We start from the raw sequence: 115,343 nt of genomic DNA on the forward strand, positions 1-115,343 counted from the left end.
TACAGCGTGTTGAGGTGGGTGACTGTCGGTTTATCCCCGCTGGCGCGGGGAACTCTCCAACCTCTTTGTAGGGCGTCATAGAGTCTCCGGTTTATCCCCGCTGGCGCGGGGAACTCATCCGATCGCCAATCTGCTCGTTTATAGTTTTCGGTTTATCCCCGCTGGCGCGGGGAACTCCCATTTGAGGATGGCTGGCATTGAGTAGCCATCGGTTTATCCCCGCTGGCGCGGGGAACTCACGCCCCTCCCGTTGAGATACACCTCGGTGATCGGTTTATCCCCGCTGGCGCGGGGAACTCGTCCGCCCGCCTGGGAGAACTGCGAGGCGCTGCGGTTTATCCCCGCTGGCGCGGGGAACTCCGCTGCATCTCTGTAAACAGGTCGTCTTTGTTCGGTTTATCCCCGCTGGCGCGGGGAACTCTATATCCGTGATGGTCTCCGGGTCGTAAACCCCGGTTTATCCCCGCTGGCGCGGGGAACTCTGTGGCAGGCTCTGAGGCGCTGCGCGGGCAGCCGGTTTATCCCCGCTGGCGCGGGGAACTCTTAGATAGCCCGTCTATATTTCAAACAACCCGCGGTTTATCCCCGCTGGCGCGGGGAACTCGGGGAGGTTGCTTATTTAACGTCTTCAGACCACGGTTTATCCCCGCTGGCGCGGGGAACTCGCCCGGACGTGGGGCGCACCATTCCACCAGCGCGGTTTATCCCCGCTGGCGCGGGGAACTCGTCGGGAAGAGGCTTTTTCACACTCAGCCTGAACGGTTTATCCCCGCTGGCGCGGGGAACTCCGGAACATACGTCTGCCGCGAACTGGTCTACGCGGTTTATCCCCGCTGGCGCGGGGAACTCTTGGATTGTGCTGACTGGCCGAACGCCTGGCCCGGTTTATCCCCGCTGGCGCGGGGAACTCTCTAAATACAGTTATTTGTTTTTAAAGAGCTTTTTTATCAATCAACAAACTACCAACTTACAATAAACAATTACGCATCATTATGCTTTGGGTAACACAATGATTTTAAATGAAAAAATAAAATTCATTAATGACAACTTCAATTCTACCGCCGCCCTCAACCGTTACCCTAACCTAAATCAATCTTCCACCCATTCTCAGCCAAAAAAACCAAAAAAAATGCCGACCCTAAGGTCAGCATTTTCAAGAGGGTTATCACCCTTCGTGCAGTCCGCATTCGCGCTTGAGGCCGAAGAAGCGGGTCTCTTCCTCCGCCATTCCCGGCTCCCATTTGCGGGTGGTATGCGTATCGCCCACCGAGAGGTAGCCCTGGTCCCACAGCGGATGGTACTTCAGCCCGTGCTTCTGCAGGTACTGATAAACGGTACGGTTGTCCCAGTCGATGATGGGCAGCACCTTAAAGACGCCACGCTGGACAGCCAGCACCGGCAGCGTCGCGCGGCTGCCTGACTGCTCACGGCGCAGGCCAGCAAACCAGGTCTGCGCCTTCAGCTCTTTAAGAGCACGGTTCATCGGCTCAACCTTGTTGATCTCGTTGTACTTCTCAATGCCTTCGACGCCCTGCTCCCACAGCTTGCCATAGCGTGCTTCCTGCCACGCCGGGCTTTGCTCTGCACGATAGATCTTCAGGTTCAGCTTGAGCTTATCTGCCAGCTCATCGATAAACTGATAGGTCTCCGGGAACAGGTAGCCGGTATCGGTCAGGATCACTGGGATATCCGGGCTGATCTGATTAACCAGGTGCAGGCTAACCGCCGCTTGAATACCAAAGCTTGAGGAGAGCACGTACTCACCGGGCAGATTCTCTAACGCCCAGACGACGCGCTCTTCTGCGCTCATTTTTTCCAGTTGGCCATTAGTCTCTGCCAGCGCCAGAATGCGTTCGACTTTTGGCAGCTCGTTTAAAACATTAAGATCGAGTCTGGACATATACCCCTCACTTCTGCCGGGCGGCACTGCGTTTGCCCAGCCTACGGTTTTGTAGGCCCGGTAAGCGAAGCGCCACCGGGCATGACCACGTTATTCCCAGAAGTCCCGCGCCGGATCCAATACGGGACGGATAATCCCGGTACGAACGGTGAAGTCGCCGAAGCCCTCACCCGCTTCGCGCTCTTTCGACCAGCGACCTACCAGCACGTCAATAGAGTCGAGGATCTCTGACTCGGTGATGTTCTCACGGTACATGCGCGGAATGCGCGTGCCCATACGGTTGCCGCCTAGATGCAGGTTGTAACGACCCGGTGCTTTACCCACCAGGCCCAGCTCTGCCAGCAGCGCACGACCACAGCCGTTCGGACAGCCAGTCACGCGCATGACAATATGGTCATCGCCGACGCCGTGCTTCTCCATGATCGCTTCAACTTTATCAACAAAGCTCGGCAGGAAACGCTCCGCTTCCGCCATCGCCAGCGGACAGGTCGGGAAGGCGACGCAGGCCATGGAGTTCTCGCGCTGCGGCTTAACCGCATCCATCAGGCCGTGGGAACGTGCCAGCTTCTCAATCTTCGCCTTCTGGCTCTCCGGCACGCCCGCGACGATCAGGTTCTGGTTCGCGGTCAGGCGGAAGTCGCCTTTATGGATCTTCGCGATCTCCAGCAGGCCGGTTTTCAGCGGACGATCCGGGTAGTCAAGAATACGACCGTTTTCGATAAACAGCGTCAGGTGCCACTTGTTATCGATGCCTTTAACCCAACCGATGCGATCCCCGCGACCGGTAAACTCATAGGGGCGAACCGGCTCGAACTTCATGCCTGCCCGGCGCTCAACTTCCGCTTTGAAAGTCTCGACGCCCACGCGCTCCAGCGTGTATTTAGTCTTGGCGTTTTTACGATCGGTACGGTTGCCCCAGTCGCGCTGGGTGGTCACGACTGCTTCTGCTACCGCCAGGGTGTGCTCCAGCGGCAGGAAGCCAAACTCACTCGCGGTGCGGGCGTAGGTTTTCTTGTTACCGTGTTCGATAGAGAGACCGCCGCCCACCAGCAGGTTAAAGCCGATCAGCTTGCCGTTCTCGGCAATAGCGATAAAGTTCATGTCGTTGGCGTGCAGATCGACATCATTCTGCGGCGGGATCACCACCGTGGTTTTGAACTTACGCGGCAGATAGGTCTGCCCAAGGATCGGCTCTTCGTCAGTGGTTGCTACCTTCTCCGCATCGTGCCAGATCTCGGCATAGGCGCGGGTGCGCGGCAGCAGATGCTCAGAGAGCTTCTTCGCCCACTCGTAGGCCTCAGCGTGCAGCTCGGACTCAATCGGGTTAGAGGTACAGAGCACGTTACGGTTCATGTCGTTGGCGGTCGCCAGCGCGTCCAGACCTACTTCATGCAGCATCTGGTGAGCGGGCTTGACGTTCTTCTTCAGAATACCGTGATACTGGAAAGTCTGGCGGTTAGTCAGACGGATGCTGCCGTAGATGGTCTTCTCTTCGGCGAACTTGTCGATAGCCTGCCACTGCGCCGGGGTGATGATCCCGCCCGGCAGGCGGCAGCGCAGCATCATGGCGTGGCGCGGCTCCAGCTTCTGCTCGGCACGTTCAGCACGAATATCACGATCGTCCTGCTGATACATACCGTGGAAACGGATCAGCAGAAAGTTGTCACCTTTAAAACCGCCGGTAAGCCCGTCGTTCAGATCTTCCGCAATCGTACCGCGCAGGTAGTTGCTTTCACGTTTCATACGCTCGGCGTCGGTCAGTTTACCTTCGACCACCAGCGGACCTGGGTGTTTATCGCTCATTAGTAGACATCTCGCTGATAACGGCGCTCTACGCGCAGCTCACTTAAATATTCGTCAGCCGTTTCGGTGTCCATGCCACCGAACTCGGCAATCACTTCCAGTAAAGCCTGCTCAACGTCGCGCGCCATACGCGTCGCGTCGCCGCAGACATAAATGTGTGCACCTTCGTTGATCCAGCGCCACAGCTCCGCGCCCTGTTCGCGCAGTTTATCTTGTACGTATACTTTCTCTTTCTGGTCGCGGGACCAGGCCAGATCGATGCGGTTCAGCACGCCCTCTTTGACGTAACGCTGCCACTCAACCTGGTACAGGAAATCTTCAGTAAAATGCGGGTTACCAAAAATCAGCCAGTTTTTACCCGGCGCTTCGTCCGCCGCACGCTGCTGCATAAAGGCGCGGAACGGCGCAATACCGGTGCCTGGGCCGATCATAATCACCGGTGTTTCCGGGTTAGATGGCAGGCGGAAGTTATCGTTGTGCTCAATAAACACACGGATCTCGCCGTCCTCTTCTACGCGATCGGCAAGGAAGCCCGACGCACCGCCGGTGCGGGCACGGCCTTCAACGTCATAACGCACTACGCCAACGGTGACGTGCACTTCGCTCTCCACTTCCGCCTGGGATGAGGCGATAGAGTAGAGGCGCGGCGTCAGCGGCCGCAGCAGGCCAATCAGCGCCTCAGCATCCAGCTGGGCGGCAGAGAAGCGCACCATATCGACAATCGGCGTCGTTGCGGCGTAGTGCTGGAGACGAGCCTTGTCGCCCACCATCGGCAGTAGCGTTTCGCTGCGGCTCAGCTTCGCATAGTTTTCAACGATGCTGGCAGTGTTTACCGTCAGCTCAAAGTGCCACGCCAGCGCCTCAGAGAGGGGCAGCGTTTTGCCATCAACGGTAACCGGCTCGTCGCCTTTCAGCCACAGCAATTCAATCAGCTCACGCACCAGCTCGGGATCGTTCTGATACCAGACGCCCAGCGCGTCGCCCGGCTGGTAGCGCAGACCGGAATCGCCCAGATCGATCTCGATATGGCGCACGTCTTTCTCGGAGTCGCGGCCGGTGATCTTCTGGTTCACGGCGAGCGTCGCTACCAGCGGCTCTTCTTTAGTATAGGGGCTGGAGAAGACCTCATTGACCACGCCGGTAGCGGTTACTGCCGCCTGGGCCGGGCTTTCGGTCGGCACGCGGGCTTTCAGGATATCAACGATGCGCGCGCGCCACTCGCTGGCCGCTGCCTGATACTCAACGTCAGCATCTACGCGATCCAGCAGGCGCTCTGCGCCCAGCTCCGCCAGTTTGCTATCAAAATCTTTACCGCACTGGCAGAAAAATTCGTAGGAGGTATCGCCCAGGCCAAAGACGGCGAAGGCTGCACCATTAAGCTTCGGCGCTTTTTTCGAGAACAGGAACTTATGCAGGGCGACCGCCTCTTCCGGTGGCTCCCCCTCCCCCTGGGTCGAAGCAACCACAACCAGCAGCTTTTCATTGGCAATTTGTTTGAATTTATAGTCGCCAGCGTTAACCAGGTTGACGTTAAGCTTCGCCGCCAGCAGATCGTCACGCAGCGCTTCCGCCACGCGACGGGCGTTACCGGTCTGCGATGCGCTAAGCAGCGTGATCGTCGGCGTCTCTACCGCCGGCGCCGGTGCTGCAGCCATTGCTGCTGCGCCAGGCTGCTGGTTAAGCACGCCCCAGAAGTAGCCGGAAACCCAGGCGAGCTGAGTCGGTGTTAAATCGGTGGTGGCTGCCTGAAGGCGTGCCAGCTGCTCCGGGTTCAGCGGAAGCAAAGCGGAAGGTGGGGCCTGTGTCGTCATGCGTCGTTATGTTCCAGTAAGCAAAGCTATTAAAAAAGCGTAAAAACAGAACAGAGTGTAAGGGTAACGGCGTGAATAATAACAATTAAAGAAGGGTTGGAAATAACAAATAACTAAAAACGCTAACCGCTTTTAGTTATAGTTATTAACAGTAAAACAGGTTGATTAATTCACTGATTTTAAAAGATAAAAATCAAATTTCGCCGCCACAGGCCGGGCTTTACCGCTTTTGCCTGTTTTAGTTAATGCCAAAAATGGTCAATTCCGGTAGTATGCGGCGGTTTTTGCCTGTCTGAGAATTGATCATGTCTACCACGTTATTTAAAGATTTCATCTTCGAAGCCGCTCACCGTCTGCCGCACGTTCCCGAAGGCCACAAATGCGGTCGCCTGCACGGTCACTCTTTTATGGTGCGCCTGGAAATTACCGGTGAAGTCGATCCCCATACGGGTTGGATCATGGACTTCTCCGAGCTGAAGGCCGCCTTCAAGCCGACCTATGACCGACTGGATCACTACTATCTGAACGATATTCCTGGCCTGGAGAACCCGACCAGCGAAGTGCTGGCGAAGTGGATCTGGGAGGAGATGAAGCCGCTTGTGCCGTTGCTGAGCGCGGTGACAATCAAAGAGACCTGTACGGCGGGTTGCGTCTATCGCGGCGAATAGAGGTCGCAGCACGGTTAACCCAGGCCCGGTAAGCGCAGCGCCACCGGGCATATCGGACTATTAAGCAATATTCAGGTACTTATGCGTCTGCATCGACAGACGCCAGTTGCGTGCAATGCAGGTCTCAATGCACAGACGCGTCGCATCCTCTTTCTGGCTGATCGGCTGAAGCGCGATCACCCGCGGCTTATCGTCGTGCAGCGTCGCCAGCAGTTCATCCAGCGCCTCAACGTCGCGCATCCGGCCCACCGGGTGTTTAATCTCATCCGCGCGATCCAGCGCCTGCTGTAAAATATCGTACCCGCCGCGCATATTCACCTTCGGTGAAACCGTCACCCAGGTGTTGGTCGACGTGCGCACTTCATGCGTGCCGCTGGTTTCAATCTGGCAGCTAAAACCGTTTTTCTCCAGCAGCATGGTCAGCGGGATCAGATCGTGAATGCAAGGCTCACCGCCGGTGATCACTACATGGCGAGCGGTATAGCCCTGGCGCTCAATGATAGCCAGCAGATCTTCACTGCTTGCCGGTCCCCACTTATCGCTCTCTTTGGTTTTCGCCAGCACGCTGTAGAGGGACACTTCTCGATCGGCGAGCTTATCCCAGGTGTGCTTGGTGTCGCACCAGGCACAGCCTACCGGGCATCCCTGCAGACGGATAAAAATAGCGGGAACGCCGGTAAAGTAACCCTCGCCTTGCAGGGTCTGGAACATCTCATTAATCGGGTACTGCATACTCATCTCTGTTTGGCTATAAAAGGTAAGTATCGCAGATCCCTGCCCTAAGGTCATGTGCAGCAGCTGCGCTATTGCAGCAATAAAAAAACCCGCCGAAGCGGGTTTTTTTATTAAGAGTGAAAAGTCAGGGGATTATGCCTGGCCTTTGATCTCTTTACGACCGTTGTACGGTGCTTGTTCACCCAGCGCTTCTTCGATACGAATCAGCTGGTTGTACTTAGCAACGCGGTCAGAACGGCTCATGGAACCGGTTTTGATCTGGCCAGCAGCGGTACCCACAGCCAGGTCAGCGATGGTTGCATCTTCAGTTTCGCCAGAGCGGTGAGAGATAACCGCAGTGTAGCCAGCGTCTTTCGCCATTTTGATCGCAGCCAGAGTTTCGGTCAGAGAACCGATCTGGTTGAATTTGATCAGGATGGAGTTAACGATGCCTTTCTCGATGCCTTCTTTCAGGATCTTGGTGTTGGTTACGAACAGATCGTCGCCAACCAGCTGGATTTTGTCGCCCAGCACTTTGGTCTGGTAAGCAAAGCCGGTCCAGTCAGACTCGTCCAGGCCATCTTCGATGGAGACGATCGGATACTGTTTGGTCAGATCTTCCAGGAAGTGGGTGAACTCTTCAGAGGTGAAGGCTTTGTTGCCTTCGCCAGCCAGAACGTATTTGCCATCTTTATAGAACTCAGAGGCTGCACAGTCCATCGCCAGAGTGATGTCGGTGCCCAGCTCGTAGCCTGCTGCTTTTACCGCTTCAGCGATAACAGCCAGCGCTTCGGCGTTGGAGCCCAGGTTCGGCGCGTAGCCGCCTTCGTCGCCCACAGCGGTGTTCATGCCTTTGGACTTCAGCACTTTTGCCAGGTTGTGGAACACTTCTGAACCCATACGTACGGCTTCTTTCAGGGATTTCGCGCCAACCGGCTGAATCATAAATTCCTGAATGTCTACGTTGTTGTCAGCGTGCTCACCACCGTTGATGATGTTCATCATCGGAACCGGCATGGAGTATTTGCCCGGGGTGCCGTTCAGTTCAGCGATGTGCGCATACAGCGGCAGGCCTTTAGAAGCAGCGGCAGCTTTGGCGTTCGCCAGGGAAACGGCCAGAATTGCGTTCGCACCGAAGTTAGATTTGTTCTCAGTACCGTCCAGGTCGATCATGATCTTATCGATGTTAGCCTGGTCTTTGGCGTCTTTGCCAAGGATAGCCTGAGCGATCGGGCCGTTAACTGCGCCAACAGCTTTGGTCACGCCTTTACCCAGGAAACGGGATTTGTCGCCATCGCGCAGTTCCAGCGCTTCGCGGGAACCGGTAGAAGCACCTGACGGGGCAGCAGCCATACCGACGAAACCACCTTCCAGGTGTACTTCGGCTTCAACAGTCGGGTTACCACGGGAGTCGATGATTTCACGACCGATGACTTTAACGATTTTGGACATTAGGATTTCCTCAGTACCAGTTAATTAAAACTCCAGACAAACAACGCATGCGCCGTCATCTTTCACGCTATAACTGCGTTAGTCCGCTCACTCACCCCAGTCACTTAGTTCACTAAGCTCCCGGGGATTCATTCACGGGCTGCCTTGTTCTAACGCGAAAGCTATAGGCGCATTTCAACGCGTTATCGCTCTAACTCTTACTTCGCCTGACGCTTCTGGTAGTCGCTGGCGGCTTTCACAAAGCCTGAGAACAGCGGATGCCCATCGCGCGGCGTTGAAGTAAATTCCGGGTGGAACTGACAGGCAACAAACCACGGATGGTTTGGCACCTCGATGATCTCGACCAACTGATCATCGCCGGAACGGCCTGCAACACGCAGACCCGCAGCTTCAATTTGTTTCAACAGCATGTTGTTAACTTCATAGCGGTGACGATGACGTTCAACGATAGTCGACGAACCGTACATCTGACGCACCAGGCTATCGTCATCAAGCTGACACTGCTGCGCACCAAGACGCATTGTGCCGCCCAGGTCGCTCTTCTCAGAGCGTACTTCGACGTTGCCTTCTTCGTCACGCCATTCGGTAATGAGAGCCACAACCGGGAACTTACAGTCTGGCACAAATTCCGTTGAGTTAGCGTTGTCCATCCCCGCCACGTTGCGCGCAAACTCGATCAGCGCAACCTGCATACCCAGGCAGATGCCCAGATAAGGAATATTATGTTCACGCGCATAGCGCGCGGTAGCGATCTTGCCCTCTACACCACGGTAACCGAAGCCACCTGGAATGAGAATAGCATCCAGATCTTTCAGAATTTCCACACCGCGTGTTTCAACATCTTGCGAATCGATCAATTTGATGTTGACGGTAACACGGTTTTTCAGGCCACCATGCTTCAGCGCTTCAATCACTGACTTGTAGGCATCCGGCAGCTCGATGTACTTGCCGACCATACCGATGGTAACTTCACCTGACGGATTCGCCTCTTCGTAGATAACCTGTTCCCATTCGCTCAGGTTAGCTTCCGGACAGTTCAAGCTGAATCGTTTACAAATATAATCGTCCAGCCCCTGTGATTTCAACAGGCCCGGAATTTTATAAATCGAATCGACGTCTTTCATTGAGATAACGGCCTTTTCCGGCACGTTACAGAACAATGCAATTTTCGCACGTTCGTTGGCAGGTACGGCGCGATCGGAACGGCAAACCAGAATATCCGGCTGAATACCGATGGAGAGCAGCTCTTTTACCGAGTGCTGGGTTGGCTTAGTCTTCACTTCGCCCGCGGCAGCCATGTACGGCACCAGGGTGAGGTGCATAAACAGCGCGTGTTCACGGCCAATATCGACCGCCAGCTGGCGAATGGCTTCGAGGAACGGCAGGGATTCGATATCACCCACGGTACCGCCGATCTCAACCAGCACCACGTCGTGGCCTTCGCCACCGGCAATGATGCGTTCTTTAATGGCGTTGGTGATGTGCGGAATAACCTGAACGGTAGCACCCAGGTAGTCGCCACGGCGCTCTTTGCGCAGTACGTCAGAATAGATGCGGCCAGTGGTGAAGTTGTTGCGGCGCGTCATTTTGGTGCGAATGAAACGCTCGTAGTGGCCCAGATCCAAGTCGGTTTCGGCGCCGTCTTCCGTAACGAACACTTCCCCGTGTTGGATAGGACTCATGGTACCCGGATCGACGTTGATGTACGGATCCAGCTTCATCATGGTCACGTTAAGGCCACGGGCTTCAAGAATGGCTGCGAGGGAGGCGGCTGCAATGCCTTTACCCAGAGAGGATACAACCCCGCCGGTCACAAAAATATAGTTCGTTGTCATGCTGAACCTGAGAAGTTAGGTTTAAAAGACGATGGAATAACCAGGACGGGAAAGTAGTATACCGGAACTAGGCAGTCGCCACAAACTTTCATTATCCCTCCTCTTCTCATCTTCAGCGAACCATGGGGAGTGAGAAAATAGCTCGTTTGCGGCAAATGTTTTTGACGTAAATCAAGCGCTTGTTATTTAAAAAACACACTAATCGCGCTTGATTCACAAAACTCGTTAGAGATCAGTTTCCTGGCGCTTTACCTCCTGCCAGACTTCTTCCATGGTTTCGAGATCGACGCCGGTCATCGCCAGGCCGCGGGAGGCGACAATTCGCTCAACTTCCCGGAAGCGGCGTTCAAACTTCAGGTTCGCTTTTTGCAGCGCGGTTTCGGCTTTTACCCCTAAATGACGGGAGAGATTAACGGTGGCGAACAGCAGATCGCCCACCTCCTCTTCCAGTTTGGCCTGATCCACCACCGCCTGCTGCGCTTCGTGCATCACCTCGTCGATCTCTTCATGCACTTTATCGAGCACCGGACCGAGCGAGTCCCAGTCAAAGCCCACCGCCGAGCAGCGTTTCTGAATCTTGTGTGCACGCATCAGAGCCGGAAAGGCATGGGGAATATCGTCCAGCGCCGAGTGCTGGGCTTTTTCGGCCCGCTCGCTGGTTTTGATCTCCTCCCAGCGCGCCAGCACTTCACTGCTGTTGCTGGCGGTAGCGTCGGCAAAAATATGCGGATGACGGCGTTCCAGCTTGTCGCTAATGGCCGCGCAGATGTCGTTAAAGTCAAAACGCCCCTGCTCCTGCGCCATCTGGGCGTAGAACACCACCTGGAACAGCAGATCCCCCAGCTCGCCGCGCAGATCGTCAAGATCGTTGCGGGCGATGGCATCGAGCACCTCGTAGGTCTCCTCCAGCGTATAGGGGGCGATGGTGGCGAAGGTCTGCTCTTTATCCCACGGGCAGCCGGTTTCCGGATCGCGCAGGCGCTGCATGATGCCCAGCAGGCGATTGATTTGATTCATATGATTTCCTGAATAAAACGCCGGGTGGCGCTAACGCTTACCCGGCTTACAACATAATATGCGGTTAACCGCCGTGCAGACGACGGGCGTCAATCACGTCCGGAACCTGGTTGAGCTTGCCGAGCACGCGTCCCAGCACCTGCAGGTTATAGATCTCGATATTCATATCGATGGTGGCAAGCTGCTGCCGGGTATCGCTCCGGCTGGCCACGCCGAGGACGTTCACCTTCTCGTTGGCGAGAATGGTAGTGATATCCCGCAGCAGGCCGCTGCGATCGTTGGCGGTGACGCGAACCACCAGCGAGTAGCCCGCCGAGTAGCTCTCGCCCCACACCGCATCGACGATGCGTTCCGGCGCGTGGGATTGCAGCTCCGTCAGCTGGTCGCAGTCGGCGCGGTGGATCGAGATCCCGCGCCCCTGAGTGATAAAGCCAACGATCTCATCCCCCGGGATCGGCTGGCAGCAGCGGGCGATGTGGTGCATCAGGTTACCGACGCCCTCGACCACCACCCGGCCATTGTCTTTGCTGTTGCGCCCCTGTGGCGCGTAGGTTTTCTGCTGCAGCTGCTTCAGCGCGGCGGCATCCTGCTCTTCGGCGCTGGGCTTGTTGAAGTGCGACTGCAGGAAGTTCACCATCTGATTAAGGCGAATGTCGCCTCCGCCGATGGCCGCCAGCAGCTCCTCCATCTCATTGAAGTTGTAGCGCGGCAGCAGGTGCTTCTCCGCCTCTTTCAGGCTGATGCCCAGATGCGCCAGCTCGTCGTCGAGGATCTGGCGACCCGCGAGAATATTCTTGTCGCGATCCTGCTTGCGGAACCAGGCATGGATCTTCGAGCGTCCGCGGCTGGTGGTCACATAGCCCAGGTTCGGGTTCAGCCAGTCGCGGCTCGGGTTCGGCTGCTTCTGGGTGATGATCTCAATCTGATCGCCCATCTGTAGCTGATAGGTAAAGGGCACAATGCGCCCGCTAATCTTGGCCCCGATGCAGCGGTGGCCGACGTCGCTGTGGATATGGTAGGCAAAATCGAGCGGCGTCGATCCGGCAGGCAGATCCACCACGTCGCCTTTCGGGGTAAAGACATAGACGCGATCGTCAAAGACCTGGCTGCGCACCTCGTCGAGCATTTCGCCGGAGTCGGCCATCTCCTCCTGCCACGCGATCAGCTTACGCAGCCAGGCGATGCGATCCTCGTGGCTGTTGCGCGCTCCGGTCGCCGTCGTGCCCTCTTTATATTTCCAGTGGGCGGCGACGCCAAGTTCAGCATCCTCATGCATCTGCTTGGTGCGGATCTGGATCTCAACGGTTTTGCCCTCCGGTCCCAGCACCACGGTATGGATCGACTGATAGCCGTTCGGCTTCGGGTTTGCCACGTAGTCGTCAAACTCGTCCGGCAGATGACGATGATGAGTATGGACAATCCCCAGCGCGGCATAGCAGTCCTGCAGGCGCTCGGCGACGATACGCACCGCGCGAACGTCAAACAGCTCGTCAAAGGCGAGATCTTTCTTCTGCATTTTTCGCCAGATGCTGTAGATATGCTTCGGACGCCCATAAACTTCGGCTTTGACGCCCTCCTGCTTCATCTCGGCGCGCAGGTGCCTGACGAACTCATCGATATAGCGTTCGCGATCGATCCGCCGCTCGTGCAGCAGTTTAGCGATGCGCTTGTACTCTGCCGGATGCAGATAGCGGAAGCAGTAATCTTCCAGCTCCCACTTCAGCTGACCGATGCCCAATCGGTTCGCCAGCGGGGCGTAGATATTGGTGCACTCTTTGGCCGCCAGCACGCGCTCGTCTTCCGGCGCATCCTTTACCTCACGCAGGTGGGCGACGCGTTCGGCAAGCTTGATGACCACGCAGCGGAAATCATCCACCATCGCCAGCAGCATGCGGCGGACGTTATCGACCTGTTCAGAGGAGACGGCATCGGTATGCGTGGCCTTGAGCTGGCGAATAGCTGCCATATCGCGCACGCCGTAGATCAACGCGACAACGGACTTACTCACGCTTTCGCGCAGCACCGTTTCACTGACTACTTCGGCATCCGCCAGCGGGAAGAGCAGCGCGGCCTGCAGCGTATCGAGGTCCATACTGAGCATGGAGAGGATTTCGACCATCTCGACGCCGCGCCACAGCAGCAGCTCAGCGTCAGGGTGGCCCTGGGTATGTTGCAGGCAGTATGCCCAGGTTTCGGCTAAGCGCTCACACGAGGGCTGGCTGGCGATCCCCAGACTTGCGATCCATTTTTTCGAATCGAATTCACCCGCTCGATTAAGATGTGCACTTCTTACCGCAACCATTGTCCTCTCCTTTCAGGGACGAAGCCTGCCGGATTCGGCAAGCCAGAATTAATCACTCGTGCTCAAACAACACCATGGATTCCAGATGCCCGGTGTGCGGGAACATATCCAGCATCGTGAGGTGCGACATAGTGTAGCCCGCATTTAATAATGCTTCGCTGTCACGGGCAAGCGTCGCAGGGTTGCATGACACGTAGACCACCTTTTTTGGGGATAGTTTTAGCACGTGCTGCATTACGCCTGCCGCACCGGCGCGGGCCGGATCGAGCAGTACCTTGTTAAAACCGTGCTGTGCCCAGGGCTGCTTTGTGACGTCATCTTCCAGGTTTTCATGGAAAAAGGTCACATTCTGCAAGCCGTTCTGCTGCGCATTCTCCTTCGCCTTCTCGACCAGCGCGGCGACTCCCTCCACGCCCACCACGCTGGCGGCGCGTTTTGCCAGCGGCAGGGTAAAGTTGCCCATGCCACAGAAGAGATCCAGCACCCGGTCATCGGGCTGAACATCCAGCCACGCCAGCGCCCGATCTACCATCTGCTGGTTCACTTTATCATTAACCTGAATGAAATCACGCGGGCTAAAGGTCAGGCGTAGACCATCAGAAGTATACCAGGGCAGCTCGCCGGAGATCTGCTCCAGTATGGCGCTTTCCGGGGCAAGAAACAGCGCAACGCCTTGAGAATGCGAAAAGCGTTCCAGTTTTTCGCGATCGGCAAGGGAGAGAGGCGCAGTATGACGCAGCACCATCAGCGGGCCGTTATCGGCCAGCACCAGCTCAACGTGGCCGAGGTGGCGTATCCCCTCCAGACTCTGCAAGCATTCACGTAGTGAAGGAATTAACGCCTCAAGTTGGGGCGTCAGCACCGGGCAGCGCACCACGTTCACGATGTCGCTGGCGCTGGCTTTGCGAAAGCCCATCTCCAGCGTTTGCGTCTTCGGCTGATAGTTGAGGCTCAGCCGTGCCCGTCGCCGATAGCCCCACGGCTCGGCGGCAATGATGTCGTCCACCTCATTTTTCATCAGGCGTGCCAGCGCGCTGCTTTTGCTGCGCTGCTGCAGCGCCACGCTGGCGTGCTGCTGCTGACAGCCGCCGCAAACGCCAAAGTGCGGACACGGCGGCGTTTCACGTTCCGAACTGTCGTTCAGCCGCCGCTTCACCGTCCCGCGGGCGAACTGGCGTTTATCTTCAGTTAGCGTCACTTCGCCACGCTCGCCGGGCAGCAGTCCGGGCACGAACAGCGCTTTGCCGTTATGGCGTGCAACGCCCTGACCAAAGGGATCCAGGTCGTTTACTGTTACGGTTATGATCTCACGCGTCGTCACGCGCCGTTTTGCAGAGTAGAATTGCGCCATTGCCGAGATTTTTCTCAATCAAACATAATGACTCTAATTGTCCCATAACGGAACTCCATGACCAACTACAGCCTGCGGGCGCGAATGATGATTTTGATCTTAGCGCCAACCGTCCTGATCGGTTTACTGCTCAGCATTTTCTTTGTTGTCCATCGCTACAATGACTTACAGCAGCAGCTTGAGGACGCAGGGGCGAGCATTATCGAACCGCTGGCGGTAGCGAGCGAGTACGGTATGAACCTGCAGAACCGGGATTCCATCGGACAGCTGATCAGCGTTCTCCACCGCCGTCACTCCGACATTGTGCGGGCGATCTCCGTCTACGATGACAATAACCGGCTGTTTGTCACCTCTAACTCTCATCTCGATCCCAAAGCGTTAAGGCTGCCGGAGGGTGCGGCCTTCCCCAATGCCCTGGACGTCACGCGGCGGGGCGATCTGATGATCCTGCGCACGCCTATCGTCTCCGGGGGCTATTCGCCAGACGAGCCTGCCCTGCCGGGTATCAAAGCGGCACAAAACAGGCTGGGCTACGTCGCGCTGGAGCTGGATCTCCGTTCCGTGCGTTTACAGCAGTATAAAGAGATCTTTATCGCCACCCTGATGATGCTCTTCTGCACCGGGATCGCGCTGATCTTTGGCTGGCGGCTGATGCGCGACGTCACCGGACCGATCCGCAACATGGTCAATACGGTGGATCGCATCCGCCGGGGCCAGCTCGACAGCCGTGTAGAGGGTTTTATGTTGGGCGAGCTGGATATGCTGAAAAACGGCATCAACTCGATGGCGATGTCGCTGGCGGCCTACCACGAGGAGATGCAGCACAACATCGACCAGTCCACCTCGGATCTGCGTGAAACCCTTGAGCAGATGGAGATCCAGAACGTCGAGCTGGACCTGGCAAAGAAGCGCGCCCAGGAGGCGGCACGCATCAAGTCGGAGTTTCTGGCCAATATGTCTCACGAGCTGCGTACCCCGCTGAACGGCGTGATTGGTTTTACCCGGCTGACGTTGAAATCTGAGCTGACGCCTACCCAGCGTGACCACCTGCACACCATTGAGCGCTCGGCCAATAACCTGCTCACCATCATCAACGACGTGCTGGACTTCTCCAAGCTGGAGGCCGGGAAGCTGATCCTCGAGAGCATTCCTTTCCCGCTGCGTAACGCCCTTGACGAGGTGGTCACGCTGCTAGCCCACTCCGCTCATGACAAAGGGTTGGAGCTAACCCTCAACGTCAAAAATGACGTGCCGGATAACGTGATTGGCGATCCGCTGCGCCTGCAGCAGGTCATTACCAACCTGGTGGGTAACGCCATTAAGTTTACCGAAAACGGCAACATTGACGTGCTGGTGGAGAAGCGCGCCCTGAGCAACAACAAGGTGCAGATTGAGATGCAGATCCGCGATACCGGCATCGGCATTCCGGAGCGCGATCAGTCCCGGCTTTTCCAGGCGTTTCGCCAGGCGGATGCCAGCATCTCCCGACGCCACGGCGGCACCGGGCTGGGGCTGGTGATCACCCAGAAGCTGGTTAATGAAATGGGGGGCGATATCTCCTTCCACAGCCAGCCCGGGCGCGGCTCGACCTTCTGGTTCCATATCAATCTCGATCTTAACCCCAACGTCATCAGCGAAGGGCTGCCTACCGACTGCCTCGCCGGCAAACGGCTGGCCTACGTTGAGCCAAATGCCGCCGCTGCTCAGAGCACGCTGGATCTGCTTCAGGGGACGCCGCTTGAGGTGATCTACAGTCCGACCTTCTCGGCATTGCCGGAGGATCGCTACGATATCCTGCTGCTGGCGGTGCCGGTGACCCTGCGCGAGCCGCTCACTATGCAGCATGAGCGGCTGGCGAAGGCCGCCGCTATGAGCGACTTCCTGCTGCTGGCGCTGCCGTGCCATATGCAGATCAACGCCGAGCGCTTCAAGCAAGAGGGTGCCGCTGCCTGTCTGTTAAAACCGCTGACGGCCACACGCCTGCTGCCCGCCCTGACCGAATACTGCCGTCTTAACCACCCCCGGGAGCAGGCGCTGAACGACGACCGCAAGCTGCCGATGAGCGTAATGGCGGTAGATGACAATCCGGCTAATTTGAAGCTTATTGGCGCGCTGCTTGACGATCGGGTGCAGCACGTCGAGCTGTGCGACAGCGGACATAACGCGATCGATCGCGCGAAGCAGATGCAGTTCGATCTGATCCTGATGGATATTCAGATGCCCGATATCGACGGCATCCGCGCCTGCGAAACCATTCGCCAGCTGCCGCACCAGCAGCAGACGCCGGTGATCGCGGTAACGGCTCACGCCATGGCCGGACAAAAAGAGAAGCTGCTGAGCGCGGGCATGAGTGGTTATCTGGCGAAGCCGATTGAAGAGGATAAGCTCCATAGCCTGCTGCTGCGCTATCTCCCCGGCCCAGGCGTCAGCCAGTGGCTAACGCCGCCGGAACCGGAGCCGGTGGAAGCGCCGGTCAATGCTGACGTCTCGCTGGACTGGCAGTTGGCCCTGCGCCAGTCAGCCAATAAACCCGATCTGGCGCGGGAGATGTTACAGATGTTGATCGCCTTCCTGCCGGAGATCCGTAATAAGGTTGAGGAGCAGCTGGTGGGGGAAGCGCCCGAGGAGTTGACGGAGGCCATCCACAAGCTGCACGGCAGCTGTGGCTACAGCGGCGTACCGCGCCTCAAGCGGCTGTGCCATTTGATTGAACACCATCTGCGCAGCGGCATGCCCGCAGAGGATCTGGAGCCAGAGTTCCTGGAGCTGCTGGATGAGATGGATAACGTGGCACGGGAAGCGCGCAGGTGGATTGGGTGATAGATCGTGGTAACGCCGGGCGGCAGTGCGTTTGCCCGGCCTGTGGTTAGGTTAACGCAAGCCCTGGCCCGCCTTCAGCACCGCCGCCACGTTACGCGCCGTCATGCGCACGTTTTCCGCCGCGTTTTTCAGGGCATCATCCAGCGTGCAGATGCCATAGATCACGCTGAATACCGCGTCGATCCCGTGCTGGTGCACCACGCCGACGTCCGACGTCAGGCTACCGGCAATGCCGATCACCGGCTTGTTGTAGCGCTTCGCCACCTTTGCTACGCCCACCGGCACTTTGCCGTGCACGGTCTGGCTGTCGATCCGCCCTTCGCCGGTGATGACCAGATCCGCTTCTGCAACATAGCGATCGAGATGCAGCGCGTCGGTGACAATCTCAATGCCCTGGCGCAGTTCTGCTCCGCAGAAGGCGTACAGCGCCGCGCCCATCCCTCCAGCTGCCCCGCCACCGGCCAGATCCAGCACGTCGAGATCCAGATCGCGCTTGATCAGCTGGGCATAGTGCCCCAGCGCCTCATCGAGACGGGCGATCATCTCCGGCGTCGCCCCTTTCTGCGGCCCAAAGATGGCGGATGCGCCCTCTTTGCCGGTCAGGGGGTTGGTGACGTCGCAGGCGACCTCAATGCGGCAGTTGTGCAGCCGACTGTCCAGCGCGCTGATGTCGATCCGGGAGAGCGTCTCCAGCGCGCCGCCGCCCTGGCCAATGGCGTTGCCTTCGTTATCCAGCAGTTTCGCCCCGAGCGCCTGCACCATACCCGCGCCACCGTCGTTAGTGGCGCTGCCACCGATGCCAATAATAATATGCTTCACGCCCCCGTCCAGCGCATGGCGGATCAGCTCCCCCGTTCCCCACGAGGTGGTGATCAGCGGATTACGCTGCTCGGGTGCGACCAGCTCAAGGCCGCTGGCGGCCGCCATCTCAATGAATGCGCTCTGCTCGTCGCCGGAGAGACCATAGAATCCCTCTACCTGGGTGCCTAGCGGGCCGGTAACGGCAACCTGTACGATCCGCCCCTGCGTGGCAGCGACCATCGCTTCAACCGTGCCTTCACCACCATCCGCCACCGGCAGTTTGATATAGTCCGCCGCCGGAAAGATCTCACGAAAGCCCTCCTCGATGGCGGTCGCGACATCAAGGGCGCTCAAACTCTCTTTATAAGAGTCCGGTGCGATAACAATTTTCATAAGCCGTCCTTACGCAGAGTGATTGCCTAACCCTACAGCCGGAAAAACAGGGAACAGGCCGATCCCGCCGGGACCGGCCTCTGCATTAACGCACCATGCACGGACGTTTGTTATCAAACGTCCAGCCAGGGATCAGATACTGCATGCCCATGGCATCGTCACGCGCGCCGAGACCGTGCTTCTGATACAGCTCGTGCGCCTTCATCACCTGATCCATATCCAGCTCGACGCCCAGACCCGGCGTGCTCGGCACCTGCACCATCCCGCCTTTGATCTCGAACGGCGCTTTGGTCAGGCGCTGGTTGCCCTCCTGCCAGATCCAGTGGGTATCGATAGCGGTGATTTTACCCGGCGCGGCGGCCGCCACATGGGTAAACATCGCCAGCGAAATGTCGAAGTGGTTGTTGGAGTGCGAACCCCAGGTCAGGCCGAACTCGTGGCACATCTGCGCCACGCGCACGGAGCCTTGCATGGTCCAGAAGTGCGGATCCGCCAGCGGGATATCGACGGACTGCAGGGAGAGCGTATGGCCCATCTGCCGCCAGTCGGTGGCGATCATGTTGGTGGCGGTCGGCAAGCCGGTGGCGCGACGGAACTCGGCCATCACCTCACGGCCAGAGAAGCCCTGCTCAGCACCGCACGGATCCTCCGCGTAGGCCAGCACGCCCTTCAGGTGCTTACCGATGTTGATCGCTTCGGCCAGCGACCATGCGCCATTCGGGTCGAGGGTAACGCGCGCCTGCGGGAAGCGTTTCGCCAGCGCCACGATAGACTCGGCCTCCTCTTCCCCCGCCAGCACGCCGCCTTTGAGTTTGAAATCGTTAAAGCCATATTTTTCATACGCCGCTTCGGCCAGGCGCACCACGCGATCCGGGGTCATCGCCTCTTCATGGCGCACGCGATACCAGTCGCACTTGTCATCCGGCTGGCTCTGGTACGGCAGCGGCGTCGCTTTGGCGTTGCCGACGTAGAACAGGTAGCCGAGCATCTCTACTTCGCTGCGCTGCTGACCGTCGCCAAGCAGGGTCGCCACGTTAACGCCCAGGTGCTGACCCAGCAGGTCCAGCATCGCGGCTTCGATACCGGTCACCACGTGGATGGTGGTGCGCAGGTCGAAGGTTTGCAGGCCGCGGCCCGCCGAGTCACGATCCGCAAACTGGTTGCGTACCGCGGTCAGAGTGTTTTTGTACTCGCCAACGGTTTTGCCCACCACCAGCGCGGCGGCATCTTCCAGCGTCTGGCGGATCTTCTCGCCGCCTGGGATCTCGCCCACGCCGGTGTGACCAGAGTTGTCTTTAATGATAACGATGTTACGGGTGAAGAACGGCGCGTGCGCCCCGCTCAGGTTCATCAGCATGCTGTCGTGGCCCGCAACCGGGATAACCTGCATGGACGTTACAACCGGGGTAGAGAATGGGTTACTCATCGTTTAATCCTTTTTCTGACAAATTTAGTGTCGACCAAAGACGGGACGTTTGCGATCGAACGTCCAGCCGGGGATCAGGTATTGCATCGGGCCTGCGTCATTACGCGCCCCGCCCGGGAGCTTTTTATACAGCTCGTGGGCCTTCTGTACCTGGTCCCAGTCCAGCTCCACGCCAAGGCCTGGCGCGTCCGGCACGGCAATCTGACCGTGCTTGATCTCTAGCGGCTGTTTGGTCAGGCGCGCATCGCCCTCCTGCCAAATCCAGTGGGTGTCGATGGCGGTCGGATTACCCGGCGCGGCGGCACCGACGTGGGTAAACATCGCCAGCGAAATATCAAAGTGGTTATTGGAGTGGCAGCCCCAGGTCAGACCCCAGTCGTCGCACAGCTGCGCCACGCGCACCGCGCCGGAGAGGGTCCAGAAGTGCGGATCCGCCAGCGGGATATCTACCGCGTTGAGCATGACCGCGTGGCCCATCTCACGCCAGTTGGTGGCGATCATATTGGTGGCCACCGGCAGACCCGTTGCCCGCCGGAACTCCGCCATCACTTCCCGCCCGGAGAAGCCCTGCTCTGCCCCACACGGATCCTCCGCGTAGGTCAGCACATCGTTCAGCCCTTTGCAGAGTTCAATGGCCTCATCCAGCAGCCACGCGCCGTTCGGGTCAACGGTAATGCGGGCGTCGGGGAAGTGTTTTTTCAGGGCGCGGGCGGTGTCGATCTCCTGCTCGCCCGGCAGCACGCCGCCTTTCAGTTTGAAATCTTTAAAGCCGTAGCGATCCTGCGACGCCTCGGCCAGGCGAACCACCGCCTCGCTGGTCATCGCCTCCTGATGGCGCAGATGATACCAGTCGTGATTGCCCTCGGTTTTGACGAGATACGGCAAATCGGTCTTCTGGCGATCGCCGACGTAGAACAGGTAGCCGAGCACCGTCACGGCGTCGCGCTGTTTACCTGGTCCCAGCAGCTCGCAGACCGGCACGCCAAGAGTTTTACCCAGCAGGTCGAGCAGCGCGGCCTCCAGGGCTGCTACCGCGTTAACCCGCAGCTCAAAGGTCCAGGCACCTTTACCAAAGGTATCAAAATCAGCCGCCTGGTTGCCTTTGTGTACCCGCTGCACCACCTGATTCAGGCGGGCAACCTGCTGGCCGATCACCATTGGGATCGCGTCGGTCAGCGTCTTGAGGATCACTTCACCGCCGGGGGCTTCCCCAACGCCGGTATTCCCGGCGCTGTCGGTCAGCACCACGATATTGCGGGTGAAGTAAGCGTTATGTGCCCCGCCGATATTCATCAGCATGCTGTCGTAGCCAGCGACGGGGATCACTTTCATATCGGTAATAACGGGGCTGGATTGTGTATTCATCATTAGCGTCCTGTCACAGGTTTCAGTTCGACACGTTTGATATCGCCCACAATAACCAGATAGCTGAGTACCGCTACCAGAGCATGGACACCAACGTAGATCAGCGCACCGTTAAAGGAGCCGGTGGTGCCCACGATGTAGCCAATGGCGATCGGGGTGACGATCCCGGACACGTTGCCGAACATGTTGAACAGACCGCCGGAGAGGCCGCTGATCTCTTTCGGTGCGGTGTCGGCCATCACGGCCCAGCCCAGCGCGCCGATGCCTTTGCCGAAGAAGGCCATCGCCATAAAGCCGATGATCATCCACTCTGTGTCTACGTAGTTACAGAACACCATCACCATCGACAGCAGCATACCCAACACGATAGGTGTTTTACGGGCAATGTTCAGCGAGCCGGTACGACGCATCAGCCAGTCGGAGATGATGCCGCCCAGCACGCCGCCAGCGAAGCCGCAGATAGCCGGGACAGAGGCGACAAAGCCCGCTTTCAGAATCGACATGCCGCGTGCCTGCACCAGATAAACCGGGAACCAGGTGATAAAGAAGTAGGTCAGGGCGTTGATGCAGTACTGGCCGATATAGACACCAATCATCATGCGCGAGTTAAGCAGCTGCTTAATCTGCGCCCACTTGACGCTGAACGGCACTTTCACTTTGTTACCCGGCTGATCCATGTTAATCAGCCCGCCGCCTTCAGCGATGTACTCCAGCTCTTTCTTGTTCACGCCAGGGTGCTGATTCGGCTCATGGATCACCTTCAGCCAGACAAAGCTGATAATAATGCCGAGGCCGCCCATGAAGAAGAAGACGTGTGACCAGCCCACCTCGTGGGTCAGCCAGCCCATGATCGGGGCGAAGATAACGGTGGCAAAATACTGGGCGGAGTTAAAGATGGCCACCGCAGTGCCCCTCTCCTGCGCCGGGAACCAGGCCGCCACGATGCGACTGTTGCCGGGGAAGGACGGCGCTTCCGCTAAGCCCACCAGGAAACGCAGGGTAAAGAGCGCAACGATGATGCCGAAGCCGCTGAAAATATCCACGAAGCCCTGCAGCAAGGTAAACAGGGACCAGATGAAGATCGACCAGAAGTAGACGCGTTTGGAACCAAAGCGGTCAAGCAGCCAGCCGCCCGGGATTTGGCCAATAACATAGGCCCATGAAAATGCAGAGAAAACATACCCCATGCCAACAGCATCGAGACCGATATCTTTTGCCATTTCGGAGCCGGCAATAGACAGCGTCGCGCGGTCACCATAGTTGAAGGACGTGACGATAAACAGCATCACCACTATCCAGTAGCGGGCGTTGGTGCGCTTTTCGGCGCTGCTCGCTGCGTGGCTTAATGAACTCATTATTGCACTCCTGAATTATAGCGTTGAGCTACATTCATTCTGAAAAGCACAACCTGTAGGGAGATCAGAATGACGTACTGGTGTTTTATTGCAGTATCTGTGCAGCGGCTCGTTATTACCCTGCGTACTGCGTTTTAATAACTGGCGAGAAAAGTATATGAAGCGGCCAGATTCGGCTCACCGTGCAAGCACACAACATTCAGGATGCTTATAGTTCTGCTTTGGGGCATAGGCCCAAATCGATGGGGGGTAGTTCACGGAATTGAAAAGCGTAGGGATAAAAGAGAAGAAAAAGGACGATGGCCCTCCACAGCCGGGAGGGCGGAAAGGCGTTTATTTTAGCAGGGTTCCCCACTGCTCAACCCACGGGTTCGACTCCGTCTCCGGCTCGGGATGCTCGCTGGCGTCAATCAGCAGAACCTCACCGACGCGCTGCGCCTGCTGCTCTGCAAGCAGCTCGGCAAATCGCTTCCCGCCGCCGCAGAAGTGGGAGTAGGTGCTGTCCCCCAGCGCAATCACGCCGTAGCGCAGGTTAGGCTGATAGCCGAGCGAGTCGCGGATCGCCGCGTAGAGCGGCGCAATATTATCCGGCAGATCGCCCTGCCCCGTCGTAGAGGTGACCACCAGCACGGTCTTGTCCTGGTAATGCGCCCAGTCCGCCAGCGTCCCATCCTCAAAGACCTTAACCTTATGACCCTGAGCGGTTAGCAGCGTCTCCGCCTCTTCGGCCACCAGCAATGAGTTGCCATACATGGTGCCAACAAAAATACCAATCTCTGCCATTTTTCACTCCCTGGTTGCTACCTGATACGTTTCATCCTGGTCGCTGTCCGGCACAAACTCAACCCTTTCATTCATCGGGAGAAGGCCGCGCCAGCCAAACTGGGTTAACGCCTGCATCCAGACGTCGTCCAGCCCGGCGCGCAACGTCAACGGCTCGCCGGTAAAGGGGTGGTTCAGCGACAGCTCGCTGGCGTGCAGCATCAGCCGGTTCAGGCCAAAGTGCGCCGCCGCGCTGCGGTTCTGCCGCAGATCGCCATGCTTGCTGTCGCCAATAATCGGGTGCCGCAGATGAGCAAGGTGGCGACGCAGCTGGTGCTTACGCCCGGTTTGCGGATCCAGCTCCACCAGCCCGTAGCGGGTGGTCGGAAACTTGCTGATGGCGACCGGCAGCTCAACGGTGGCCAGCCCACGGTAGCGGGTCACGGCTGGCTGCGGCTCTTTATCAGCCCGGGCGAACTTATCGGCGATCTTATCCAGCTCCTCTACCAGCGGATAGTCCAGCGTTGCGGCATCCATCAGCCAGCCGCGGACAATCGCATGGTAGCGCTTCTGGATCTGATGCTGCTCAAACTGCTGGGAGAGCCGCCGCCCCGCCTCGCTGGATAGCCCCATCAGCAGCACGCCGGAGGTCGGCCGATCCAGGCGGTGAGCGGTAAAGACGTGCTGGCCGATCTGGTCGCGCACGGTCTGCATCACCACCACTTTTTCATCACGATCGAGCCAGCTACGGTGCACCAGCCAGCCGGAGGGCTTGTTCACTGCCACCAGCCACTCATCCTGATAGATAATCTCCAGCATCAGGCATCGCTACCGGTAAAGAGTGCGTCAAGGCGTTGCAGATGCACAATAATGACGTCACGCAGCGGATCGCTGGCGTCCAGCGCCATCTCATAGTAGGGGGTAACGGCAAAGGCCTGCGGTAGCGGCTGGCCGCTGTCCAGCAGAGCGTGCATACGCGGGATCAGCACCCACTGCAGCCACTCCAGCGGCGCAAGCGTATCCAGGCAGAAGGGCTGGGTGCTGGCAAACGCGCTGCTCTCTGGCGCAACGCCCTGCCAGGCATTTTTCTCGCGCAGCAGCGCCTCAATGGCGTGCAGCTGTTCGCGTACGCTGATATGAAGAGACATAGAAACCTCGAATGACGATCGAACTGGCGCGCAGAATAGCATTGCGGGGGAAGAAATAAAAAAGGGAGCACTGTAATTAAACAGTGCTCCCGGTTCGTTTAGCAGCAGTCCAGCTACCTTGTTGCTCCCTGCTCATCCATGAAAACTTTTCCTGCGGTCTCCTGACCTGTTCATCCGTAAACCGTGCTGCCTGCTCGCATCGCCCGATACGACACGCTTAATCCGTTAAGCGACTTCCTAATCATCCTGATCCACCGGATATCCTGCCCGGCTCACATTCTCCTTCCTGGAGGTGTCCTTCAACGCGCTCCGGCGTTATCCTCTTTGCTTCATCCTGAAGCCTTTCCCTGCGATACCTTCCCGATATGTCCTGATTAAGAAGCGACATCATCCTGACATTCACTTCTTGCGCGACATCCTGTCAACACAGATAGAATCGGACTTTCCGCTTCGTCTTGCAAGCACGCCATAAGACTTTAGTACGGATTAATTTGCGTTAAAGAGCGGCTAATTTTCAGCAACTGACTGATAAAAAATAAATTTATCAATTTTACATATTAAAAATATTTTTTAACAAAATGGCAATATCCTACAGGCTTGTAAGAGATCTCTCACAAGCGTTATAGCGGAATGGATTACACAACAGGTTCAAGCTGGTTGAGAAAGAGGGTCACCGACGAGGCCAGCACGGTACGTTGACGCGTACCCAACGTCTCTTTTACCACCTCGCCGGTCAAGTTACAGATCGAGATGACGTCAAGTTCACTGTCGAGCGTCGCAATAAATAGCGTTGGTGAGAGCTTTAATCGCTTTTGCGTCACCAAATGACCAATGAGATTCTCCTGAACGCGCAGGAAATCGTCCGCACTCCAGGTTTGCAGGAGCGTCAGCGTCTCATTATCGAATCGTGCCAGCATATCACCGGCAAACTGTGAGGAATAGAAGCTGTGAACTGCTGGTTGTATCACAATATCTAATGCACGTTCAACAGCGTTTACATTCGGTTCTGCATCAAAAGGCTGGGGCTGCCAGATCACCCGGTCATTAAGCGAGGAGATGACGCAGGGCGACGGCACGCCGTAAAGCGCTTCGCTCTGCGGCCAGCTATTATGGGTCTCGTGCCAGGCGTCGCAGTAGCGCGCGGTAAAAGCCTTCAGGGCGTGGGATGTCTCTTGGTCCACCGGTTCCTCTCTTCACTCAGCCAGGATAAACTTATGGCAAAGAGTTTACCTGCAAAACGGCGATGAAACATGTCTTCTTATGATAACCACCAGGCGCTGGCTGGCCTGACCCTGGGTAAAACTACCCGCTACCAGGATGTTTATGATGCAACCCTGCTGCAGGGCGTTCCCCGCAGCCTGAATCGCGATCCCCTTGGCCTGCACGCTGGAAGCTTGCCCTTCCACGGCGGCGACATCTGGAGCCTGTATGAGCTGTCATGGCTCAACGATAACGGCCTGCCGCAGGTGGCGGTGGGCCATGTTGAGCTGGACTATGCCAGCGTCAACCTTGTGGAGTCGAAAAGCTTTAAGCTCTACCTGAATAGCTTTAACCAGACGCGCTTTAGCAGCTGGGAGGAGGTCCGCGCCACGCTGGCACGCGATCTCAGCGCCTGCGCGCAGGGCGAAGTAAGCGTAATGCTCTATTCGTTAGATGAGATTGAAGGCCAGCCGATTGCCCACTTCAACGGCAAGTGCATTGATAACCAGGATATCGTGATCGATGACTACCAGTTCAACGCTGACTATCTACAAAACGCCGCCGCTGGCCGCGTGGTAGAGGAGACGCTGGTCAGTCATCTGCTGAAGTCTAACTGTCTAATCACGCACCAGCCGGATTGGGGTTCAGTTCAGATTCAGTATCGCGGGCCGCAGATCGATCGTGAGAAGCTCCTGCGCTATTTGGTCTCCTTCCGCCATCACAACGAGTTTCACGAGCAGTGCGTGGAGCGCATCTTCAACGATCTGCTGCGCTTCTGCCAGCCGGAAAAGCTGAGCGTCTATGCCCGCTACACCCGTCGTGGTGGCCTGGATATCAATCCATGGCGGAGTAACACTGACTTCCAGCCTGCCACGGGCCGTCTGGTGCGTCAGTAACGGTGGCAAAAAGTACGATTTTTTACTGATTTGCGCGGTGGATTCCGCGCCTGAGGTTGTTAAACGTCATAAGCCAGGGCTATTGTAATCAGAGGGAGCGGCGATCTTCGCCCCATAAGGAGTTCACTTGATTACACATATTAGCCCGCTAGGCTCAATGGACCTGTTGTCGCAGCTGGAAGTCGATATGCTCAAAAGCTCGGCCAGCAGCGACCTTTATCAACTGTTTCGTAACTGTTCACTTGCCGTTCTAAACTCAGGAAGCCAGACCGACAGTAGTAAAGAGCTGCTTTCCCGCTTCGAGAATTTTGATATCAACGTGTTACGCCGTGAACGCGGCGTCAAGCTGGAGCTGATCAACCCGCCGGAAGAGGCGTTCGTTGATGGGCGAATTATCCGCTCGCTCCAGGCTAACCTCTTTGCCGTGCTGCGCGACATTCTCTTCGTCAACGGACAAATCCATAACGCCGGGCGCTTCCAGCACCTTAACCTGGAAAGTTCTACCCATATTAGCAACCTGGTGTTCTCGATCCTGCGTAACGCCCGGGCGCTGCACGTGGGTGAAGCCCCCAATATGGTAGTGTGCTGGGGCGGCCACTCGATCAACGAAACCGAATATCTCTATGCCCGCCGGGTCGGAACCCAGCTGGGTCTGCGCGAGCTGAACATCTGTACCGGCTGCGGGCCGGGGGCGATGGAAGCGCCGATGAAAGGTGCCGCGGTGGGCCATGCCCAGCAGCGCTATAAAGAGGGACGCTTTATCGGCATGACCGAGCCGTCCATTATCGCCGCTGAGCCACCTAACCCGCTGGTTAACGAGCTGGTGATTATGCCGGATATTGAGAAGCGTCTGGAAGCCTTCGTGCGCATCGCCCACGGGATCATTATCTTCCCCGGCGGAGTGGGTACGGCAGAGGAGCTGCTCTATCTGCTCGGCATTCTGATGCACCCGGCCAACCAGCATCAGGTGCTGCCGCTGATCCTCACCGGTCCGAAACAGAGCGCCGACTACTTCCGCGTGCTGGATGAGTTTATCACCCACACGCTCGGGGAATCGGCCCGCCGCTACTACCGCATCATCATTGACGATGCGCCGGAAGTGGCTCGGCAGATGAAAAAAGCGATGCCGCTGGTGAAAGAGCACCGTCGCAATACCGGGGACGCCTACAGCTTTAACTGGTCTATCCGTATTGCGTCGGATCTGCAGATGCCTTTCGAGCCGACCCACGAGAACATGGCCAACCTTCAGCTCTATCCGGATCGGCCGGTCGAGATGCTGGCGGCGGACCTGCGCCGGGCCTTCTCCGGGATCGTGGCGGGTAACGTTAAAGAGGTCGGTATTCGCGCCATTGAAGCCGCTGGGCCGTACAAGATCCACGGCGACCGGGCAATGATGCGCCGGATGGACGATCTGCTGCAGGGCTTCGTTGCCCAGCACCGCATGAAGCTGCCTGGCTCGGCCTATATTCCCTGCTACGAAATTTCTGCCTGATTCTCCTGTCATGCCGGGTGGCGCTGCGCTTACCCGGCCTACTCAATGTATATGCCGTCCTTATGTTTCTGAACCCCCCATCAATAAGCAATCGATTGCTTATAAAACACACCCCGTTATTTATGCAGAAAAGTTTTGCTTAAATTTGATAAAACGCTGCTATTAGCGCCTTTTACCGCGTGATTATCGTATTTCGCGTCCGCCGCTTTGATCGCAAATCCTGGCGATGGTAGCCTTCGCCACCATAAATCTCCCCATGCGCTTTTTTCACAGCGTGTTGGTCTAAACCTATCCACATAGAAAGTGGATTATTGCAATTGAGATCGCGATCACTGTCAGAGTCATCACTTAAATGTATCTTGCCGCCGCAAAATGTAACGAAGAAAAACTATTCCAATACGTTACTTCCCGAATTTCATATTACCGTCAGGTACTTTTTCATTGGATTTGACTAAGCGCCTGGCATTTAGCTTTTAAAGTAAATGGAGATAGAGATGGAAACCACGCAAACCAGCACTATTGTTTCGCAGGAAACGCGAAGCACATGGCGTAAGAGCGATACCATGTGGATGCTGGGCCTGTACGGCACGGCGATTGGCGCAGGGGTTCTTTTCCTGCCGATTAACGCCGGCGTCGGCGGTATGATCCCCCTGATCATCATGGCGATTATCGCCTTCCCGATGACCTTTTTTGCCCACCGCGGCCTGACCCGTTTCGTGCTGTCCGGGAAAAACCCCGGGGAAGACATCACCGAAGTGGTGGAAGAGCACTTTGGCGTGGGGGCCGGTAAGGTCATCACCCTGCTCTACTTCTTCGCTATCTATCCGATCCTGCTGGTCTACAGCGTGGCGATCACCAACACCGTGGATAGCTTCCTGACCCACCAGCTGGGCATGGTTTCGCCGCCGCGCGTCGTGCTCTCGCTGATCCTGATCGTTGGCATGATGACCATCGTACGCTTTGGCGAGAAGATGATCGTGAAAGCGATGAGCATCCTGGTGTTCCCGTTTGTCATTGCCCTGATGCTGCTGGCGCTCTACCTGATCCCGCAGTGGAACGGCGCAGCGCTGGAGACCCTCTCCTTTGATGCTGCCGCTAACACCGGCCAGGGCCTGTGGATGACCCTGTGGCTGGCGATCCCGGTGATGGTCTTCTCCTTCAACCACTCACCGATCATCTCCTCCTTCGCCGTTGCCAAGCGCGAAGAGTATGGTGATGAGGCTGAGAAAAAGTGCTCCCGCATCCTCTCATATGCTCACATCATGATGGTGCTGACGGTAATGTTCTTCGTCTTCAGCTGCGTACTGAGCCTGGCCCCGGCCGATCTGATCGCGGCGAAAGAGCAGAACATCTCCATCCTCTCTTACCTGGCTAACCACTTCCATGCCCCGGTGATTGAGTGGATGGCACCGATTATCGCCATGGTCGCGATCACTAAATCCTTCCTCGGCCACTACCTGGGCGCGCGCGAAGGCTTTAACGGGATGGTCATTAAGTCCCTGCGCGGCAAAGGCAAAACCATTGAACTGAGCAAGCTGAACCGTATCACTGCGATCTTCATGCTGCTGACCACCTGGCTGGTGGCGACGCTGAACCCGAGCATCCTCGGCCTGATCGAGACCCTCGGCGGCCCGGTTATCGCGATGATCCTGTTCCTGATGCCGATGTATGCCATTCAGAAAGTACCGGCCATGCGCAAATACAGCGGCCATATCAGCAACGCGTTTGTGGTGGTGATGGGCCTGATCGCTATCTCCGCTATCTTCTACTCGCTGTATCATCTCTTTGCCGCTTAATTAGCTCCCCCCTCGCCGCCCACCCGGGCGGCGAACCCAAACCAACGCTCTGGACAATGCATTATGATCAGCGTATTCGATATCTTTAAAATTGGTATTGGTCCCTCCAGCTCGCATACCGTCGGGCCAATGAAAGCCGGAAAGCAGTTCATTGATGACCTCATTAACCGCGGGATCCTTGCCGATACGACGCGTGTCGTGGTTGACGTCTATGGCTCGCTGTCCCTTACCGGCAAAGGTCACCATACCGATATTGCCATTATTATGGGCCTTGCGGGCAACCTGCCGGACAGCGTCGATATTGATGCCATCCCGGCGTTTATTGCGGATGTGAGCGCCCGGGGCCGTCTGCCGCTGGCGAACGGTCAGCATGAGGTGGATTTTCCTCTTGAGCAGAGCATGAATTTCCATGCTGATAATCTCTCCCTGCATGAAAACGGGATGCGCATCAGCGCCCTGGCCGGTGAGCAGTTGCTCTATAGCCAGACCTACTACTCCATCGGCGGCGGGTTTATCGTTGATGAGGCGCACTTCGGTCAAGCCAACTTCTCGCCGGTAGCCGTGCCTTATCCCTATAAGAGCGCTGCCGATCTGCAGCGTCACTGCCAGCAGACCGGCCTGTCGCTCTCCGGACTGATGATGGAGAACGAGCTGGCCCTGCACAGTAAAGCGGCGCTGGAGCAGCACTTCGCCAGCGTCTGGGCGGTGATGCGCGGCGGAATCGAGCGCGGCACGACCACCGAAGGGGCATTACCAGGCAAGCTGCGCGTACCGCGTCGGGCAGCAGCGCTGCGCCGGATGCTGGTGAGCAGCGATAAAACCAGCAGCGATCCGATGGCGGTCGTTGACTGGATCAACATGTTTGCGCTGGCGGTAAACGAAGAGAACGCCGCTGGGGGGCGCGTGGTGACAGCCCCTACCAACGGCGCATGCGGCATCGTTCCTGCTGTGCTGGCCTATTACGATAAATTTATCCGCGAAGTGAACGCTAACTCGCTGGCGCGCTACCTGCTGGTATGCAGCGCCATCGGCTCGCTCTATAAGATGAACGCCTCTATCTCCGGCGCGGAGGTAGGCTGCCAGGGCGAAGTGGGCGTCGCCTGCTCAATGGCGGCGGCCGGGCTGACAGAGCTGCTGGGCGGCAGCCCGGCGCAGGTCTGCATTGCGGCGGAAATCGGCATGGAGCACAACCTGGGACTTACCTGCGATCCGGTTGCCGGTCAGGTTCAGGTTCCCTGTATCGAGCGTAACGCCATCGCCTCCGTCAAAGCGGTCAATGCTGCACGCATGGCCCTGCGCCGTACCAGCGAGCCGCGCGTCTGCCTCGACAGAGTCATTGAGACGATGTACGAGACCGGCAAGGATATGAACGCCAAATATCGGGAGACCTCCCGCGGCGGGCTGGCAATGAAAATCGTCGCCTGCGACTGATCCCCTTCGGGTGATGAATGGTCTCCGCCTCCCGTCAATGATACCCTTAGCCGGTCTGTCATTGTCGGGAGGCTTACGTGGCCATTCATCTGCTTATCGTTGATGCGCTTAACCTTATTCGTCGTATTCATGCCGTACAGGGTTCGCCCTGCGTGGATGCCTGTTCGCACGCCCTGGGACAGCTGATTGTTCACAGCCAGCCGACCCATGCGGTGGCGGTGTTTGACGACGAGGCCCGCAGCAGCGGCTGGCGGCATCAGAAGCTGCCGGACTACAAGGCAGGCCGCCCACCGATGCCCGACTCCCTGCACGATGAAATGCCTGCCCTGCGCGCCGCCTTTGAACAGCGCGGCGTGCGCTGCTGGATCTCCGAGGGCAACGAGGCGGACGATCTCGCCGCCACGCTGGCGGTGAAGGTAGCCCAGGCGGGGCATCAGGCGACCATCGTCTCGACCGACAAAGGCTACTGCCAGCTACTCTCCCCCACTCTGCGCATTCGCGACTACTTCCAGAAGCGCTGGCTGGATGCCCCCTTTATCGAGAGCGAGTTTGGCGTTCTGCCGGAGCAGCTAACGGACTTCTGGGGACTGGCGGGCATCAGCAGTTCGAAAATACCCGGCGTCGCGGGGATTGGTCAGAAGAGCGCCGCCCAGCTGCTGGCGCAGTTTCACACTTTAGAAGGGATCTATGCCCATCTGAACGATGTGCCAGAGAAGTGGCGCAGCAAGCTGGAGGCTCACCGGGAGATGGCGTTTATCTGCCGCGAGGTGGCACAGCTCCAGACGGATCTGCACCTCGACGGCAATTTACAACAGCTAAGGTTAATCGCGTAGGCCCGGTAAGCGCAGCGCCACCGGGCGAAACGGTCTGTTCTAGCGTTCGTCGCGACGGCCACCGACGGCCGCCCACCAGCGACGGACGTGCACCGTCACCTCTTCGCGGTCGTGATAGAGCTGACGGGCCTGGATCTGGGCGTTAATGCCGTTCTCCTCCAGCTGCTGCTGGATATAAGCCAGGTTGTTTGATACTTCCTCATAGCGCTTCTTCATCGGCAGCTTGAGGTTGAAGATAGCCTCCCGGCACCAGCCGTTAACCAGCCACTGGGCCATCAGCGCCGCCACCTTAGCAGGCTTTTCCACCATATCGCACACCAGCCAGGTAATGTTGCTCCGCGTCGGGCGATACTTAAAGCCATCTTCTCGCAGCCAGGTCACCTGCCCGGTATCCATCAGGCTCTGCGCCATCGGGCCGTTATCCACTGACGCGACCCACATGTTGCGCTTCACCAGCTGATAGGTCCAGCCGCCAGGGCAGGCACCCAAATCAACGGCGTGCATGCCGTTTGCCAGACGCTCGTCCCACTCGTCCGCCGGGATAAAGACGTGGAACGCCTCTTCCAGCTTCAGCGTAGAGCGGCTCGGCGCATCAGCCGGGAACTTCAGACGCGGAATGCCCATATAGAATGGTGAGTTGTTGTCGGAGTAAGAGTAGCCGGTATAGCAGCAGCCAGGAGCGATAAAGAAGACGTGCACCACCGGACGCTTAGCGGTTTCGTAGCTGGTGAGGATCTTCGCCTCGCGCAGCGCAGCGCGCAGCGGCACGGTGAACTTGCGGCAGAATTTCATCAGCTCTTTGCTTTCGTTGGTATCGGCAACCTCAACGCGCAGTTCGCCGCCCTTTTCTACCACACCCTGCAGCATGCCGACGATGGGCGTGATGCGATCTTCCGGGGGCAGATCCTGCAGCAGCTCGCCAACCACGAACATCTGGCGAACAAAAATCAGCGAGCTGAACGGCAGCTCCCGCGCCAGCTTGTCGGCCTCTTCCGCCTGATAGCACTCAAAAATGACATACCCGGCGTTCTCTTTAACGCGGGCAAAGCCAAACACGTTCAGCCGCCCGGCCTTATCGGTAATCTCTGCGGCACACTCTTTTTCAAATCCGGGGCGACACAACAATACAAGCTTATTCATGACCAGGGCCTTTACGTTTCAGACGAATTGCGCCAATTAACATTAATACCCAGCCGGTAAGGAAGCTGACGCCGCCGACCGGGGTGACAAACGCCCACAGGCGCAGATGCGACAGCGCAAGGCAGTAGAGACTCCCGCTGAACAGTACCGTACCCAGCGCCAGGAAGACGCTGCTCCAGTAGAACCAGATGCTGATCCGGCGCTGCATGGCTACCGCCAGGCCCAGTACCGCCAGGGTATGAAACGCCTGGTACTCAAGACCGGTCTGGATCCAGCCCATCTCGGCGGCACCTAACGATTTACTTAATACGTGTGCGCCAAAGGCGCCAAGGGCCACAAAAACAAAACCGCTGATAGCGGCAAAAATCAGCATAAATCGGCTGGTCATAGTCTTACCCTAAAGTCATGCGCTAACTACGCGCCTTAATAAGTTATTGCTCATAGCGAAAGCGAAATTTTTCCTGCTCGGCTGCCGCTTTGGCCAGGATCCACTGGCGAAAGGCGGCTATTTTACCCAGTTCTGCCTGACTGTCATGACAAACCAGATAAAAGGCGTTTTTGCTGACCAGCACGTCGTTAAACGGACAGGCCAGGCGCCCGGCTTCGATCTCCGACTGGGCCATAACGTTATTCGCCAGCGCAATGCCCTGACCGTGTATGGCCGCCTGCAGCACCATTGCACTGTGGCTGAAGATCGGTCCCTGCTGCACGTTGAGGTTCAGGCCCAGCTGGCGGGTGTAGGTCTGCCAGTCGCGCCGGGAGGCATCATGCAGCAGCGTATGCTTTGCCAGGTCCTCGGGCGTTTTTAGCGGTTTATCACCGGTGAGCAACAGCGGCGAGCAGACCGGCAGCAGATATTCTGCGTATAATTTTTCTACACGCAAGCCGGGCCAGTTTCCCCGTCCATAAAAAATCGCCACGTCGACATCGTCTGCCAGCTTATCAACCTCACGGTCCACGGCCTGGATGCGAACGTCGATTCCCGGATAAGCTGAGTTAAAGCTAGAGAGCCTCGGAACCAGCCACTGAATGGCAAAACTGGGCAGTAAACTGACGGTTAACGCCCCTTTTGCGCTGCGCGACTGAAGCTTGCGCGTGGCCTCGGTGAGCTGAGAAAAAATCTCTTTGATATCCTGAAAATAGCTCTGTCCCTCCTCCGTCAACAGCAGGGATCGGTTGCGACGACGGAACAGCTTGAGTCCAAGAAAATCCTCAAGAGACTTGATCTGGTGGCTTACTGCGGCCTGCGTCACAAAAAGCTCATCGGCAGCGCGAGTAAAACTTAAATGGCGGGCGGCAGCATCAAAAACACGTAATGCATTTAAGGGCGGTAATCGCTTAGACATGGGTTATTTTGGCTTAGGTGTTAAATCATTTTAACAAACAGGAAACAATAGGTTACCTATTAGTTTTTTTTATCTGAGCCATTATAAATTGTCCGTTGAGGAACTACCAGCAAATACCTATAGTGGCGGCACTTCCTGAGCCGGAACGAAAAGCTTTTTTTGGAATGCGTGTTCTGATGGGCTTTTGGCTTACGGTTGTGATGTTGTGTTGTTGTGTTTGCATTTGGTCTGCACTTCAGACCACGGTAGTAAAACTACCCTATTTCACTTCCTGTACATTTACCCTGTCTGTCCATAGTGATTAATGTAGCACCGCGAATTGCGGTGCTTTTTTTTACTCTTTTTTCAACAGCTTAACCAGAGATTATTTCTCCAGCGCGACCATCTCTTTCACGTCGCTGCGGTTAATCTGCTGTTTGTTACCGTTCGCATCCTTATACGAAATCATCCCGGTTTGATCGTCAGTCTTCGGCTTACCATCAGAAACGATAGTACGACCGTCATTGGTATGCATAACATAGTTCGGACCAGAACAGGCGCTCAGGGCAAAAGCCAGTGTACAAGCAGAGATAATTGCGGCAGTCTTTTTCATCTTCTTCTCCTTTTAGCAATAAATGCTATTCAAACCGTCTTTCATAACAGGCTTCAATCGTCACCTAACACTTATCAGCATAATCGGCTTACATAATTTCGCCAGGATAAACAGATAATTCCGATGGTTAGCACTTTGCTTGTACATTGGTGAAAATTGCGCGACGATCCTTATATCGATATGAGGAATTTTATGAACGCTTTTAACCCTGCGCAATTTCGTGCTCAGTTTCCGGCGCTTGCCGATGCCGGTATCTACCTGGACTCTGCTGCTACGGCGTTAAAGCCCCAGGCGGTTATCGACGCGACGCAGCAGTTCTACAGCCTGAGCGCGGGCAACGTCCACCGCAGCCAGTTTGCCGAGGCTCAGCGCCTGACGGCACGCTACGAAGCGGCACGGGATCGCGTTGCCGCCCTGCTTAACGCCCCCTCCGGCAAGAATATCGTCTGGACCCGAGGCACCACCGAAGCCATCAATATGGTCGCTCAGTGCTACGCCCGCCCTCGCCTTAAGGAGGGAGATGAGATTATCGTCAGCGTAGCCGAGCATCATGCCAACCTGGTGCCGTGGCTCATGGTGGCGGAGCAGACCGGCGCGCGCATCGTTCAGCTGCCGCTGGCGGCCAACGGCGTCCCGGATGTAGAGCAGCTCGACGGGCTGATCACGCCCCGCAGCCGTATTCTCGCTCTCGGGCAGATGTCTAACGTCACCGGCGGCTGTCCGGATCTGGCCCGCGCTACCGCTTACGCCCACAGCGCAGGGATGATTGTCGTGGTCGATGGCGCGCAGGGGGCGGTGCACTTCCCCGCCGACGTCCAGAAGCTGGGCATCGATTTCTACGCCTTCTCCGGCCACAAGCTCTACGGCCCGACCGGCATCGGCGTGCTCTATGGCAAGGCCAGCCTGCTGGATGAGATGTCGCCCTGGCTGGGCGGCGGCAAGATGATCGCCGAAGTGACTTTTGACGGCTTTACGACCCAGCCCGTTCCGTATCGCCTGGAGGCGGGTACGCCGAACGTTGCTGGCGTGATAGGTCTCTGCGCTGCACTGGAGTGGCTGGAGGGGTTTGATATCGTGCAGGCCGAGAGCTATAGCCGTGGTCTGGCAACCCTGGCTGAAGAGGCGCTGGCTCAGCGACCGGGTTTCCGCTCGTTCCGCTGCCAGGACTCCAGCCTGCTGGCGTTCGATTTTGCCGGCGTTCACCACAGCGATATGGTTACCCTGCTGGCGGAGTACGGCATCGCCCTGCGCGCCGGACAGCACTGCGCCCAGCCGCTGCTGGCAGCCCTTGGGGTGAGCGGGACGCTGCGCGCCTCGTTTGCGCCCTACAACACGAAGGCGGACGTCGATGCGCTGGTTAACGCCGTCGATCGCGCCCTTGAGATATTGGTGGATTAATGACTAGCCCTGCTTTTGCCGGACACCCGTTTGGCACCGCCGTCACCGAAGAGACGCTAAAAAAGACCTTTGGCCCGCTGACCCAGTGGGAAGATAAGTATCGCCAGCTGATTATGCTCGGCAAGCAGCTGCCGCCCCTGTCGGAGGAGCTAAAGGCGCAGGCCCGGGAGATTCCCGGCTGTGAAAATCGGGTCTGGCTCGGCCACACTCGTGCGGCGACGGGAAAAATACACTTCTTCGGCGACAGCGAGGGGCGCATCGTGCGCGGCCTGCTGGCGGTGCTGCTAACGGCCATCGAGGGCAAAAACGCCGAAGCGCTGCTGGCGAGCGATCCGCTGGCGCTGTTTGATGAGCTGGGCCTGCGCGCCCAGCTGAGCGCCTCGCGTAACCAGGGCCTGACGGCGCTGAGCGAGGCGGTGGTTGAGGCGGCGCGTCAGGGGTGAATATGCCCGTATTGCCCGGTGGCGCTGCGCTTACCGGGCCTACAAAACCTATACGGCGCGGGCAGCTTTTGCCATCATCTTCTTCAGCGCATGGGAGACCGCCACGAAGCCAAAAGTGGCGGTGACCATAGTCGCCGCGCCGAAGCCGGAGGCGCAGTCCATCCGCTTCGGTCCCTCCGCCGTACTCTTCATGGCGCATACCGTGCCGTCCGCCTGTGGATAGACCAGCGCCTCGGTAGAGAAAACGCAGTCCACGCCCAGCTTGCCCTTGCTGTTTTTCACCACGCCAAAGTCGCTTTTTAGCCGCTCGCGCAGCTTGGCAGCCAGCGGATCCTGAATCGTCTTCGCCAGATCGCTGACCTGAATCTGCGTCGGATCGATCTGCCCGCCCGCGCCGCCGGTGGTGACCAGCGGAATTTTATACCGACGGCAGTAGGCGATCAGCGCCGCCTTGGGCCGCACGCTATCGATGGCGTCGATGACGTAGGTGAAGTCCTTGTTCATCAGCGTTGCCACGTTGTCGGCGGTCACGAAGTCATCCACTACCGTCACCAGACACTCGGGATTGATCTGGCGAATGCGGTCCGCCATCACCTCGGCTTTGGCCAGCCCGACGCTGTCGCGCAGGGCATGGATCTGCCGGTTGGTATTGGTTACGCAGACGTCGTCCATATCGATCAGCGTAATCGCGCCGATCCCGGTACGAGCCAGCGCTTCCGCAGCCCAGGAGCCAACGCCGCCAATGCCCACCACGCAGATATGCGCACGGGCAAACAGCGCCAGCGCATCTTCACCATACAACCGCGCCGTGCCGCCAAAACGCTGACGCCAGGCATCGCTGATTACCACAGACATAAGACCTCAGATATCTAAATTGGGCGCGCAGATTAGCATACTCAGCCGCTAAAGACGTTACCGGTTCCTGCCCCCGGCGCGTTTTTCAGCACCCATACGCGACCGTAGTGGTTATACCATCCGGCGCGGTGCCCGGCGTCAGGGCCAATCCCCTGGTAGATATCAAAGTGCTGACCTTTGATTGCGCCGCCTACGTCGAGAGCGACCATCAGGCGCAGCTCATACTGACCGTTAAACTTGCCGTTGTTATCCAGCAGCGGTACCTCTGCCAGCAGCGTTGTCCCTGCCGGGATAATGCTGCGATCGGAGGCTACCGACGCCCGACCAATTAGCGGCACGGCGCTGGCACCTTTCACCGGGGCATAAGACTGCGGCTTGAAGAAAACAAAGGAAGGGTTCTGCTCCAGCAGCTCCTGCACCTCGGCAGGGCTGTGGGTCTCCCCCCAGTGGCGGATCGCCTGCATCGACATATCCTCGCGTTTCACTTCCCCACGGTCGATCAGCACCTTACCAATGCTGCGGTAGGCGTGGCCGTTTTTACCGCCATAGCTGAAGAAGTTCAGCGGGCTACCGTCGCCAAAATCGATATAGCCGCTGCCCTGCACGTCCATAATAAAGTTGTCCATCAGCGAGTTACTGTAGGCCAGCACATAGCTGTCGCTGAGCGCGCCGGAGTAGATCTCTGCCCGGGACGGCAGGCGACCGCGTTTAGGCGGCATACGATAGATAGGATACTGGAACTCGCCCTGTCGGGTATGGCGGGCCTGTACCACCGGCGTATAGTAGCCGGTAAACTGAACGTTGCCGTAGTTATCGGTGCCGTTCATCTGCCAGGCGTCAATGCCGTACTGGCGCATGGTGCGGGTGTCGCCCCCGGCGCGCAACCACTCCTGCACCGCGCTATAGACGGCGCTCTGGTTGCCGTAAAGGCGCGGCGAGGCGCTGCGGATCTGGCCTACCTGCTGGGCAAAGTCGCCGCCGTTAATCGGCGCACCTACCGCATCCGGCTGGTTTACCAGGGTGAAAGGCTGGGTTAACTTCCCGTCTTCATACTGCTGACCGCGATCGGTCGGTTTCGAGGAGCAGGCGGCAAGCAACGCCAGCGCTGCGCCCGTGAGGAGATACTTCGACCAACGTCCTTTCATTGTTTCTCATCTTTTTGGTTAACCAGGGGGCGTGATGAAGATAACAAACCAGTTTCGCTAATGAAATGCGTAATAGTCGCCTTAACGCCAATTACGTATAAAAAACGCGCATATTGTGCCATTTTTATGCGAATGCTTTCATAATTTAACAATTTTCTTGAAAAAGGGTTGCGTCAAAGAGCGAGCGGAGTATAGTGCGCTTCCACGGACGCGGGGTGGAGCAGCCTGGTAGCTCGTCGGGCTCATAACCCGAAGGTCGTCGGTTCAAATCCGGCCCCCGCAACCAATACAGTGTGAAAGAAAGAAACCTGCTGAATAAGCAGAGACGGACGCGGGGTGGAGCAGCCTGGTAGCTCGTCGGGCTCATAACCCGAAGGTCGTCGGTTCAAATCCGGCCCCCGCAACCAATACAGTGTGAAAGAAAGAAACCTGCTGAATAAGCAGAGACGGACGCGGGGTGGAGCAGCCTGGTAGCTCGTCGGGCTCATAACCCGAAGGTCGTCGGTTCAAATCCGGCCCCCGCAACCACTTCAACAATAAACACCCTGACGGGTGTTTTTTTGTTTCTGCCTCCCGGCAAACCTGCCCGGCAAAAACGTTAGCCCCTGCGGGCCAACGTTACGCCATCAGCAAAGTAAGCCTTGATCCCTGCCAGAATCGACTCCGCGACCTCCTGCTGAAACGCCGAGGTTCTGAGCTTGCGCTCCTCTTCCACGTTACTGATAAATGCCGTCTCTACCAGGATCGACGGAATATCCGGCGCTTTCAGCACCGCAAAGCCCGCCTGATCGACCCGGTTCTTATGCAGTTTGTTGACATGACCGAGGCGGTTTAGCACCTCTTTGCCAAACTTCAGGCTGTCGTTGATGGTCAGGGACTGCACCATATCGAACAGGGTGTGATCCAGATACTGATCGCCGCTCTTGCTTACGCCGCCTATCAGGTCGGCGGCGTTTTGCGTCTGGGCGAGGTATTTCGCCGCCGTACTGGTGGCCCCTTTCGTTGACAGCGCAAAAACCGACGAGCCACGAGCGGCCCGGCTGGTAAAGGCATCAGCGTGGATAGAGACAAAGAGATCGGCGCGCTGCTTCTGCGCTTTAGCGACCCGCACCTTCAGTGGAATAAAGACATCTTCGTTGCGCGTCATGTAGGCCTTCATATTGGCCTCTTTATCAATCAATGCGCGCAGGCGGCGGGCAATTTGCAGCACCACGTCTTTTTCACGGGTCTTATATTTGCCGATCGCACCTGGATCTTCTCCCCCGTGGCCGGGATCGAGCATGATCACCACCGGCCGATCGCGTCCGGCCTTGCCCGGCTGGGGACCGCTCTGGGCAGGCGGCACCTGCTTGTCCAGGTTGCCTTTGTTGTAATCCTCCAGCAGCGCCAGGAGCGGATCCTGCTCGTTCTGGCCGTTGACCGGATAGAGATCCATCACCAGGCGCTCTTTAAACTCTGATACCGGGGCCAGCGAGAAGAGATGCGGACTGACGTTCTGCTTAAGCTCAAACACCATGCGCACGGTTTTAGGATCGAACTGGCCGACGCGGGCAGATTTGATAAAGGGATCGCTATCGTGGATTTGTGTCCCAACCCCTTTTAGCACTGAATTGAGGTTTACGCCCTCAATATCTACCACCAATCGTTCAGGATTGCTTAAGGCAAACTGACGGTATTTCAGCACCCGGTTTGACTCCACGGTGATGCGCGTATAGGTCGATGCGGGCCAGACGCGTACGGCGATAACCTGACTAACCGCGGCTAAACCTGCCTTGCTTACGCTAAGCAACCACAGAGCGCCAGCGCCTTGTAACAGCTGGCGACGGCTAAGAGCTGAGTTGGATCCTGACATGCCTCTCCCGAGCAAAAATTACGTCATTTATTATTAAAACGGCCTGCTTGACGAAAAACTTTAACGAATGATGCATAAACTGTCATCAACAAAAGGGTAAACATTAATTTAACAGCGGTGACAATGTGGAGCATTTTCTCACATCCCGGTGAAATTTTGACTTGCGCCCACGACAATAAAAGAATAAAAATACAGAAATTACGAATAATCATGCAATGAGGGTTGTGCCGTGGTGAAGGAGCGTCGAACCGAACTGGTACAGGGATTCCGCCATTCTGTTCCCTATATTAATGCCCATCGGGGAAAAACCTTTGTCATCATGCTGGGTGGTGAAGCCATCGAGCATGAGAACTTTTCCAGCATCGTCAACGATATCGGGCTGCTGCACAGCCTCGGCATTCGCCTGGTTGTTGTCTACGGCGCACGCCCGCAGATTGATGCTAACCTGGCGGAGCACCACCACGAGCCTATCTATCACAAGCATACCCGCGTCACCGACGCTAAAACCCTGGAGCTGGTCAAGCAGGCGGCGGGCCTGCTGCAGCTTGATATCACCGCACGTCTTTCGATGAGCCTGAACAATACGCCGCTGCAAGGGGCGCATATTAACGTGGTGAGCGGCAACTTTATCATTGCCCAGCCGCTGGGCGTGGATGACGGGGTCGATTACTGCCACAGCGGGCGTATTCGCCGCATCGATGAAGAGGCGATCCACCGTCAGCTCGACGGCGGCGCTATTGTGCTGCTGGGACCGGTAGCGGTATCGGTGACCGGAGAGAGCTTTAACCTCACTTCAGAAGAGGTTGCCACCCAGCTCGCCATTAAACTGAAGGCGGAGAAAATGATTGGCTTCTGCTCATCGCAGGGGGTAATCAACGACGAAGGCAATATCGTCTCTGAGCTGTTCCCCAACGATGCCCAGACCCGAGTCGAAGAGCTGGAGGCGCGGCAGGACTATCACTCCGGTACGGTGCGCTTCCTGCGCGGCGCGGTAAAAGCCTGCCGTAGCGGCGTGCGCCGCAGCCACCTGATTAGCTATCAAGAAGATGGTGCGCTGTTGCAGGAGCTTTTCTCCCGCGACGGCATCGGCACGCAGATTGTGATGGAGAGCGCCGAGCAGATCCGCCGCGCCACCATCAACGATATCGGCGGCATTCTGGAGCTGATCCGCCCCCTCGAGCAGCAGGGCATTCTGGTACGGCGCTCCCGCGAGCAGCTGGAGATGGAGATCGACAAGTTCACCATTATTCAGCGCGACAACCTGACCATCGCCTGTGCCGCACTCTATCCCTTCCCGGAAGAGAAGATTGGCGAGATGGCCTGCGTAGCGGTGCATCCTGACTACCGCAGCTCGTCGCGCGGCGAAGCGCTGCTGGAGCGTGTTGCCCTTCAGGCGCGACAGATGGGTCTCAGCAAGCTATTTGTGCTGACCACCCGCAGCATTCACTGGTTCCAGGAGCGCGGCTTTACCCCGGTAGATATCGACCTGCTGCCGGAGAGCAAAAAGCAGATGTACAACTATCAGCGCCGCTCAAAGGTGCTGATGGCGGATCTTACCTAAGCAAAACACCCTACCCGACTGGGTAGGGATTTCTCTATTTGACCTGCGCAAAAATGTCGCCGAGGCCGCTGCGTCGTTCGGTACGGGTGGCAATGGCCTGCACCAGTATACGCTCGTCGGCATAGAGCGACAGCCGACGGCGGGCACGGGTGATTGCCGTGTAGACCAGTTCCCGGGTCACCACCGGCACCATCTGTCCCGGCAGGACCAGCGCGGCGTGATCAAACTCGGACCCCTGAGATTTGTGCACCGTCATCGCCCAGGCTGTTTCATGCTCCGGCAGGCGGCTGGGCTGCACCGATTTAACTTTACCGTCCGGCAGTGGGAACCAGACGCGGGTCCCCTGCCCCCGGTTCAGCGCCACGCCAATATCGCCGTTAAATAGCCCCAGCGCGCTATCGTTGCGGGAGATCATCACTGGCCGTCCATCAAACCAGCGCGAGTGCGGTGTTCGCTTGATTCGCCGCTGGTTTGCCAGGGTCTGCTCGAGCCGTTCATTCAGGCCTGCTACCCCAAACGGTCCCTCGCGCAGGGCGCAGAGCAGCTGGTATTCACTGAAGGCCGCCAGAATCGCCTCTGGTTCCGCCTCGTCACGCACCAGTTGCAGGTAGCGCCCGTAGCCCGCCAGGGCATCGTCCAGCAGGATCTGATAATCATCACGCGCCTGTAGGGATTTGTGCTCAATATCGTTAAAACCCTGGCTAAACACCGAACGGGTACTCTTCTTATCGCCCCGGTTTACCGCCGCCGCCAGCTGACCAATGCCGGAGTCGCTGCCGAAGCGGTAGCTGGTTTGCAGCAGGCAGAGACTGTCCCGCAGCGCGCCTGCCCCGCCGGGTTCTCCGCAGGGAACGATCATTCCGGTCAGGCGAGAGAGCTGCTCCGCCCGCTCTGGGGTAAAGCCAGCGTTAACCCACGCACAGATATCTCCCAGCACCGCTCCCGCCTCTACCGAGGCCAGCTGATCGCGATCGCCTAAAAAAATCACCCGGCCATGGGCGGGCAGCGCGTCGATCAGCCGCGACATCATCGGCAGATCGATCATTGATGCTTCATCCACCACCAATACGTCAAGGTGCAGCGGATTACCGGCGTGATAGCGCAGGCGCTGGCTGCCGGGCTGTGCGCCAAGCAGACGGTGCAGCGTACTGGCCTCTACCGGCAGGCGTTTTTTCTGATCGTCGGTTAACGCCAGCTGACGCAGGGCCGCGCCCAGTGACTCCGTCAGACGCGCCGCCGCCTTCCCGGTCGGAGCGGCCAGATGGATGCGGCAGCGACCGCCGTTCGCCATCTGCACCAAAGCGGCCAGCAGTTTCGCCACCGTGGTGGTTTTGCCGGTGCCCGGTCCGCCGGAAATCACCGAAATGCGCCGGGTCAGCGCTACCGCTGCTGCCACCTTCTGCCAGTTAATCCCCTCCGTTGGTGGGAAAAGTCCGTCCAGCGTCTGATGCAACTGGGCTTCGTCAACGCTCAGCGGCTGGTTAACCTCGCTGAAAAAACTCGCCACGGTAAGCTCGTTGCACCACATGCGGTTCAGGTAAAGGCGCTCCCCAGCCAGCACCATCGGCGCTGGAGTATGACCGTCGCTGACGGCGTCCGATCGCTGTAAAATTGCCGCCCAGTCGCAGGGTGCGCCCGCCTCGGCAAACAGCGCCATCAGCAGCGAATGGCTCTTATCTTCAGCCTCGGCCGCCAGCCGGGAGAGCGGCAGGCAAACGTGACCTTCACCCGCATCGCGGCTGAGTATCGCCGCCGCCAGGGTTACCGCTGGCTCGTCGCGCCCGGCCACGGTCAGGGCAAACTGAACGTCCAGCGGGCGAAACAGCCTCTGGGCCAGCGCCTCTATAAGCAGAGTTTGCATCGTCACTGTGCGGTCTCCTGATAATTCTCTTCTGACTCTTCACCGCTAAACAGGGCATCCATCTCGCTAATCAGCCGCGCATCCGGGCGGGTACGGTAGATGCCCTGCGCCCTATTTTGCTCATCGACGCCGCGCAGAAACAGGTAGATCACGCCGCCGAAATGGCGTTCATAGTCGTAGCCTGCAATACGGTGGCGGAGATAGCGGTGCAGCGCCAGGGTATAAAGTTGATACTGTAGATCGTAGCGGTGCGACTGCATGGCAGCCGCCATCGCCTCCTGGGTGTAGGCCTCGCTGCTCTCACCCAGCCAGTTGGACTTGTAGTCCAGCAGGTAATAGCGCCCGTTATGGCGGAAAACCAGATCGATAAAGCCCTTTAGCATCCCGCGCACGTCGCGGAAATCCAGCGGCGAGCAGCCCGCCGAGAGTGGATCGTAACGCCGGATCGTCGCATCCAGCGTCTCTGACGTCAGGGTCTGGGCAATCGGAATATAGAACTCCATCTCCACTTGCCTGTCTTTCGCGGTGAGCTGGCTTAACGACAGGCCGGTCTCAATAAGCGGCGCGTGCAGAACGGCGTTGATCCATGCCAGCAGCACCGGCTGCCACTGCTCGTCATAACCGCCCGCCTGCAGTTGCTCACTCACCCACTCCTCGGTCACCGGCTGGGTAAAATCGATATTTTCAAACAGGCCATGTAAGAAGGTGCCCGGCGACGCGCCGCGCGGGAAAGCGTGCGGCGTTAAGGCAGGCACCTCGTCCGCCTGGCGCTCGCCGGCGGCATCAACGTCCAGCCGTGGGAGCAGATCCTGGGCGATACCGTGCCCGCGTTGTTGTAAGCCGGAGTAGCTGGTCACCCGCCAGTCATCAAGAATGGGACGCTCAATGTGCCGGGCGCGCAGCGACGGCGGTAGCGAGAGCGTATACTCCCAGCGTGAATTATCCGGCGTGCCGGGGATGCTCAGTACGATATCGTCCCCGCACAGCGCCTCCAGGCAGCGGCGCAAGCCTGCGGCATCGCACGGCTCGCCCCGCTGGATCAGCCTGCCCAGCGCGCTATGGTGAAAATCACTCTCGCCAGACTTCTCTCCCCGGCGGCGGAACAGCGGAGCGATGCCGAGGCTACAGTGCCAGACGGATCGCGTCAGCGCCACGTAGAGCAGGCGCAGATCCTCCGCCAGCCGCTCCGCCTCAGCCAGCTCAATGCTCTCATCGGCCTGACTAAGATCCAGCACCGCCTCAAAGGAGTTACGATCGTGATAGAAAGCCTGGTCCTGCGCCCGGTAGTTGGCGATAAACGGCAGCCAGACCAGCGGATACTCCAGCCCTTTTGCTTTATGGATGGTGACGATCTGTACCAGGTGTTTGTCGCTCTCCAGCCGGAGCTGCTGACTGGCGGCGTTGCTGTCCGGCTCGGCGATATGCTGCGCCAGCCAGCGCACCAGAGCATGCTCGCTCTCGGCATGTGCCCCTGCCTCCTGTAGCAGCTCGCTAATGTGCAGGATATCGGTCAGACGCCGCTCGCCGCCAGAGGTCGCCAGCAGGTTCTCCGCAATATTGCGCTGGGCCATCAGGGTACGCAGCATCGGCATCACGCCGCGCTTTTGCCACGTCTGGCGGTAGCCGTCAAACTCCTCGACCACCCGATCCCACGCCTCTTCATCTTTGTTGAGCTGCTCAATATCCTGGGCGGTCAGGCCAAGCATCCCCGTCGCCAGCGCGCTACGCAAGGTGCTCTCCCGCTCGGGGGTCAGCACCGCCTGGATAAGCCACAGCAGCTCCTGCGCCTCCGGCGTCTCAAAGACGCTGTCGCGGTTGGAGAGATAGACCGAGGGGATATTCAGCAACGTCAGAGCATCGCGGATCAGCGCCGCCTCGTGACGGCTACGCACCAGTACGGTGATGTCGGAAGCCTGCACCGCCCTGGCTCGCTTGCCGTCGTGCAGCAACGCGCTGCCCTGCTGTCCCGCCACCAGCCAGTCGCGGATCTGCGCCGCGCAGAGCTGGGCCATAAAGGCCTGGTAGTCACCGATGCCAACGCCATCGCCCTCCATCAGCCACAGGTTCATGGCGGGCTGCGTTTCACCGTGCAGCTCAAAGCGCAGGGGCTGGTTTCTTTCCGCCGCCTTCACCGGCATGAAGGGGATCTCGCGGAACATAAAGGCATTCTCCATCTGGCTGAAGAGCGTATTCACGCTATTAACCATGCCGGGAGCGGAACGCCAGTTGGTATCGAGTGTGTAGTGGGCGCTCACTTCACCACGTGCTTTCATGTAGGTGAAGATATCCGCGCCACGAAAGGCGTAGATAGCCTGCTTGGGATCGCCAATCAGCAGCAGCGCGGTATCCGGCTGCTGTCGCCAGATACGGCGAAAAATACGGTACTGCTGGGGATCGGTATCCTGAAATTCATCGATCATCGCCACTGGAAAACGCTGGCGGATCGCGGCTGCAAGCGCCTCACCGTTTTCACTGTTCAGCGCCTGGTCGAGGCGGCTCAGCATGTCATCAAAGCCCAGCTCGCCGCGACGTCGCTTCTCCCGAGCCACCGCCTCGCGGATCTCCCGCATGGCGGTGGTCAGCACCAGGTCACTGAGAGTAAGCGGCTCAGCCAGCAGGCCCTCAATGGCGACAAACAGCGGATGCTCCGGCACGACGCCACCCGCCTTGGTACGCGAGGTTAAAAACGACTGGGAGAACTTCTCCAGCGCGTCCGGCAGCTGGTAGCTGCGGGTCTCCTCCTCCGCCCAGGCGTTTATTTTCTCTATCCACTTGCCCTGGTTGCCCCGGTTAAACTTGCGTCGGTCAATGCCAGAGTTTTCAATCAGCGCGTCAAGCTCCGCTACTGCCGCACGCCACTGCTGCTTGATGCCATCAATGCGGGCGATGATTTTGGCATGACGCGAGGCCAGAGTTTCATCCGCTGGCGGCGGCGATTTAATTACCGGCGCCTCCCCCTGCAGATAGCGGTTAATCGCGTTCAGCAGCTCCAGTGGTCCCTTCCACGAAGCGTGGATCACCTCGGCAATATCGCGCGGCAGCGGGTAGCAGTGGCGACGCCAGAAGTCGGCGCAGGCCTGGGCCCGCAGCAGGGACTCATCCTCAATCAGCTGCTGCTGAAAAAGCATTCCCGACTCAAAGGCGTTGAGGCTCAGCATGCGCTGGCAGAAGCCGTGAATGGTAAAGACCGCGGCCTCATCCATCTGCCGCTCGGCCAGCATCAGCCAGCTCGCCGCCTGCTGCTTATCGGGAATATCGTCAAGCAGGCGGGCATAAAGCGGATTGTCGGTGCTTTCGCGCAGACAGGCGATGCGCAGCTCATGAATATTACTGCGGATACGGCCGCGCAGCTCTTCGGTGGCGGCTTCGGTAAAGGTCACCACCAGCAGCTCTTCTACGGTAAGCGGACGCGAAAAAGCGCTCTCGCCGCCCAGCCCCAGCAGCAGGCGCAGGTAGAGGGCGGCGATGGTGTAGGTTTTCCCGGTGCCCGCAGAGGCTTCAATCAGGCGCTCACCGCGTAAAGGTAAGCGCAGGGGGTCTAGCGTCTCAGCGGGGTTACTCATTATTTCTCACTTATCAGGGGCAGCGTGCGCTGCAGTGCGCTGACGTTGTCCCATATCTTCCAGCCTTCAGGGTGTACATACCCGGATTTATCACTCGGTGTGCCGGAGACCTGGGACAGGATCGCCATCCCCTGCGGATCGACCACCGCCTGGTGGAAGAAATCTGCAAGCTTCTGCGGCGTCAGCTGTTTAATCTCAGCGACAACTTTATCACGGGAATCGAAGCGCATATTACCCCGATCGAAATCTTTGCTGATCTGCGAGGCCTCTTCACCCAGCGTTTGCGGGGCCTGCGTGACCTGAGCAATAACCGCCTGCTGGATCTGAGCAAACTCCTCCGCGCTCATTTTCCGCAGCCGATCTTCTGCCGTCGGGAAGAAAGCCTGGTAACGCGCCCACAGCGCCGACGGCTGCTTGTCGCTGCTCTGCAGCAGGAAGCCCAGCCCCCACTGGCGGCCAACGCTCATCGGGAAGGCAAACACCGCATAGCCGAGCTGCTCTTCGGTACGCAGCTGGTTGTAGAACCACGGCTGGATGATTTGCCCCAGCATCGCACTGTAGGCCGAGCTGCTGTACTCGTCATAGCCCGGTGGGACAAACACGGCGGCCAGCGCCGAGTCGCTGGTGCTGCCCGCTTTTTCAAAAATAATTCCCTGCTTTTTATCCACCAGCACGTCGCGGTTGCGGCACCACTGGTTTCCCTTCGCTGCAAGTTGATCCTGGACTTTGTGGGCCAGATCTTTCGCCTGCCCCTCGCTCATATTGCCAACAATCAAGAACTCCGGACGGGCGTTGCTTTTCAGCCGCTCGCGGTAGGCCATGACATCTTTCAGGGTGATCTCAGGCAGCAGCGCCCGGCGCTCTTCACGCTGGAAGTAGGGAACCTGCGAGAGCATCTGCGCTGGCATAATCGCCTGCTCGTAGGCTTTACCCTTTTCTGCGGAGTCCATCATCTGCGCATACCATGACTTCGCCTGCGCCAGCTGGTCCTCGGTTGCCGTATAGCTGAAGTAGCCCGCCAGCAGATCGCTGAAAAGCTGTGGCAGATGCTGGGTATAGCCGTTGGCGTTAAGCATCAGCCCGTTGTTGGCGTTAGTGGAGAAGCCGATCCCCCCGACGGAGGCCTGGTTGCTCAGCTGATCCAGAGCGATCCCCGCCAGGTAGTCGTTCAGGGCAAACATCACCTGATTTTTGGCACTGTCCATCGCCAGCGGATTACGCAGCACTACGCTGACGTCTGCCTTCGGCTCGCTGGCAAAGTAGCGGCTCGGCATGTAGACCACGCGCAGGGTTGGCTCATCCACGATCAGCTCAGGATGGCTAACGTTTTTCGCTGGCTTTTGCAGCGTGAAATCATCCGGAATATAGGGATTCAGCTCCGGCAGCTTCAGCGCGATGGCGCTGGACTTCTGCTGCCAGTCGGCGAAGGTCTGGTCGCTAATTTTATCGACCTGATAAGGCGCATCAACAAAATAGGCGGTTTTATTGTGCGGCTCCTGCGGGCTAATGTACCAGATGCGCGCGTTCTGCGGCGTCATCATTGCCAGCCGCGCCTTAACGGCCTCAGCATCAAACCGATCGGCAATGTTTACTGCGTCAAGCGTGTGCTCAACCGGTACGCGGATCATGGTATCCGCCAGCCACTCGACGTAGTCCATATCACGAGTAATAGAGGGATAACGGAAGTCGAGATCCAGCACGTGGGACAGCTCGTCAAAGTAACGCTTGTCCACGCCCTGCTCGCGCAGCAGCTGAAGATAGCTAAAAATGGCTGCAACCACTTCGTCACGGTGCGCCAGCCCCTTGTCGGTCAGGGTCGCAGAAATAGCCAGCACGCCGCTGTTGCCGTTAACGACAGGATCCGAGTCGGCGCGGATCCCCTCGGCCAGACCCTGCTGCTGCAGCCAGTCAGAGAGCGTTCCCGGACTGCGGTTGCCAATCAGATAAGTAATCAGTTCGTCGGTTTTGCTGCGGAACTGCGGCGTATTGTTATCGATGCGGAACTCAACCCGTACCACTTTACGCGGCATCACCGGCACGTAGTGAAGGATCAGCCCCTTCTGCGCGTCGGTTACCACCGGCACGTCAATTTGCGGCACAGCCAGCGCTTTGTTCGGCACGCGGCCAAAGGTTTTCGCGGCGATGGCGGCCAGCTCCGGCAGCGGACGGTTGCTGTAGACCACGGCCTTCATCAGGTTTGCCGAGTAGTATTTATCGCGAAAGGCCAGCAACGCCTCCTGCACCGGGCTACCCGGTTTGTCGCTCAGGGTCTCCAGGTTACCGCCGGAGAAGCGCGAAGCTGGATGCGCCGGGTTGATGGTCTCCGCACTCACCTGCGCCATGCGCATCCCGTCTCGAGAGCGGGCCAGGGTTAGTTCGGCGTTGACCGCGTTACGCTCGCGTTCAGCATACTTTTTATCAAGCAGCGGCGAGGCGATAGCATCCGCCAGCCGATCCACGGCCCCCTCCAGCGCGTCGTTCTCGACTTCCAGATAGAAGGCAGTACGGTAGGGCGCGGTGCTGGCGTTGTGGCTACCGCCGTGCAGCTTTAAAAATTCAGCAAGGCTGTCCGGCTGCGGATAGTGCGAAGACCCCATCAGGGTCATGTGCTCAAGATAGTGCGCCAGACCGGGATGCGCCTCGGGATCCTGCAGCGAGCCAACGGGCACAACCAGCGCGGAGAGCGATTTCACTGCCTGCGGATCGTTAACCAGTAGAACCACCATGCCGTTATCGAGGCGAATAGCCTGATACTGGCGGGTGTCCTTATCGCTTTTACGAATTGTTTCCTGAACGGGCTGCCAACCGGTGTCTGCCTGACTTAACGGTGCCCAAAGGGCGACAAATAAGACTAACGCTTTGAACAAGGTGCTGCTGGGCATTCACGAACCTCATCATTAACAAACCAGTGCCGGTAAGACCGGCATATCCAATCAGTCCGTGATTCGCTGCGCATCATAATGGAAGCCCTTCCGTTGCGCAATTTTTATACACCTCATCAGGACTGACTAAAGCGAAAGAGCGGCAGCAGATAACGCTCTGCCTGTTTAACTATCTCGGCATAGTTTTCAGGTTCGAGGGTGCGCCACAGGCGCTGGTACCATACGTCCTCGCCCTCGCCACTGACCACCATGTTGCCTTCATAGGCCTGCAGGAACTTGCTTCGCGCTTTAGCGAGCGTCTCCTCATCTTTTAACATCGCATCATTTGTGGCGTCATAACAGGCTTTTATCCATGCACCACCGCTTTCAGGTAGCAGAAGCAGCGGCTTTTTCATCCCTTCCCGATAGCCTTCAACCAGTTCTCCAAGGTACTTCCGCGCCTCATCCTGCTTCAGGGGCGGGAAGTGCCAGGCTTTATCATTGCGGACAAACAGCCGACTCTCTCCCGTTCCGCCGCTGGCACAGTAGACAAGATGTTCCAGCCAAAGTTGCAAACCCTGCGAGACCTTCAGCATCGACGGACGCCAGCGCAGCAGGCCATCCTCCTGCACATGCTGTAGCCAGCCGGTCAGGTGCACCTTGCCGCAGTCAAGCTCGATCTCCATGCTCTCGGCGGGCTTGCGGTGCTCATGAACCCGCGACGCCAGCTGCTGCATCTCCTGGTGCTGGGTCTCCCAGACAATTTCACCAAACGCGCCGTAGGGCAGCTGGCCTGCCGCACGATACTGGCGGAAGAGCTTCTCGACGTCCTCCTCTTCCACCAGGGTATTGAGCAGCGCCTGGTTGAGCTGGTAGCGGTCCAGGCCATCAATGATAAATGGCTCGGCGTCGGGAATATCGCTCGCCTCAGGACGGAAGTTCACCTTCAGACGCATCTGGAAGAAGGCTCGCACCGGATGCGCCCAGAAGCGCTGAAGCTGCTCAAACGGCAGCGTCTCCAGCGGCTCCTCCGCTAGCTCCTGAATAAAGGTAGCGTGCGCCACCCCCTGCTGGCTGGCGGCGGGCAACCACTCCCGGGCGTAGCTTTGCAGCTCATCAGCAATAAAGTTTTCTGCATCAAACGGCATTCGCGTATGCAGGTGGGTAATGTGATCGACCACCCGCCGCGCGCTTTCGTCGCAGGTAAGTTCTTCATCGCCGGGCAGATAGTGGCTCTGCCCGATGTAGTCCACCAGCTCCTGTACCAGCACCGAGGGGAAGCGCTCGCTGTTATCCTGAATCGAGCGCCCGATATAGCTGATGTAGAGCTTCTGCTGGGCAGAGATGAGCGCCTCCAGGAAGAGGTAGCGGTCATCGTCCCGGCGGCTGCGGTCGCCGCGCATCGGTTTCTGGCTCATCAAATCAAAGCCGAGCGGTGACAATGCTCGCGGATAGACGCCGTCATTCATCCCCAGCAGGCAGACCACCTTAAAGGGGATCGAACGCATCGGCATCAGCGTACAGATATTGATAGGTCCGGCGAGGAAGCGCTGGCTAATACGCTCCTGGTCGAGCCTTTGCGCCAGCTCGTCGCGCAGCAGCGAGAGCGGCACCGCCTCGTCATAGTGTGCGCCGACGCCCTGGGTGATAACCGCCTGCCACTGCTGCTCAATCAGCGCCAGCGCGGCTTCGGTATCGGGATCGGGCAGGAAAAAGTCGTTGAGCATGTCGCGGCAGACCGGCAGCCACTCTGCCAAAGGACGCTCCTCCGCCAGCCCTTTGCGCCAGAGTCTGAGCTGCATTAGCAGCGAGGCCAGATGGCCCACCAGCTCGGCAATCAGGCCGCTGGACTCATCATAGGGCAGCACCGACTGCCATTCACCCTGGCGGCTCTCCATTGCGTAGCCGAGCAGCATGCGCGTCAGGCCAAACTGCCAGGTGTGCTGGCCGGTAGCCGGTAGCGCCAGCTCGCGGACGTTGTCATCGTCCATACCCCAGCGCACGCCGGACTCGTTGACCCACTGGCGCAGATAGCGCAGCCCCTCTTCATCAATGTTGAACCGTGCGGCAAGCACCGGGACATCCAGCAGGGCCAGCACGTCTTCCGACTGGAAGCGACTGTCCGGCAGCGAAAGCAGGCTGATAAAGGCCTGCAGCGCCGGGTGCGACTGACGGGCGCGGCGGTCGGAGATGGCATAAGGTAGATAGCGCTCCCCGCTGGCGCTGCCAAATACCGCCTGGATAAAGGGGCTATAGCTGTCGATGTCCGCCACCATCACAATGATGTCGCGTGGGGAGAGGCTCGGATCCTCCTCCAGCATCGCCAGCAGACGATCGTGCAGCACCTCGACCTCCCGCTGCGGACTGTGGCAGACGTGAACCGCTACGCTGCGATCCTCCCGCTCCAGCCTGCGCTTGCTGTCGCTGCGCTCATACTCCTTCGCCGTCACGCCGGCAACGGCGCTATTTTTCAGCTCCAGAATGTCATACTGCAGGTTTTGCAGCAGCGCGCCGGGGGTGATATCAACAAAGGCATCGAGATCGTCGTAGCGATCCATCCCTGCCAACAGATAGATATAGTCGCGCCCCAGCTTGCCCCATGAGGCCAGCAGCGGGTTACCCACCTCCTGCTCACCTTCGCTGTTAAACAGGCCCTCTACCGGCTGATCTTCACGGAACAGGGCTACCGGATGGGCATCAAGGTGGTGTTTACGTTGGCGGGCAATCAGCCGGGAGAGAAACGCCGGATCTTTAATATCCCCCCAGTAGTAGCGGCAGGGATTGGTAAACAGCAGGTGAATATCTACGTGCTTGCCCAGCGCCTGCAGCGCCTGAAGATAGACCGGCGGCAGGGCGGAAATACCGCAGATAAAGACCCGGGAGGGCAGCCCGGCGGGCGGCGTCGTGGCGGACTCCAGCACGTTGATAAAACGCTGATAGAGGTTGGCACGATGCCAGTGCGGCTGTCCCAGCGCCGCGGTGTGTTCCACCAGCGCGCGCCAGAGAGGCGCCTGCCAAACCTGCGCTTCGCCGAGGCCATCAACCAGACCGCCCTCTTCCCAGCGGGTCAGCCACTCTGGACGGAAAACCAGATACTGATCGTAGAGATCCGCCACCCGTGACGAGAGCTGAAACAGCTTGCGCTTGTCATCATCGTCATTGAGGTAGTGGCGGAGCATGATGAACGCCTCCTGCTCCAGCATCTGCGGCAGCAGGGTCATCAGCTTCCAGCTCATGCTCTGTTTATTAAAGGCGCTCTCTTTTGGGATGTCCGGCAGCACGCGGACAAACATATCCCAGATAAAGCTCGCCGGGAGCGGGAACTCGATATTGGCGGCGATACCAAACTTTTGCGACAGCGTCATCTGTAGCCATTGCGCCATGCCGGTACTCTGTACCAGCACCATTTCGGCCTCAAAGGGATCGTCGAGCCGTTCGCGCTCAACGATAAACTCCATCAATGCTTCCAGCACATCCAGACGATTGGAGTGATAGACCCTTAACATAAACGCTCCTGACTACTAATAAACTGGGCAATGTAACCGCGTCATCTTCCCCTGCCTGCCCACCGGCGAGGTGATGGTTACGCTGATGCTGACACATCCGGCGTCCGTTGTCTGTACCCGGCTGGCCTGCCAGCCCGGCGGTAGCGGCACGGGCCTGGGCTGCGCCTGCTGCCAGCCGTAGCGCCACAGGTAGCGATAGTGGCTCCAGGTGGTGAAACCCTGTAGCAGCACGCGATGATACCCTGTCAGCGCCGTCACAACCATGACCAGCAGCACCATTGCCAGCAACGTTTCCGGCAGGCTAAAGCCTCTCTGGGAAGCTACGGCATTCGGCATAGTGCTATCTCCTTGAATGGACAGAAATCGCTCCAGCCGTGGGAAGAAAACGTCACGTTGCCCTCGCGTATCACCCCGCTGCGCCACAGGGTTTCACTGCCGCTCGAGGCAATCAGCACCAGCGTCCGGTCGGCAAAAATACGTAGGCAAGCTCGCCACGGCTGGTGGCTATGCTCCCGACACTGCACGGCGGGCTGCATCTGCCAGGCCTGTATTCGCCCCCACTCCAGCGCCGAATGGGCAGCGGCTAAATTACGCAGCGCCCGGCTTTCACTGGTGATGCGCTGCGTATGGGTGCGCTGGCGCTGATTTAAGCCGGTAAGCATCAGGCTGCCCAGCACCAGCAAGAGCAGAACCAGCGCCAGGGATGAAATTCCGCTTTCACCCCTCACAGGTTGTACCCCACTACGCTATACGCCGCGCTAATGGTTTTCTGGGGATGGTCAAGGGGAGCCGCCGTCAGCGTCACCGTCAACATGGGGGCTAAAACGCCCTGCGGCTGGCGAACCACGGTAAAGTGCTGCACGCTGACCGTGGCGGGATCGGTGATTTTATCCCACCCCTTCTCTTCGCAGCTCGCAGCCCCCTGCCGCGTCTCCAGCACGCCGTTCTGCAAGCGAAAGCCGGTCTGCTCCGCCTCGGAGAGGGGCGCGTGCTCCCACCGGCCGTTGCTGTTGGCATCCCACTGCACAATGATGCAGGTTCCCTGGCGGCCAATAACCAGCGGCTCTCCGCTGCACTCCCCCCGGCAGTAGCCAGCCCGCTGGAGATGCTTTCCCAGGGTAAAGAGGTGCTGCCAAAGCGCCTCCTCCAAAGTTTGCTGCCGGGCCTGGTGCAGCATTGCCGCTTGCAGCGCAGGTAAAAAGCGGGCGGCGCTGAGCAGCAACATGCTGCCGATAACCATGGCAAGCAGTACCTCCAGCAGCGAGAAGCCGCCCTCTTTTAGCTGCATGAGCCGCTGTCTATACGCTGGCATACTCTTATCCGTCCCCAGTTCGATACAATAATTTGCCACTCCCCCGCCTCGCTGCGCAGCGTGATGTGTCCGGCCCATGCCGTATTGCGCAGCCCGTAAAAACCGAGCGAGGGGGTAATATCCACCAGCGCCACATCTGGCCATAACGGACGCAGCGCAAAAGAGTTCTCCGCCCCGCAGGACGCCTGTACGTCAGCCGATGCCAGCAGGCACCAGCGGCCGCTCTCCTGCTTCACCCATACCTTGCGATCCCGGTTGTGCCAGTTGGCGTCATCCCGCAGCAGCTCCAGATAGTCACGCACCTGCCAGGCGGTTTGCCACAAACGCTGGTGCGCCTGGTAACTCTGCCAGCCATACAGTCCCGACGCGCCAAGGATGACCAGAACGATCATCGCCACCGTGGTTTCTATAAGGGTGTATCCCTGCTCTTTTTTCATGGCCGTACTCTGCACCTGAAGCGCAATGCATGCGAGGCGAGATGCTCCCGTTTACGAGGCGCTACGCGAGAAAGATCGGGGTTTGCAGGGAGTTACATCACAGCGGGAAGGCGGGTCGCAGAATGGGGAAAAAGCGGAAAAAAACCGGCGCAGTAACGCGCCGGCTGTGGCAGGCTGTGAATATTAGATAGCAACCGGGGCTTTGATGCCGGGGTGCGGATCGTAGCCTTCGATTTCAAAGTCGTCGAAGCGGTAGTCAAACAGCGACTCCGGCTTGCGCTTGATGACAAGCTTCGGCAGCGCACGCGGCTCACGGGTCAGCTGCAGGTGCGTCTGCTCCATGTGGTTGCTGTAGAGATGGGTATCACCGCCGGTCCAGACGAAGTCACCCACTTCCAGGTCACACTGCTGCGCCATCATATGCACCAGCAGCGCATAGCTGGCGATGTTAAACGGCAGCCCGAGGAAAACATCGCAGGAGCGCTGGTAGAGCTGGCAGGAGAGCTTGCCATCCGCCACGTAAAACTGGAAAAACGCGTGGCACGGGGCCAGCGCCATTTTGTCCAGCTCGCCGACGTTCCAGGCAGAGACGATGATCCGCCGGGAGTCCGGGTCGGTCTTCAGCTGGTTCAACACGGTGGCGATCTGGTCGATGTGGCGACCGTCCGGCGTTGGCCATGCGCGCCACTGTTTGCCGTACACCGGACCGAGATTACCCTGCTCGTCGGCCCACTCGTCCCAGATGGTGACGTTGTTTTCATGCAGGTAGGCGATGTTGGTATCGCCCTGCAGGAACCACAGCAGCTCATGAATGATTGAGCGCAGGTGGCAACGCTTGGTGGTCACCAGCGGGAAGCCCTCCTGCAGGTTAAAGCGCATCTGATGACCAAAAATGGAAAGCGTGCCGGTGCCGGTACGGTCGTTTTTCTGCGTGCCTTCATCCAGCACTTTTTGCATCAGTTCTAAATACTGTTTCATGATTCCTCAGGAGACGTGTTGCTGCGGGCGACGGCGGTACGCCCAAACCATCATCAGCGCGCCCGCAATAATCATTGGGATAGAGAGGATCTGGCCCATGCTGATGTACTGCACCCACTCGCCGGTAAACTGCGCGTCCGGCTGGCGGAAGAACTCCACAATGATGCGGAATGCGCCATAGCCAATCAGGAACAGACCTGATACCGACCCCATCGGGCGCGGCTTGCGAATAAACAGGTTGAGGATGATAAACAGCACAACCCCTTCCAGCGCCAGCTCGTAGAGCTGTGAAGGGTGGCGCGGCAGTACACCGTAAGTGTCAAAGATAGACTGCCACTCCGGGTGCGAAGGCAGCAGCGCCATATCTTCGGCACGGGAGTTAGGGAAGAGCATTGCCAGCGGGAAGTTAGGATCGACGCGGCCCCACAGCTCGCCGTTGATAAAGTTACCCAGACGCCCGGCACCCAGCCCGAACGGGATCAGTGGCGCAATAAAGTCGGAGACCTGGAAGAAGGTACGCTTTGTGCGTTTAGCAAAGATGATCATCACCACGATCACCCCAACCAGGCCACCGTGGAAGGACATACCGCCGTCCCAGACGCGGAACAGATAGAGTGGATCCTGGATAAAGGTCGGGAAGTTGTAGAACAGCACATAGCCGATGCGTCCACCAAGGAAGACGCCCAGGAAGCCCGCATAGAGCAGGTTTTCCACTTCGTTTTTCGTCCAGCCGCTGCCGGGACGATTTGCGCGGCGGCCAGCCAGCCACATGGCAAAAATAAAGCCAACCAGGTACATCAGGCCGTACCAGTGCAGCGAAACCGGTCCGATAGAAAAAATTACCGGATCGAAATCGGGAAAATGCAGATATCCATTATTCATCTGTCACCACAAAGTGTTGTTATTCCGCCAAAAATCGACAGCGGTTAAGATGTGCGCCCGCTTAACAGGGCGCTCCAAAGCTGGGAATCATAGCATAAGCCAGGCGGGCGATTAGGGCGAAGTTGTAAAAGATCTGTATCTTGCCTTTACCCGCTGCTGCTCACGCTAGCGTCCGCCGCGGATCAGACCGCCCATCCCACGGCGCTCCATGAAGGCCGCTACCTGGTGGCGCACCTCGCTGGTAAACTGGGCTTCCAGGGCGCGATTTGCCAGGGTCTCGGCATCCTCACGATCGATATGGCGCAGCAGGTATTTAACACGGGCCACCGAGCGGCCGTTCATTGACAAATGACGATAGCCAAGGCCAATCAGCACCGCGACGCACATCGGATCGCCCGCCATTTCGCCGCACAGGCAGAGATCGATCCCGTGGCGCTCCGTCTCCTGGGCAATCGTCGCCAGCGCCCGCAGAACGGCAGGATGCAGGCTGTCATAGAGGCTCGCCACGCGAGTGTTGTTGCGATCGACCGCCAGCAGGTACTGGGTAAGATCGTTGGTGCCAACGGAGATAAAATCGACCCTGCTTGCCAGATGCGCCAGCATAAAGACCATCGAAGGCACTTCCAACATCACGCCAATGCGCGGTCTGGGGATGGCGTAGCCGATCATCTCTTCGACTTCTCGCCCTGCGCGCTCAATCAGGCGCCGGGCTTCGTCTACCTCTTCGATGCTGGTGACCATCGGCAACAGGATGCTAAGGTTGCCGGTAGCAGCGTTGGCGCGCAGCATGGCCCGGACCTGGATCAGGAAAATTTCTGGCTGATCGAGCGTAATTCGGATGCCACGCCAGCCAAGGCAAGGGTTCTCTTCGCTGATGGGCATATAGGGCAGCTGCTTATCCGCGCCGACGTCCAGCGTACGCAGGGTCACCGGCTTCTCATTAAAGAGTTGCAGCATTCCCTGATACTGGGCTACCTGCTCCTCTTCGGAGGGGAAGCCGCTTTGCAGCATAAACGGGATTTCAGTGCGGTAGAGACCAATGCCGTCGATGCGGCTGCCGAGCTGCTCCTCATGCGCAGGACTCAGGCCCGCGTTAAGCATGACCTTCACCCGATCGCCGCTTTTCAGCTGGGCGGGAAGGTTAACCTCATCCTCAGCAAGCTTGCTTAGCTCGTTCTCTTCGGTAATGAGACGCTGGTACTCCTGAAGCAGGATCGGCTCGGGATCGACCAGCAGTTCGCCCCGGTACCCATCTACCACCAGCGTGCGGTGGTGTAGCACCGAGGGTTGGATATCGGCTCCCATCACCGTAGGAATGCCCAGCGCTCGCACCATAATCGCCGCATGAGAGTTGGCCGCGCCGTCGCGCACCACGACGCCAACCAGCCGATCGTGGGGCAGCTCCGCCAGCGTAGTAGCAGAGAGTTCATCAGCTACCAGCACAAAGCGTTCGGGCCAGGTATTAGGTCCCTGCAGGCTATCATCAAGATGGAACAGCAGACGCTGTCCCAGCGTGCGCAGATCGCCGGCACGCTCCTTGAGATAGCCGTCAGAGAGAGCCGCAAACTGCTCGGCAAAGCGCCCGATGACCTTTTTTACTGCCCACTCAGCCACGAAGCCGCGATCGACTTCGTCAAACAGCTCACGTCTGAGACGAGCGTCCGACAGCAGGTGGGAATAGAGATCGAAAATAGCCGCCGTCTCTTTCTGCGCCCCGGCAGAGAAACGCTTGCTGTAGCGGCGAAACTCGCTGGCAGCCTCTTCAAGCGCGCCGGTAAGGCGTTCACGCTCAAGGCCGGTGTCCAGCGTCGAGGCCTCATAGACCTGTTCCATCAGCGGCAGGGTTGCATCCATCCACCCCTCGGCAATGGCTACGCCCGGTGCGGCAGGCAGCGCGCGAATACGCGTCTGGCGATACTGGCCAAACAGGGCGGCAAGCTGCGACTGGGAGAGGATTGCCGCCATTTGGGTGGCCAGCGTAACCAGAAACGACTCTTCGCTCTCGTCAAACTGGCGCAACTCGCGCTGCTGCACCACCAGCACGCCAAGCAGCTGGCGTCGCTGAATAATCGGCACGCCAAGAAACGCACGGAACCGCTCCTCTTTTACCGAGGGAATATACTTAAAGCTGGGGTGTTTTTGCGCGTCGGCAAGGTTAATCGGCTCCGCCAGCCTGCCTACCAGGCCGACAATACCCTGATCGAATGCGAGCGTGATGGTGCGGCCGCGCGGCTTTTTCAAACCACGCGTCGCCATCAGGTAATAGCAGCGTCTGTCGTGATCGGCGAGGTAGACCGAACAGACTTCGGTATTCATCGCCAGACAAATGTCCGTCACCAGAATATCCAGCGCCTCGTTAAGGCGCGGTGCGCTGGCAACTTTCTCGACTATCTCTCGCAACCGGGTGAGCATGATATGTAGGGCTTATCCTCTTTTACGTCGCCAGGCAGGAGAGTGCTGTGGCTTCGGGGTGCTCTCCGCCAGCGCCATCACCACACTTGCAAACTCCTTCATCACCCGACGATAGACATCGCGCTTAAACGAGACGACCTGACGAACAGGATACCAGTAGCTTACCCAGCGCCAGCCATCAAACTCAGGGGTACTGCTGGTTTGCATATTGATATCCGCATCGTTGCTGATCAATTGCAAAAGAAACCACTTCTGTTTTTGGCCGATACAAACCGGCTTTGTGTCCCAACGCACCAAACGTTTTGGTAACTTGTAACGCAACCAGCTGCGGGTCGAAGCAAGAATACGCACATCCTTACGGCTCAGCCCCACCTCTTCGAACAGCTCCCGGTACATAGCTTGCTCCGGGGACTCACCAGGGTTGATACCCCCCTGGGGAAACTGCCATGAGTGCTGACCGAAGCGCCTGGCCCACATTACCTGGCCTTGTCGATTACAGATTACGATACCCACATTTGGGCGGTAGCCATCGTCATCAATCACCGGACTACCTCAAAATAAACCTGAATTAAACGATTGTTTCACACTCGTGAGGTACGGTAAACCACTCTCTCAATGCGCTATAACCGAATAACATTTGAATAACTCACAATTATCACCTGAGTTATAAACAGAATGGCCGCTCCGGTCGCCGTTTTATTCACGATTTCTGTGGATAGAGTTGTGCAGAAGTATGGAATTACTCCGGGAAAACCTGGGCGCGCCTGAATAATGCGTTTATCACTCAAAAAAATAATATCCGACTATTCATTAAGTTATACCACGATCTTTACGCCTGCGGGATCAATATGTGATGTGTATCACATGGCCGATCCGGCGACTGATGAAAGATCGAACAGAGTCGGTTTTATCCACAGATTGTGCCAATAAGTTAAGCACAATTTGTGTGAAAATTCGATTTTGCTCGCACGTCAAGGCTGTAAATGGAAACAGTAGTGTGGGTTTTCCTCACTTATCCCACTTTTCTGTGGATAACATGGTGTAAGATCCTGTTCATTGTCAGTGACCAGATTTGGAAAACCTTGCGAGCCGTTGCGCAACAAACGCAAAGCAAGAGAAAAAAATCCTAAAAATCATTGCGTTGTTTATCGCGGCGGGAAAAGATCTTACGCATTACCCCCTGTGCACTATTGCTGTTCATTTTTTAACCAGAGGTTGTTCATATGCTGCCGCTCTCCCCTTTTACTTCCCCGCCCGCTTCGGAAAGCATTTTGCTGGAGCAGGCGCAACGGCTCGCCGGGCTAACCCTTGGCGAGCTGGGTGCGCTGGCTGGCCTGCCAGTGCCGACAGATTTTAAGCGCGATAAAGGCTGGACCGGAGTATTGCTGGAGCGCTGGCTGGGGGCGAGTGCCGGCAGCAAGCCTGAGCAGGATTTCGCCGCGCTCGGGGTCGAGCTGAAAACCATTCCGGTGGATAGCCTGGGACGTCCGCTAGAGACCACCTTCGTCTGCGTTGCGCCGCTGACCGGCAACAGCGGCGTCACCTGGGAGAGCAGCCACGTGCGTCACAAGCTCAAGCGGGTGCTGTGGATCCCGGTAGAAGGTTCGCGAGAGATCCCTGTTGCCAGCCGTCGGGTCGGGTCGCCGCTGCTGTGGAGCCCCAGCGAGCTGGAAGAACACCAGCTGCGGATGGACTGGGAGGAGCTGATGGATCTTATCGTGCTGGGCCAGGTAGAGAGCATTACCGCCCGCCATGGCGAGGTGCTACAGCTGCGGCCCAAGGCGGCGAACAGCAAGGCGCTGACCGAGGCGGTGGGCCAGCACGGTCAGCCGATCCTCACCCTGCCGCGAGGCTTCTACCTGAAGAAGAACTTTACCCGCGCGCTGCTGGAGCGGCATTTTTTGTTGCAGGGTTATTAAATTTTTTGCCCTCGCCCGCCACAGGCTTATAATTAGCGCTTCTTTTTTTGGCAGGACTTTACGATGTTATTTGCATGGATAACCGATCCCAACGCCTGGCTCGCGCTCGGTACGCTGACGCTGCTGGAGATTGTGCTCGGAATCGACAATATTATTTTCCTCTCTCTGGTCGTTGCTAAGCTCCCGACCGCACAGCGCAACCACGCCCGGCGTATCGGCCTGGCGGGCGCAATGCTGATGCGTCTGGCGCTGCTGGCCTCTATCTCGTGGGTAACCCGGCTGACCACGCCGCTGTTTAGCGTTTTCGATCACGCGGTCTCCGCCCGGGATCTGATCCTGCTGCTCGGTGGCCTGTTCCTTATCTGGAAGGCCAGCAAGGAGATCCACGAGTCCATCGAAGGTGAAGAGGAGGGGCTGAAAACCAACGTTCACTCTTTCCTTGGTGCCATCGTACAGATCATGATGCTGGATATTATCTTCAGTCTCGACTCGGTCATTACGGCGGTGGGTCTGTCGGATCATCTGTTCATTATGATGGCGGCGGTGGTGATCTCCGTCGGGGTGATGATGTTTGCCGCCCGCCCTATCGGCGAGTTTGTCGATCGTCACCCGTCGGTAAAAATGCTGGCCCTGTCGTTCCTGATCCTGGTTGGCTTTACGCTGATGCTGGAGAGTTTTGGCATCCACGTGCCGAAAGGTTACATCTACTTCGCCATGTTCTTCTCGATCGCCGTCGAGACCCTGAACCTGTTGCGCAATAAAAAGAATCCGCTGTGATCTCTCGCTCCCCCGCTCCGGGGGAGCCATCGCTGCATTAATGGGCGAGAAATTTGATGATGACGCCCGATGCGACGCTTGTAATCACGATCATTGAGCCAATAATAGTCATAGTCTGAACCTTTAAAGCGTTATGTAGCTCGACTTTGAAATTGGCAACTTCAATTCCAAGCGTGGACGTGTTTTCATTTGTTGCATAGTTAGATTTAATTACGGCGACATCCGTGACCAGTGTCTCCACCTTCTCCTCAAGCGTTTTAACGCGTATCTCCATATCTCCTCTCAGTTACTTGTAACGTTAATTACGTCACGGAAATATTATCAGGCTATGGGTATGCAAACCGTGGTGAATGGCGCTATTTCGCGCTGGCTTTTAAGATTTTCCCGCTTTTTCCTTCCGTATCCGTGCGTTATTACTACACTCAATACAGATTTTGGCCTTAAGAAGGAGAAAAGCCGTGAAAAAATGGGCAGTAGTGATTTCCGCAGTGGGTTTGGCTTGTGCAGTTTCAGGATGCAGCAGCGACTATGTGATGGCGACGAAAGATGGCCGTATGATCCTGACCGAAGGCAAGCCGGCCGTAGACGATGATACCGGGCTGGTCAGCTACCGCGACCTGCAGGGCAACGAAATGCAGATTAACCGTGATGATGTGTCGCAAATTATCGAACGTTAAGTGCTAAGGTCAGCAATCTGCTGGCCTTTTGATTTTTCTCTTCCCCTTTTGCCTCCCCTCTGCCATGTTTATATTCCTTTGTCAGGAAGCCCCTGACGTTGTTAAAAAACAAGGAAGCCGGCTATGCATTATCACCGTATCCCTCACAGCTCGCTTGAGATAAGCACGCTGGGGCTGGGCACAATGACCTTTGGTGAGCAGAACAGCGAAGCCGAGGCCCATGCACAGCTTGATTACGCCGTAGCACAGGGTATCAACCTGATCGATGTGGCAGAGATGTATCCCGTGCCGCCGCGCCCGGAGACCCAGGGCTTAACCGAAACCTACGTCGGCAACTGGCTGGCGAAGCACGGCAGCCGTGAAAAACTGGTTATCGCCTCTAAGGTAAGCGGTCCCAGCCGTAATAATGACAGCGGCATTCGCCAGAATCAGGTGCTGGATCGCAAAAATATCCGGGAGGCGCTTGACGCCAGCCTGAAACGCCTGCAAACCGACTATCTCGATCTCTACCAGGTGCACTGGCCGCAGCGCCCAACCAACTGCTTCGGCAAGCTGGGCTATGAGTGGACGGAGTCCGCTCCCGGCGTGACTATTCTCGAAACGCTGGAAGCGTTGGCCGAATGTCAGCGGGCGGGCAAGATCCGCTACATCGGCGTCTCCAACGAAACGGCGTTTGGCGTGATGCGCTATCTGCACCTGGCGGATAAGCATGATCTGCCGCGCATCGTCACCATCCAGAACCCTTACAGCCTGCTGAACCGCAGCTTTGAGGTGGGTCTGTCAGAGGTGAGCCAGTTTGAGGGCGTAGAGCTGTTGGCCTACTCCTGCCTGGCCTTCGGCACCCTGACGGGTAAATACCTGAACGGCGCGAAGCCCGCCGGGGCGCGCAATACGCTGTTTAGCCGTTTCACGCGCTACAGCGGCGAGCAGACGCAAAAAGCAATTGCCGCCTACGTGGATATCGCTAAACGGCATAACCTGGACGCAGCGCAGATGGCACTGGCCTTTGTCCGCCGCCAGCCCTTCGTGGCCAGCACCCTGCTGGGGGCGACGACCATGGAGCAGCTAAAAACCAACGTTGAGAGCCTCTATCTGGAGCTGAGCGAAGAGGTATTAGCGGAGATTGAGGCGGTGCATAAGGTCTATACCTACCCGGCACCGTAAGTAAATTGCCCGGCGGAATACGTCTGCCGGGCATGTTTTTTATCGACGGCGCTGCCACAGCCACAGGGCGGCAATCGCCAGCGCAAACAGCACGCCAAAGCCGACCCCAACGCCAACCACCGGCGCACCCGCTTTCACCGCCAGCGAGTAAAGCCCCAGCATAATCAGCATTGCCGCGTTCTCGCCAAGATTCTGCACAGCGATCGCGTTGCCTGCCCCGACGGAGCGTTTCCCCCGCTCCTGCAAAAGCGCATTGAGCGGCACGACAAAAAATCCGCCCAGCACACCGATGAGCACCAGCAGCCCGTAGGCAGGCAGCAAAGCATGTTGTAACGAAAAGAGCGTTACTACCACGCCGATGAGGATCCCGGCGGGCATGCAGCGGGCTACGCTCTCCAGAGTTACCAGCTTCGCCGCTACGCCCGCGCCGACAACAATCCCTACCGCGACCATGGCGTTAAGATAGGTTGGCGTCGCGTTATCCGTAATGCCCAGCGCCACCGGCACCCACAGCACCAGCAGGAAGCGCAGCGTCACTCCCGCACCCCAGAACAGGCTGGTGCCCACCAGCGAGAAGCGGGTCTCGCCGTTTAGCCACAGCGTCTTACAGGCGTGAAAGAAGCTCCGGGTCATGGGAGTAAAGCGCCAGCTCAGACCAGGCCGGGCCACAGGCAGTTTGGGGATCATCAGGTTCGCCACCACCGCCCCGGCATAGACCAGGGCGCAGATACCGAGCGCCGCCAGCACATGCCAGTCCGCCAGCACGCCGCCCGCCACCGAACCCAGCAGGATGGCGGCGATGGTCGAGGACTCCATCAGGCCGTTAGCCTTCACCAGCTTATCGCCGGTGGTCAGCTCACCGAGAATGCCGTATTTAGCCGGAGAGTAAGCCGCCGCACCAATACCGACCAGCGTATAGCCAATAAACGGATTGAGGCCCACGCAGATGCTCAGCGCGCCCAGCAGCTTTAGCCCGTTGGCGGCCATCATCACGCGTCCCTTGGCGAAGCTGTCCGCCACCTGGCCGACAAAGGGGGCGAAGAGGATGTAAGCGCCTACAAACACCATCTGCAGGATCGGCTGGCTCCAGTCGGGATAGAACTCGGCCTTGAGCAGCGCCAGGGTGGCAAACAGCAGGGCGTTATCGCCAAACGCCGAGAGGAACTGGGCGGCGGTGACCGCCAGCATGCCTTTCGACAGCAGGGAATCGTTAGTGCTCACTGACTCATGCATGTTGCTCTTCCGTCTCGTCGAGTTTGCTCTTCAGGGTCACAAAATCCGGCTTGCCGCTGCCCAGCACCGGCAGCTGCTTCAGGAAACGAATATCGCGTGGCACGGCCAGCTCTGGTACGCCTTGAGCGCGTGCCTGCTGAAGCAGCATCTCACGGGTTAGCTCGCTGTCGGTGGTAAACATCACCAGCGCCTCGCCTTTGCTGGCATCGCTCTTCACTACCGTGGCGTGCATTTTGTCAGGCGAAGCCAGCAGCGCCAGCTGCTCGACCATCTCCAGCGAGATCATCTCCCCGGCGATTTTGGCGAAGCGCTTGGCCCGGCCCTGGATCTGCACAAAGCCCTGCTCGTCGAAGCGTACAATGTCGCCGGTGTCATACCAGCCGGGTTCCATCTCGCCCTCAGCGTTCTCCGCTGCCGGGCGCTCAAGCACCCCAGGGTTCTCGACGCGCAGGTAGCCGGTCATGACGTTCGGTCCCTTCAGCTGCAGCCTGCCGCCCTCCTCAATGCCCGGCACCGCCATCAGACGTGCGTCCATGCCGGGTAGAATACGTCCCACCGTGCCCGGCTTCGCTGCCATCGGCACGTTGATGGAGACTACCGGCGCACACTCGGTTACGCCGTAGCCCTCAAGCACCCGCAGGCCAAACTTGTCCTGCCAGAGCTGGCGGGTACTCTCCTGCAGTTTTTCTGCCCCGGCCACCACGTAGCGCAGGCGGTAGAAGTCGTAGGGGTTAGCGAAGCGGGCGTAGTGCCCAAGGAAAGTCGAGGTGCCAAACAGCACGGTGCAGTTACGGTCATAGACCAGCTCCGGCACGATACGGTAGTGCAGCGGGCTGGGGTAGAGAAAGACTTCCGCGCCGGTCAGCAGCGGGGTAAATAGCCCTACGGTAAGACCAAAGGAGTGAAATAGCGGCAGGGCTGACATAAAGCGGTCCCGGGCGGTAAAGTCAGCGATGGTGCGGATCTGCTCCACGTTAGCGAGAATGCTTTTATGGCTGTGCACCACTCCTTTTGGATTGCCCTCCGAGCCGGAGGTAAAGAGCACCAGCGCGGTGTCCTCCGGCTGCTGCGGTACCTGGGCCAGGCGCGGCATCAGCAGATGGCCGAAGATCCACAGCTTATCGGCGGTGGTCACTTCGCCTTTCAGATCTTCCAGATAGATCCAGCGCACCTGGGTCAGCTGCTCCGGCAGATGCCAGAGCTTGCCCTTCTCCATAAACTGCCGGGAGGTAAAGATGGTTTTGATCTGCGCGGCGGTAATGGCGCTGCCCATACCTTTTACCCCCGCCGTGTAGTTCATCATTGCCGGAACACGGCCCCGGGCGATGGCACCGAAAATTACCGCCGCCGCGATGCCCGCGTTTGGCAGCATCAGGCCAATTTTTTCGCCCTGCGCGCTGTACTTATCCAGGATACGCGCCACAAACAGCGTTTTGGTCAGCAGCTTGCGGTAGGTATCGGGCTTGAAATTAATATCCTCAATGCAGTTTTTACCCGCGCCGTAGCGGTACTGAGCTGCCAGCAGGGCTTCGAATAGCGTCTCCCGTGGGCGCACGGCCATACGGGCTTCCATCATGATCTGGTGAAGCATCTCGCCAGCCAGCCTGCGGCGATCGCGGGCGCGCGGCGCATCGGGCATCGGCAGCTGGGTTGGGGGCAGAATATGCAGGCTAATGCGCGGGAAGAGGCGCTGCTTCACCAGCCCCTTCAGGCGGCTAAAGAAGGTTAGCTCTGCCCCCTCAATGCGCACCGGGATCACCGTTGCCCGCGATTTAGCAGCGACAAAGGCGGCCCCGTCATAAATTTTCATCAGCGAGCCGGAGACGGAGATACGTCCCTCCGGAAAGATCACCACCGGACGGCCGCTTTCGATCAGACGCACCAGCTGCTTGATCGACATCGGTTTGGTGGGATCGAGGGGCACAAAGTCGATCAAACTCGACAGGGCGCGCATATACCAGCTCTGGCTAATGGAGGTGTAGACCGCAAACACCGGGCGCACCGGCAAAAACAGCGCCAGCAGAATACCGTCAATAAAGGAGACGTGGTTTGGGGTGATGAGTACGCGCTCGCCGCGCAGCGGCTGCGTATCGCCGGTCAGCTCGACGCGGTAGAGCAGACGGAAGAGGGTACGGAAAAAGCCCAGCATCATTAACTTCCTGTTCAGTCGTTCGGGGTATGGCAAGAATTGTGGCAGATTACACGAGAAGTGTGGCGGGCGGCAAAATCGGGGCGAAAAAAAACCTGCGCATCCGCGCAGGTTGGTGCAAAAAGTGAGTACTCTATACGTACTGAAATCTCACCAATCAATACCTCTGGGATCTTGATTGTGGCCCCTCCCCCCTGCGGATGCCAGGGAACAATCGCAACAGCTCATCGCAAAGTGTAACTAAAGGTTTGAATTACCCTTTTTCTGTTTTATTTATCCGATAACAAAGGTGTAACGGTTTCACTGTGCACATGCGCTTTAGCTCACGTTTGCACATTCCGGGGGCGTAAGAGCCTTGAACACGCCGCGCTTTTCCGCAACACTTAACCATGTGTAACCGCTTACCCATCAGAGAAGGTTCAGAATGGCGACCATAAAGGATGTTGCAAAGCTCGCAGGTGTCTCCGTCGCCACGGTGTCGCGCGTCATCAATAGCTCCCCCAAGGCCAGCGACGCCTCCCGGCAGGCGGTACAGAGCGCCATGGCCTCACTCAACTACCATCCCAATGCGAATGCACGCGCGCTGGCCCAGCAGTCAACGGAGACTATCGGGCTGGTGGTCGGCGACGTCTCCGATCCCTTTTTTGGCGCCATGGTCAAAGCCGTGGAGCAGGTGGCCTACCACACCGGTAACTTTTTGCTGATTGGTAACGGCTACCATAATGAACAGAAAGAGCGGCGCGCTATCGAGCAGCTGATGCGTCACCGCTGCGCGGCGCTGGTGGTACATGCCAAAAGCATTCCCAATGAAGAGTTAGCCGGGCTGATGGATCAGATGCCCGGCATGGTGCTGATCAACCGCATTCTGCCCGGCTACGAGCAGCGCTGCGTAGCGCTGGACGATCGCTACGGCGCATGGCTGGCGACCCGGCATCTTATCCAGCAGGGGCATACCAAAATTGGCTACCTCTGCTCAAACCATGCTATCTCCGATGCGGAAGATCGCCTCCAGGGCTATTACGATGCGTTGCGGGAGAACGGCCTGCCCTGTAACGACAGGCTGGTGACCTGGGGCGAGCCGGATGAGAGCGGCGGCGAGCAGGCAATGACCGAGCTGCTCGGGCGGGGAAGGCATTTTACCGCCGTGGCCTGCTATAACGACTCGATGGCCGCCGGAGCGATGGGTGTGTTAAACGATAACGGCATTGAGGTGCCGGGCGAGATCTCGCTGATAGGCTTTGATGACGTGCTGATCTCCCGCTACGTCCGTCCGCGCTTGACCACTGTCCGCTATCCCATCGTCACAATGGCGACCCAGGCCGCAGAGCTGGCGCTGGCGCTGGCGAAAGAGCAACCCCTGCCGGAGATCACCCACCTTTTCAGCCCGACGCTGGTGCGGCGTCATTCGGTGGGGACCTCTCAGGAGAGCTAAAGCGCGCAGCGGTAGAGGTGCACCGTGGTGGCCGGGTAGTCCAGGCCGTCACCGATATAATCCCAGCCAAAGCGCTCATAAAAATCGCGGCAGGCGGAGTAGAGATGCAGCTGGGTAAAGCCCCGCTTGCGGGCGTAATCCTTTACGTGCTGCTGAAGCCTGCCCGCCAGCCCCTGCCCGCGCGCGGCCTCATCGACGTAGAGCGCCGCCAGCCACGGCCAGAGATCCTGACGGCTAATAAGATCGCAGCGCCAAAGCCCCACCGTACCCAGCAGCGTCTCACCCTCAGTAGCGATAAAGGTAAGCGGCAGCGCTTCTGGCCGCTGGCTATGGGCGATCACGCTGGCAAAAAAGTCTCGCGACAGCGTCTCGCCAAAGGCCTGCCACAGCCATTCGGTTACCTGGTCCGCAAAGTGCGGTGCGTCATACAGGGGCAGGATCTTCACGCTCATCGTCTTACAGTAGCTCCAGCGCCAGCAGCTCGTCGATGGTCTGGCGACGACGGATCAGCCGCGCCGCGCCGCCGTCAAACAGTACTTCCGGCAGCAGCGGACGGCTGTTGTAGTTGGATGACATCGATGCGCCATAGGCTCCGGTATCGTGCAGCACCAGGTAATCTCCCGGCACTACCGCTGGCAGGGCACGGGTTTCGACTTCCCCGCCCGCCTGCTGGGTAAAGACGTCTCCGGACTCACACAGCGGACCGGCTACGACGGTATCGATAAGCGGTTCAGCCGCCAGGTCGCGACCGTCTGCCGCCAGAGCACTGATGTGGTGATAGCTGCCGTACATTGCCGGACGCATCAGGTCGTTAAAGCCGGCGTCGATCAACACAAAGTGACGGCTGCCCATCGCTTTGACGCTGCGCACCTGAGCCACCAGCACGCCGGATTCAGCTACCAGGAAACGTCCCGGCTCGATCTCGAGCTTCACCGGATGCCCAAGATGGGCAGCAATTTTTTCCCGGGCGCTGTTCCACAGGCCAAAGTAGTGATCGGTGTCGATCGCCTCTTCCCCTTCGCGGTAAGGGATAGACAGCCCGCCCCCGGCAGAGATCGCCTCCAGATCCTGACCGAACTCAATCACCTGGCTGACCATCGCGCCGCAAACTTGCTCAAGGTGGCCGTAATCCACGCCCGAACCAATATGCATATGGATCCCCACCAGCTTAAGCTGGTAGCGCTGCATAACCTCCAGCGCGGCGGGCAGATCGCTGTACCAGATCCCGTGCTTGCTATTCTCGCCGCCGGTATTGGTTTTCTGGCTGTGGCCGTGACCGAAGCCTGGGTTAACCCGCAGCCAGACGCGGTGACCCGGAGAGACCTCCCCCAGCTGGGCCAGCATATCCACCGAGCCGGCGTTAACCGGGATTTGTAGTTCATGCACGCGGGCCATCGTCGGCGGGTCGATCAGATCGGCAGTAAAGACGATCTCATCCGCATCGCTCTGCGGCTGGTAGCCCGCAGCCAGCGCGCGTTCGATCTCGCCCAGCGATACTGAATCCACCTTAACGCCCTGCTCGCGCATCAGACGCAAAATATGAATATTAGAGCACGCCTTCTGGGCGAAACGCACCACGTCAAACTTCGCCAGCTGGGCAATCCGACGGCGGATGATCTCTGCGTCGTAGGCCCAGACCGGGCAGCCAAATTCAGTCACCAGGCCGTGCAGGTTGGCGGCGGTGAGCGCGGTATCGGTGTTGTTCAACGGGCGTGGCATGGCGGACTCCATAATGATTTTTCACTATTACGCCACAGGCCGAAGGGAATAAAAAATATCGTTATGTTACGATTCTATGCAAATCTGATATACCTTACGCCGCAGGAAAGTCGATGCCCGCCGTTAACCTTCGCCATATCGAAATTTTTCACGCCGTGATGACCGCCGGGAACCTGACCGAGGCCGCACGCCTGCTGCATACCTCGCAGCCCACCGTCAGCCGGGAGCTGGCGCGCTTTGAAAAGGTGATTGGCCTGACGTTATTTGAGCGAGCACGGGGCAGGCTGCACCCGACGGTGCAGGGCCTGCGCCTGTTTGAAGAGGTGCAGCGCTCGTGGTACGGGTTGGATCGCATCGTCAGCGCCGCCGAGAGCCTTCGAGAGTTCCGCCAGGGGGAGTTGTCTATCGTCTGCCTGCCGGTCTTCTCCCAATCATTTCTGCCCCTGCTGCTGCAGCCGTTTCTTGCCCGCTATCCGGAGGTGAGCCTCAACGTGGTGCCGCAGGAGTCGCCACTGCTGGAGGAGTGGCTCTCTGCCCAGCGTCACGATCTCGGCCTGACCGAAACCCTGAGTACCCCCGCCGGAACCGAGCGCACGCCGCTGCTGACCCTCAACGAGGTGTGCGTTCTGCCCGCCGGGCATCCGCTGGCGCAGCACAGAGTGCTTACGCCGCAGGATTTTCAGGGCGAGAACTACATCAGCCTGTCGCGTTCGGACAGCTATCGCCAGCTGCTGGATGCCCTGTTCAGCGAGCACCAGGTAAAACGCCGCATGGTGGTTGAGACCCACAGCGCCGCCAGCGTCTGCGCGATGGTGCGCGCCGGGGTTGGGGTGTCGGTGGTCAACCCCCTCACGGCTCTCGACTACGCCAGCAGCGGCGTGGTGGTCAGGCCCTTTAGCATCGCCGTGCCCTTTACCGTCAGCCTGATCCGCCCCCTGCACCGCCCCGCGTCCGCGCTGGTGGATACCTTCTCAACCCACTTACAGCAGGCGGTGTCGCGCATTATCGAGCCGTTAGAGGCGGTGCTGGCGAACGGTTAATCCAGCATAAAATCGACGACGTCGGCGGCATGCAGCGCGGCGGTATCAAACACTGGGATCGGGCTTTGATCCTGGGAGACCAGCAGGCCGATTTCAGTGCAGCCAAAGATCACCCCTTGCGCCCCCTGGCTCGCCATGCGCGCAATCAGGTCAATAAAGTATGCCCGCGACGGCTCACTAAACGTGCCCCGGCACAGCTCGTCAAAGATGATCTGATTAACCCTGGCGCGATCCTCCCCGTCCGGGACGCAGGTTTCAATGCCGTGGGCATCGCGCATCCGTCCGCGGTAGAAATCTTGCTCCATGGTATAGCGGGTGCCCAGCAGCGCGACCAGCTGCAGGTTTTGCTTCTGGATCGCCCGGGCGGTGGCGTCAGCGATGTGCAAAAACGGCACGTTACAGCGATCCTCAATCTGGTCGGCGACCTTATGCATGGTATTGGTACAGAGCACGATCCCCTCGGCACCCGCGCGCTCAAGGCCTGCGGCAGCGCTGGCAAGGATCTCTCCGGCTTTGTCCCAGTCGCCGCTCGACTGGCAGGTCTCGATCTCGTGAAAATCGACGCTGTGCAGCAGCAGGTTGGCGGAGTGCAGGCCACCCAGCCGGGCTTTAATTCCCTCATTGATCAGACGGTAGTAGGGAATGGTCGATTCCCAGCTCATCCCGCCCAGCAGTCCTATGGTTTTCATCTTGCCTCTCTCCTGTTATCCGCCCGTGAAAACAAACTTGTGATCGGCTTTCCACTTATTAGGCGTCGCGTTTCTTTTTAACGCTGGCTGATATAAATTTAATGAAACATTGTTTTATATTAAACCTACACGACTACAGGACGCTCTCATGTTTACTTTCCACCAACAGACCCAGCTCGACGATCTGGGCAACGGCGTTACCCGGCGCATTCTGGCCCACTCGGGCAAAATGATGGCGGTAGAGGTGAATTTTAGCGAAGGTGCGATTGGCCCCTTGCATAACCACCCTCATGAACAGCTTACCTATGTTTTGTCCGGCGAGTTTGAATTTACCATCGGTGATGAAAAACATATCGTCCGCGCCGGGGATACCCTCTATAAAGAGCCAAACATTGTGCATGGCTGCGTCTGCTTAAAAGCGGGCACCCTGCTCGACACCTTTACGCCGGTACGTGAAGATTTCCTCACAGCGTAACCGTTAACGCCCCCCTATTAAAACGCCCTCCGCCGCGAGGGCATTTTTATTTACAGCAAATCATTAGCGGGTTAATCATTCATTTTTCCAGGCACTTACCCCACGTGCTCACTGGAAATGTCACCTGGCTCACCTTATTGAAACGTCGTTTCGACTTTGATCACATTTCCATAATTAATCGAATGACGGCGCTATAAATCGCAATAAGATAAATTAAAACACCGTTTTAAAAAGCAATCATACACCCAGGCAGGTATATATGAATGAAAACAGACTGCTGGGATTGGCCTGGATATCGCCCTATATCATCGGGTTGATCGTCTTTACGGCCTTTCCCTTCGTTTCCTCGTTTTTCCTCAGTTTTACTGAGTATGACTTAATGAGTCCGCCGGTATTTAACGGGATTGAAAACTACCGTTACATGCTGACCGAAGACTCCCTGTTCTGGAAATCAATGGGCGTCACCTTTGCCTACGTATTTTTAACGATCCCGCTGAAGCTCGCTTTTGCGCTGGGGATCGCCTTTGTTCTTAACTTTAAATTACGCGGCATCGGCTTTTTCCGTACCGCCTACTATATCCCATCGATTCTTGGCAGCTCCGTCGCCATCGCCGTTCTGTGGCGCGCGCTGTTTGCTATCGACGGCCTGCTGAACAGCTTTATCGGCGTTTTTGGCCTCGATCCTATTAACTGGCTGGGTGAGCCGTCGCTGGCGCTGATGTCCGTGACCCTGCTGCGCGTCTGGCAGTTTGGTTCCGCGATGGTGATCTTCCTCGCCGCGCTGCAAAACGTACCGCAGTCGCAGTATGAGGCGGCGATGATCGACGGCGCGTCGAAGTGGCAGATGTTTATGAAGGTAACCGTGCCGCTGATTACGCCGGTGATTTTCTTCAACTTCATTATGCAGACCACCCAGGCATTCCAGGAGTTTACCGGCCCGTACGTCATTACCGGCGGCGGCCCGACCTACTACACCTATCTCTTCTCGCTCTACATCTACGACACCGCCTTTAAGTATTTCGATATGGGTTACGGCGCGGCGCTGGCGTGGGTACTGTTCCTGGTGGTGGCCGTCTTCGCCTCCATTGCCTTTAAGTCATCAAAATATTGGGTCTTCTACTCCGCCGATAAGGGAGGCAAAAATGGCTGACGTACAACAAATTACCCCGGCAGCGAGCCACGCCGAACGTGAAGTGGCCCGCACGCTGCGTCGCGAGAAGATCAGCGCGTGGATCCGCTATGTCATTTTGCTGTTCGTTGGTCTGCTGATGCTCTATCCGCTGGTGTGGATGTTCTCGGCGGCGTTCAAGCCTAACCACGAGATCTTCACTACCCTGAGCCTGTGGCCAGCCAACGCCACCTGGGACGGGTTCATCAACGGCTGGAAAACCGGTACCGAATATAATTTCGGCCATTACATGCTGAATACCTTCAAGTATGTGATCCCGAAAGTGATCCTGACCATTATCTCCTCCACCATCGTGGCGTATGGCTTTGCCCGCTTCGAAATCCCGTGGAAGAAGTTCTGGTTCGCAACGCTGATCACCACCATGCTGCTGCCAAGCACCGTGCTGCTGATCCCGCAGTACCTGATGTTCCGTGAGATGGGCATGCTCAACAGCTATATGCCGCTCTATCTGCCGCTGGCCTTTGCCACCCAGGGCTTCTTCGTCTTCATGCTGATCCAGTTCCTGCGCGGCGTACCGCGTGACATGGAAGAGGCGGCGCAGATCGACGGCTGCAACTCTGCCCAGGTGCTCTGGTACGTGGTCGTACCGATCCTGAAACCGGCAATTATCTCGGTAGCGCTGTTCCAGTTCATGTGGTCGATGAACGACTTTATCGGGCCGCTGATCTACGTCTACAGCGTGGATAAGTATCCGATTGCCCTGGCGCTCAAAATGTCCATCGACGTGACCGAAGGCGCGCCGTGGAACGAAATTCTGGCAATGGCGAGTATCTCCATTCTGCCGTCCATCATTGTCTTCTTCCTGGCTCAACGCTACTTCGTACAGGGCGTGACCAGCAGCGGAATTAAAGGTTAAGAGGGAAATATCATGGCTGAAGTTATTTTCAACAAGCTGGAAAAAGTGTACTCCAACGGCTTCAAAGCGGTACATGGTATCGACCTGAAGATCGCTGACGGGGAGTTTATGGTGATTGTCGGCCCATCCGGCTGCGCCAAGTCCACCACCCTGCGCATGCTGGCCGGGCTGGAGACCATCAGCGGCGGCGAAGTGCGCATCGGTGAAAAGGTGGTGAACAACCTGGCCCCGAAAGAGCGCGGCATTGCGATGGTGTTCCAGAATTACGCCCTCTATCCGCACATGACGGTGCGTGAAAACCTCGCCTTCGGCCTCAAGCTGAGCAAGATGCCGAAGGATCAGATCGACAGGTATGTGGACGAAGCGGCGAAGATCCTCGAGCTGGAGGAGCTGCTGGAGCGTCTGCCGCGCCAGCTCTCCGGCGGCCAGGCCCAGCGCGTGGCGGTAGGCCGGGCGATTGTGAAGAAACCGGACGTATTTCTGTTTGACGAACCGCTCTCTAACCTCGACGCCAAGCTGCGCGCCTCGATGCGCATCCGTATTTCGGATCTGCATAAGCAGCTCAAAAGCTCCGGTAAACCAGCCACCACCGTCTACGTGACCCACGACCAGACCGAAGCCATGACCATGGGCGATCGCATCTGCGTAATGAAGCTGGGGCACATCATGCAGGTGGATACCCCGGATAACCTCTACCACTACCCGAAAAACATGTTCGTGGCGGGGTTCATTGGCGCACCGGAGATGAACATCAAGCCCGGCAAGCTGATTGATAAAGCGGGTCGCCTGCATATCACCATTGGCGACGAGAGTCTGCCGCTAAACGCTCGCCAGCAGGAGAAGGTCGCTGCGTATCAGAACCAGTCGGTGTTCTTTGGCGTGCGCCCGGAATTTGTCTCCCTCTCCGATGAACCTTTTGCCGAAGGCGGCTGCACCGGTGAGATGGTGCGCACCGAAAACATGGGCCATGAGTTCTTTGTCTATCTGAAAGTGGGCGACTACGAGCTGACCGCCCGTATTTCGTCCGATGAAGCTAAGCCGATGATTGAAAAGGGCCTTAACCGTAAGGTCTGGTTTACGTTTGACATGGATAAGTGTCATATCTTTGACGCGAAAACTGAACAGAACATCTCTCTCTAACTGGAGTATAAAAATGAAAAAAGTGCTTTTAAGCGCAGCAATCTCCGCCACATTAGGCCTGAGTGCCCTTCCTTCACAGGCGGCGGATAACGTTGACCTGCGTATGTCCTGGTGGGGCGGTAATGGCCGTCACCAGGTAACACTGAAGGCGATCGAGGAGTTTCACAAGCAGCATCCGGACATTAATGTAAAATCTGAATACACCGGCTGGGATGGCCATCTCTCCCGCCTGACTACGCAGATTGCTGGCGGCACCGAGCCTGACGTGATGCAGACCAACTGGAACTGGCTGCCGATCTTCTCCAAAAACGGCGACGGTTTTTACGACCTTAATCAGGTGAAGGATGTGATCGATCTGAGCCAGTTCGATCCGAAGGAGTTACAGTCGACCACCGTCAACGGCAAGCTGAACGGGATCCCGATCTCCGTGACCGCACGCGTCTTCTATTTCAACAACGAGACCTGGAAAAAAGCGGGCGTTGAGTACCCGAAAACCTGGGATGAGCTAAAAGCCGCAGGCAAAACCTTTGAGAGCAAGCTGGGAAAACAGTACTACCCGGTGGTGCTGGAGCACCAGGACACCCTGGCGCTGCTGAACTCGTACATGATCCAGAAATACAATATCCCGGCAGTGGATGAGAAGACTAAAAAATTCGCCTACAGCAAAGAGCAGTGGGTAGAGTTCTTCCAGACGTATAAGGATCTTGTTGATAGCCACGTGATGCCGGATACCAAATACTACGCGTCGTTTGGTAAGAGCAACATGTATGAGATGAAGCCGTGGATTGAGGGTGAATGGGGCGGCACCTACATGTGGAACTCCACCATCACCAAATACTCCGATAACCTGAAGCCACCGGCGAAGCTGGAGCTGGGCAGCTACCCGATGCTGCCGGGCGCAACCGACGCGGGCCTGTTCTTTAAACCGGCGCAGATGCTGTCGATTGGCAAATCCACTAAGCATCCGAAAGAGGCAGCGCAGCTGATTAACTTCCTGCTGAACAGCAAAGAGGGAGCGGAGACGCTGGGTCTCGAGCGCGGCGTACCGCTGAGCAAGGCGGCAGTTGAGACCCTGACTGCGAACGGCACCATCAAAGAGGAAGATCCATCGGTGGCGGGCCTGCGCCTGGCACAGTCGCTGCCGGCGAAGCTGACGGTATCACCCTATTTTGACGATCCGCAGGTGGTGGCCCAGTTTGGTACTTCGCTGCAGTATATTGATTACGGTCAGAAAACCGTGGAAGAGACCGCGGCTGACTTCCAGCGCCAGGCTGAACGTATCCTGAAACGCGCGATGCGTTAATGCAAAATGCCCGGCAAGCGTAAGCGCCGCCGGGCAACTTTTTATACTCCAATATTCCTCAATTTTTCCCCCGCCATCAGCTTACGCTCAATATGCTCAAGGGTGACGTTTTTCGTCTCCGGGATCAGCCAGAAGGTAATGCCCACAAAGGCGATATTCAGCGCGGTATAGAGCCAGAAGGTTCCCGCCGCGCCGATGGCATCCAGCAGCGTCAGGAAGGTTGCGCCGATAATCATATTCGACACCCAGTTGGTAGTGGTCGAGCAGGTAATACCGAAGTCGCGGCATTTCAGGGGCTGGATCTCCGAGCAGAGGATCCACACTACCGGCGCGGCGCTCATGGCGTACCCGGCAATACAGATCATCGTCATGCCGACAGAAAGCCAGGAGAGACCGCTGGAGGCGGTGCCGTTATCAAACTGCATTAGGCAATAGCCCAGCACCAGCGTGCCAAATGCCATCACGCTAAAACCAATTTTCAGTGCAGGCTTACGTCCGGCTTTATCCACCATAAAGATGGCGATAAAGGTGGCAAACATAAAGGTCAGACCGACTACCAGGGTAGCGAGCATCTGCTGTTCGGTCGTGGTAAACCCGGCCATCTTAAAGATACGCGGGGCGTAGTACATGATGATGTTCATCCCGGTAAACTGCTGCATCGCCTGCAGCAGCATGCCGAGAAACACCGCCCGACGTACGTTCGGGTTGGCTTTAAACAATCCCCACCCGCCCTGCTTATGCTTCAGGCTTTCGCGGATCTCGTTTAACTCCTCCCGCGCCTTCTCGGAAGTGTCGCGTAGCATACGCAGCACCTCCTCCGCCTCAATATGCCGCCCCTTCTCCGCCAGCCAGCGTGGACTGTTTGGCAGGAAGATCACCAGTACGATCAGCACCAGCGCTGGCAGAGCCAGCACGCCCAGCATGGCGCGCCAGTTGCCGGAGTAGCTCAGCGCCGTATCAGAGAGAAATGCCATCACGATCCCTAACGTCACCATCAGCTGATACATGCTGATCATCTTGCCGCGTACGTTTTCACTGGCCATCTCAGAGAGATAGAGCGGCGCGGTGTAGGAAGCGATGCCCACCGCCACGCCGAGGATCACCCTTGAAAAAATCAGTACCTCAACGTTGGTAGCGAAGGCCGAGCCGAGAGAACCCGCTACAAAAAGGATCGCCCCCGCCATCAGGCTATATTTGCGCCCCAGCCGAAACGAGAGCCAACCGTTAAACAGCGCCCCAATGGCCGCCCCCAGCATCATGCTGCTCACGACCCACTCCTGCTGGCGACTGCTTAGCGTAAAGTGGTCGGTAATAAACGGCAGCGCTCCGGCGATCACACCAATATCCAGCCCAAATAGCAGACCGGCGACGGCGGCGGAGATAGAGACAAAAAGATTCATGCGCCGCGTATCCTGTAACGCGCGCGGCACTGACGGTGCGTTATGACTCAATGAACTCATCTTTTGTTGCCTGAAGTAATAAATCGTCTATTGAAAGTAAGAGAGGGAAGGCAAAAGGTGTCAGGGAGTAACGGTCATAGATATGGATTAAACTGCTATACATATTGTTTATGTGATGGATATTCCAATTTGATAATCAAAGTTAATATTATCAAATTCTTTTAATTTGATGTTTTAGCTAATAAATAAACAGGTAAGCGCCTTTATTTGGCATTTGTATATGGATATTTCGTGATTATGCATATGGACTTATCTGATTTAAAAGCAAAAAAAACCCTGCCGAAGAGCAGGGTTCATAATGCATAATATCGGGAATTAACGCGCCAGCCAGCCGCCATCTACCGCAACGGTGTAGCCGTTGATGTAGTCAGAAGCGCTGGAGGCGAGGAACACCACCGGTCCCATCAGATCGCTCGGCAGACCCCAGCGGCCCGCCGGGATGCGGTCAAGGATCTCAGCGCTGCGCTGCTCGTCGGCACGCAGCTGCTGGGTGTTGTTGGTCGCCATGTAGCCCGGTGCGATGGCGTTCACGTTGATGTTGTGCTTCGCCCACTCGTTCGCCATCAGGCGGGTGATGCCCATCACGCCGCTTTTAGACGCGGTGTAGGACGGTACACGAATGCCACCCTGGAAGGAGAGCATGGAGGCGATGTTGATGATTTTGCCGCCGTTGCCCTGGGCGATAAAGTGCTTCGCCGCCGCCTGAGACATAAAGAACACGCTCTTGATGTTGAGATCCATCACGTCGTCCCAGTCTTTTTCGCTGAAGTTGATTGCGTCTTCACGACGGATCAGACCCGCGTTGTTCACCAGCACGTCGATGTGGCCGAACTCACTCACCGCGCGCTCCAGCAGCGCAGGGATGCCGTCGATCTGACGCAGGTCAGCGGTCAGGCTCAGGAAGCGGCGACCCAGCGCGGTAACGCGCTCAATGGTCTCGGTCGGCTCAACGATGTTAATCCCGACGATGTCACAGCCCGCTTCCGCCAGACCCAGGGCCATACCCTGACCCAGGCCGGTATCACAGCCAGAGACAACCGCAACTTTACCTTCAAGAGAAAATGCATTCAGAATCATAGTGGTTCCTTAATCTATCTGCGCCTGTTCGCCAGGCAGGGTTTGCTTTGCTCTCCGCGACTTAGCGCAGATCCTTAACGGCAACATGGTCCATATCATCAAAGACCTGGTTCTCGCCTACCATCCCCCAGATGAAGGTGTAAGCGCGCGTACCAACGCCTGAGTGAATAGACCAGCTCGGTGAGATGACTGCCTGTTCGTTATGCATGATGATGTGGCGCGTCTCCTGCGGCTGCCCCATCATATGGAACACGCAGGCGTCCTCATCCATATTGAAGTAGAAGTAGACCTCCATCCGGCGCTCATGGGTGTGGCACGGCATGGTGTTCCACAGGTTGCCTGGTTCCAGCTCGGTCAGGCCCATGCTTAGCTGGCAGGTCTCCAGCACGTCCGGCACGAAGTATTTGTTAATAGTACGACGGTTGCTGGTGAGCGGATCGCCAAGAGTTACCGGAGCGACGTCCGCCGGGGTCACTTTTTTGGTCGGGTAAGCGGTATGGGCCGGGGCGCAGTTGTAGTAGAACTTGGCCGGTTTTGCTGGATCGACGCTGGCAAACACCACCTCTTGTGCCCCTTTTCCGACATAGAGCGCATCGCGATGACCGATTTCGTAGCACTGGCCGTCAACGGTGATGGTACCCGGACCACCGATGTTGATGGTGCCCAGCTCGCGGCGCTCAAGGAAGTAGCTGACGCCCAGCTGCTTGCCCACTTCACCGCCTACGGCAACGGTTTTCGCCACCGGCATGATGCCGCCAACGATAATGCGGTCGATATGGCTGTACACCATGGTGTAAGCGTCCGCCTCGAATACCTGCTCAACTAAGAACTCGTCGCGCAGCCCCTGGGTATCCAGCGTCTTAGCATGTGCGCTGTGGATGCTTTGTCTGACTTCCACATTTACCTCCGAAATCGTTTTTGACCGAACGTCACGCAACGGAGCGTCGAAACGCTGTTCCGTTTTGTAGTATGGCGGCCATAGTATCCCGGCTAAAACGTGTTTTCAATTACAAATAAAACATTGTTTCATTTTTTCTGCTATTTCATTTGAAAATTGGAATTAGGATCACGATTGTTCGTTGTAGACGTTTTTTAGCAGACGAATGTGGCCTGAGGCGAGTGTTGAAAAAATCTTTATAAACAAAAACTTATAAAATCTTTGAATTTTAGCTATCCCGTTGATTTTTCTTGTCGCAAATCAAAGACGTCCATTTTCTTACTACCCTACGCTGCTTTTATGAGACTTTTTTCTTATAAAGTGCGTGACCAATCACACATACTGAAACGATGTTTTGATAATTTAACACCTAGTTTTTAAACTCATAATCTATTCGGGTCATTACGCTGGCCGAAACATCGTGACAGGCCCTCTTAACAAGGAGATAAGTATGGCGAAAGGTATGCGGGTTAAGCTCAACTATGAAGTCAGCCGCGATCCGGACACGGGTGCGGAAGTGATCCGCTTAACCCCTCCCGAAGTCACCTGTCATCGGAACTACTTCTATCAGAAATGCTTTTTTAACGATGGCAGCCATCTGCTCTTCGCAGGGGAATTTGATGGTCACTGGAACTACTATCTGCTGAACATTGCGAAAGCTGAAGCAGTGCAGCTGACCGAGGGCGCTGGCGATAACACCTTTGGTGGCTTTCTGTCGCCGGACGATAGCGCCCTCTACTACGTTAAAAACGATCGCACCCTGCGGGAAGTGAACCTGGAGACCCTGGCCGAGCGTGAAGTCTATCGCGTGCCGGATGAGTGGGTTGGCTACGGCACCTGGGTGGCGAACAGCGACTGCACCAAGCTTGTCGGCATCGAAATTGCCAAAAGCGACTGGACCCCGCTTAACGACTGGAAAATTTTCCACGATTTCTTCCTGAAAGGCCCCCGCTGTCGCCTGCTGCGCGTCGATTTGCGGACCGGCGAAAGCGCCACCATTCACGAAGAGAAGCTCTGGCTGGGCCATCCAATCTACCGTCCGTTTGACGACAACACCGTCGCCTTCTGTCATGAAGGTCCGCACGATCTGGTGGATGCCCGCATGTGGCTGGTCAATGAGGATGGCAGCAACATCCGTAAAGTAAAAACCCATGCCGAGGGTGAAAGCTGCACCCATGAGTTCTGGGTACCTAACGGCTCGGCGCTGGTCTACGTCTCGTACCTGAAGGGACAGCAGGGCCGCACCATCTATCGCTTTGATCCGAACACCGGCGTAAACGAAGCGATTATGGATATGCCGGCCTGCTCGCATCTGATGAGTAACTTTGACGGCACCCTGCTGGTAGGTGACGGCTCAGGCTCGCCGGTTGATGTCAACGATGCCGACGGCTACAGCATCGATAACGATCCCTATATTTACGTGTTCGACGTAGCAGAGAAGCGCTACTACCGCGCGGCACGTCACGATACCTCCTGGGCAACGGTGGCAAATAGCCGTCAGGTGACCCATCCGCATCCGTCATTTACGCCGGACGACAGTGCGGTTCTGTTTAGCTCCGACAAAGACGGTAAGCCTGCGCTCTATATTGCCCAGCTTCCCGAGCAGCGTGAATGGCTACAAGCATAATTGAGTGTGTTTAGTAACTGGCCTTGCCCTCCGTATGGAGGGCCTTTTTTTATCTGTTTTACTTCAGCTGAATAATCTATTTTCTACTCACGCTAAAAATATAAAGAAAAAACCCCGGCTAACTGCTCCGGGGTCTTCTCATGAGGGTTCTGTTAGAAGGTATATGCTACGCCGACACGGAAACGTGTCTGGCGCTCGTCGGTATTTCGTACGCCGACGTTACCCACTTCGCCATACGGGGACCAGTTTTTATCCCATTTATAAGCGAGCTTAACGTTATATTCGTTAGAATAGGTTTTGTTATTTTCACGAATAACGTCTTCGGTACTTTTCGCGTAGACGTAGTTCAGCTCGGTGCGCCAGTCGCCCATCGCCCAGCCTACCCAGGCATCAAATTTATTTACTTTGTTATCAACCACGTTAGAGTCCGGGTTGCGGGTGTACTCATAGCGGTAGCGGCCAGCGATATAGACGCCGCTGTCAAAACTATACTGCGCATGCAGATAAGGTTTATAGATAGAGAAGGTATCTTTACTTTCAATATTAATGCCCGGGTTAAGAGCAAAATTATCTGTCGCTTTCCAGCGCCAGTTCAGGGATTCTTCGTGGCCGTTGCCAACGATTTCGGTTAATGGTTGATCGGCATTATCACCGCCAGATTTCCATTTTGCTTCGACGCCAAAACCCAGGCCGTTATCAAAACGGTGAGAGACCGCCACGCGATCGGCGTTAGTGCCGTTATCAATATATTCGTGACGCAGATCGACAGTCACCGCCTGCGCAGCAAAAGAGGCACCGATAAGAGACGCAAGGATCAGAGTATTCTTCAACATAGCCACCCTCAAAATTAAAATGATGTTCCGTTTTTATGGAATTGCATTTTATTTTTTAAATAACTTTATTTTAGTGATCGGGATCGTAATTGGCTGTTTCAAAAAATTAGGAAAGTGAAGACGTGATGAATATCAACAAAGCCAGGCTTTTTGGGCTATAAATAACGACGCAGATCACAGCAGACCGCTATTAACGTCACAATTACAAATATTTTATAATAGGTTAAAGTTCTTATTTATCAGTGGATTGCTGAGTTAGCTAACAAATAGTTACATACGTTATTTTATTATATTCGTATAATACTTTTCTTAAGCATTAATTCTGACGTAAAAAAGCCCGCTCTTAGGCGGGCCTCTCTAACACAACAGATCAAACTCAGTTGTTAACTGGGATCACCGCGCCTTTGTACTTGGTACGGATCCAGTCCTGAATCTCTTTGGAGTGCAGCACGTTCACCAGCGCGACGACGTCTTTCTTCTTCTCGTCGCCACGGTGAACGGTGATGATGTTGGCGTACGGGTTGTTCTCACCGCTCTCTACCGCGATCGGATCTTTCACCGGGTCGAGACCCGCATCGATGGCGTAGTTGGCGTTGATCACCACCGCATCGCCTTCGTCGTTGTTATACATCTGCGGCAGCAGGGAGCCTTCTACGTTCGGCAGGAACTCCAGCTTTTTCGGGTTTTCCACGATGTCGCTGATGCGTGCGTTCACTTTATTCACGCCCGGCTTCAGCTTGATCACGCCCTCTTTCTCGAAGATAGAGAGAATACGGCCCTCTTCCGCGACGGCATCACGCATGATCACTTTGCCACCCTGCGGCAGATCCTTCAGCGACTTGTATTTTTTCGAGTAGATACCAATCGGCTCGATGTGGATCGCGCCGGCGCTGACGAAGTCATAGGTTTTATCGCCTTCGTGATCTTTCAGCACGCTGTTCAGATATGGGATGTGCTGGAAGTAGTTCGCGTCGATGTCACGGCTGGCCAGCGCGGTGTTCGGCAGGATGTAGTCCTGGAACGGTTTGATCTCCAGATCGATACCCTGTTTAGCGAGGATTGGCTTAGCCTGCTCGAGGATCTCCGCGTGCGGCACGTTGGATGCGCCCACGGTCAGGGTATCAGCCCAGGAGGCAAAGCTCAGGGCGCTGAGGGTTGCTGCGGCAATCAGTGTCAGTGTCTTTTTCATGATGTTGGTTCCCAAATTGTTGTTGTGTTTAGCGTTTATCTAACAGTGAGGTAATCACGTCGCCGCAGAACTGGATGATGAAAACGATGATCAGAATGGTCACCGTCGCCACCAGCGTGACGTCGTTGTGGTTACGCTGGAATCCTTCCAGATAAGCAAGATTTCCTAAACCGCCCGCGCCGATCACACCAGCCATTGCGCTGTAGCTCACCAGAGCGATCAGCGTAACGGTGATGCCTGACACTAACGCAGGCGACGATTCAGGCAACAGCACCCGAAACACGAGCGTACTGAGGCGCGCACCCATGGAGCGCGTAGCTTCAATGACGCCTTTATCCACTTCGCGCAGCGCAATCTCTACCAGGCGGGCATAGAACGGCGCAGCGCCGACAATCAGCGCTGGCAGCGCGGCGTTGGCTCCTAAAATGGTGCCGACAATGGTCTTGGTGAAGGGGATCAGCAGCACGATCAGAATAATGAACGGGATCGAGCGAAACACGTTCACCACGATGGAGATCACGCTGTAGAGCGGCTTGTTCTGGAACAGCCCGCCCTTCGCGGTTAAAAACAGCGCCAGCCCGAGCAGGATCCCCAGCACAAAGGTCGCGACGCCAGAGAGCGCCGTCATATAGAGTGTTTCCTGCGTGGCGGACCAGAGCTGGTCCAGGCGCAGATGCGGGAATAAATTCTCAGCCATGTTTGATCACCTCGCCGTCAATATCGCTTTTCTGCAGATCTGCGAGGATATTGCCTAGTTGTTCCTGGGTTGCTACGACGTGCACCCAAAGTTGTCCAAAAACGCCGTGCGCCGTCTGGGTCATTTTGCCATGCAGAATATTGAACGGCAGACCGTAGCGCAGGGTCAGTTCCCCCACGATCGGCTTGTGCGTGCTGTGGCCGGTAAAGGTCAGCTTGATGACGCTGCCAGCCAGATCGTTAGCCAGCTCCAGATTAAAGGTCTCTTCTTCCGCATACTGGCTTACCTGGCGCACAAACTGGCGAGTGATCGGCTGCTGCGGACGGGTAAAGACATCCAGTACGTCACCCTCTTCCACCACTTTGCCGTTCTCCATCACCGCCACGCGGTCGCAAATCTTACGTACCACGTGCATCTCATGGGTGATCAGCACGATGGTCAGCTTAAAGCGGCGATTGATATCCAGCAGCAGATCGAGGATCTGATCGGTGGTCTGCGGATCCAGTGCCGAGGTCGCTTCGTCACACAGCAGCACGTCCGGGCTGTTAGCCAGCGCGCGGGCGATGCCGACGCGCTGCTTCTGCCCGCCGCTCAGCTGGGACGGGTAAGCATGTTCGCGCCCGGTCAGACCGACCAGCTCAACCAGCTCCGCCACCCGAGCGGTGATTTTTGCTTTCGGCACGCCCGCGATCTGCATCGAGAAGGCGATGTTCTCATTTACCGTACGTGACCAGAGCAGGTTAAAGTGCTGAAAGACCATGCTGATCTTCAGCCGCGCCTGGCGCAGGCTTTCACCGCGTGCCGCGGAGATATCCTGACCGTTGATAGTCACGCTACCCTCGGTAGGCTTCTCCAGGCCGTTAAGCAGGCGGATCAGGGTACTTTTGCCCGCGCCGCTGTAGCCGATAATGCCGTAGATTTGCCCCTGCTCGACCGTCAAGTTCACATTATCCACGGCGGTAATAGGTACCTTTCCGTGGTCAAAAATCTTAGAGATATTCCTCAGGACGATCATTTTCGTTGGTGTATCCGTTATGGCGGTTTAGCAGTATGGATGTCTGAATGATGATAAACAGCCGTTATTATCTTTGAAATAACAAAAAATGAATAAGATATAACGTGCAGATCTAAGCGGCTCATACCGTGACCTGGCGTCTATAGGATTAATTCAGCAACCGTTATCGAAAAAGCGCATAAGATTAGCACTGCTTGCCTGGCGACGACAGCAGTGATCAATGCTAACGCCTTGATTTACAAATCGGATAAGCGCATCACTATCTATCCCCAGAAGTAGACTTCTTTCCATCCTGACGGCTAAATAGCACAGATATGCCATTTCGTTCTAGTTAGCAGAGAATCATTCTTTAAAACCTGCTTTTAACCACCCTATCCTCCTGCTATCGCATCTCATATCAGGTGACAAAACATGTCCGTATTCCACTCCATTACCGACCTTATTGGTCAGACGCCGATTTTACAGCTACACAAACTGGATACCGGTTCGTGCGAGCTTTTTCTTAAGCTGGAGAACCAGAATCCCGGCGGCTCAATAAAGGACCGGGTCGCGCTGTCGATGATCAACGAGGCCGAGCGTCGGGACCTGCTGACTCCCGGCGGCACCATTATTGAAGCCACCGCAGGCAATACTGGCCTTGGGCTGGCGCTGATTGCCGCCCAGAAGGGCTATAAGCTGGTGCTGGTGGTACCGGACAAAATGAGCCAGGAGAAGATCTATCATCTGCGTGCGCTGGGCGTGGAGGTGCGGCTAACCCGCTCCGACGTGACCAAAGGCCATCCGGAATACTATCAGGACTACGCTCGCCGCCTGGCGGAGGAGACGCCCGGCGCTTACTACATCGATCAGTTCTCTAACCCGGCCAACCCGCTGGCGCACGCTACTACCACCGCACCAGAGCTGTTCGACCAGCTGGCGGGCAGGATTGATGCGGTGGTGGTGGGCGTTGGCTCCGGCGGCACGCTCGGCGGGCTACAGGCATGGTTTGCCAAACACTCTCCGCATACCGAGTTTGTACTTGCCGATCCCATCGGCTCGATTCTGGCGGATCAGGTTGAAACCGGGCAGCATGGCGAGGCGGGATCCTGGCGAGTAGAAGGGATTGGGGAAGATTTTATCCCACCTCTTGCCCATCTGGAGAACGTCCGTCAGGCGTACCGGGTATCAGATGCGGAGGCCTTTGCCACTGCCCGCCAGCTGTTGCAGACGGAGGGCGTGCTGGCTGGCTCCTCTACCGGCACGCTGCTGGCCGCTGCGCTACGCTACTGCCAGGCCCAGACAACGCCGAAGCGGGTGGTGACCTTCGCCTGCGATAGCGGCAACAAGTACCTCTCCCGCATGTTTAACGACGAGTGGCTGCAACAACAGGGCTTGCAGGATGATGACCAACCCGCGCCCGCTGCGCCTGTTAGCGCTCTGGCCACCCTCAGCGTACACAGCGGAGCATTTAACGACCAGCACGGGGCGGTAATGCCGCCTATCTATGCCACCTCGACCTTTGCCCAGCCTGCGCCGGGGCAGCATACCGGCTACGAGTACTCCCGCAGCGGCAACCCGACGCGCCATGCCCTCGAAAGCGCCATCGCCGAGCTGGAAGGCGGCACGCGCGGGTACGCCTTCGCCTCCGGCCTCGCGGCGATTTCCACCGTGCTGGAACTGCTGGATAAAGATAGCCATATCGTCGCCATCGACGACGTCTACGGCGGTACTTATCGTCTCATTGAAAACGTGCGCCGCCGTAGCACCGGTCTACAGGTGAGCTGGGTGAAGCCAGACGATTTGGTCGGGCTGGAGGCCGCTATCCGTCCGGATACGCGGATGATTTGGGTAGAGACGCCCACCAACCCGCTACTGAAGCTGGCGGACCTGGCGGCCATCGCTGAGATCGCCCGCCGTCATAACGTCATTAGCGTGGCGGATAACACCTTCGCCTCGCCGCTGATCCACCGTCCGCTGACGCTGGGCTTTGATATCGTGGTGCACTCGGCTACTAAATACCTCAACGGCCACTCCGACGTGGTGGCCGGACTGGCGGTGGTGGGCGATCGCCCGGCGCTGGCGGAGAAGCTGGGCTACCTGCAAAACGCGGTAGGCGGCGTGCTCGATCCGTTCAGCAGCTTCCTGACCCTGCGCGGGATCCGCACCCTCGCCCTGCGCATCGAGCGCCACAGCAGCAACGCCCTGGCGCTGGCCCGCTGGCTTGAGCAGCAGCCGCAGGTGGAGAAAGTCTGGTTCCCGTGGCTGACGTCGCATCCGCAGTATGCCCTCGCGCGCCAGCAGATGGCTCAGCCGGGGGGCATGATCTCCATCGTGATCAAAGGTGACGATCGGCGCGCGGCAGAGGTCATTAGCAAGCTGAAGCTGTTTACCCTCGCCGAGAGCCTGGGCGGCGTTGAAAGTCTGGTGAGCCAGCCGTTCAGCATGACCCACGCCTCGATCCCGCTGGCGCAGCGCCTGGCGAACGGCATTACGCCGCAGCTGATCCGCCTGTCGGTGGGCATTGAAGATGAGAAGGATCTGCTGGCAGACCTCAAGCAGGCTTTGGCCTGATACCGACGCGCGCCCAGCGATTGCGACTATGCTTAGAGGCTAAGGGTTTTGATTAAGCCAGTCTGAGTCGCAGGAGCGCGCACCGCTATGCTAGTAAATAGTCTGATCGTCATCTTGAGCGTTATTGCGATGGAGGGCATCGCCGCATTCACCCACCGCTACATTATGCACGGCTGGGGATGGCGCTGGCATGAGTCGCACCACACCCCGCGCAAGGGAGTGTTTGAGCTGAACGATCTCTTTGCGGTGATCTTCGCCGGGGTGGCCATCGCGCTGATCGCCGCGGGCACGGCGGGGATCTGGCCCCTGCAGTGGATTGGCTGCGGCATGACGGTCTACGGCCTGCTCTACTTCCTGGTGCACGACGGTCTGGTGCACCAGCGCTGGCCCTTCCACTGGATCCCGCGCCGGGGCTACCTGAAGCGGCTTTACGTTGCCCACCGCCTGCACCATGCGGTGCGCGGCCGGGAGGGCTGCGTCTCCTTCGGCTTTATTTACGCCCGCAAGCCTGCCGACCTACAGGCGATCCTGCGCAAGCGTCATGGCCGCCCGCCTAAACGGGGCGCTGCCAAAGACCAGCCGGACGCGGCGTCACCCTCGTCATCTTCGCACGAATAACCTGCCCCGGCGCCGCCATCAGCATCGCGATTTTTTCACCTTTCCCGGTGTGCTGGCGGCGATCCCAGGCGCTACCTCCCGCCGCTTTTACTTTGATACCGATCTCCCGATAGACGCTGCGGGCGGTGGCGATCGCCCAGGCACAGCGGGGGGACAGATCGTGCAGCCCGGCCTGCGAGGAGATGTAGTACGGCTCGGCGGCATCAATGAGCCGCTCCGCCACCCGCGCCAGCGCCGCCCGGTTCTCCCGTGCGGCATAGTTCTCCTGGGTCAGCCCGGCATCGTGTAGCCACTCGGCGGGCAGATAACAGCGGTCAATGGCCGCATCGTCAATAATATCCCGGGCGATATTCGTCAGCTGAAAAGCCAGCCCCAGATCGCAGGCGCGATCCAGAACCCGCTCATCCCGCACGCCCATCACCCTGGCCATCATCAGACCCACCACGCCCGCCACGTGATAGCAGTAGCGCAGCGTATCCTCAAAGGTGATATAGCGGGTCTGCGCCACATCCATCGCAAACCCATCGAGGTGATCGAGCGCCATGCGGGGCGTAATGCCGTGGGTCAGCGCTACCTCCTGAAAAGCAGCAAAGGCGGGATCCTGCATCTCCGCCCCCTCAAACGCCGCCAGGGTCAGCTTGCGCAGCCGGGCCAGGCGCTGCGTCGCCTCCTCTTCTGCCGCGGCCTCGCTGGCAAAGCCGTGGGTCTGGTCATCAATAACGTCATCGCAGTGGCGGCACCAGGTGTAGAGCATCAGCACGCTACGCCGGGTAGCCGGATCAAACAGCTTCGCGGCGGTGGCAAAGCTCTTCGAGCCGTTGGCCATGGTCTGCGTGGCGTGGTCAAGCAGCGGCGGTTGGCTCATTGCAGATCCTCAATCATCAGGCTGGCGGTGGCTTTCGCCGAGGCCACCACGCCGGGAATGCCCGCCCCAGGATGGGTGCCAGCGCCGACCAGGTACAGATTAGCGATATCGCTGTCGCGATTATGGGGCCGGAACCAGGCGCTTTGGGTGAGCAGCGGCTCGATGGAGAAGGCCGAACCTAAGTGCGCATCCAGCGTGTCGTGGAAATCCGCCGGGGTAAAGATACGCTGGGTCACCAGCTGGCTACGCAGGCCAGGCATGTAGCGCTCTTCAAGGTAGTCAAAGATGCGGTCGCGCAGCTTCGGTCCCTCCTGCGCCCAGTCCAGCGGTGCGTTGCCGAGATGCGGCACCGGGGCCAGCACGTAGAAGCTGGCGCAGCCGGGAGGAGCAAGCGAGGGATCGGTCACGCAGGGCGAGTGCAGGTAGAGCGAGAAGTCATCCGCCAGCGCGCTACCGGTAAAGATATCGTCAATCAGCTCCCGGTAGCGCGGGCCAAAGCAGATGGTATGGTGCGCCAGCTGCGGATGGGGCTGGTTCAGACCGAAGTAGAGCACAAACAGCGAGTTGCTCATGCTCTTGCGCTCCAGCGCTGCCGCCCGCTTCTGCCCCACCGGATGGTGGCCGAGCAGCTTTTTATAGGTATTCACCACGTCAGCGTTTGAGGCTACGGCATCGGCATCAAAGGTGCGGCCATCCGCCAGCCGCACCTGGCTGATACGGTTATCTTTTGCCACCAGCTCTTCAACCCGGGCGTTCAGCTCGATCTCTCCGCCGAGATCGGTAAACAGTTTCACCATGCCGTTGACCAGCGCCCCGGTGCCGCCTTCTGGGAACCAGACGCCCCACTCCCGTTCAAGGGCGTGGATCAACGTGTAGATGGACGAGGTGGTAAAGGGGTTGCCGCCCACCAGCAGGGAGTGGAACGAAAACGCCTGCCGCAGATGCTCATCCTCAATAAAGCGCGAGACCGACTGGTAGACGCTCTGCCACGCCTGAAGCTTAAGCAGCTGCGGCCCGGCGCGCAGCATGTCGCGAAACGAGAGAAACGGCACGCTGCCCAGCCGCAGATAGCCCTCCTGGAACACCGCCTGGGAATAAGCCAGGAAGCGCCGGTAGCCTTCGACATCGCGGGGGTTAAACTGAGTAATCTGCGCCTCAAGCTCGGCGCTGTCGTTAGCGTAGTCCAGCGTTTTTCCGGTTTCCCAGCAGAGGCGGTAGAAGGGCTTCACCGGCAGCAGCCTGACGTAATCCTCAATCCGTCTGCCGGCCAGGGTAAACAGCGCCTCAAGCGCGGTGGGATCGGTGATCACCGTCGGCCCGGCATCAAAGGTAAAGCCCTGATCATGCCAGACGTAGGCCCGACCGCCAGGCTTGTCCCGCTGCTCCAGCAGCACGGTTGAGATCCCTGCCGCCTGCAGGCGGATCGCCAGCGCCAGGCCACCAAAGCCTGCGCCAATCACAACGGTTTTCTTCATCCTTTTTCTCGCCTGTCAGGGAAATGGTTCAGCGCCGCCCGCCAGGCCTCCCCCAGCGGAACCGGCGGCTTGCCCGTCAAAATGCGGGCCTTATCAAATAGCGAGAGCCGACCGGCGTAAAAGCGGCCTACGGTCGGCTCCGGCAGCCCGTAAAAGCGCTGCATTACCCGCCAGCGGTTCTCCTCGCGTCCCGCCAGAAAAAGCATCCGGTTTAGCAAGCGGAAAAATCCCTGCCTGCGCCAGTGGCGTTCGGCAAACTGTCGGGTGAGCTGATAGAGCGGGACGCTACTCAGCCGCGGGCTGTCAGCGATCTCGTCAGCCAGAGCGACCGCCAGCGGCAGTGAGTAGCCGGTGGTGGGATGAAATAGCCCCGCCCGCATTCCCGAGCGCGGCACGCCCGCCCCATCGGCCCACAGCGCATGCATGTCGCCCGCCAGGGTAATCGGCAGGCAGCCGGACTCTTCGCGCTCAAGCTGATCCAGCTGCCACCCCTTGCTGTGAGCATAGTCGGTAATCGTCTGGCGCAGGGTATCGCTATCGAGCTGCGGGGCGTTGGCGTAGCGCGTGTCCTCAATCAGCAGCGTGTCGGCAGAGAGCGGCAAAGTGTAGACAAAGCGGTAGCCCTGCTGCTGCTCCACCGTGGCATCCATCAGGATCGGTACGGTCAGGCCGTGGGGCTGGCGCAGCCGCCACTGCTGGCCGAGAAAAAGCTGGTAGCCGGTCTGCATTGCCGGATGGGCAGTCACGCCACGGCCATCAATCACCGCCCCGGCAAGCAGCGCCTCGCCGCTGGCAAGACGCACGCTGTTGGGTAAGACCTCGCTCACCGGACAGCTACGCCAGATGTTCTCCCCCAGCGCCTGATGCAGGGCCTCGGCAAAGCTCTCTGACGTAATGGAGTAGTAACCGCGCGCGAGGCGACGGCTGAGATGGGGAAACTGCACCTCATAGCCTGACCAGGCGTGAGCAACCAGCGGAGCCAGCCAGGCGTGCTGTTCGGGGGTGAGATCGTCCTCGTGGAATGACCAGGTGTGGTTCCCGCCAATCTGATCCCCAGCCTCGATCAGCAGTACGTTGAGCTGCGGGTAGCGCTGGCGCAGACGCCAGGCGATCAGCCCGTTGGCCAGCCCGCCGCCGACTAAAATCAGATCCCTCACGATACGCTTTTGCTCCCTGTCATAGCCTGTTCAATTAAGGTCGCCGCACGCAGAGTGCCTCCGGCGTCGTTAAGCTGCTGGCGGGCCGTCGCCAGACGTTGATGCAGGGTCTCGTCCCGCAGCAGCTGGGTAATCTCATCCGCCAGGGTCTGCTGTCTGGCAAAGCGTGATACCCGGCGGCCTAACCCGTTATAGACCAGTCGGGCAGCCACGGCGGGCTGGTCGAAAGAGAGCGGCACGGCCAGCACCGGCGTGGCGGCGGCCAGCGCATCCAGCACGGTATTGAGACCGCCATGGGTGATCACCAGATCTGACTCCGCAACGTAGCGCGGCTGATCGACAAAGCTGGCCACTTCGGTAGCGCCGCATGCATAGAGCGAGTCGGCCTGGGCAGGCGTCAGGCCGTCGCAATGGGCAATAGTTACCTCCGCCCCCACGCTGGCGCAGGCCCGGGCGATCTTACGGAACAGACGCAGACGATGGCCCTGAAGGGTACCCAGCGAAGCGAAAATCCTTGGCGTGCTGCGCGGAAAGCGGTCTATCTGTAGTGGCGGCTGGTAACGCAGCGCCCCCACGTAGTGGAAACAGTCCGGCAGCGCCCGGCGCGGAAAGTCGAGGGCCGACACCGACTGGCTGATCTGCGCCAGCGGCGAGAGGCACTCGTCGAGACGCCTGCGCTCCGGCAAACCAAAGCGCTGGGCGTGGCGCAGGATCGTCTGCCCGTGCGGGTACATCAGGGTATCGTAGATACGTTCGCTGACCTGAAAACGCCGCAGGGCTTTCTTATCCTCGGCGTAGTGAAACGGCATCACCGGCAGCGGTAGGCCCGGCTCGCGGTTGACAGGCAGCGCACAGGCGATAGAGATAAACGGCAGCCCCAGCGCCTCAGCGACCAGGCTGCCGGCAGGCTCCATCTCATCGACAATCACCGCGTCCACCGCCAGCCGCTGCAGAATAGTGGGCAGCTGCTGACAGAGCACGTCGGTCAGGGATGACATAGCGGCAATCAGCCGCAGCAGGTTACCGTTGCTCTGCTGCTGGACGCTACGCTGGGCCTGCTGCACGCTGGCGGGAAGCGGATAGAAATCAACCTGCTCCGTTTCCTGCTCTGCCAGCGAGGCGACGTTGCCGGTAAGAAAGGTCAGCCGGTGGCCGCGCCGGGCCAGCTCCAGCGCCAGGGCATGCAGCGCCACCGCGTGGCTGTAGAGCGGCGGTGCCACGATGGCAAAATGGCTCATGGCGCATCCCGCAAATAGCGGATATCCGCCTGCTTCAGATCGTAGAGGCTGCTGCTGCCGGTGCAGAAGCAGGCGACCCGCAGCTGTTCAATAATGACGTTGAAGTGATCGATCACCTTCTCCGTAGAGATGCCCGCGCTGCCGAGCACGGCGGCGGCCTGCCCCACCATGCAGGCCCCGAGCCGCAGCGCTTTCGCCGCATCGACGCCGTTTTTAATGCCGCCGGAAGCAATAATGGGCACCTGCGGCCAGGCGTCGGCGATCTCAACCAGCGCTTCGGCGGTGGGGATCCCCCAGTCGGCAAAGACGTTGGCTACGCTGCGCTGCTGCGCAGTCGCCGCCCTCTCGCCCTCGACGGCGGCCCAGCTTGTGCCGCCTGCGCCTGCGACGTCAATCACGGCAACGCCGACATCCACCAGCTGCCCGGCTACCGTGCGGGAGATCCCTGCCCCCACCTCTTTCACCACCAGCGGAACGGGCAGTTCACGGACCAGGGTTTCAATAGCCGCCAGCCGTCCGCGCCAGTCGCGATCGCCGCCGGGCTGTAGCGCCTCCTGCAGCGGGTTGAGGTGCACAATCAGGGCATCCGCCTCAATCATCTCTACGGCGCGGCGGGCGTAGTCGATACCTTTTTTGCCCGCCAGCTGTGCCGCGCCAAGGTTTGCCAGCAGCGGTACGTCGGGTGCCAGCTGACGCAGGGTTTTATCCAGCCCAAGCCCGGCGTCGCTCTCGATGGCGACGCGCTGGGAGCCAACCCCCATCGCAATCTTCAGCGCCTGCGCCGCCTCGGCAAGGTGACGGTTAATATGGCGTGAGCGCTCGACGCCGCCGGTCATGGAGCTGATCAGCAGCGGAGCCTGTAGCTGTCGATTGAGGAAGGTTGTTTCCAGCGTAATGTCGTTGAAATCCAGCTCCGGCAGGGCGCAATGGGTAAAGCGCCAGCGCTCAAAGCCTGCGCTGGCCTGGGTTACGGCGCGACGGGGGTCGAGGACGATATCCAGATGATCGTTTTTACGCTGAACAAGGCGCTCGTCCTTCATTCATCATTACTCCTGTAATGTGGTTCCATAGTTGAGTGCGGCTTGAACCGAAGGGCGGTATCAGGCGATTTTCATGACCGGTGACCAGTCGGCAAGGTGATGACCAAACCACAGATGCATAAACTGTCGGATGGCCCCGCCCTGCGGACAGGCAAAGGTGAGGTGTCTGTCGGCGGAATCAATATGCTCGCGCAGCTTTTGCCGGGCCGCATCCGCGCCCAGCCGATTCACCAGCGTTGATTTACCGGCGTCCTTGTTGCGATCCTTGCCGGTTGCCGGATGGTCGTCACGCAGATCGTCCAGCAGCTGGAAGGCCTGGCCGAAGTCGAGTGCGAAGGCGTGCAGCGTCTGCCGCGTGCTCTCAGGCGACGCAGCGGCGATGGCGATGATTTGCAGCATCGCGCTGAACAGAATGCCGGTTTTCAGGTGGTTGGTGCTGAGGATGGCATCAGGGGTACGGTCCAGGTCAGCATCGTTAAGATCGCGAAACTGTCCCAGCACCAGGCCCTGCACGCCGACGGCAGTAGAAAGCTCGTTGACCGCCTGGGCGCGCCTCTCCCCCGGCAGATCGCCGGTGGCGGCGATCAGGCCAAAGGCTTTGGAGAGCAGCCCAACGGAAGCAAGGATTGCCACGCTTTCGCCAAATTTTTTATGAGTGGTAGGCTGACCACGGCGCAGCTCGGCGTTATCCATGCAGGGCATGTCGTCGAGCATCAGCGACGCGGTATGGGTCAGTTCAACGGCACAGGCGAGATCGAGCAGCGTGGACATACTGCCTTGATAACGGAGATCGTGGGCGGCCAGCAGCATCAGCAGCGGACGGATCCGTTTGCCTGGTGCCATGACCCCTTCACGCATTGCAATGCTGACGACATCCTGGCTGTCGGTTTCAGGTAACAGGCCAGCCAGGTGTTCATCAATGGATTGTCTCATTACTTCAATTTCGCGCTGGGGCGAAACGACCGCTTTACTGCCACTCACCATTGCAAGGTTACCCGCTGTATTGTCTTGTAGTGTCACTTAACCGTAGACCGCGCGGATAGCTCTCGCCAGGTTCTGAAGTAGTTTTACATTGTTCGTAGTATGAGACGCGTACTCTTTAGATCTGCGCCATACCGCCATCAACGAACAGCTCTGCGCCGTTGATAAAGCTGGCCGCATCGGATCCAAGAAACGCCACCACCTTACCAATCTCTTCCGGCTCGCCCAGACGACCCAGCGGCACCTGTGCGGCGAGGGCGTCAAACAGCCCCTGGCGATGCTCATCAGGCACCAGCTCACCGAGGCCCGGGGTACGAACAGGGCCAGGGCTGACCACGTTAACGCGGATGCCACGGTCTTTCAGATCCAGCGCCCACGAGCGGGCAAAGTTGCGCACGGCGGCCTTACTGGCACTGTAGACGCTGAAGCTGGCGGTGCCCTTAACCGAGGTGGTCGAGCCGGTTAAAATTACCGATGCGCCATCTACCAGCAGCGGCAGCGCTTTCTGCACTGTGAACACTACACCGCGCACGTTCGTGCCGAAGATACGATCAAAATGCTCTTCGCTGATGGCCCCCAGCGGCTGCATGTCGCCGCCCCCGGCGTTGGCAAACAGAATGTCCAGCCGCCCGGCCTGTTTAGCTATCTGGGCATAGACCGCGTCCAGCTCTGCCAGCTTAGAGGCATCGGCGCGAATGCCGGTCGCTGCCGCGCCGATGGCATCCACCGCCGCGTCCAGCTCTGCCTGGCGACGTCCGGTAATGAATACCTGCGCTCCCTGAGCCGCCAGCACCTGTGCCGTTGCCAGACCAATGCCGCTTGTACCACCGGTGACCAGCGCAATTTTACCGTCGAGTTGTTTGCTCATCTTAATGTTCCTTACCTGTTTAATAGTGAGTATCGGGATTGCCCGTCACCGCATCGTCAGGGCATGGATGAACTGTACTGCGCAATTGATTACTGAAAAATAGTGGAAAATAGAAAGGACTATTTATGGGTGTGGATAATCACCAGAGAGGATTGGCGCATAGTCCTGCCGCGAGACGTCGCTAAAGCCGCTGATAAACAGCGCTGTACAAAGGGTTCGATACGCCGGGTCGCTGACCAGCTGGCGCAGCGCGTCCCGCAGCAGCGCGATGCGTGACGGCGGCGTGTTTCTGGCGGTAATCAACGGCAGGCCGGGCGCGGCGGGGCTTGCCCCGATAACGGCAAGCTCAGAGATTAACTGTGGCGCATGGCGCTGAAGTAGAGCGAAGGTAACGCAGTCGATGGCCGCAATGTCCGCCCTGCCCTCGCCGATTTCAACCAGCGACTGGCGGTGGCTGCCGCTGAAGATAACGTCATTAAAAAAGTTTCCAGACTGTGCCAGCGGCGCGACCATCTGCATAAACACGTTGTAGCCTGACTGGGAGTCGGGTGCGTTGCAGACCGCGCGGCTGCCACGAAAATCCGCCAGCGTTTTATGCCTGTCGCTCTGCCGCACCACCAGCAGGCTGCGGTAGCGAATGCCTTCGCAACCCGGAGCCAAATAGTGAAAGCAGCCCACCGTCTGCACCTCCGTCAGCCGCGTAACCAGCGGATAGCCGCAGGCCTGACTCAGCAGAAGATCGTCGCTCTGCCAGTGGGTCAGCAGATCCTCCTGCGGCCAGACCGGCGTGACGGCAACGCCCCTTGCCGCCAGCAGATCCTGCATAGCCTGGATCAGCGCCTCGCTATCGGGGCGGTAGAGATCATACATTGGAAACGCAATCTTACTGCTCATTACCGTTCGCCTTGTTAAAGCCGGGATGGGCATTAACGTTCACCGAGCGCCATAAAAAGTGCCGCAGCCATTCGCCATAGCCCCGCACCAGAAAACCGCCGTTGCGCTGCTGATAGCTCGCCCGATCGCGCAGGTAGAGTTTGCGTAATGCATACCAGGGTACGCCCGGCAGATCGTGATGCACAGAATGGTAGTTCAGATTAAGAAACAGTACCCGCCACGGCAGCGAGGCCTCGTTGATCACCGAGCGGGCAAGCGGATCGTTATCCGCCCGATGCTCAAGAAAGGATCGCACCTTGGTCAGGGCCAGCGCCGGATAGCTGACCGCCAGCACGAAGTAGAGGATCGAGAACTCGCAGCGCAGCAGCCAGGTAAAGGTCAACGCCAGCAGAACACCGTGCACGATCCACATCGCCATTGCCTGACGATCGAGGCGGCGAAACGACGCCATCATGCCGCCCAGCAGCTGGACGATATCCAGCGCCGGAGCCAGCAGCAGGCGACCGGGAAAAGTATTGCGCAGGCCAATAAGTTTTCGCTGCCAGGGCGCATAGCGCCGCCAGCGCCACTCGGGAATATAGTAGGACTCGGGATCGTCCTCCGGCTGCGTGAGCAGATGGGTACGGTGATGCGCCAGATGTGCATCCCGATAGAGACCGTACGGATACCAGATCGCCAGCGGCATCAGCCCCAGCAGCTGGTTTACCCGCGGATAGCGCGTTGGGTGGCGGTGGATCAGTTCATGCTGGAGCGACATGTACCAGGTGGTGAACCAGATCAGCAGCAGCGTAGCGGGCAGCAGCCCCAGCGTCTGCCAGAACGCCAGCGTGGCAAACCAGCCGCCGTAAATTACCGCGATCAAAATCCAGGTTGGCAGCTCGCTGCGCCACAGCCAGGAGCGAGCACGCTGCCGAACCCAGTCGCGCTGCTCTTCATGCAGCCAGCCAGCGGTGCTTTTTGCCATTTTTCCCCACCTCTTACCCCGATGTCAGACAGGCAAACGATGTGAGAAAACGGCGGTAATGACAAAGAATTTAAATGGCTTAGCTTTTGCGAAGCGCGGCAATAATAGAGCGCCCGGTGATAAACACCGGGCCGAGAGAAGCGTTACGCACCAGCCTTGTCGAGGGCGAGGATATCTTCCGGCGTAAGCTGAAGGTTTATCGCCGCAACAAAGCCATCAACGTGCTCGATTTTGGTGGCGCTGGCGATAGGTGCGGTCACGCCGGGACGGCTAATCAGCCAGGCGAGCGCCACCTGCGCGGGCTTCACGCCGTGCTTCTCCGCAACGCTGTCCAGCGCTTCCAGAATGGCGTAGCCGCGCGGGTTAAGGTATTTACCCACGCCCTCGCCGCGCTGGCTTTGGCCCAGATCCTTCTCGCTGCGGTACTTCCCGGAGAGGAAGCCGGAGGCCAGACTGTAGTAAGTCACCACGCCGATGTTCTCCCGAACCACCAGCTCCTGCAGATCGCCTTCAAAGCCGTCGCGATCGTAGAGGTTATACTCCGGCTGTAGCACCTGGTAGCGCGGCAGGCCGTTAGCATCGGCCGCCTTAAGTGATGCCTCCAGCTGTGCCCCATTGAGGTTAGATGCGCCAACGGCACGGATCTTTCCGGCTTTCAGCAGCTTCTCATACGCGCCGAGGGTTTCCTCATAGGGCGTGCTGTCGTCCGGCCAGTGGGAAAAATAGAGATCGATATAATCCGTTTGCAGCCGTTTAAGGGAGTCATCTACCGCCTGTTCGATCCAGCGGGCAGACAGCCCTTTTTTCCCCGGCTCGCCAAGGTCTGAGCCGACTTTGGTAAACAGGGTGATTTTTTCCCGTACGCCAGGGTGGGCGGCAAACCACTTGCCGAGAATCGTTTCGGATTCGCCGCCTTTGTTGCCAGGCACCCAGGCGGAGTAGACGTCGGCGGTGTCGATAGCGGTCAGACCACGCTCCAGCAGCGCATCCAGCAGAGTAAAGCTCTGCTTCTCATCAACGGTCCAGCCAAAGACGTTACCGCCAAAAACCAGCGGTGGAATGTGTAATCCCGTCGTGCCTAATGAACGTAAAGCCATGCGCAATACCCCTTTTTTAGTTACGGTACAGGCAATCGTAGACAAAACAGGGTAATAACGCACTGAATGCAGATGTAGATTTACAGAAGGGAAAGCTCTTCCCTGCGGGCCTGGTGGACCGCAGGGAAGAGTAAAGAGATTACTTCAGACGGTAGGCAACAACGGCGTCGCCGCCTTTGGTGCCCAGCGAGCCGTGACCGCCCGCGGCAATAACCACGTACTGCTTGTTATCGCTGCCCAGGTAGGTCGCCGGGGTCGCCTGGCCGCCCGCTGGCAGCTCGGTCTGCCACAGCAGCTTACCGGTATTGATGTCGTAGGCGCGGAAGAAGTTATCCGCCGTTGCGCCATGGAACACCACGTCACCCGCCGTTACCAGCGGACCACCATGAGCAACCATCCCCATCGGGAAACCGATTGGGAAACGCCCAGGCAGGAAGGTGGTGTTGAGGTTTTTGGTCGTACCGACCCGACGCATCCACTCCGTTTTACCGGTAGTCAGATCGACGCCCACCATCCGGCCCCACGGCGGAGCAATACAGGGAATCCCCAGATCGGAAGAGAGCTGCTGAATGTGGATCGCGTAGGTGCCCTGGAAGTTCTCGTTCCAGTACGGCGAGTTCTCCTTGGTAAACAGACGCTCTTCTTCGGTTTGCGGAGTACGCTTGATCAGGTTGTATTTGTAGGCCAGACGTACCGGGGAAGCGATCAGGATCTGACGCTCCGGATCGATAGCCACTGACCCCCAGTTAAACACGCCGATGTTACCCGGGAAGACAATCGAACCGCCTTCGGTGGCTGGCGTCCATGGGTTACCGTCGTAGCGCAGCGATTTAAAATCGATGCGGCAGGCCATCTGATCGAACGGCGTGATCCCCCACATCGCTTTTTCGCTCAGCGGATCGGGAATAAAGTTCAGCGCGGAGACCGGCTGAGTCGGTGAGAAGTTCTCCCCGGTGATGCCGCCTTCGGTTGACACTTTCTGCTGGTTAATCGGGTAGACAGGCTCGCCAGTCAGACGGTTAAGCACAAACAGGTTACCGGTTTTGGTCGGCAGGATAACGACCGGTTGTTTTTTACCCTGGTAGTCGATATCCAGCAGCGACGGCTGGGACGGGTTGTCGCGGTCCCACAGATCGTGCTTAGAGGACTGGAAGCGCCACTTGAACGCACCGGTGTTGAGATCCAGCGCCACCAGCGTGTCGCGGAATTTCTCCGTGTTGCTCTGCGGATCGCGCTGGGTTCCAACTTCATCCGGCGAGGCGTTGCCAAACGGCACATAGACCAGGCCGTTTTTCAGATCGGCGCTGAGGGTGGCCCAGGCCACAGGGGTATCCTGCGGGAAGGTCTGCCCGGCGGCAATCGGCTGGGTATTCTCAGGATTTGCCGGATCGAAGTTCCAGACCAGACGGCCGGTTACGGCGTCAAAGGCGCGGATCACGCCCGACGGGTTACCGGTGTTATAGCCGTTGTCCATCACGGAGCCGCCGAGGATCACCAGCTTACCGGCCACCAGCGGGGCGGCGGTCTGCATCAGCGCGTGCGGACGAATGGTACCCATGTTGTCATGCAGATCGACGACGCCGTTAGTGCCGAAATCGGCGCACGGTTTACCGGTATCGGCATCCAGCGCCACCAGCTTCGCGTCGGTAGTCGCGTTGAAGATGCGGCGAGTACAGGCTGCAGGAGCAGGGTTAGATTCAGTCTGCTGGGCTGTGCTGCCGTCATAGTAGCTTACGCCACGGCAGGTCTGGTGCTGTTGCAGGTAGGAGCGATCCTTTTCAGGAACGTATTTCCACTTAAGCGCCCCGGTCTGCGGATCGAGAGCGTGCACTTCGTTGTGCGGCGTACAGAAGTAGAGTGCGTTGTTCACCTTCAGCGGCGTCGCCTCAAAGGTGTACTCGGTCGCGTCTGTACTTTCGCGCAGATCCCCGGTGTGGTAGGTCCAGGCCACTTCCAGATTGCTGGCATTATCTTTATTGATCTGGTTGAGCTTAGAGAAACGCAGGCCGTTGGTGGTGCCACCGTAGGCGGTCCAGTTGTTTTCCGCGACGTCGGCGCTGGAGGCGTTACGCGCGTTAGTCATGGTGCCGTCCTGCGGATAGGGATCGTAGAAGCAGAGACCGATTACCAGGGCAATCATCACCGCCACGGTACCGCCGAGGAAAGGATGGAAGCGACGCTCCCCTGCCCCGCTAGCGCGGAATAGCGGACGAACCACCCACGGCATCGCCAGCCAGAGACCAATGACGCCAATCAGATCGCCACGTGGGATCCACTGCCACTTATCAAATCCGACTTCGTAAATGATCCATACCAGAACAATCCACATCAGCACCGCATAGAGGCTAAGCGCGATCCGCTTGTTCAGGTAGAGCGTAACGGCAGTGGCTATTAGCCCCAGCGCCATCACGGCGTAGAATGGCGAGCCGCCGACCAGCAGCAGCTTCGCCCCCATAAAGAGCATCGCAAGCCCAATGAGCGCGATGATGATACTTGTTATTTTGTTAAGCATGATTTCCCTGACATAGACAAATGTACAATTGAAACGGCGTTTTACAACAATTTCGAAACAATGTTACAACGATCACAAAAAAAATATAGGGTTAGCGTGCTAACAAATTTGTCGTTTTGTGCGGGGAAAGGGTTAGAGAGGGGGGTAAGAAACGGGTAAGCGCACGCCCTCAGGCGTTACGCATCAACCCAAACAGCCAGTCGTTATGCAGTTGATTACGCAGCCGATAGCTTTCGTGTAGCTCCTGCTCCAGGGTGAAGCCCACCTTTTCCAGCACGCTGCGGGAAGCAAAATTCCCTGCGGTGACGGTGGCAATCAGACGTTCAATCCCGCCCTCGCGGAAAGCATAATCACAAACGGCCCGCAGGGATTCTGTCCCGTAGCCCAGACCCTGCGCTTCCGGCGCAAAGAGAAAACCCACCTCGGCACAGTCAGGGCCGCGATGGATATAGCCCGTAACGCCCAGCTTCTTTCCGGTCGTCTTTTCAGAAACCACAAGGCACAACCAGTGAGGGCTGTGGGGCGACCAGAGCGGCAATCTGGATTCAAAAGCGGCACGTATCTCCTCCTCCGTTGGCATATCCGCGACGTAATACATCACCTGCGGCTCTTGCTGTAGCGCGCGGAAAAATGTCCAGTCGCTCTCCGCTATCTGCGTGCAAGTCAGTCTGGAGGTTGCAATAGTCACCATTTATTATCTGTCTCTTTAATTTAATTGCTGAAGCTTATTAATAAAAACATATCATTAATTTATTTAATAAAAAATACCGGAGCGTAACTATATTACGCCAGTAAAAAAGAGAGAAAACGCCTGCTGGTGCAATTCCGCAACACAATTCCCATATAGGGTGCATAAACATAAGGTTATTTTATTTCGCAGGACAAATCCGCAGCCTACGATAAGTCATTTCTATTTTATGGCCCGGCTCACGGCTATTTTCAGGAAATTCAGAACTGGTATGTATCTTGCCTGTTAAAAAACGACACTCTATTTAACAGGGACCCTGTGATGCTGAATACCGTACTCTTGCGTAAATGCCGTATCGCCGTTGCTGTTTCTGGGGCGCTGGCGCTGTTCTCCACCTTTCAGACCCATGCCTCAACGCTGCGGATCGCTATGACCGCCGCAGATATTCCCTTAACCTTCGGCCAGCCGGATCAGGGCTTTGAAGGTAACCGATTTACCGGTATTCCGCTGTACGATGCGCTAGTGGAGTGGGATCTCTCCCAGGGCGAAAAGCCCAGCGGGATTGTGCCGGGTCTGGCCACCGAGTGGCACGTTGATCCGCAGAACCAGAGCCGCTGGATCTTTACGCTGCGCCCGGGAGTGAAGTTCCACGACGGTACCGAGGTGAATGCCGATGCCATCGTCTGGAACGTCGATAAGGTGCTGAATAAGAGCGCGCCGCAGTACGCGCCGGGACAGATCGGCAATACCCTCTCCCGCATGCCGACTCTCGCAGGCGTCGAGAAGGTAGATGACCATACCGTCGCCCTCACGACGTCCGAACCGGATGCGCTGCTACCCTATAACATCACTAACCTGTTTATCGTCTCACCGACTGCCTGGCAGAAACTTTACGATGCGGTTCCTGCCGCTACCGGCGATACCGCCGCCCGCAGTAAGCAAGCCTGGACGGAGTTTGCCGCCCACGCCGTCGGCAGCGGTCCCTTTAAGCTGGAAAAACTGGTGCCGCGCCAGCAGCTGATCCTTAGTAAGAATCCCGACTACTGGAATAAAGATCGCGTGCCGCGCGTGGATAAAGTGGTGCTGATCCCCCTCCCGGAAGCTAACGCCCGCACCGCCGCTCTGCTTTCAAAGCAGGTGGACTGGATTGAAGCCCCGGCCCCCGACGCGGTGGATCAGATCAAAGCCCAGGGCTTTAAAATCTACGCCAATACCCAGCCGCATCTCTGGCCGTGGCAATTCTCTTTTGCGGAGGGATCGCCGTGGAAAGATATCCGCGTGCGCAAAGCCGCCAACCTGTGTCTCAACCGCGCCGAGCTGAAGAGCTACCTTGGCGGCTACATGGCTGAGGCGACCGGCGTTTATGAAGCCGATAGCCCATGGCGCGGCAAGCCCACCTTCCAGATCAAGTACGATCCCGATACCGCCCGCAAGCTGATGACCGAGGCCGGGTTTAGCGAAAGCAAGCCGCTGCACGTCACCGTCGCCACCTCCGCCTCCGGATCCGGCCAGATGCAGCCCCTGCCGATGAACGAATATATCCAGCAGAGCCTGAAAAGCTGCTTCTTCAACGTCGATCTTAAAGTCAACGAGTGGAACACCCTGTTTACCAACTGGCGTCTTGGGGCAAAAGATCAGTCCGGCAAAGGGATCGATGCGATCAACGTTAGCGCTGCGGTCAACGATCCCTATTTCGGCATGATCCGTTTCGCCACCGCCAAAGCCTTCCCGCCGCTGGCGGTGAACTGGGGCTACTTCTCTACGCCGGAAACAGAGAAGCTGGCCACGGCAGTGAAGCACGCCTTCACCCCGGCAGAGATGGATAAGGCTGCCGGAGAGCTGCACGCTGCAATAGTAGATCAGGTGCCATTCCTGTTTGTAGCTCATGACGTCGGGCCGCGAGCGATCTCGCCTGCGGTCACCGGAGTGGTGCAACCGCAAAGCTGGTTTATCGACCTCAGTCTGGTGAGCAAAAAAGAGTAATCGCAACGGGGGCAAAAGATGATCAATACGCTGCTATACCGCATTTTGCTGGCCGTACCCACCATGCTGGGGGTCGCCGTGATCTGTTTTATGCTGGTGCAGATTGCACCAGGGGATCCGCTGGTCTCGGTGATGCCGCCGGACGCCTCGGAAGCCCTGCGCCAGACGCTACTGCAGGCCTACGGCTTCGATAAGCCGCTGCCGCTGCAGTTCGTCAACTGGCTGTGGCGGGCGTTGCAGGGCGATCTCGGCATGTCGGTGGCCACCGGGCGACCGGTGATCGATGAGGTGATGACGGCGGTCGCTTACTCCCTGCGCCTGGCGCTGCTGGCGACCATTATCGGCTTTGTGTTGGGCAGCCTGTTCGGCTTCGTTGCCGGGTACTTCCGCAACAGCATTATCGATCGTCTCGCTTCAGTGCTGTCAGTCTTCGGCGTCAGCGTCCCGCATTACTGGCTGGGGATGCTGCTGGTCATCGCCTTCAGCGTCAAGCTTGCCCTGCTCCCTGCCACCGGCGGCGGGCCGATTGGCGAAGTGGGCTGGCAGTGGGACTGGGCGCATCTGCAATTCATGCTGCTGCCAGCCATTACTCTGTCGGTGATCCCGACCGGCATCATTGCCCGTACCGTGCGCTCACAGGTGGCCGATATTCTCAGCCAGGAGTTTATCGTGGGCCTGCGCGCTCGCGGGCTGAACGAGTCGCGTATCTTTCTCCACGTCATGAAGAATGCCGCTCCTACCGCACTGGCGGTGATGGGCTTGCAGGTGGGCTACCTGATGGGTGGCTCGATCCTGGTGGAGACGGTCTTCTCCTGGCCCGGCACCGGCCTGCTGCTCAATACCGCCATCTTCCAGCGTGACCTGCCGCTGCTGCAGGGAACCATCTGGGTACTGGCGCTGTTCTTTGTTCTGCTCAACCTGCTGGTGGATATCCTGCAAACCACCCTCGACCCGCGCATCAAGAGGAGCTGATTATGGTGGATACTGCAACCACGAAAGCCGTCCCCGCTTCCCTGACGCTGCCCACTCGCCAGGGTTACTGGCACGGCGTCTTCCGTCGTCTGCTACGCGATCCCGGCGGCGTGATCGTCGGGGCGATCATTCTGCTGCTGCTGGCCCTGGCGCTGTTTGGCCCATGGCTGATTGTAAAAGATCCTTACCAGACCTCAATGTTCCTGCGTCTGAAGCCCATTGGCACCGACGGCTTTCCTCTCGGCTCCGATGAGCTGGGGCGGGATATGCTCTCACGCCTGATCCTCGGTACCCGTCTGTCACTGTTTATGGGGATTGTTCCAGTAGTGTTCGCCTTTTTCATCGGCGGTGCGATCGGCATTATCGCTGGCTACGCGGGGGGGAAAACCAACACCATCATTATGCGTACCGTGGATGTCTTCTACGCCTTCCCGTCGGTACTGCTGGCCATTGCCCTGTCGGGCGCGATGGGTGCGGGGATCGGTAATGCCCTGCTGTCGCTGACCCTGGTGTTTGTCCCGCAGGTAGCGCGCATTGCTGAGAGCGTTACCGCCCAGGTGCGGCATATGGACTATATCGACGCTGCCCGCGCCACCGGTGCCAGCGCCCTCACCATTATCCGCGTCCAGGTGCTGGGCAACGTGCTGGGGCCGATCTTCGTCTTCTCTACCGGGCTGATCTCCGTCTGTATGATCCTCGCCTCCGGGCTGTCGTTTCTGGGACTGGGGGTGCGTCCGCCAGAGCCGGAGTGGGGCCTGATGCTCAATACGTTGCGCACGGCTATTTACACCCAGCCTTGGGTGGCGGCCCTGCCAGGCCTGATGATCTTTATCACCTCCATCTCGTTCAACATCCTCGCGGACCGCCTGCGTGCGGCAATGGCGATTAAGGAGTAAGCGATGCAACCTTTTGTGAATGTTGACGTGGGCGGGCCAGCGCAGCCGCTGCTGACAGTCCATAATCTGTTGAAGTATTTTCGTTCCGGCGGCGGCAAGAAGCATGACGTAGTGCAGGCGGTAGATGACGTCAGCTTTACGGTAGTGAAAGGCGAAACCCTTGGCGTAGTGGGCGAGTCGGGCTGCGGTAAATCCACCACGGCACGCCTGCTGATGCAGCTTCTCAATCAAGACAGCGGAGAGCTGATCTTCGATGGGCTGGCAGTGGGATCGACACATCTGCCGATGAAGGCTTATCGCCGCCAGGTGCAGATGGTATTTCAGGACAGCTATGCCTCCCTCAACCCACGCATGACGATGGAGGAGAGTATCGCCTTTGGCCAGCGCGTGCACGGCATCAGCGCCAAAGAGGCTAGCGAGTATGCTCGCTATCTGCTCGCCCACGTCGGCCTGGAGCCGGGACGCTTTGCCCACCGCTATCCGCATGAGCTTTCCGGCGGCCAGCGCCAGCGGGTGAATATCGCTCGCGCCCTGGCAATGAAGCCGCGGCTGGTGATCCTCGACGAGGCGGTATCCGCGCTGGATAAGTCGGTTGAGGCTCAGGTATTGCAGCTGTTGCAGGAGCTTAAGCGCACTCTGGAGCTGACCTATGTCTTTATCAGCCACGATCTGCACGTGGTGCGCTGGCTGTCGGATCGCATTCTGGTGATGTATCTCGGTGAGGTGGTAGAGATCGGCCCGGCAGAGCAGCTCTTTACCGCCTCCGCTCACCCCTATACCCGCGCTCTGCTCAGTTCGATGCCGTCGATGGATCCGCATAACCGCACCCTGACGTCACCGCTGAGTGGCGATCCGCCCAGCCCGATCTCCCCGCCTTCCGGCTGTCGGTTTCATACCCGCTGCCCGCATGCCAAAGCAGTGTGCGCGCAGGTTAAACCCAGGCTAGAGAGCGTGGGTGACGGGCATCAGAGCGCCTGCCTGATGGCGCAGCCGGGTTCGCCCTGGCATCGGGATATCGCTGTTCAGGAGGTAAGCTATGTCGCATGAAGCGTTTGTCCATATCCGCGATCTGCGGGTTGAGTTTCGCCGCGAGGGCCAGACGATCAATGCGGTGAACGGCGTCTCGTTTGACGTGCGTAAAGGCGAGGTGATGGCGTTGATCGGTGAGTCGGGATCGGGCAAAAGCGTCACTTTGCGGGCGCTGATGCGCCTGCATCCGCCAAAAAACAGCCTGCTCTCCGGAACGCTACGGGTCGGCAATGAGGACGTGCTGACCATGAGCGCCTCCCAGCTACGGCGCTATCGTGGCGCGCAGTGCGCAATGATCTTCCAGGAGCCACTGCTGGCCTTCGATCCGGTCTATACCGTTGGTCAGCAGATCGTTGAGGGGCTGCGTCGCCATGAGGGACTCTCCCGGCAGGCGGCAAGGGAGCGGGCGCTCGACGCGCTACGTCAGGTGCGGATCCCCAGCCCCGAGCGGCGGCTGGATGCTTACCCCCACGAGATGTCCGGCGGCATGCGCCAGCGGGCAATGATCGCCCTTGCCCTGTCATGCAATCCGCAGCTGCTGCTGGCGGACGAGCCAACCACCGCCCTCGACGCCACGGTGCAGATCCAGATCCTGATCCTGCTGCGCGAGCAGCAAAAGCAGCGCGATCTGTCGATCATTTTTGTCACCCACGACATTGGCGCAGCGGTAGAGATCGCCGACCGCGTGGCGGTGATGTACGCCGGACGCATTGTTGAGGAGGCGTCGATGGCGGAGATCCTGCACCATCCGCGCCACCCTTACACCCAGGTTCTGCTCGGCAGCCGTCCCAAAGAGGGACTGAAAAAAGGCGATGCCCTGCACTGCATTCCCGGCTCGCCGCCGGATCTTTCCCGCCTGCCCGCAGGCTGCGCTTTTGCCGATCGCTGCCCCCACGCCCTGCCCGCCTGCACCGAGAGCCAGCCGGCTACCGAGCAGGTAACCGAGCGTCACGTAGTGAGCTGTCATCGCTGGCGAGAGCTGGCAGCCACCTCCGAACGCCAGGCAAGCTACGCCTGAACCTGTTTACGTCATAATCCAGAGGAGCCAACATGCAGGATGATATTCACGCCTTTATGCCCTACCCGGCTTACCCGGTACCGCACGCCACCAGCGGGCCGCTGAGCGGCATGACCTTCGCCGTTAAGGATCTGTTCGATGTTGCAGGCTATCCGACCGGAGGCGGTAACCCGCATCTGCTTGCGCTCTCAGGGATTAAGAGCCACACCGCACCGGTGGTGCAGCGTCTGCTAAACAGCGGTGCGCGGTTCGTGGGTAAAACCCATACCAGCGAGCTGGCCTACTCCATGAGCGGCCATAACGTTCACTACGGCTGGCCGCGCAACGGCGCTGCGCCAGACCATATTCCCGGCGGCTCGTCATCAGGTTCGGCCTCGGCGGTCTCTAACGGCGTGTGTGACTTTGCCCTCGGCACCGATACCGGCGGCTCGGTACGCACGCCAGCCAGCTACTGCGGCCTGTACGGTCTGCGCCCAACCCACGGGCGCATCTCCCTTGATGGCTGTCAGCCACTCTGCGCCACCATGGATACCTGCGGTTTCTTCGCCCGCACTCCAGAAGTTTTTAAAGCGGTCGCGGATTGTCTGCTGGGCAACGATAGTCTGGCCACATCAACGGTAAAGCTGGCCTGCCATGAAGGGCTATTCTCCCGCCTGCCGCCGCACAGCCAGCAGGCGCTGCTTCCCGTTCGCCAGCGGCTGGCTAGCCACTTTGGCGACATTACAAGCCTGAACTCTCCGCTGCCGGAGGTTGAGGAGATCTATCTCGCTTTCCGCCAGATCCAAGGCTACGAAGCGTGGCAGTCGCAGGGAGCGACCATTGAGCGCTACGGCCTGCAACTGGGGCCGGATGTACGTGAGCGTTTCTTCTGGGGGAAAGCGGTGACCACGGCGCAATTTGAGGCTGCCTGCCAGCTGCGAGATCAATTTACCGCCTGGTGGGAAGAGCAGCTTGGCGACGCGGTGTTGGTTCTGCCCACCGTGCCCGACGGCGCGCCGCTGCTCACCGCCCAGGCGGATGAGATTGAGGCGGTACGTCGGCTCTCCCACGATATTTTACTGATTTCGGTCATGACCCGACGTCCACAGGTCACGCTGCCAGTCACGCAGGTGGGTGGCCTGCCGCTGGGTATTTCACTTCTGGGTCCACGCGGTAGCGATCGTTTATTGGTCGATCTGGCCGCTTCATTTATGCAAGGAGACAACCATGAGCAGTGATGTCCTGTTTACCCCGGTGGCAGATACAACGGTTTGCCGCATTAACGGCGAGCGGCTATGGGATTCATTAATGACCCTGGCGGAGATTGGCGCGACGCCGAAGGGGGGTTGCCGTCGGCTGACCTTGACCGATCTCGATCGTCAGGGGCGGGAGCTGGTGATCGGCTGGGCGCAAGATGCTGGCCTGAGCATCACCGTGGATAAGATCGGTAATGTCTTTATGCGCCGGGAAGGCCGCAACCCGATGCTGCCCCCGGTAGTTGCCGGGAGCCACATCGATACTCAGCCCACCGGCGGCAAGTTTGATGGCAACTACGGCGTGCTGGCGGCGCTGGAGGTGGTACGCACCCTTAACGATCTGAAGATAACCACCGAAGCGCCGATTGAAGTGGTGTTCTGGACCAATGAGGAGGGATCGCGCTTCGTGCCGGTGATGATGGGTTCCGGCGTCTTTGCGGGGGTTCTGCCACTGGAGGAGGCCTACGCGGCGAAAGATGCCGAGGGCAAAACCGTAGGAGAGGAGCTGGCGCGGATTGGCTACGTTGGCAGCCAGACGCCGGGGGACCATCCGGTAGGTGCCTACTTTGAGGCGCACATCGAGCAGGGTCCGATCCTGGAAGATGAAGAGAAAGTGATTGGCGTGGTTCAAGGCGTACTGGGCATTCGCTGGTACGACTGCGTGGTCACCGGCCAGGAGTCCCACGCTGGGCCGACGCCGATGCGTCTGCGTCAGGATGCATTGCAGATCGCCACCCGCATCATGCAGGAGGTGGTCGCCATCGCCGGGCGCAGCGAGGAGGGACGCGGGACTGTCGGGATGGTGCAGGTCTACCCCAACAGCCGCAACGTGGTGCCGGGGGAGGTCACCTTTTCCATTGATATGCGCAATATCAGCGATGCGGCGGTAGATGAGATGGATCGCCAGCTGCGTGATTTTATCGCCCGGGTTCAGCAGGAGAGCGGCATGGCGATCGCGCTAAAAGAGGTAAGCCACTATCCGGCCGCCCCGTTCCACCCCGCCTGCCAGGCGGCAATTGCCGAGGCGGCTGAGCGGCTGGGCTACCCTGCCCGCGAGATCGTCTCCGGAGCCGGACACGATGCGGTCTATATGAGCTATCTGGCTCCCACCGGAATGATCTTCATTCCCTGCAAGGATGGGATTAGCCATAACGAGATCGAGTACGCCTCGCCGGAGCACGTCACCGCCGGGGCAAACGTGCTGCTACAGGTCATGTTGCAGTATGCCCGGATAGTATGATCGTTAATGGCCGGAGCTAGCGGGCAAATCTCCGCGATCCGGCCACGCACAGGATCACACCCAGCGTGCTGGCGAGCATCAGCGGATCGACGGATTCGTGCAACAGCGTGGCGGATAAGCCAAGCCCGATAAATGGCTGCAACAGTTGCAGCTGTCCTACGGCAGCGATGCCGCCAAGGGCCAGTCCCTTATACCAGAAGATAAATCCGATAAGCATGCTAAACAGCGACACGTAGCCCAGCGCAACGATAACCAGCGGCACAAGCTGCGACCGATGCGGACGTTTTTCACGAAAGCCAGCAATCAGTCCGGCCGCGACAAGACCGGCAATCGAGGCGCGCAGAAACGTCAGAAAAAAGGGATCTATATTGAGTACGGCAACACGGGTAGCGGGCAGCGAGCCGCTAAAGATAATCACCCCAAGCAAACCGTTAAGCCAGCCGGAGAGCGATCCCCATCCCGCCTTATGCGCACCTGCATTAACCATCCTTCCCCCCACTGTAAGCTTGAGTCACGAATAGCGGGATGGTAGCTTGCTCAATCCAGTACAATCAAAAAATTGTCATGGATACATATTATGAAGGCGCGCTATGAATCGATGTTACGGGCTTTACTAGAATGATTAGGGGGGCGCAACGTCCCTTTTTTTCTTTAGCGACACTTAACCTACCCTTATATGATGGCATAGTTATATATGCCCGTTTACTCGTTATTGTCGATTAAGTACACTTGCGAAGGGATAAACCAGATGATTGATAAGGAAATCAAGAATGAAAAAACGGCTAACTTTCCTGATTTGGACAGGGATCATAGTTTCTGCCCTCTTCGCTATAACGTCAGCAATCTCTAACGTGATCCTCATGTTCAGCGCGTTCCCCGAATCGATTGGGGATAAGTACGCTTACATGTTCATTTTAGGGCGTTGGATGTTCACTATCGTCATGGGGCTAATTTTCTGGCTACTGTATCGACAGACAAAAAAATAAGCGCTTACAGGCCGTTGAAAAAATACTCTACCGCCTGATTGAAGAGCGCGGGATTCTCCCTCGAAAGTTTGGTTGCTTTCTCAAATGGTTTAACCCGGTCTTGAATGGCAAAATAGAGGAGATCCAAATCACCGAGATCTTTCAGCGTACGGTATACGCCGTAATTACTCGTTTTAAGGGATCTGGAAGCATGTATAGCCCTGGAAGCGCCACCTCCAATCATTAACAACGTGCTGATAGACATGCTAAAGGCGATTGATACGGTGATCCGTGAAGAAATCAGCTTGCCTATTTTTAATCCGGTAAGCTCGCCAAAGGTATAACTCCCCAGTGTTGAAGCTATAGTGTCCTCTGCCACTTTCTTTGCTATGTCAGCCATATTGACGTGCTTCATGAAATCGTCAACGAACACATTCACCGCTCTTGCGACCAAGTTGATGTGCTTATTTGACGTTGCACGCTCGACCAACTCCGCAAGCCTCATGTCATCGTCCATGTTTTGCCGTCTGTCATCGGTATGGATGAAATCATAAGCGAGGTAATACAGGTTAACCGGGAAGTGAACAAAGCCCTTAATATATGCAACCAACATTCCTTCATCTTGTAGATCCAGTGCGGAGAGCATCTCCCTTGCCAAATCCGTTGCGCTTTCCATCCTCTAAAGTCCTTATTAACGCTGTGTGAAATACAATCATAACGACTACTTTATACGCAATCTATGATCTAACTCCATGATTTCAGTCGATAGCAACCAATATAAAGGTTCGGGAGGTGATTGAGTTTGAGCAGTATGGGTTGCGGGGAAGTGACAGTGTTTGTTTGCCTCGTATAAGATCATCTCTACGGGACATTATCATAATTTAACTACTACTGAACCTGTCCAGATAGTGTGGCATTCGATTATAGCAATCTTGTTACCGGTATCACGGAAAGCACTTTACGTAACCCAGATGTTAAATCCCGCAATTGTTAACCCTCCCGCTTCAACCACACTATGGTTCCTGATTATAGAACCCGTACCTTAACGACACCTGGTGACATCAATGACAACTAAAGTTACCCGTAAAGAGAAGATCAGTTATGGCCTTGGGGATATGGCTAGCCATGTTGGTTTAGATAACGTAATTATTTTTCTCACGTTTTACTATACCGATGTGGTGGGTCTGCCGGCCGCATTCGTCGGAACCATGTTTCTGCTTGCCCGCACCGCCGATGCCATTATCGACCCTGCGATGGGCTATATGGCCGACCGTACCCGCTCCCGCTGGGGAAAATTTCGCCCATGGATGCTGTGGCTGGCCCTACCCTTTGGCCTGAGCTGCCTTCTGACCTATGCCGTACCGCAATCGCTGGATATGACCGGTAAAATGATTTTCGCCAGCATTAGCTACACCTTTATGATGCTGATGTATACCGCCATCAACATCCCCTACTGCTCGATGGGTGCAGTGATTACGCCTGATAACGACGAGCGCATCTCCCTACAGTCCTGGCGCTTCTTCCTTGCCACCCTTGGCGGTGCAATGTCGACATTTTTCATGATGCCGCTGGCGGAATACCTGGGCGGCGCGGATAAGCTGGCAGGTTATCGCTGGGCGATGGCGATTATGGCCAGCGCGGCGGTGATTATGTTCTGGATCTGCTTTGCCAATACCCGCGAACGTATTAAGGCGCCCGCCACTCACAATAACTACCTGGCCGAACTACGGGATCTGTTGCGTAACG

At 57.8% G+C, this 115,343-nt stretch carries 95 protein-coding genes, 3 tRNA genes, 1 pseudogene and 1 CRISPR repeat array (1 of these 100 running past the window's edge); of the genes and pseudogenes, 36 read left to right on the plus strand and 63 right to left on the minus strand.

Annotated elements, in window-relative coordinates; translation table 11 throughout:
• The first annotated feature begins 26 nt into the window (after positions 1–26).
• A CRISPR array of direct repeats spans positions 27–910; the repeat unit is 29 nt; unit sequence CGGTTTATCCCCGCTGGCGCGGGGAACTC.
• Between the two features lie 255 nt (positions 911–1,165).
• The 3 genes from cysH to cysJ all read right to left on the minus strand — a co-directional run bounded on the left by cysH (position 1,166) and on the right by cysJ (position 5,514).
• The gene (cysH, locus tag RTN40_RS06605; protein WP_312227776.1) at positions 1,166–1,900 is read right to left on the minus strand and encodes a phosphoadenosine phosphosulfate reductase; all 735 of its coding nucleotides are present in this window, start codon (positions 1,898–1,900) and stop codon (positions 1,166–1,168) included.
• Between the two features lie 90 nt (positions 1,901–1,990).
• Positions 1,991–3,703, minus strand: a complete 1,713-nt coding sequence (cysI, locus tag RTN40_RS06610) for an assimilatory sulfite reductase (NADPH) hemoprotein subunit (protein ID WP_312227777.1) — start codon at positions 3,701–3,703, stop codon at positions 1,991–1,993.
• On the minus strand, positions 3,703–5,514 hold the full coding sequence (cysJ, locus tag RTN40_RS06615; RefSeq protein WP_312227778.1) for an NADPH-dependent assimilatory sulfite reductase flavoprotein subunit: 1,812 nt from the start codon (positions 5,512–5,514) through the stop codon (positions 3,703–3,705). The genes cysI and cysJ overlap by 1 nt, the downstream gene beginning before the upstream one ends.
• 305 nt (positions 5,515–5,819) lie before the next feature.
• Between cysJ and queD the strand changes: the two genes are divergently transcribed.
• Entirely contained in the window at positions 5,820–6,182 is a 363-nt protein-coding gene (gene queD, locus RTN40_RS06620; protein WP_042387843.1) for a 6-carboxytetrahydropterin synthase QueD, read from the plus strand.
• 60 nt (positions 6,183–6,242) lie between these two features.
• Here queD and queE read toward each other — a convergent pair whose 3' ends face one another.
• The 6 genes from queE to rlmD form a co-directional block, all read right to left on the minus strand.
• Positions 6,243–6,914 (minus strand): 7-carboxy-7-deazaguanine synthase QueE, encoded by a 672-nt coding sequence (queE, locus tag RTN40_RS06625; protein ID WP_042387845.1) that lies wholly within the window; start codon positions 6,912–6,914, stop codon positions 6,243–6,245.
• Positions 6,915–7,049: 135 nt separating this feature from the next.
• Entirely contained in the window at positions 7,050–8,348 is a 1,299-nt protein-coding gene (eno, locus tag RTN40_RS06630) for a phosphopyruvate hydratase (protein ID WP_312213718.1), read from the minus strand.
• Between the two features lie 197 nt (positions 8,349–8,545).
• Positions 8,546–10,183, minus strand: coding sequence for a glutamine hydrolyzing CTP synthase (gene pyrG / locus RTN40_RS06635; protein WP_103818309.1), 1,638 nt, complete (start codon positions 10,181–10,183; stop codon positions 8,546–8,548).
• A 225-nt stretch (positions 10,184–10,408) separates the two neighbouring features.
• Positions 10,409–11,200, minus strand: a complete 792-nt coding sequence (gene mazG / locus RTN40_RS06640) for a nucleoside triphosphate pyrophosphohydrolase (RefSeq protein WP_312227779.1) — start codon at positions 11,198–11,200, stop codon at positions 10,409–10,411.
• Positions 11,201–11,264: 64 nt separating this feature from the next.
• Positions 11,265–13,502, minus strand: coding sequence for a GTP diphosphokinase (relA, locus tag RTN40_RS06645; RefSeq protein ID WP_312227780.1), 2,238 nt, complete (start codon positions 13,500–13,502; stop codon positions 11,265–11,267).
• A gap of 52 nt (positions 13,503–13,554) precedes the next feature.
• Positions 13,555–14,853 carry a 23S rRNA (uracil(1939)-C(5))-methyltransferase RlmD gene (rlmD, locus tag RTN40_RS06650; protein ID WP_312227781.1) on the minus strand — a complete coding sequence of 433 codons (1,299 nt, stop codon included), beginning with the start codon at positions 14,851–14,853 and terminating at the stop codon, positions 13,555–13,557.
• A gap of 57 nt (positions 14,854–14,910) precedes the next feature.
• Between rlmD and barA the strand changes: the two genes are divergently transcribed.
• Entirely contained in the window at positions 14,911–17,673 is a 2,763-nt protein-coding gene (gene barA / locus RTN40_RS06655) for a two-component sensor histidine kinase BarA (protein WP_312227782.1), read from the plus strand.
• 51 nt (positions 17,674–17,724) lie between these two features.
• Here barA and RTN40_RS06660 read toward each other — a convergent pair whose 3' ends face one another.
• The 8 genes from RTN40_RS06660 to syd all read right to left on the minus strand — a co-directional run bounded on the left by RTN40_RS06660 (position 17,725) and on the right by syd (position 26,104).
• Entirely contained in the window at positions 17,725–18,867 is a 1,143-nt protein-coding gene (locus RTN40_RS06660) for a glycerate kinase (protein ID WP_312227783.1), read from the minus strand.
• An 85-nt stretch (positions 18,868–18,952) separates the two neighbouring features.
• Complete coding sequence (gene gudD, locus RTN40_RS06665; RefSeq protein ID WP_312227784.1) at positions 18,953–20,293, minus strand: glucarate dehydratase; 1,341 nt, start codon at positions 20,291–20,293, stop codon at positions 18,953–18,955.
• 24 nt (positions 20,294–20,317) lie between these two features.
• Positions 20,318–21,658: an enolase C-terminal domain-like protein gene (locus tag RTN40_RS06670; RefSeq protein WP_312227970.1), complete on the minus strand. Its 1,341-nt coding sequence runs from the start codon at positions 21,656–21,658 to the stop codon at positions 20,318–20,320.
• A gap of 2 nt (positions 21,659–21,660) precedes the next feature.
• Complete coding sequence (gene gudP, locus RTN40_RS06675) at positions 21,661–23,013, minus strand: galactarate/glucarate/glycerate transporter GudP (RefSeq protein WP_312227785.1); 1,353 nt, start codon at positions 23,011–23,013, stop codon at positions 21,661–21,663.
• Between the two features lie 333 nt (positions 23,014–23,346).
• The gene (locus tag RTN40_RS06680) at positions 23,347–23,796 is read right to left on the minus strand and encodes a flavodoxin (protein WP_312227786.1); all 450 of its coding nucleotides are present in this window, start codon (positions 23,794–23,796) and stop codon (positions 23,347–23,349) included.
• Positions 23,797–23,799: 3 nt separating this feature from the next.
• Complete coding sequence (gene truC / locus RTN40_RS06685) at positions 23,800–24,594, minus strand: tRNA pseudouridine(65) synthase TruC (protein ID WP_312227787.1); 795 nt, start codon at positions 24,592–24,594, stop codon at positions 23,800–23,802.
• Entirely contained in the window at positions 24,594–24,923 is a 330-nt protein-coding gene (locus RTN40_RS06690; protein ID WP_312227788.1) for a YqcC family protein, read from the minus strand. Before RTN40_RS06690 ends, truC begins: the two co-directional genes overlap by 1 nt.
• A 635-nt stretch (positions 24,924–25,558) precedes the next feature.
• Entirely contained in the window at positions 25,559–26,104 is a 546-nt protein-coding gene (gene syd, locus RTN40_RS06695) for a SecY-interacting protein (RefSeq protein WP_312227789.1), read from the minus strand.
• 69 nt (positions 26,105–26,173) lie between these two features.
• On the opposite strand from syd, the gene queF reads away from it, so the two are divergent.
• The 5 genes from queF (at position 26,174) to xni (ending at position 32,571) form a co-directional block, all read left to right on the plus strand.
• On the plus strand, positions 26,174–27,019 hold the full coding sequence (gene queF, locus RTN40_RS06700) for an NADPH-dependent 7-cyano-7-deazaguanine reductase QueF (protein ID WP_312227790.1): 846 nt from the start codon (positions 26,174–26,176) through the stop codon (positions 27,017–27,019).
• Positions 27,020–27,146: 127 nt separating this feature from the next.
• Positions 27,147–28,511, plus strand: a complete 1,365-nt coding sequence (ppnN, locus tag RTN40_RS06705; RefSeq protein WP_312227791.1) for a nucleotide 5'-monophosphate nucleosidase PpnN — start codon at positions 27,147–27,149, stop codon at positions 28,509–28,511.
• Positions 28,512–29,005: 494 nt separating this feature from the next.
• Positions 29,006–30,307, plus strand: a complete 1,302-nt coding sequence (locus RTN40_RS06710) for an HAAAP family serine/threonine permease (RefSeq protein ID WP_312227792.1) — start codon at positions 29,006–29,008, stop codon at positions 30,305–30,307.
• A gap of 63 nt (positions 30,308–30,370) precedes the next feature.
• Complete coding sequence (locus tag RTN40_RS06715; protein ID WP_312227793.1) at positions 30,371–31,738, plus strand: L-serine ammonia-lyase; 1,368 nt, start codon at positions 30,371–30,373, stop codon at positions 31,736–31,738.
• A 77-nt stretch (positions 31,739–31,815) separates the two neighbouring features.
• Positions 31,816–32,571, plus strand: a complete 756-nt coding sequence (xni, locus tag RTN40_RS06720; RefSeq protein ID WP_312227794.1) for a flap endonuclease Xni — start codon at positions 31,816–31,818, stop codon at positions 32,569–32,571.
• Positions 32,572–32,610: 39 nt separating this feature from the next.
• Here the strand turns inward: xni and rlmM are convergent, their stop codons facing one another.
• From rlmM to RTN40_RS06740, 4 genes are all read right to left on the minus strand, one after another.
• On the minus strand, positions 32,611–33,711 hold the full coding sequence (gene rlmM, locus RTN40_RS06725) for a 23S rRNA (cytidine(2498)-2'-O)-methyltransferase RlmM (RefSeq protein ID WP_312227795.1): 1,101 nt from the start codon (positions 33,709–33,711) through the stop codon (positions 32,611–32,613).
• Positions 33,704–34,099: a DUF423 domain-containing protein gene (locus tag RTN40_RS06730; protein WP_312227796.1), complete on the minus strand. Its 396-nt coding sequence runs from the start codon at positions 34,097–34,099 to the stop codon at positions 33,704–33,706. Before RTN40_RS06730 ends, rlmM begins: the two co-directional genes overlap by 8 nt.
• Before the next feature lie 43 nt (positions 34,100–34,142).
• Positions 34,143–35,057 carry a glycine cleavage system transcriptional regulator GcvA gene (gene gcvA, locus RTN40_RS06735; RefSeq protein WP_312213758.1) on the minus strand — a complete coding sequence of 305 codons (915 nt, stop codon included), beginning with the start codon at positions 35,055–35,057 and terminating at the stop codon, positions 34,143–34,145.
• A 364-nt stretch (positions 35,058–35,421) separates the two neighbouring features.
• Positions 35,422–35,649, minus strand: a complete 228-nt coding sequence (locus tag RTN40_RS06740; protein WP_042387893.1) for a YgdI/YgdR family lipoprotein — start codon at positions 35,647–35,649, stop codon at positions 35,422–35,424.
• Positions 35,650–35,841: 192 nt separating this feature from the next.
• Here RTN40_RS06740 and csdA point away from each other — a divergent pair, with 192 nt between their 5' ends.
• Both csdA and csdE read left to right on the plus strand, forming a co-directional pair.
• A complete protein-coding gene (gene csdA, locus RTN40_RS06745) occupies positions 35,842–37,047 on the plus strand; it encodes a cysteine desulfurase CsdA (RefSeq protein ID WP_312227797.1) in 1,206 nt (401 codons plus the stop codon).
• Entirely contained in the window at positions 37,047–37,490 is a 444-nt protein-coding gene (csdE, locus tag RTN40_RS06750; protein WP_312227798.1) for a cysteine desulfurase sulfur acceptor subunit CsdE, read from the plus strand. The genes csdA and csdE overlap by 1 nt, the downstream gene beginning before the upstream one ends.
• 48 nt (positions 37,491–37,538) lie before the next feature.
• Here the strand turns inward: csdE and tcdA are convergent, their stop codons facing one another.
• Both tcdA and mltA read right to left on the minus strand, forming a co-directional pair.
• Complete coding sequence (tcdA, locus tag RTN40_RS06755) at positions 37,539–38,345, minus strand: tRNA cyclic N6-threonylcarbamoyladenosine(37) synthase TcdA (protein WP_312227799.1); 807 nt, start codon at positions 38,343–38,345, stop codon at positions 37,539–37,541.
• 41 nt (positions 38,346–38,386) lie between these two features.
• A complete protein-coding gene (gene mltA / locus RTN40_RS06760; RefSeq protein WP_312227800.1) occupies positions 38,387–39,490 on the minus strand; it encodes a murein transglycosylase A in 1,104 nt (367 codons plus the stop codon).
• A gap of 209 nt (positions 39,491–39,699) precedes the next feature.
• Between mltA and RTN40_RS06765 the strand changes: the two genes are divergently transcribed.
• The 3 genes from RTN40_RS06765 to RTN40_RS06775 all read left to right on the plus strand — a co-directional run bounded on the left by RTN40_RS06765 (position 39,700) and on the right by RTN40_RS06775 (position 40,018).
• Positions 39,700–39,776: transfer RNA gene (locus tag RTN40_RS06765), tRNA-Met, on the plus strand.
• A 44-nt stretch (positions 39,777–39,820) separates the two neighbouring features.
• Positions 39,821–39,897 (plus strand) — tRNA-Met (locus RTN40_RS06770).
• A gap of 44 nt (positions 39,898–39,941) precedes the next feature.
• A tRNA-Met gene (locus RTN40_RS06775) sits at positions 39,942–40,018 on the plus strand.
• A 70-nt stretch (positions 40,019–40,088) separates the two neighbouring features.
• On the opposite strand, the gene amiC is transcribed toward RTN40_RS06775, so the two are convergent.
• Positions 40,089–41,342: an N-acetylmuramoyl-L-alanine amidase AmiC gene (amiC, locus tag RTN40_RS06780; RefSeq protein ID WP_312227801.1), complete on the minus strand. Its 1,254-nt coding sequence runs from the start codon at positions 41,340–41,342 to the stop codon at positions 40,089–40,091.
• Between the two features lie 229 nt (positions 41,343–41,571).
• On the opposite strand from amiC, the gene argA reads away from it, so the two are divergent.
• Positions 41,572–42,903: an amino-acid N-acetyltransferase gene (gene argA / locus RTN40_RS06785; RefSeq protein ID WP_312212824.1), complete on the plus strand. Its 1,332-nt coding sequence runs from the start codon at positions 41,572–41,574 to the stop codon at positions 42,901–42,903.
• A 34-nt stretch (positions 42,904–42,937) separates the two neighbouring features.
• Here the strand turns inward: argA and recD are convergent, their stop codons facing one another.
• From recD to rppH, 12 genes are all read right to left on the minus strand, one after another.
• Positions 42,938–44,770: an exodeoxyribonuclease V subunit alpha gene (gene recD / locus RTN40_RS06790; protein WP_312227802.1), complete on the minus strand. Its 1,833-nt coding sequence runs from the start codon at positions 44,768–44,770 to the stop codon at positions 42,938–42,940.
• On the minus strand, positions 44,767–48,327 hold the full coding sequence (gene recB / locus RTN40_RS06795; RefSeq protein WP_312227803.1) for an exodeoxyribonuclease V subunit beta: 3,561 nt from the start codon (positions 48,325–48,327) through the stop codon (positions 44,767–44,769). Before recB ends, recD begins: the two co-directional genes overlap by 4 nt.
• Positions 48,327–51,209, minus strand: a complete 2,883-nt coding sequence (gene ptrA / locus RTN40_RS06800) for a pitrilysin (RefSeq protein ID WP_312227804.1) — start codon at positions 51,207–51,209, stop codon at positions 48,327–48,329. Before ptrA ends, recB begins: the two co-directional genes overlap by 1 nt.
• Positions 51,210–51,325: 116 nt before the next feature.
• A complete protein-coding gene (gene recC / locus RTN40_RS06805; protein WP_312227805.1) occupies positions 51,326–54,694 on the minus strand; it encodes an exodeoxyribonuclease V subunit gamma in 3,369 nt (1,122 codons plus the stop codon).
• A 15-nt stretch (positions 54,695–54,709) separates the two neighbouring features.
• On the minus strand, positions 54,710–55,030 hold the full coding sequence (locus RTN40_RS06810) for a prepilin-type N-terminal cleavage/methylation domain-containing protein (protein WP_312227806.1): 321 nt from the start codon (positions 55,028–55,030) through the stop codon (positions 54,710–54,712).
• Positions 55,015–55,422 carry a DUF2509 family protein gene (locus tag RTN40_RS06815; RefSeq protein ID WP_312227807.1) on the minus strand — a complete coding sequence of 136 codons (408 nt, stop codon included), beginning with the start codon at positions 55,420–55,422 and terminating at the stop codon, positions 55,015–55,017. The genes RTN40_RS06810 and RTN40_RS06815 overlap by 16 nt, the downstream gene beginning before the upstream one ends.
• On the minus strand, positions 55,419–55,982 hold the full coding sequence (locus RTN40_RS06820) for a prepilin peptidase-dependent protein (protein ID WP_312227971.1): 564 nt from the start codon (positions 55,980–55,982) through the stop codon (positions 55,419–55,421). The genes RTN40_RS06815 and RTN40_RS06820 overlap by 4 nt, the downstream gene beginning before the upstream one ends.
• Positions 55,973–56,443, minus strand: coding sequence for a prepilin peptidase-dependent protein (locus RTN40_RS06825; protein WP_312227808.1), 471 nt, complete (start codon positions 56,441–56,443; stop codon positions 55,973–55,975). Before RTN40_RS06825 ends, RTN40_RS06820 begins: the two co-directional genes overlap by 10 nt.
• 183 nt (positions 56,444–56,626) lie before the next feature.
• A complete protein-coding gene (thyA, locus tag RTN40_RS06830; RefSeq protein WP_312227809.1) occupies positions 56,627–57,421 on the minus strand; it encodes a thymidylate synthase in 795 nt (264 codons plus the stop codon).
• 6 nt (positions 57,422–57,427) lie between these two features.
• Complete coding sequence (gene lgt, locus RTN40_RS06835; protein WP_312227810.1) at positions 57,428–58,303, minus strand: prolipoprotein diacylglyceryl transferase; 876 nt, start codon at positions 58,301–58,303, stop codon at positions 57,428–57,430.
• Positions 58,304–58,468: 165 nt separating this feature from the next.
• The gene (ptsP, locus tag RTN40_RS06840) at positions 58,469–60,715 is read right to left on the minus strand and encodes a phosphoenolpyruvate--protein phosphotransferase (RefSeq protein WP_312227811.1); all 2,247 of its coding nucleotides are present in this window, start codon (positions 60,713–60,715) and stop codon (positions 58,469–58,471) included.
• Between the two features lie 12 nt (positions 60,716–60,727).
• Positions 60,728–61,258 carry an RNA pyrophosphohydrolase gene (gene rppH / locus RTN40_RS06845; RefSeq protein WP_042387929.1) on the minus strand — a complete coding sequence of 177 codons (531 nt, stop codon included), beginning with the start codon at positions 61,256–61,258 and terminating at the stop codon, positions 60,728–60,730.
• A 680-nt stretch (positions 61,259–61,938) separates the two neighbouring features.
• Here rppH and mutH point away from each other — a divergent pair.
• On the plus strand, positions 61,939–62,634 hold the full coding sequence (gene mutH / locus RTN40_RS06850) for a DNA mismatch repair endonuclease MutH (protein ID WP_312227812.1): 696 nt from the start codon (positions 61,939–61,941) through the stop codon (positions 62,632–62,634).
• A gap of 63 nt (positions 62,635–62,697) precedes the next feature.
• Positions 62,698–63,411, plus strand: a complete 714-nt coding sequence (locus RTN40_RS06855; protein ID WP_312212849.1) for a TerC family protein — start codon at positions 62,698–62,700, stop codon at positions 63,409–63,411.
• A 37-nt stretch (positions 63,412–63,448) separates the two neighbouring features.
• Here RTN40_RS06855 and RTN40_RS06860 read toward each other — a convergent pair whose 3' ends face one another.
• Positions 63,449–63,685 carry a hypothetical protein gene (locus tag RTN40_RS06860; RefSeq protein ID WP_312227813.1) on the minus strand — a complete coding sequence of 79 codons (237 nt, stop codon included), beginning with the start codon at positions 63,683–63,685 and terminating at the stop codon, positions 63,449–63,451.
• A gap of 184 nt (positions 63,686–63,869) precedes the next feature.
• Here RTN40_RS06860 and RTN40_RS06865 point away from each other — a divergent pair, with 184 nt between their 5' ends.
• Both RTN40_RS06865 and RTN40_RS06870 read left to right on the plus strand, forming a co-directional pair.
• The gene (locus tag RTN40_RS06865; RefSeq protein ID WP_042387937.1) at positions 63,870–64,088 is read left to right on the plus strand and encodes a YgdI/YgdR family lipoprotein; all 219 of its coding nucleotides are present in this window, start codon (positions 63,870–63,872) and stop codon (positions 64,086–64,088) included.
• 123 nt (positions 64,089–64,211) lie between these two features.
• Positions 64,212–65,252, plus strand: a complete 1,041-nt coding sequence (locus RTN40_RS06870; protein ID WP_312227814.1) for an NADP(H)-dependent aldo-keto reductase — start codon at positions 64,212–64,214, stop codon at positions 65,250–65,252.
• A gap of 39 nt (positions 65,253–65,291) precedes the next feature.
• Here RTN40_RS06870 and lplT read toward each other — a convergent pair whose 3' ends face one another.
• Entirely contained in the window at positions 65,292–66,485 is a 1,194-nt protein-coding gene (lplT, locus tag RTN40_RS06875; RefSeq protein WP_312227815.1) for a lysophospholipid transporter LplT, read from the minus strand.
• Positions 66,478–68,637, minus strand: coding sequence for a bifunctional acyl-ACP--phospholipid O-acyltransferase/long-chain-fatty-acid--ACP ligase (gene aas / locus RTN40_RS06880; RefSeq protein ID WP_312227816.1), 2,160 nt, complete (start codon positions 68,635–68,637; stop codon positions 66,478–66,480). The genes lplT and aas overlap by 8 nt, the downstream gene beginning before the upstream one ends.
• 421 nt (positions 68,638–69,058) lie before the next feature.
• On the opposite strand from aas, the gene galR reads away from it, so the two are divergent.
• Positions 69,059–70,066 (plus strand): HTH-type transcriptional regulator GalR, encoded by a 1,008-nt coding sequence (gene galR / locus RTN40_RS06885; RefSeq protein WP_312227817.1) that lies wholly within the window; start codon positions 69,059–69,061, stop codon positions 70,064–70,066.
• Here galR and RTN40_RS06890 read toward each other — a convergent pair.
• Complete coding sequence (locus tag RTN40_RS06890) at positions 70,063–70,512, minus strand: GNAT family N-acetyltransferase (protein ID WP_312227972.1); 450 nt, start codon at positions 70,510–70,512, stop codon at positions 70,063–70,065. The genes galR and RTN40_RS06890 overlap by 4 nt on opposite strands.
• Positions 70,513–70,522: 10 nt before the next feature.
• Complete coding sequence (gene lysA / locus RTN40_RS06895) at positions 70,523–71,785, minus strand: diaminopimelate decarboxylase (protein ID WP_312227818.1); 1,263 nt, start codon at positions 71,783–71,785, stop codon at positions 70,523–70,525.
• 113 nt (positions 71,786–71,898) lie between these two features.
• On the opposite strand from lysA, the gene RTN40_RS06900 reads away from it, so the two are divergent.
• Complete coding sequence (locus RTN40_RS06900) at positions 71,899–72,825, plus strand: LysR family transcriptional regulator (RefSeq protein WP_312227819.1); 927 nt, start codon at positions 71,899–71,901, stop codon at positions 72,823–72,825.
• On the opposite strand, the gene RTN40_RS06905 is transcribed toward RTN40_RS06900, so the two are convergent.
• Positions 72,822–73,514: an aspartate/glutamate racemase gene (locus RTN40_RS06905; RefSeq protein WP_312227820.1), complete on the minus strand. Its 693-nt coding sequence runs from the start codon at positions 73,512–73,514 to the stop codon at positions 72,822–72,824. The two genes, RTN40_RS06900 and RTN40_RS06905, sit on opposite strands and share 4 nt — an antisense overlap.
• A 148-nt stretch (positions 73,515–73,662) precedes the next feature.
• Here RTN40_RS06905 and RTN40_RS06910 point away from each other — a divergent pair, with 148 nt between their 5' ends.
• From RTN40_RS06910 to RTN40_RS06930, 5 genes are all read left to right on the plus strand, one after another.
• A complete protein-coding gene (locus RTN40_RS06910) occupies positions 73,663–73,989 on the plus strand; it encodes a cupin domain-containing protein (protein ID WP_312227821.1) in 327 nt (108 codons plus the stop codon).
• Positions 73,990–74,248: 259 nt separating this feature from the next.
• Positions 74,249–75,139, plus strand: a complete 891-nt coding sequence (locus RTN40_RS06915; protein WP_154058480.1) for a carbohydrate ABC transporter permease — start codon at positions 74,249–74,251, stop codon at positions 75,137–75,139.
• Complete coding sequence (locus RTN40_RS06920) at positions 75,132–76,034, plus strand: carbohydrate ABC transporter permease (protein ID WP_268106882.1); 903 nt, start codon at positions 75,132–75,134, stop codon at positions 76,032–76,034. Before RTN40_RS06915 ends, RTN40_RS06920 begins: the two co-directional genes overlap by 8 nt.
• Positions 76,035–76,046: 12 nt before the next feature.
• The gene (locus tag RTN40_RS06925) at positions 76,047–77,174 is read left to right on the plus strand and encodes an ABC transporter ATP-binding protein (protein WP_312227822.1); all 1,128 of its coding nucleotides are present in this window, start codon (positions 76,047–76,049) and stop codon (positions 77,172–77,174) included.
• Positions 77,175–77,187: 13 nt separating this feature from the next.
• Positions 77,188–78,477: an ABC transporter substrate-binding protein gene (locus tag RTN40_RS06930; protein ID WP_312227823.1), complete on the plus strand. Its 1,290-nt coding sequence runs from the start codon at positions 77,188–77,190 to the stop codon at positions 78,475–78,477.
• Between the two features lie 41 nt (positions 78,478–78,518).
• Here the strand turns inward: RTN40_RS06930 and RTN40_RS06935 are convergent, their stop codons facing one another.
• The 3 genes from RTN40_RS06935 to kduI form a co-directional block, all read right to left on the minus strand.
• Positions 78,519–79,937, minus strand: coding sequence for a sugar porter family MFS transporter (locus tag RTN40_RS06935; protein WP_312227824.1), 1,419 nt, complete (start codon positions 79,935–79,937; stop codon positions 78,519–78,521).
• Positions 79,938–80,252: 315 nt separating this feature from the next.
• Positions 80,253–81,014: a 2-dehydro-3-deoxy-D-gluconate 5-dehydrogenase KduD gene (gene kduD / locus RTN40_RS06940; protein ID WP_042387961.1), complete on the minus strand. Its 762-nt coding sequence runs from the start codon at positions 81,012–81,014 to the stop codon at positions 80,253–80,255.
• A 61-nt stretch (positions 81,015–81,075) separates the two neighbouring features.
• On the minus strand, positions 81,076–81,912 hold the full coding sequence (gene kduI, locus RTN40_RS06945; protein ID WP_312227825.1) for a 5-dehydro-4-deoxy-D-glucuronate isomerase: 837 nt from the start codon (positions 81,910–81,912) through the stop codon (positions 81,076–81,078).
• 490 nt (positions 81,913–82,402) lie between these two features.
• Between kduI and RTN40_RS06950 the strand changes: the two genes are divergently transcribed.
• Positions 82,403–83,578 (plus strand): oligogalacturonate lyase family protein, encoded by a 1,176-nt coding sequence (locus tag RTN40_RS06950; protein ID WP_312227826.1) that lies wholly within the window; start codon positions 82,403–82,405, stop codon positions 83,576–83,578.
• Positions 83,579–83,730: 152 nt separating this feature from the next.
• Here the strand turns inward: RTN40_RS06950 and RTN40_RS06955 are convergent, their stop codons facing one another.
• The 4 genes from RTN40_RS06955 to RTN40_RS06970 all read right to left on the minus strand — a co-directional run bounded on the left by RTN40_RS06955 (position 83,731) and on the right by RTN40_RS06970 (position 87,312).
• Positions 83,731–84,411, minus strand: coding sequence for an oligogalacturonate-specific porin KdgM family protein (locus RTN40_RS06955; protein ID WP_312227827.1), 681 nt, complete (start codon positions 84,409–84,411; stop codon positions 83,731–83,733).
• Between the two features lie 376 nt (positions 84,412–84,787).
• On the minus strand, positions 84,788–85,600 hold the full coding sequence (locus RTN40_RS06960; RefSeq protein WP_103818365.1) for a MetQ/NlpA family ABC transporter substrate-binding protein: 813 nt from the start codon (positions 85,598–85,600) through the stop codon (positions 84,788–84,790).
• A gap of 28 nt (positions 85,601–85,628) precedes the next feature.
• A complete protein-coding gene (locus tag RTN40_RS06965; RefSeq protein ID WP_312227828.1) occupies positions 85,629–86,297 on the minus strand; it encodes a methionine ABC transporter permease in 669 nt (222 codons plus the stop codon).
• Positions 86,290–87,312: an ATP-binding cassette domain-containing protein gene (locus RTN40_RS06970; RefSeq protein WP_312227829.1), complete on the minus strand. Its 1,023-nt coding sequence runs from the start codon at positions 87,310–87,312 to the stop codon at positions 86,290–86,292. The genes RTN40_RS06965 and RTN40_RS06970 overlap by 8 nt, the downstream gene beginning before the upstream one ends.
• Before the next feature lie 411 nt (positions 87,313–87,723).
• On the opposite strand from RTN40_RS06970, the pseudogene RTN40_RS06975 reads away from it, so the two are divergent.
• The 3 genes and pseudogenes from RTN40_RS06975 to RTN40_RS06985 form a co-directional block, all read left to right on the plus strand.
• Positions 87,724–88,686: pseudogene (locus tag RTN40_RS06975) on the plus strand (PLP-dependent cysteine synthase family protein); the annotation flags it as partial.
• A gap of 42 nt (positions 88,687–88,728) precedes the next feature.
• Positions 88,729–89,862 carry a trans-sulfuration enzyme family protein gene (locus RTN40_RS06980; protein WP_409418518.1) on the plus strand — a complete coding sequence of 378 codons (1,134 nt, stop codon included), beginning with the start codon at positions 88,729–88,731 and terminating at the stop codon, positions 89,860–89,862.
• Positions 89,863–89,949: 87 nt separating this feature from the next.
• Complete coding sequence (locus RTN40_RS06985) at positions 89,950–90,480, plus strand: sterol desaturase family protein (protein WP_312227830.1); 531 nt, start codon at positions 89,950–89,952, stop codon at positions 90,478–90,480.
• Here the strand turns inward: RTN40_RS06985 and crtB are convergent.
• The 12 genes from crtB to RTN40_RS07045 all read right to left on the minus strand — a co-directional run bounded on the left by crtB (position 90,416) and on the right by RTN40_RS07045 (position 104,262).
• On the minus strand, positions 90,416–91,345 hold the full coding sequence (gene crtB, locus RTN40_RS06990) for a 15-cis-phytoene synthase CrtB (protein WP_312227831.1): 930 nt from the start codon (positions 91,343–91,345) through the stop codon (positions 90,416–90,418). The genes RTN40_RS06985 and crtB overlap by 65 nt on opposite strands.
• A complete protein-coding gene (locus RTN40_RS06995; protein ID WP_312227832.1) occupies positions 91,342–92,820 on the minus strand; it encodes a phytoene desaturase in 1,479 nt (492 codons plus the stop codon). Before RTN40_RS06995 ends, crtB begins: the two co-directional genes overlap by 4 nt.
• Positions 92,817–93,977, minus strand: a complete 1,161-nt coding sequence (crtY, locus tag RTN40_RS07000; RefSeq protein ID WP_409418515.1) for a lycopene beta-cyclase CrtY — start codon at positions 93,975–93,977, stop codon at positions 92,817–92,819. The genes RTN40_RS06995 and crtY overlap by 4 nt, the downstream gene beginning before the upstream one ends.
• Entirely contained in the window at positions 93,974–95,215 is a 1,242-nt protein-coding gene (locus RTN40_RS07005; protein WP_312227833.1) for a glycosyltransferase, read from the minus strand. The genes crtY and RTN40_RS07005 overlap by 4 nt, the downstream gene beginning before the upstream one ends.
• On the minus strand, positions 95,212–96,255 hold the full coding sequence (gene fni / locus RTN40_RS07010) for a type 2 isopentenyl-diphosphate Delta-isomerase (RefSeq protein WP_312227834.1): 1,044 nt from the start codon (positions 96,253–96,255) through the stop codon (positions 95,212–95,214). Before fni ends, RTN40_RS07005 begins: the two co-directional genes overlap by 4 nt.
• A 60-nt stretch (positions 96,256–96,315) precedes the next feature.
• The gene (locus tag RTN40_RS07015; protein WP_312227835.1) at positions 96,316–97,188 is read right to left on the minus strand and encodes a polyprenyl synthetase family protein; all 873 of its coding nucleotides are present in this window, start codon (positions 97,186–97,188) and stop codon (positions 96,316–96,318) included.
• A gap of 166 nt (positions 97,189–97,354) precedes the next feature.
• Positions 97,355–98,104 carry an SDR family oxidoreductase gene (locus RTN40_RS07020; protein ID WP_312227836.1) on the minus strand — a complete coding sequence of 250 codons (750 nt, stop codon included), beginning with the start codon at positions 98,102–98,104 and terminating at the stop codon, positions 97,355–97,357.
• A 123-nt stretch (positions 98,105–98,227) separates the two neighbouring features.
• Complete coding sequence (locus RTN40_RS07025; RefSeq protein WP_312227837.1) at positions 98,228–98,998, minus strand: PhnD/SsuA/transferrin family substrate-binding protein; 771 nt, start codon at positions 98,996–98,998, stop codon at positions 98,228–98,230.
• Entirely contained in the window at positions 98,988–99,962 is a 975-nt protein-coding gene (locus RTN40_RS07030; RefSeq protein WP_312227838.1) for a fatty acid desaturase, read from the minus strand. The genes RTN40_RS07025 and RTN40_RS07030 overlap by 11 nt, the downstream gene beginning before the upstream one ends.
• A 143-nt stretch (positions 99,963–100,105) precedes the next feature.
• Positions 100,106–101,059 (minus strand): aldo/keto reductase, encoded by a 954-nt coding sequence (locus RTN40_RS07035; protein WP_312227839.1) that lies wholly within the window; start codon positions 101,057–101,059, stop codon positions 100,106–100,108.
• A 139-nt stretch (positions 101,060–101,198) separates the two neighbouring features.
• Positions 101,199–103,571: a membrane-bound PQQ-dependent dehydrogenase, glucose/quinate/shikimate family gene (locus RTN40_RS07040; protein ID WP_312227840.1), complete on the minus strand. Its 2,373-nt coding sequence runs from the start codon at positions 103,569–103,571 to the stop codon at positions 101,199–101,201.
• A 169-nt stretch (positions 103,572–103,740) separates the two neighbouring features.
• Entirely contained in the window at positions 103,741–104,262 is a 522-nt protein-coding gene (locus RTN40_RS07045) for a GNAT family N-acetyltransferase (RefSeq protein ID WP_312227841.1), read from the minus strand.
• A gap of 318 nt (positions 104,263–104,580) precedes the next feature.
• Between RTN40_RS07045 and RTN40_RS07050 the strand changes: the two genes are divergently transcribed.
• From RTN40_RS07050 to RTN40_RS07080, 7 genes are read left to right on the plus strand one after another with little or no spacing between them, the layout of a single operon-like run.
• The gene (locus tag RTN40_RS07050) at positions 104,581–106,242 is read left to right on the plus strand and encodes an ABC transporter substrate-binding protein (RefSeq protein ID WP_312227842.1); all 1,662 of its coding nucleotides are present in this window, start codon (positions 104,581–104,583) and stop codon (positions 106,240–106,242) included.
• 18 nt (positions 106,243–106,260) lie between these two features.
• Positions 106,261–107,214 (plus strand): ABC transporter permease, encoded by a 954-nt coding sequence (locus RTN40_RS07055; RefSeq protein WP_312227843.1) that lies wholly within the window; start codon positions 106,261–106,263, stop codon positions 107,212–107,214.
• A 2-nt stretch (positions 107,215–107,216) separates the two neighbouring features.
• Entirely contained in the window at positions 107,217–108,110 is an 894-nt protein-coding gene (locus RTN40_RS07060) for an ABC transporter permease (RefSeq protein ID WP_312227844.1), read from the plus strand.
• 3 nt (positions 108,111–108,113) lie between these two features.
• On the plus strand, positions 108,114–109,157 hold the full coding sequence (locus tag RTN40_RS07065) for an ABC transporter ATP-binding protein (protein ID WP_312227845.1): 1,044 nt from the start codon (positions 108,114–108,116) through the stop codon (positions 109,155–109,157).
• Complete coding sequence (locus RTN40_RS07070) at positions 109,147–110,157, plus strand: ABC transporter ATP-binding protein (RefSeq protein WP_312227846.1); 1,011 nt, start codon at positions 109,147–109,149, stop codon at positions 110,155–110,157. Before RTN40_RS07065 ends, RTN40_RS07070 begins: the two co-directional genes overlap by 11 nt.
• A 32-nt stretch (positions 110,158–110,189) precedes the next feature.
• Positions 110,190–111,374: an amidase gene (locus RTN40_RS07075; RefSeq protein WP_312227847.1), complete on the plus strand. Its 1,185-nt coding sequence runs from the start codon at positions 110,190–110,192 to the stop codon at positions 111,372–111,374.
• Entirely contained in the window at positions 111,364–112,632 is a 1,269-nt protein-coding gene (locus tag RTN40_RS07080; RefSeq protein WP_312227848.1) for a Zn-dependent hydrolase, read from the plus strand. The genes RTN40_RS07075 and RTN40_RS07080 overlap by 11 nt, the downstream gene beginning before the upstream one ends.
• A 16-nt stretch (positions 112,633–112,648) precedes the next feature.
• Here the strand turns inward: RTN40_RS07080 and RTN40_RS07085 are convergent, their stop codons facing one another.
• Both RTN40_RS07085 and RTN40_RS07090 read right to left on the minus strand, forming a co-directional pair.
• Positions 112,649–113,119, minus strand: coding sequence for a DMT family transporter (locus tag RTN40_RS07085; protein ID WP_312227849.1), 471 nt, complete (start codon positions 113,117–113,119; stop codon positions 112,649–112,651).
• A 503-nt stretch (positions 113,120–113,622) separates the two neighbouring features.
• Positions 113,623–114,273 carry a hypothetical protein gene (locus tag RTN40_RS07090; RefSeq protein WP_312227850.1) on the minus strand — a complete coding sequence of 217 codons (651 nt, stop codon included), beginning with the start codon at positions 114,271–114,273 and terminating at the stop codon, positions 113,623–113,625.
• A gap of 388 nt (positions 114,274–114,661) precedes the next feature.
• Here RTN40_RS07090 and RTN40_RS07095 point away from each other — a divergent pair, with 388 nt between their 5' ends.
• Positions 114,662–115,343 carry the 5' portion of a glycoside-pentoside-hexuronide (GPH):cation symporter gene (locus RTN40_RS07095; RefSeq protein WP_312227851.1) on the plus strand. The gene runs 662 nt beyond the window's last position, so only the first 682 of its 1,344 coding nucleotides appear in the window; its start codon is at positions 114,662–114,664; the stop codon falls past the right edge of the window.

The organism is Pseudescherichia sp. (assembly GCF_031987975.1).
Lineage (GTDB): Bacteria > Pseudomonadota > Gammaproteobacteria > Enterobacterales > Enterobacteriaceae > Pseudescherichia.

Excerpts from the sequence above, each read along its gene's own strand:
- cysH (WP_312227776.1), bottom strand. The coding sequence starts at position 1,900 with ATGTCCAGACTCGATCTTAATGTTTTAAACGAGCTGCCAAAAGTCGAA.
- cysI (WP_312227777.1), bottom strand. The coding sequence starts at position 3,703 with ATGAGCGATAAACACCCAGGTCCGCTGGTGGTCGAAGGTAAACTGACC.
- cysJ (WP_312227778.1), bottom strand. The coding sequence starts at position 5,514 with ATGACGACACAGGCCCCACCTTCCGCTTTGCTTCCGCTGAACCCGGAG.
- queD (WP_042387843.1), top strand. The coding sequence starts at position 5,820 with ATGTCTACCACGTTATTTAAAGATTTCATCTTCGAAGCCGCTCACCGT.
- queE (WP_042387845.1), bottom strand. The coding sequence starts at position 6,914 with ATGCAGTACCCGATTAATGAGATGTTCCAGACCCTGCAAGGCGAGGGT.
- eno (WP_312213718.1), bottom strand. The coding sequence starts at position 8,348 with ATGTCCAAAATCGTTAAAGTCATCGGTCGTGAAATCATCGACTCCCGT.
- pyrG (WP_103818309.1), bottom strand. The coding sequence starts at position 10,183 with ATGACAACGAACTATATTTTTGTGACCGGCGGGGTTGTATCCTCTCTG.
- mazG (WP_312227779.1), bottom strand. The coding sequence starts at position 11,200 with ATGAATCAAATCAATCGCCTGCTGGGCATCATGCAGCGCCTGCGCGAT.
- relA (WP_312227780.1), bottom strand. The coding sequence starts at position 13,502 with ATGGTTGCGGTAAGAAGTGCACATCTTAATCGAGCGGGTGAATTCGAT.
- rlmD (WP_312227781.1), bottom strand. The coding sequence starts at position 14,853 with ATGGCGCAATTCTACTCTGCAAAACGGCGCGTGACGACGCGTGAGATC.
- barA (WP_312227782.1), top strand. The coding sequence starts at position 14,911 with ATGACCAACTACAGCCTGCGGGCGCGAATGATGATTTTGATCTTAGCG.
- RTN40_RS06660 (WP_312227783.1), bottom strand. The coding sequence starts at position 18,867 with ATGAAAATTGTTATCGCACCGGACTCTTATAAAGAGAGTTTGAGCGCC.
- gudD (WP_312227784.1), bottom strand. The coding sequence starts at position 20,293 with ATGAGTAACCCATTCTCTACCCCGGTTGTAACGTCCATGCAGGTTATC.
- RTN40_RS06670 (WP_312227970.1), bottom strand. The coding sequence starts at position 21,658 with ATGAATACACAATCCAGCCCCGTTATTACCGATATGAAAGTGATCCCC.
- gudP (WP_312227785.1), bottom strand. The coding sequence starts at position 23,013 with ATGAGTTCATTAAGCCACGCAGCGAGCAGCGCCGAAAAGCGCACCAAC.
- RTN40_RS06680 (WP_312227786.1), bottom strand. The coding sequence starts at position 23,796 with ATGGCAGAGATTGGTATTTTTGTTGGCACCATGTATGGCAACTCATTG.
- truC (WP_312227787.1), bottom strand. The coding sequence starts at position 24,594 with ATGCTGGAGATTATCTATCAGGATGAGTGGCTGGTGGCAGTGAACAAG.
- RTN40_RS06690 (WP_312227788.1), bottom strand. The coding sequence starts at position 24,923 with ATGTCTCTTCATATCAGCGTACGCGAACAGCTGCACGCCATTGAGGCG.
- queF (WP_312227790.1), top strand. The coding sequence starts at position 26,174 with ATGTCTTCTTATGATAACCACCAGGCGCTGGCTGGCCTGACCCTGGGT.
- RTN40_RS06710 (WP_312227792.1), top strand. The coding sequence starts at position 29,006 with ATGGAAACCACGCAAACCAGCACTATTGTTTCGCAGGAAACGCGAAGC.
- RTN40_RS06715 (WP_312227793.1), top strand. The coding sequence starts at position 30,371 with ATGATCAGCGTATTCGATATCTTTAAAATTGGTATTGGTCCCTCCAGC.
- rlmM (WP_312227795.1), bottom strand. The coding sequence starts at position 33,711 with ATGAATAAGCTTGTATTGTTGTGTCGCCCCGGATTTGAAAAAGAGTGT.
- RTN40_RS06730 (WP_312227796.1), bottom strand. The coding sequence starts at position 34,099 with ATGACCAGCCGATTTATGCTGATTTTTGCCGCTATCAGCGGTTTTGTT.
- gcvA (WP_312213758.1), bottom strand. The coding sequence starts at position 35,057 with ATGTCTAAGCGATTACCGCCCTTAAATGCATTACGTGTTTTTGATGCT.
- RTN40_RS06740 (WP_042387893.1), bottom strand. The coding sequence starts at position 35,649 with ATGAAAAAGACTGCCGCAATTATCTCTGCTTGTACACTGGCTTTTGCC.
- csdA (WP_312227797.1), top strand. The coding sequence starts at position 35,842 with ATGAACGCTTTTAACCCTGCGCAATTTCGTGCTCAGTTTCCGGCGCTT.
- csdE (WP_312227798.1), top strand. The coding sequence starts at position 37,047 with ATGACTAGCCCTGCTTTTGCCGGACACCCGTTTGGCACCGCCGTCACC.
- tcdA (WP_312227799.1), bottom strand. The coding sequence starts at position 38,345 with ATGTCTGTGGTAATCAGCGATGCCTGGCGTCAGCGTTTTGGCGGCACG.
- mltA (WP_312227800.1), bottom strand. The coding sequence starts at position 39,490 with ATGAAAGGACGTTGGTCGAAGTATCTCCTCACGGGCGCAGCGCTGGCG.
- amiC (WP_312227801.1), bottom strand. The coding sequence starts at position 41,342 with ATGTCAGGATCCAACTCAGCTCTTAGCCGTCGCCAGCTGTTACAAGGC.
- recB (WP_312227803.1), bottom strand. The coding sequence starts at position 48,327 with ATGAGTAACCCCGCTGAGACGCTAGACCCCCTGCGCTTACCTTTACGC.
- ptrA (WP_312227804.1), bottom strand. The coding sequence starts at position 51,209 with ATGCCCAGCAGCACCTTGTTCAAAGCGTTAGTCTTATTTGTCGCCCTT.
- recC (WP_312227805.1), bottom strand. The coding sequence starts at position 54,694 with ATGTTAAGGGTCTATCACTCCAATCGTCTGGATGTGCTGGAAGCATTG.
- RTN40_RS06810 (WP_312227806.1), bottom strand. The coding sequence starts at position 55,030 with ATGCCGAATGCCGTAGCTTCCCAGAGAGGCTTTAGCCTGCCGGAAACG.
- RTN40_RS06820 (WP_312227971.1), bottom strand. The coding sequence starts at position 55,982 with ATGCAGCTAAAAGAGGGCGGCTTCTCGCTGCTGGAGGTACTGCTTGCC.
- RTN40_RS06825 (WP_312227808.1), bottom strand. The coding sequence starts at position 56,443 with ATGAAAAAAGAGCAGGGATACACCCTTATAGAAACCACGGTGGCGATG.
- thyA (WP_312227809.1), bottom strand. The coding sequence starts at position 57,421 with ATGAAACAGTATTTAGAACTGATGCAAAAAGTGCTGGATGAAGGCACG.
- lgt (WP_312227810.1), bottom strand. The coding sequence starts at position 58,303 with ATGAATAATGGATATCTGCATTTTCCCGATTTCGATCCGGTAATTTTT.
- ptsP (WP_312227811.1), bottom strand. The coding sequence starts at position 60,715 with ATGCTCACCCGGTTGCGAGAGATAGTCGAGAAAGTTGCCAGCGCACCG.
- mutH (WP_312227812.1), top strand. The coding sequence starts at position 61,939 with ATGCTGCCGCTCTCCCCTTTTACTTCCCCGCCCGCTTCGGAAAGCATT.
- RTN40_RS06855 (WP_312212849.1), top strand. The coding sequence starts at position 62,698 with ATGTTATTTGCATGGATAACCGATCCCAACGCCTGGCTCGCGCTCGGT.
- RTN40_RS06860 (WP_312227813.1), bottom strand. The coding sequence starts at position 63,685 with ATGGAGATACGCGTTAAAACGCTTGAGGAGAAGGTGGAGACACTGGTC.
- RTN40_RS06870 (WP_312227814.1), top strand. The coding sequence starts at position 64,212 with ATGCATTATCACCGTATCCCTCACAGCTCGCTTGAGATAAGCACGCTG.
- lplT (WP_312227815.1), bottom strand. The coding sequence starts at position 66,485 with ATGCATGAGTCAGTGAGCACTAACGATTCCCTGCTGTCGAAAGGCATG.
- aas (WP_312227816.1), bottom strand. The coding sequence starts at position 68,637 with ATGATGCTGGGCTTTTTCCGTACCCTCTTCCGTCTGCTCTACCGCGTC.
- galR (WP_312227817.1), top strand. The coding sequence starts at position 69,059 with ATGGCGACCATAAAGGATGTTGCAAAGCTCGCAGGTGTCTCCGTCGCC.
- lysA (WP_312227818.1), bottom strand. The coding sequence starts at position 71,785 with ATGCCACGCCCGTTGAACAACACCGATACCGCGCTCACCGCCGCCAAC.
- RTN40_RS06900 (WP_312227819.1), top strand. The coding sequence starts at position 71,899 with ATGCCCGCCGTTAACCTTCGCCATATCGAAATTTTTCACGCCGTGATG.
- RTN40_RS06905 (WP_312227820.1), bottom strand. The coding sequence starts at position 73,514 with ATGAAAACCATAGGACTGCTGGGCGGGATGAGCTGGGAATCGACCATT.
- RTN40_RS06910 (WP_312227821.1), top strand. The coding sequence starts at position 73,663 with ATGTTTACTTTCCACCAACAGACCCAGCTCGACGATCTGGGCAACGGC.
- RTN40_RS06915 (WP_154058480.1), top strand. The coding sequence starts at position 74,249 with ATGAATGAAAACAGACTGCTGGGATTGGCCTGGATATCGCCCTATATC.
- RTN40_RS06920 (WP_268106882.1), top strand. The coding sequence starts at position 75,132 with ATGGCTGACGTACAACAAATTACCCCGGCAGCGAGCCACGCCGAACGT.
- RTN40_RS06925 (WP_312227822.1), top strand. The coding sequence starts at position 76,047 with ATGGCTGAAGTTATTTTCAACAAGCTGGAAAAAGTGTACTCCAACGGC.
- RTN40_RS06930 (WP_312227823.1), top strand. The coding sequence starts at position 77,188 with ATGAAAAAAGTGCTTTTAAGCGCAGCAATCTCCGCCACATTAGGCCTG.
- RTN40_RS06935 (WP_312227824.1), bottom strand. The coding sequence starts at position 79,937 with ATGAGTTCATTGAGTCATAACGCACCGTCAGTGCCGCGCGCGTTACAG.
- kduD (WP_042387961.1), bottom strand. The coding sequence starts at position 81,014 with ATGATTCTGAATGCATTTTCTCTTGAAGGTAAAGTTGCGGTTGTCTCT.
- RTN40_RS06950 (WP_312227826.1), top strand. The coding sequence starts at position 82,403 with ATGGCGAAAGGTATGCGGGTTAAGCTCAACTATGAAGTCAGCCGCGAT.
- RTN40_RS06955 (WP_312227827.1), bottom strand. The coding sequence starts at position 84,411 with ATGTTGAAGAATACTCTGATCCTTGCGTCTCTTATCGGTGCCTCTTTT.
- RTN40_RS06960 (WP_103818365.1), bottom strand. The coding sequence starts at position 85,600 with ATGAAAAAGACACTGACACTGATTGCCGCAGCAACCCTCAGCGCCCTG.
- RTN40_RS06965 (WP_312227828.1), bottom strand. The coding sequence starts at position 86,297 with ATGGCTGAGAATTTATTCCCGCATCTGCGCCTGGACCAGCTCTGGTCC.
- RTN40_RS06970 (WP_312227829.1), bottom strand. The coding sequence starts at position 87,312 with ATGATCGTCCTGAGGAATATCTCTAAGATTTTTGACCACGGAAAGGTA.
- RTN40_RS06985 (WP_312227830.1), top strand. The coding sequence starts at position 89,950 with ATGCTAGTAAATAGTCTGATCGTCATCTTGAGCGTTATTGCGATGGAG.
- crtB (WP_312227831.1), bottom strand. The coding sequence starts at position 91,345 with ATGAGCCAACCGCCGCTGCTTGACCACGCCACGCAGACCATGGCCAAC.
- RTN40_RS06995 (WP_312227832.1), bottom strand. The coding sequence starts at position 92,820 with ATGAAGAAAACCGTTGTGATTGGCGCAGGCTTTGGTGGCCTGGCGCTG.
- RTN40_RS07005 (WP_312227833.1), bottom strand. The coding sequence starts at position 95,215 with ATGAGCCATTTTGCCATCGTGGCACCGCCGCTCTACAGCCACGCGGTG.
- fni (WP_312227834.1), bottom strand. The coding sequence starts at position 96,255 with ATGAAGGACGAGCGCCTTGTTCAGCGTAAAAACGATCATCTGGATATC.
- RTN40_RS07015 (WP_312227835.1), bottom strand. The coding sequence starts at position 97,188 with ATGAGACAATCCATTGATGAACACCTGGCTGGCCTGTTACCTGAAACC.
- RTN40_RS07020 (WP_312227836.1), bottom strand. The coding sequence starts at position 98,104 with ATGAGCAAACAACTCGACGGTAAAATTGCGCTGGTCACCGGTGGTACA.
- RTN40_RS07025 (WP_312227837.1), bottom strand. The coding sequence starts at position 98,998 with ATGAGCAGTAAGATTGCGTTTCCAATGTATGATCTCTACCGCCCCGAT.
- RTN40_RS07030 (WP_312227838.1), bottom strand. The coding sequence starts at position 99,962 with ATGGCAAAAAGCACCGCTGGCTGGCTGCATGAAGAGCAGCGCGACTGG.
- RTN40_RS07035 (WP_312227839.1), bottom strand. The coding sequence starts at position 101,059 with ATGGCTTTACGTTCATTAGGCACGACGGGATTACACATTCCACCGCTG.
- RTN40_RS07040 (WP_312227840.1), bottom strand. The coding sequence starts at position 103,571 with ATGCTTAACAAAATAACAAGTATCATCATCGCGCTCATTGGGCTTGCG.
- RTN40_RS07045 (WP_312227841.1), bottom strand. The coding sequence starts at position 104,262 with ATGGTGACTATTGCAACCTCCAGACTGACTTGCACGCAGATAGCGGAG.
- RTN40_RS07050 (WP_312227842.1), top strand. The coding sequence starts at position 104,581 with ATGCTGAATACCGTACTCTTGCGTAAATGCCGTATCGCCGTTGCTGTT.
- RTN40_RS07055 (WP_312227843.1), top strand. The coding sequence starts at position 106,261 with ATGATCAATACGCTGCTATACCGCATTTTGCTGGCCGTACCCACCATG.
- RTN40_RS07060 (WP_312227844.1), top strand. The coding sequence starts at position 107,217 with ATGGTGGATACTGCAACCACGAAAGCCGTCCCCGCTTCCCTGACGCTG.
- RTN40_RS07065 (WP_312227845.1), top strand. The coding sequence starts at position 108,114 with ATGCAACCTTTTGTGAATGTTGACGTGGGCGGGCCAGCGCAGCCGCTG.
- RTN40_RS07070 (WP_312227846.1), top strand. The coding sequence starts at position 109,147 with ATGTCGCATGAAGCGTTTGTCCATATCCGCGATCTGCGGGTTGAGTTT.
- RTN40_RS07075 (WP_312227847.1), top strand. The coding sequence starts at position 110,190 with ATGCAGGATGATATTCACGCCTTTATGCCCTACCCGGCTTACCCGGTA.
- RTN40_RS07080 (WP_312227848.1), top strand. The coding sequence starts at position 111,364 with ATGAGCAGTGATGTCCTGTTTACCCCGGTGGCAGATACAACGGTTTGC.
- RTN40_RS07085 (WP_312227849.1), bottom strand. The coding sequence starts at position 113,119 with ATGGTTAATGCAGGTGCGCATAAGGCGGGATGGGGATCGCTCTCCGGC.
- RTN40_RS07090 (WP_312227850.1), bottom strand. The coding sequence starts at position 114,273 with ATGGAAAGCGCAACGGATTTGGCAAGGGAGATGCTCTCCGCACTGGAT.